This is a genomic window from Maritalea sp., from assembly GCF_051251695.1.
Lineage (GTDB): Bacteria > Pseudomonadota > Alphaproteobacteria > Rhizobiales > Devosiaceae > Maritalea.
In genome coordinates, this window is the sequence record NZ_JBPOEU010000014.1 from 1 (window position 1) to 110,870 (window position 110,870).

The 110,870-nt window shown below is 49.2% G+C and carries 120 protein-coding genes and 2 tRNA genes (1 of these 122 running past the window's edge); 63 read left to right on the forward strand and 59 right to left on the reverse strand.

Translation table 11 applies throughout. The features are described 5' to 3' along the window. Nucleotides 1-290 precede the first annotated feature (290 nt). From ACSHWX_RS09970 to ACSHWX_RS09990, 5 genes are all read left to right on the forward strand, one after another. The gene (locus ACSHWX_RS09970; RefSeq protein ID WP_435668065.1) at nt 291-656 is read left to right on the forward strand and encodes a methylglyoxal synthase; all 366 of its coding nucleotides are present in this window, start codon (nt 291-293) and stop codon (nt 654-656) included. Between the two features lie 101 nt (nt 657-757). After that, entirely contained in the window at nt 758-1,528 is a 771-nt protein-coding gene (locus tag ACSHWX_RS09975; RefSeq protein ID WP_435668066.1) for an ABC transporter ATP-binding protein, read from the forward strand. Continuing rightward, nucleotides 1,525-2,229 carry an ABC transporter ATP-binding protein gene (locus ACSHWX_RS09980; RefSeq protein WP_435668067.1) on the forward strand — a complete coding sequence of 235 codons (705 nt, stop codon included), beginning with the start codon at nt 1,525-1,527 and terminating at the stop codon, nt 2,227-2,229. Before ACSHWX_RS09975 ends, ACSHWX_RS09980 begins: the two co-directional genes overlap by 4 nt. Nucleotides 2,230-2,244: 15 nt before the next feature. After that, complete coding sequence (locus ACSHWX_RS09985; RefSeq protein ID WP_435668068.1) at nt 2,245-3,240, forward strand: branched-chain amino acid ABC transporter permease; 996 nt, start codon at nt 2,245-2,247, stop codon at nt 3,238-3,240. Continuing rightward, the gene (locus ACSHWX_RS09990) at nt 3,237-4,520 is read left to right on the forward strand and encodes a branched-chain amino acid ABC transporter permease (protein ID WP_435668069.1); all 1,284 of its coding nucleotides are present in this window, start codon (nt 3,237-3,239) and stop codon (nt 4,518-4,520) included. The genes ACSHWX_RS09985 and ACSHWX_RS09990 overlap by 4 nt, the downstream gene beginning before the upstream one ends. An 84-nt stretch (nt 4,521-4,604) precedes the next feature. On the opposite strand, the gene ACSHWX_RS09995 is transcribed toward ACSHWX_RS09990, so the two are convergent. Both ACSHWX_RS09995 and ACSHWX_RS10000 read right to left on the reverse strand, forming a co-directional pair. Beyond that, nucleotides 4,605-5,198, reverse strand: coding sequence for a class I SAM-dependent methyltransferase (locus tag ACSHWX_RS09995; RefSeq protein ID WP_435668070.1), 594 nt, complete (start codon nt 5,196-5,198; stop codon nt 4,605-4,607). Nucleotides 5,199-5,289: 91 nt separating this feature from the next. Further along, the gene (locus ACSHWX_RS10000; protein WP_435668071.1) at nt 5,290-6,498 is read right to left on the reverse strand and encodes an ABC transporter substrate-binding protein; all 1,209 of its coding nucleotides are present in this window, start codon (nt 6,496-6,498) and stop codon (nt 5,290-5,292) included. Between the two features lie 337 nt (nt 6,499-6,835). Between ACSHWX_RS10000 and ACSHWX_RS10005 the strand changes: the two genes are divergently transcribed. The 5 genes from ACSHWX_RS10005 (at nt 6,836) to pyrE (ending at nt 11,579) form a co-directional block, all read left to right on the forward strand. Continuing rightward, nucleotides 6,836-7,792, forward strand: a complete 957-nt coding sequence (locus ACSHWX_RS10005) for a glycine betaine ABC transporter substrate-binding protein (RefSeq protein WP_435668072.1) — start codon at nt 6,836-6,838, stop codon at nt 7,790-7,792. Between the two features lie 265 nt (nt 7,793-8,057). Next, nucleotides 8,058-9,071 carry an ABC transporter substrate-binding protein gene (locus ACSHWX_RS10010; protein WP_435668073.1) on the forward strand — a complete coding sequence of 338 codons (1,014 nt, stop codon included), beginning with the start codon at nt 8,058-8,060 and terminating at the stop codon, nt 9,069-9,071. A gap of 67 nt (nt 9,072-9,138) precedes the next feature. Then, on the forward strand, nt 9,139-10,011 hold the full coding sequence (locus tag ACSHWX_RS10015) for an ABC transporter permease (RefSeq protein ID WP_435668074.1): 873 nt from the start codon (nt 9,139-9,141) through the stop codon (nt 10,009-10,011). Then, complete coding sequence (locus ACSHWX_RS10020) at nt 10,011-11,036, forward strand: quaternary amine ABC transporter ATP-binding protein (RefSeq protein WP_435668075.1); 1,026 nt, start codon at nt 10,011-10,013, stop codon at nt 11,034-11,036. Before ACSHWX_RS10015 ends, ACSHWX_RS10020 begins: the two co-directional genes overlap by 1 nt. A gap of 27 nt (nt 11,037-11,063) precedes the next feature. Further along, nucleotides 11,064-11,579: an orotate phosphoribosyltransferase gene (gene pyrE / locus ACSHWX_RS10025; protein ID WP_435668076.1), complete on the forward strand. Its 516-nt coding sequence runs from the start codon at nt 11,064-11,066 to the stop codon at nt 11,577-11,579. Here pyrE and glpK read toward each other — a convergent pair. Continuing rightward, nucleotides 11,576-13,063, reverse strand: a complete 1,488-nt coding sequence (gene glpK / locus ACSHWX_RS10030; protein WP_435668077.1) for a glycerol kinase GlpK — start codon at nt 13,061-13,063, stop codon at nt 11,576-11,578. The two genes, pyrE and glpK, sit on opposite strands and share 4 nt — an antisense overlap. Before the next feature lie 241 nt (nt 13,064-13,304). Here glpK and ACSHWX_RS10035 point away from each other — a divergent pair, with 241 nt between their 5' ends. Both ACSHWX_RS10035 and pyc read left to right on the forward strand, forming a co-directional pair. Beyond that, nucleotides 13,305-13,715, forward strand: coding sequence for a TIGR01244 family sulfur transferase (locus ACSHWX_RS10035; protein WP_435668078.1), 411 nt, complete (start codon nt 13,305-13,307; stop codon nt 13,713-13,715). 83 nt (nt 13,716-13,798) lie between these two features. Continuing rightward, on the forward strand, nt 13,799-17,242 hold the full coding sequence (gene pyc / locus ACSHWX_RS10040; RefSeq protein WP_435668079.1) for a pyruvate carboxylase: 3,444 nt from the start codon (nt 13,799-13,801) through the stop codon (nt 17,240-17,242). A 62-nt stretch (nt 17,243-17,304) separates the two neighbouring features. Here the strand turns inward: pyc and ACSHWX_RS10045 are convergent, their stop codons facing one another. Together ACSHWX_RS10045 and ACSHWX_RS10050 are read right to left on the reverse strand one after the other, a co-directional pair. After that, entirely contained in the window at nt 17,305-17,679 is a 375-nt protein-coding gene (locus tag ACSHWX_RS10045) for a DUF4440 domain-containing protein (protein WP_435668080.1), read from the reverse strand. Nucleotides 17,680-17,711: 32 nt separating this feature from the next. Continuing rightward, nucleotides 17,712-18,023 (reverse strand): YkvA family protein, encoded by a 312-nt coding sequence (locus tag ACSHWX_RS10050; protein WP_435668081.1) that lies wholly within the window; start codon nt 18,021-18,023, stop codon nt 17,712-17,714. 151 nt (nt 18,024-18,174) lie between these two features. Between ACSHWX_RS10050 and ispG the strand changes: the two genes are divergently transcribed. The 3 genes from ispG to ACSHWX_RS10065 are packed head-to-tail and all read left to right on the forward strand — an operon-like array spanning nt 18,175 to nt 19,919. After that, a complete protein-coding gene (gene ispG / locus ACSHWX_RS10055) occupies nt 18,175-19,395 on the forward strand; it encodes a flavodoxin-dependent (E)-4-hydroxy-3-methylbut-2-enyl-diphosphate synthase (RefSeq protein WP_435668082.1) in 1,221 nt (406 codons plus the stop codon). 39 nt (nt 19,396-19,434) lie between these two features. Further along, complete coding sequence (locus tag ACSHWX_RS10060; RefSeq protein WP_435668083.1) at nt 19,435-19,584, forward strand: hypothetical protein; 150 nt, start codon at nt 19,435-19,437, stop codon at nt 19,582-19,584. Between the two features lie 5 nt (nt 19,585-19,589). Further along, entirely contained in the window at nt 19,590-19,919 is a 330-nt protein-coding gene (locus tag ACSHWX_RS10065; protein ID WP_435668188.1) for a GNAT family N-acetyltransferase, read from the forward strand. A gap of 49 nt (nt 19,920-19,968) precedes the next feature. Here ACSHWX_RS10065 and ACSHWX_RS10070 read toward each other — a convergent pair whose 3' ends face one another. After that, nucleotides 19,969-20,868 (reverse strand): polyprenyl synthetase family protein, encoded by a 900-nt coding sequence (locus tag ACSHWX_RS10070; RefSeq protein ID WP_435668084.1) that lies wholly within the window; start codon nt 20,866-20,868, stop codon nt 19,969-19,971. 216 nt (nt 20,869-21,084) lie between these two features. On the opposite strand from ACSHWX_RS10070, the gene rpmF reads away from it, so the two are divergent. The 3 genes from rpmF (at nt 21,085) to fumC (ending at nt 23,210) form a co-directional block, all read left to right on the forward strand. Continuing rightward, nucleotides 21,085-21,267 carry a 50S ribosomal protein L32 gene (gene rpmF / locus ACSHWX_RS10075; RefSeq protein WP_435668085.1) on the forward strand — a complete coding sequence of 61 codons (183 nt, stop codon included), beginning with the start codon at nt 21,085-21,087 and terminating at the stop codon, nt 21,265-21,267. A gap of 128 nt (nt 21,268-21,395) precedes the next feature. Then, nucleotides 21,396-21,806 (forward strand): hypothetical protein, encoded by a 411-nt coding sequence (locus ACSHWX_RS10080; RefSeq protein ID WP_435668086.1) that lies wholly within the window; start codon nt 21,396-21,398, stop codon nt 21,804-21,806. A gap of 12 nt (nt 21,807-21,818) precedes the next feature. Beyond that, complete coding sequence (fumC, locus tag ACSHWX_RS10085; RefSeq protein ID WP_435668087.1) at nt 21,819-23,210, forward strand: class II fumarate hydratase; 1,392 nt, start codon at nt 21,819-21,821, stop codon at nt 23,208-23,210. A 12-nt stretch (nt 23,211-23,222) separates the two neighbouring features. On the opposite strand, the gene ACSHWX_RS10090 is transcribed toward fumC, so the two are convergent. Further along, a complete protein-coding gene (locus ACSHWX_RS10090; protein WP_435668088.1) occupies nt 23,223-23,498 on the reverse strand; it encodes a hypothetical protein in 276 nt (91 codons plus the stop codon). A 134-nt stretch (nt 23,499-23,632) separates the two neighbouring features. Next, entirely contained in the window at nt 23,633-24,397 is a 765-nt protein-coding gene (gene gloB / locus ACSHWX_RS10095; RefSeq protein ID WP_435668089.1) for a hydroxyacylglutathione hydrolase, read from the reverse strand. A gap of 97 nt (nt 24,398-24,494) precedes the next feature. Between gloB and ACSHWX_RS10100 the strand changes: the two genes are divergently transcribed. The 3 genes from ACSHWX_RS10100 to ACSHWX_RS10110 all read left to right on the forward strand — a co-directional run bounded on the left by ACSHWX_RS10100 (nt 24,495) and on the right by ACSHWX_RS10110 (nt 27,376). Next, on the forward strand, nt 24,495-25,235 hold the full coding sequence (locus ACSHWX_RS10100; RefSeq protein ID WP_435668090.1) for a class I SAM-dependent methyltransferase: 741 nt from the start codon (nt 24,495-24,497) through the stop codon (nt 25,233-25,235). A 109-nt stretch (nt 25,236-25,344) separates the two neighbouring features. Further along, nucleotides 25,345-26,436, forward strand: a complete 1,092-nt coding sequence (locus ACSHWX_RS10105) for a pyridoxal phosphate-dependent aminotransferase (RefSeq protein WP_435668091.1) — start codon at nt 25,345-25,347, stop codon at nt 26,434-26,436. A 7-nt stretch (nt 26,437-26,443) separates the two neighbouring features. Continuing rightward, nucleotides 26,444-27,376 carry a prephenate/arogenate dehydrogenase family protein gene (locus tag ACSHWX_RS10110; RefSeq protein WP_435668092.1) on the forward strand — a complete coding sequence of 311 codons (933 nt, stop codon included), beginning with the start codon at nt 26,444-26,446 and terminating at the stop codon, nt 27,374-27,376. A gap of 7 nt (nt 27,377-27,383) precedes the next feature. On the opposite strand, the gene ACSHWX_RS10115 is transcribed toward ACSHWX_RS10110, so the two are convergent. Further along, complete coding sequence (locus ACSHWX_RS10115; RefSeq protein WP_435668093.1) at nt 27,384-28,331, reverse strand: DUF2125 domain-containing protein; 948 nt, start codon at nt 28,329-28,331, stop codon at nt 27,384-27,386. 139 nt (nt 28,332-28,470) lie between these two features. Between ACSHWX_RS10115 and ACSHWX_RS10120 the strand changes: the two genes are divergently transcribed. After that, the gene (locus ACSHWX_RS10120) at nt 28,471-28,992 is read left to right on the forward strand and encodes a gamma-glutamylcyclotransferase (protein WP_435668094.1); all 522 of its coding nucleotides are present in this window, start codon (nt 28,471-28,473) and stop codon (nt 28,990-28,992) included. A 10-nt stretch (nt 28,993-29,002) separates the two neighbouring features. On the opposite strand, the gene ACSHWX_RS10125 is transcribed toward ACSHWX_RS10120, so the two are convergent. From ACSHWX_RS10125 to ftsE, 4 genes are all read right to left on the reverse strand, one after another. Beyond that, nucleotides 29,003-29,356, reverse strand: coding sequence for a hypothetical protein (locus ACSHWX_RS10125; protein WP_435668095.1), 354 nt, complete (start codon nt 29,354-29,356; stop codon nt 29,003-29,005). A 131-nt stretch (nt 29,357-29,487) separates the two neighbouring features. Next, on the reverse strand, nt 29,488-30,276 hold the full coding sequence (locus ACSHWX_RS10130; protein ID WP_435668096.1) for a lysophospholipid acyltransferase family protein: 789 nt from the start codon (nt 30,274-30,276) through the stop codon (nt 29,488-29,490). Between the two features lie 62 nt (nt 30,277-30,338). Further along, nucleotides 30,339-31,283, reverse strand: coding sequence for a cell division protein FtsX (locus tag ACSHWX_RS10135; RefSeq protein ID WP_435668097.1), 945 nt, complete (start codon nt 31,281-31,283; stop codon nt 30,339-30,341). Next, on the reverse strand, nt 31,270-31,929 hold the full coding sequence (gene ftsE / locus ACSHWX_RS10140) for a cell division ATP-binding protein FtsE (protein ID WP_435668098.1): 660 nt from the start codon (nt 31,927-31,929) through the stop codon (nt 31,270-31,272). The genes ACSHWX_RS10135 and ftsE overlap by 14 nt, the downstream gene beginning before the upstream one ends. A gap of 136 nt (nt 31,930-32,065) precedes the next feature. On the opposite strand from ftsE, the gene ACSHWX_RS10145 reads away from it, so the two are divergent. The 3 genes from ACSHWX_RS10145 to ACSHWX_RS10155 all read left to right on the forward strand — a co-directional run bounded on the left by ACSHWX_RS10145 (nt 32,066) and on the right by ACSHWX_RS10155 (nt 34,510). Next, nucleotides 32,066-33,169: a zinc-ribbon domain-containing protein gene (locus tag ACSHWX_RS10145; RefSeq protein ID WP_435668099.1), complete on the forward strand. Its 1,104-nt coding sequence runs from the start codon at nt 32,066-32,068 to the stop codon at nt 33,167-33,169. A 16-nt stretch (nt 33,170-33,185) separates the two neighbouring features. Then, entirely contained in the window at nt 33,186-33,593 is a 408-nt protein-coding gene (locus tag ACSHWX_RS10150) for a response regulator (RefSeq protein WP_435668100.1), read from the forward strand. A gap of 209 nt (nt 33,594-33,802) precedes the next feature. Continuing rightward, nucleotides 33,803-34,510, forward strand: a complete 708-nt coding sequence (locus ACSHWX_RS10155; protein ID WP_435668101.1) for a DNA helicase — start codon at nt 33,803-33,805, stop codon at nt 34,508-34,510. A gap of 37 nt (nt 34,511-34,547) precedes the next feature. Here ACSHWX_RS10155 and lysA read toward each other — a convergent pair whose 3' ends face one another. Continuing rightward, nucleotides 34,548-35,813 carry a diaminopimelate decarboxylase gene (gene lysA, locus ACSHWX_RS10160; RefSeq protein WP_435668189.1) on the reverse strand — a complete coding sequence of 422 codons (1,266 nt, stop codon included), beginning with the start codon at nt 35,811-35,813 and terminating at the stop codon, nt 34,548-34,550. 5 nt (nt 35,814-35,818) lie between these two features. Further along, the gene (argH, locus tag ACSHWX_RS10165) at nt 35,819-37,213 is read right to left on the reverse strand and encodes an argininosuccinate lyase (protein WP_435668102.1); all 1,395 of its coding nucleotides are present in this window, start codon (nt 37,211-37,213) and stop codon (nt 35,819-35,821) included. 24 nt (nt 37,214-37,237) lie between these two features. Between argH and ACSHWX_RS10170 the strand changes: the two genes are divergently transcribed. Continuing rightward, nucleotides 37,238-37,924 carry a TlpA family protein disulfide reductase gene (locus tag ACSHWX_RS10170; protein ID WP_435668103.1) on the forward strand — a complete coding sequence of 229 codons (687 nt, stop codon included), beginning with the start codon at nt 37,238-37,240 and terminating at the stop codon, nt 37,922-37,924. Here ACSHWX_RS10170 and ACSHWX_RS10175 read toward each other — a convergent pair. The 6 genes from ACSHWX_RS10175 to ACSHWX_RS10200 all read right to left on the reverse strand — a co-directional run bounded on the left by ACSHWX_RS10175 (nt 37,921) and on the right by ACSHWX_RS10200 (nt 41,562). Then, the gene (locus tag ACSHWX_RS10175; RefSeq protein ID WP_435668104.1) at nt 37,921-38,508 is read right to left on the reverse strand and encodes a sugar O-acetyltransferase; all 588 of its coding nucleotides are present in this window, start codon (nt 38,506-38,508) and stop codon (nt 37,921-37,923) included. The genes ACSHWX_RS10170 and ACSHWX_RS10175 overlap by 4 nt on opposite strands. 69 nt (nt 38,509-38,577) lie before the next feature. Beyond that, nucleotides 38,578-38,769 carry a hypothetical protein gene (locus ACSHWX_RS10180; protein ID WP_435668105.1) on the reverse strand — a complete coding sequence of 64 codons (192 nt, stop codon included), beginning with the start codon at nt 38,767-38,769 and terminating at the stop codon, nt 38,578-38,580. A 90-nt stretch (nt 38,770-38,859) separates the two neighbouring features. Beyond that, nucleotides 38,860-39,540 (reverse strand): rhomboid family intramembrane serine protease, encoded by a 681-nt coding sequence (locus ACSHWX_RS10185; RefSeq protein WP_435668106.1) that lies wholly within the window; start codon nt 39,538-39,540, stop codon nt 38,860-38,862. A gap of 296 nt (nt 39,541-39,836) precedes the next feature. After that, complete coding sequence (locus ACSHWX_RS10190; RefSeq protein WP_435668107.1) at nt 39,837-40,412, reverse strand: cob(I)yrinic acid a,c-diamide adenosyltransferase; 576 nt, start codon at nt 40,410-40,412, stop codon at nt 39,837-39,839. Between the two features lie 10 nt (nt 40,413-40,422). After that, nucleotides 40,423-40,617 carry a twin transmembrane helix small protein gene (locus tag ACSHWX_RS10195; protein WP_435668108.1) on the reverse strand — a complete coding sequence of 65 codons (195 nt, stop codon included), beginning with the start codon at nt 40,615-40,617 and terminating at the stop codon, nt 40,423-40,425. 33 nt (nt 40,618-40,650) lie between these two features. Beyond that, a complete protein-coding gene (locus ACSHWX_RS10200) occupies nt 40,651-41,562 on the reverse strand; it encodes a LysR family transcriptional regulator (RefSeq protein WP_435668109.1) in 912 nt (303 codons plus the stop codon). Between the two features lie 101 nt (nt 41,563-41,663). Between ACSHWX_RS10200 and ACSHWX_RS10205 the strand changes: the two genes are divergently transcribed. Further along, on the forward strand, nt 41,664-42,641 hold the full coding sequence (locus ACSHWX_RS10205) for an NAD-dependent epimerase/dehydratase family protein (RefSeq protein WP_435668110.1): 978 nt from the start codon (nt 41,664-41,666) through the stop codon (nt 42,639-42,641). Here ACSHWX_RS10205 and gluQRS read toward each other — a convergent pair. After that, the gene (gluQRS, locus tag ACSHWX_RS10210; RefSeq protein ID WP_435668190.1) at nt 42,638-43,516 is read right to left on the reverse strand and encodes a tRNA glutamyl-Q(34) synthetase GluQRS; all 879 of its coding nucleotides are present in this window, start codon (nt 43,514-43,516) and stop codon (nt 42,638-42,640) included. The genes ACSHWX_RS10205 and gluQRS overlap by 4 nt on opposite strands. A gap of 48 nt (nt 43,517-43,564) precedes the next feature. Here gluQRS and ACSHWX_RS10215 point away from each other — a divergent pair, with 48 nt between their 5' ends. The 3 genes from ACSHWX_RS10215 (at nt 43,565) to ACSHWX_RS10225 (ending at nt 45,554) form a co-directional block, all read left to right on the forward strand. Next, nucleotides 43,565-44,224: a DNA-3-methyladenine glycosylase family protein gene (locus tag ACSHWX_RS10215; protein ID WP_435668111.1), complete on the forward strand. Its 660-nt coding sequence runs from the start codon at nt 43,565-43,567 to the stop codon at nt 44,222-44,224. After that, the gene (locus tag ACSHWX_RS10220) at nt 44,221-44,898 is read left to right on the forward strand and encodes an alpha/beta hydrolase (protein ID WP_435668112.1); all 678 of its coding nucleotides are present in this window, start codon (nt 44,221-44,223) and stop codon (nt 44,896-44,898) included. The genes ACSHWX_RS10215 and ACSHWX_RS10220 overlap by 4 nt, the downstream gene beginning before the upstream one ends. 98 nt (nt 44,899-44,996) lie before the next feature. Next, nucleotides 44,997-45,554 carry an HNH endonuclease gene (locus ACSHWX_RS10225; RefSeq protein ID WP_435668113.1) on the forward strand — a complete coding sequence of 186 codons (558 nt, stop codon included), beginning with the start codon at nt 44,997-44,999 and terminating at the stop codon, nt 45,552-45,554. A gap of 145 nt (nt 45,555-45,699) precedes the next feature. Here ACSHWX_RS10225 and ACSHWX_RS10230 read toward each other — a convergent pair whose 3' ends face one another. Next, nucleotides 45,700-46,206: a disulfide bond formation protein B gene (locus tag ACSHWX_RS10230; protein WP_435668114.1), complete on the reverse strand. Its 507-nt coding sequence runs from the start codon at nt 46,204-46,206 to the stop codon at nt 45,700-45,702. A gap of 25 nt (nt 46,207-46,231) precedes the next feature. After that, nucleotides 46,232-46,813, reverse strand: a complete 582-nt coding sequence (locus tag ACSHWX_RS10235) for a YqaA family protein (RefSeq protein WP_435668115.1) — start codon at nt 46,811-46,813, stop codon at nt 46,232-46,234. A gap of 132 nt (nt 46,814-46,945) precedes the next feature. Between ACSHWX_RS10235 and ACSHWX_RS10240 the strand changes: the two genes are divergently transcribed. Next, nucleotides 46,946-47,030, forward strand: a tRNA-Leu gene (locus ACSHWX_RS10240). Between the two features lie 240 nt (nt 47,031-47,270). After that, entirely contained in the window at nt 47,271-49,577 is a 2,307-nt protein-coding gene (locus ACSHWX_RS10245; RefSeq protein WP_435668116.1) for a methyl-accepting chemotaxis protein, read from the forward strand. An 81-nt stretch (nt 49,578-49,658) separates the two neighbouring features. Here the strand turns inward: ACSHWX_RS10245 and ACSHWX_RS10250 are convergent, their stop codons facing one another. Continuing rightward, the gene (locus ACSHWX_RS10250) at nt 49,659-50,774 is read right to left on the reverse strand and encodes a serine hydrolase domain-containing protein (RefSeq protein ID WP_435668117.1); all 1,116 of its coding nucleotides are present in this window, start codon (nt 50,772-50,774) and stop codon (nt 49,659-49,661) included. A gap of 117 nt (nt 50,775-50,891) precedes the next feature. On the opposite strand from ACSHWX_RS10250, the gene ACSHWX_RS10255 reads away from it, so the two are divergent. Next, entirely contained in the window at nt 50,892-51,116 is a 225-nt protein-coding gene (locus ACSHWX_RS10255) for a hypothetical protein (protein ID WP_435668118.1), read from the forward strand. Nucleotides 51,117-51,202: 86 nt separating this feature from the next. Beyond that, nucleotides 51,203-52,288, forward strand: coding sequence for a D-alanyl-D-alanine carboxypeptidase family protein (locus ACSHWX_RS10260; RefSeq protein ID WP_435668119.1), 1,086 nt, complete (start codon nt 51,203-51,205; stop codon nt 52,286-52,288). A gap of 16 nt (nt 52,289-52,304) precedes the next feature. Here the strand turns inward: ACSHWX_RS10260 and ACSHWX_RS10265 are convergent, their stop codons facing one another. From ACSHWX_RS10265 to phnG, 14 genes are all read right to left on the reverse strand, one after another. Beyond that, nucleotides 52,305-53,366 carry a bifunctional transcriptional activator/DNA repair enzyme AdaA gene (locus tag ACSHWX_RS10265; protein WP_435668120.1) on the reverse strand — a complete coding sequence of 354 codons (1,062 nt, stop codon included), beginning with the start codon at nt 53,364-53,366 and terminating at the stop codon, nt 52,305-52,307. 63 nt (nt 53,367-53,429) lie between these two features. Beyond that, on the reverse strand, nt 53,430-53,657 hold the full coding sequence (locus tag ACSHWX_RS10270; RefSeq protein WP_435668121.1) for a sulfurtransferase TusA family protein: 228 nt from the start codon (nt 53,655-53,657) through the stop codon (nt 53,430-53,432). Between the two features lie 6 nt (nt 53,658-53,663). After that, the gene (locus ACSHWX_RS10275; RefSeq protein WP_435668122.1) at nt 53,664-54,128 is read right to left on the reverse strand and encodes a CAP domain-containing protein; all 465 of its coding nucleotides are present in this window, start codon (nt 54,126-54,128) and stop codon (nt 53,664-53,666) included. A 111-nt stretch (nt 54,129-54,239) separates the two neighbouring features. Continuing rightward, entirely contained in the window at nt 54,240-54,719 is a 480-nt protein-coding gene (locus tag ACSHWX_RS10280; protein ID WP_435668123.1) for a DUF1203 domain-containing protein, read from the reverse strand. A gap of 69 nt (nt 54,720-54,788) precedes the next feature. After that, on the reverse strand, nt 54,789-55,400 hold the full coding sequence (locus ACSHWX_RS10285) for a chloramphenicol acetyltransferase (protein ID WP_435668124.1): 612 nt from the start codon (nt 55,398-55,400) through the stop codon (nt 54,789-54,791). A 7-nt stretch (nt 55,401-55,407) separates the two neighbouring features. After that, on the reverse strand, nt 55,408-55,986 hold the full coding sequence (phnN, locus tag ACSHWX_RS10290) for a phosphonate metabolism protein/1,5-bisphosphokinase (PRPP-forming) PhnN (RefSeq protein WP_435668125.1): 579 nt from the start codon (nt 55,984-55,986) through the stop codon (nt 55,408-55,410). Between the two features lie 11 nt (nt 55,987-55,997). Then, entirely contained in the window at nt 55,998-57,140 is a 1,143-nt protein-coding gene (locus ACSHWX_RS10295) for an alpha-D-ribose 1-methylphosphonate 5-triphosphate diphosphatase (RefSeq protein ID WP_435668126.1), read from the reverse strand. Then, nucleotides 57,128-57,856, reverse strand: a complete 729-nt coding sequence (locus tag ACSHWX_RS10300) for a DUF1045 domain-containing protein (protein ID WP_435668127.1) — start codon at nt 57,854-57,856, stop codon at nt 57,128-57,130. The genes ACSHWX_RS10295 and ACSHWX_RS10300 overlap by 13 nt, the downstream gene beginning before the upstream one ends. Nucleotides 57,857-57,976: 120 nt before the next feature. Beyond that, nucleotides 57,977-58,678 carry a phosphonate C-P lyase system protein PhnL gene (gene phnL, locus ACSHWX_RS10305; protein WP_435668128.1) on the reverse strand — a complete coding sequence of 234 codons (702 nt, stop codon included), beginning with the start codon at nt 58,676-58,678 and terminating at the stop codon, nt 57,977-57,979. A gap of 1 nt (nt 58,679) precedes the next feature. After that, nucleotides 58,680-59,471 (reverse strand): phosphonate C-P lyase system protein PhnK, encoded by a 792-nt coding sequence (gene phnK / locus ACSHWX_RS10310; protein ID WP_435668129.1) that lies wholly within the window; start codon nt 59,469-59,471, stop codon nt 58,680-58,682. Beyond that, nucleotides 59,468-60,370, reverse strand: a complete 903-nt coding sequence (locus tag ACSHWX_RS10315; RefSeq protein WP_435668130.1) for an alpha-D-ribose 1-methylphosphonate 5-phosphate C-P-lyase PhnJ — start codon at nt 60,368-60,370, stop codon at nt 59,468-59,470. Before ACSHWX_RS10315 ends, phnK begins: the two co-directional genes overlap by 4 nt. After that, a complete protein-coding gene (locus tag ACSHWX_RS10320) occupies nt 60,367-61,479 on the reverse strand; it encodes a carbon-phosphorus lyase complex subunit PhnI (protein ID WP_435668131.1) in 1,113 nt (370 codons plus the stop codon). The genes ACSHWX_RS10315 and ACSHWX_RS10320 overlap by 4 nt, the downstream gene beginning before the upstream one ends. Further along, nucleotides 61,480-62,091: a phosphonate C-P lyase system protein PhnH gene (gene phnH, locus ACSHWX_RS10325; RefSeq protein ID WP_435668132.1), complete on the reverse strand. Its 612-nt coding sequence runs from the start codon at nt 62,089-62,091 to the stop codon at nt 61,480-61,482. After that, a complete protein-coding gene (gene phnG / locus ACSHWX_RS10330) occupies nt 62,091-62,549 on the reverse strand; it encodes a phosphonate C-P lyase system protein PhnG (RefSeq protein WP_435668133.1) in 459 nt (152 codons plus the stop codon). Before phnG ends, phnH begins: the two co-directional genes overlap by 1 nt. 175 nt (nt 62,550-62,724) lie before the next feature. Between phnG and phnF the strand changes: the two genes are divergently transcribed. The 5 genes from phnF to phnE (ACSHWX_RS10355) all read left to right on the forward strand — a co-directional run bounded on the left by phnF (nt 62,725) and on the right by phnE (ACSHWX_RS10355) (nt 67,788). Further along, the gene (gene phnF, locus ACSHWX_RS10335) at nt 62,725-63,459 is read left to right on the forward strand and encodes a phosphonate metabolism transcriptional regulator PhnF (protein WP_435668134.1); all 735 of its coding nucleotides are present in this window, start codon (nt 62,725-62,727) and stop codon (nt 63,457-63,459) included. 117 nt (nt 63,460-63,576) lie between these two features. Further along, on the forward strand, nt 63,577-64,431 hold the full coding sequence (gene phnC / locus ACSHWX_RS10340) for a phosphonate ABC transporter ATP-binding protein (RefSeq protein WP_435668135.1): 855 nt from the start codon (nt 63,577-63,579) through the stop codon (nt 64,429-64,431). Nucleotides 64,432-64,485: 54 nt separating this feature from the next. Beyond that, nucleotides 64,486-65,391: a phosphonate ABC transporter substrate-binding protein gene (phnD, locus tag ACSHWX_RS10345; RefSeq protein WP_435668136.1), complete on the forward strand. Its 906-nt coding sequence runs from the start codon at nt 64,486-64,488 to the stop codon at nt 65,389-65,391. A 79-nt stretch (nt 65,392-65,470) separates the two neighbouring features. Then, complete coding sequence (gene phnE, locus ACSHWX_RS10350; RefSeq protein ID WP_435668137.1) at nt 65,471-66,427, forward strand: phosphonate ABC transporter, permease protein PhnE; 957 nt, start codon at nt 65,471-65,473, stop codon at nt 66,425-66,427. A gap of 14 nt (nt 66,428-66,441) precedes the next feature. Next, entirely contained in the window at nt 66,442-67,788 is a 1,347-nt protein-coding gene (gene phnE / locus ACSHWX_RS10355; protein WP_435668138.1) for a phosphonate ABC transporter, permease protein PhnE, read from the forward strand. Between the two features lie 30 nt (nt 67,789-67,818). Here phnE (ACSHWX_RS10355) and ACSHWX_RS10360 read toward each other — a convergent pair whose 3' ends face one another. Beyond that, nucleotides 67,819-68,370: a DUF924 family protein gene (locus tag ACSHWX_RS10360; RefSeq protein ID WP_435668139.1), complete on the reverse strand. Its 552-nt coding sequence runs from the start codon at nt 68,368-68,370 to the stop codon at nt 67,819-67,821. 153 nt (nt 68,371-68,523) lie between these two features. On the opposite strand from ACSHWX_RS10360, the gene ACSHWX_RS10365 reads away from it, so the two are divergent. Then, entirely contained in the window at nt 68,524-69,867 is a 1,344-nt protein-coding gene (locus ACSHWX_RS10365) for an NAD(P)H-dependent oxidoreductase (RefSeq protein ID WP_435668140.1), read from the forward strand. A gap of 12 nt (nt 69,868-69,879) precedes the next feature. Here ACSHWX_RS10365 and znuA read toward each other — a convergent pair whose 3' ends face one another. After that, the gene (gene znuA, locus ACSHWX_RS10370; RefSeq protein ID WP_435668141.1) at nt 69,880-70,854 is read right to left on the reverse strand and encodes a zinc ABC transporter substrate-binding protein ZnuA; all 975 of its coding nucleotides are present in this window, start codon (nt 70,852-70,854) and stop codon (nt 69,880-69,882) included. Between the two features lie 165 nt (nt 70,855-71,019). Here znuA and ACSHWX_RS10375 point away from each other — a divergent pair, with 165 nt between their 5' ends. From ACSHWX_RS10375 to ACSHWX_RS10390, 4 genes are all read left to right on the forward strand, one after another. Continuing rightward, the gene (locus ACSHWX_RS10375) at nt 71,020-71,859 is read left to right on the forward strand and encodes an ATP-binding cassette domain-containing protein (protein WP_435668142.1); all 840 of its coding nucleotides are present in this window, start codon (nt 71,020-71,022) and stop codon (nt 71,857-71,859) included. After that, nucleotides 71,816-72,664 (forward strand): metal ABC transporter permease, encoded by an 849-nt coding sequence (locus ACSHWX_RS10380; protein WP_435668143.1) that lies wholly within the window; start codon nt 71,816-71,818, stop codon nt 72,662-72,664. The genes ACSHWX_RS10375 and ACSHWX_RS10380 overlap by 44 nt, the downstream gene beginning before the upstream one ends. Then, on the forward strand, nt 72,664-73,062 hold the full coding sequence (locus ACSHWX_RS10385; protein WP_435668144.1) for a Fur family transcriptional regulator: 399 nt from the start codon (nt 72,664-72,666) through the stop codon (nt 73,060-73,062). Before ACSHWX_RS10380 ends, ACSHWX_RS10385 begins: the two co-directional genes overlap by 1 nt. Before the next feature lie 279 nt (nt 73,063-73,341). Beyond that, nucleotides 73,342-74,298 (forward strand): diguanylate cyclase, encoded by a 957-nt coding sequence (locus ACSHWX_RS10390; RefSeq protein WP_435668145.1) that lies wholly within the window; start codon nt 73,342-73,344, stop codon nt 74,296-74,298. A 66-nt stretch (nt 74,299-74,364) separates the two neighbouring features. Here ACSHWX_RS10390 and ACSHWX_RS10395 read toward each other — a convergent pair. Beyond that, nucleotides 74,365-74,441, reverse strand: a tRNA-Arg gene (locus ACSHWX_RS10395). 60 nt (nt 74,442-74,501) lie between these two features. Between ACSHWX_RS10395 and ACSHWX_RS10400 the strand changes: the two genes are divergently transcribed. From ACSHWX_RS10400 to ACSHWX_RS10410, 3 genes are all read left to right on the forward strand, one after another. Further along, on the forward strand, nt 74,502-75,386 hold the full coding sequence (locus ACSHWX_RS10400) for a thermonuclease family protein (protein WP_435668146.1): 885 nt from the start codon (nt 74,502-74,504) through the stop codon (nt 75,384-75,386). After that, nucleotides 75,383-76,837, forward strand: coding sequence for a M48 family metalloprotease (locus tag ACSHWX_RS10405; RefSeq protein ID WP_435668147.1), 1,455 nt, complete (start codon nt 75,383-75,385; stop codon nt 76,835-76,837). The genes ACSHWX_RS10400 and ACSHWX_RS10405 overlap by 4 nt, the downstream gene beginning before the upstream one ends. Nucleotides 76,838-76,957: 120 nt before the next feature. After that, a complete protein-coding gene (locus ACSHWX_RS10410; RefSeq protein ID WP_435668148.1) occupies nt 76,958-77,206 on the forward strand; it encodes a SemiSWEET family sugar transporter in 249 nt (82 codons plus the stop codon). A gap of 55 nt (nt 77,207-77,261) precedes the next feature. Here ACSHWX_RS10410 and ACSHWX_RS10415 read toward each other — a convergent pair whose 3' ends face one another. From ACSHWX_RS10415 to ACSHWX_RS10435, 5 genes are all read right to left on the reverse strand, one after another. Continuing rightward, complete coding sequence (locus ACSHWX_RS10415; protein ID WP_435668149.1) at nt 77,262-77,834, reverse strand: CarD family transcriptional regulator; 573 nt, start codon at nt 77,832-77,834, stop codon at nt 77,262-77,264. Between the two features lie 289 nt (nt 77,835-78,123). Further along, the gene (gene fdxA, locus ACSHWX_RS10420; RefSeq protein WP_435668150.1) at nt 78,124-78,462 is read right to left on the reverse strand and encodes a ferredoxin FdxA; all 339 of its coding nucleotides are present in this window, start codon (nt 78,460-78,462) and stop codon (nt 78,124-78,126) included. Between the two features lie 175 nt (nt 78,463-78,637). Beyond that, nucleotides 78,638-79,027 (reverse strand): RNA-binding S4 domain-containing protein, encoded by a 390-nt coding sequence (locus ACSHWX_RS10425; RefSeq protein WP_435668151.1) that lies wholly within the window; start codon nt 79,025-79,027, stop codon nt 78,638-78,640. Between the two features lie 12 nt (nt 79,028-79,039). After that, nucleotides 79,040-81,919 (reverse strand): helicase-related protein, encoded by a 2,880-nt coding sequence (locus ACSHWX_RS10430; RefSeq protein WP_435668152.1) that lies wholly within the window; start codon nt 81,917-81,919, stop codon nt 79,040-79,042. A gap of 454 nt (nt 81,920-82,373) precedes the next feature. Continuing rightward, the gene (locus tag ACSHWX_RS10435) at nt 82,374-83,174 is read right to left on the reverse strand and encodes a DUF3108 domain-containing protein (protein ID WP_435668153.1); all 801 of its coding nucleotides are present in this window, start codon (nt 83,172-83,174) and stop codon (nt 82,374-82,376) included. Between the two features lie 237 nt (nt 83,175-83,411). On the opposite strand from ACSHWX_RS10435, the gene rpmB reads away from it, so the two are divergent. The 4 genes from rpmB to ACSHWX_RS10455 all read left to right on the forward strand — a co-directional run bounded on the left by rpmB (nt 83,412) and on the right by ACSHWX_RS10455 (nt 86,578). Continuing rightward, nucleotides 83,412-83,696, forward strand: a complete 285-nt coding sequence (gene rpmB, locus ACSHWX_RS10440) for a 50S ribosomal protein L28 (protein WP_435668154.1) — start codon at nt 83,412-83,414, stop codon at nt 83,694-83,696. 123 nt (nt 83,697-83,819) lie between these two features. After that, the gene (locus ACSHWX_RS10445; protein WP_435668155.1) at nt 83,820-84,464 is read left to right on the forward strand and encodes a VUT family protein; all 645 of its coding nucleotides are present in this window, start codon (nt 83,820-83,822) and stop codon (nt 84,462-84,464) included. A 252-nt stretch (nt 84,465-84,716) separates the two neighbouring features. Next, the gene (locus ACSHWX_RS10450) at nt 84,717-85,187 is read left to right on the forward strand and encodes a pyridoxamine 5'-phosphate oxidase family protein (RefSeq protein ID WP_435668156.1); all 471 of its coding nucleotides are present in this window, start codon (nt 84,717-84,719) and stop codon (nt 85,185-85,187) included. Between the two features lie 191 nt (nt 85,188-85,378). Continuing rightward, nucleotides 85,379-86,578, forward strand: coding sequence for a PQQ-dependent sugar dehydrogenase (locus ACSHWX_RS10455; protein ID WP_435668157.1), 1,200 nt, complete (start codon nt 85,379-85,381; stop codon nt 86,576-86,578). 60 nt (nt 86,579-86,638) lie between these two features. Here ACSHWX_RS10455 and ACSHWX_RS10460 read toward each other — a convergent pair whose 3' ends face one another. After that, a complete protein-coding gene (locus tag ACSHWX_RS10460) occupies nt 86,639-87,304 on the reverse strand; it encodes a TetR/AcrR family transcriptional regulator C-terminal domain-containing protein (RefSeq protein ID WP_435668158.1) in 666 nt (221 codons plus the stop codon). Between the two features lie 117 nt (nt 87,305-87,421). Between ACSHWX_RS10460 and ACSHWX_RS10465 the strand changes: the two genes are divergently transcribed. Continuing rightward, a complete protein-coding gene (locus ACSHWX_RS10465) occupies nt 87,422-87,811 on the forward strand; it encodes a DUF6326 family protein (protein WP_435668159.1) in 390 nt (129 codons plus the stop codon). Between the two features lie 66 nt (nt 87,812-87,877). Here ACSHWX_RS10465 and ACSHWX_RS10470 read toward each other — a convergent pair whose 3' ends face one another. From ACSHWX_RS10470 to ACSHWX_RS10490, 5 genes are all read right to left on the reverse strand, one after another. Further along, entirely contained in the window at nt 87,878-88,924 is a 1,047-nt protein-coding gene (locus ACSHWX_RS10470) for a M42 family metallopeptidase (protein WP_435668160.1), read from the reverse strand. Nucleotides 88,925-89,013: 89 nt separating this feature from the next. Continuing rightward, nucleotides 89,014-89,985 (reverse strand): esterase-like activity of phytase family protein, encoded by a 972-nt coding sequence (locus ACSHWX_RS10475; protein WP_435668161.1) that lies wholly within the window; start codon nt 89,983-89,985, stop codon nt 89,014-89,016. A 26-nt stretch (nt 89,986-90,011) separates the two neighbouring features. After that, nucleotides 90,012-91,901, reverse strand: coding sequence for a cobaltochelatase subunit CobT (gene cobT, locus ACSHWX_RS10480; RefSeq protein ID WP_435668162.1), 1,890 nt, complete (start codon nt 91,899-91,901; stop codon nt 90,012-90,014). A 36-nt stretch (nt 91,902-91,937) separates the two neighbouring features. Continuing rightward, complete coding sequence (gene cobS, locus ACSHWX_RS10485; protein ID WP_435668163.1) at nt 91,938-92,915, reverse strand: cobaltochelatase subunit CobS; 978 nt, start codon at nt 92,913-92,915, stop codon at nt 91,938-91,940. A gap of 161 nt (nt 92,916-93,076) precedes the next feature. After that, on the reverse strand, nt 93,077-93,697 hold the full coding sequence (locus tag ACSHWX_RS10490; RefSeq protein ID WP_435668164.1) for a J domain-containing protein: 621 nt from the start codon (nt 93,695-93,697) through the stop codon (nt 93,077-93,079). A 72-nt stretch (nt 93,698-93,769) separates the two neighbouring features. Here ACSHWX_RS10490 and ACSHWX_RS10495 point away from each other — a divergent pair, with 72 nt between their 5' ends. Together ACSHWX_RS10495 and ACSHWX_RS10500 are read left to right on the forward strand one after the other, a co-directional pair. Continuing rightward, nucleotides 93,770-94,033 carry a BolA family protein gene (locus ACSHWX_RS10495; protein WP_435668165.1) on the forward strand — a complete coding sequence of 88 codons (264 nt, stop codon included), beginning with the start codon at nt 93,770-93,772 and terminating at the stop codon, nt 94,031-94,033. 267 nt (nt 94,034-94,300) lie between these two features. Beyond that, nucleotides 94,301-95,182, forward strand: coding sequence for a DMT family transporter (locus ACSHWX_RS10500; protein ID WP_435668166.1), 882 nt, complete (start codon nt 94,301-94,303; stop codon nt 95,180-95,182). 63 nt (nt 95,183-95,245) lie between these two features. Here ACSHWX_RS10500 and ACSHWX_RS10505 read toward each other — a convergent pair whose 3' ends face one another. From ACSHWX_RS10505 to ACSHWX_RS10515, 3 genes are read right to left on the reverse strand one after another with little or no spacing between them, the layout of a single operon-like run. After that, a complete protein-coding gene (locus tag ACSHWX_RS10505; RefSeq protein WP_435668167.1) occupies nt 95,246-96,526 on the reverse strand; it encodes an HlyC/CorC family transporter in 1,281 nt (426 codons plus the stop codon). After that, nucleotides 96,526-97,647, reverse strand: coding sequence for a 3-dehydroquinate synthase (gene aroB / locus ACSHWX_RS10510; RefSeq protein WP_435668168.1), 1,122 nt, complete (start codon nt 97,645-97,647; stop codon nt 96,526-96,528). The genes ACSHWX_RS10505 and aroB overlap by 1 nt, the downstream gene beginning before the upstream one ends. 1 nt (nt 97,648) lies before the next feature. Further along, nucleotides 97,649-98,245 carry a shikimate kinase gene (locus ACSHWX_RS10515; protein WP_435668169.1) on the reverse strand — a complete coding sequence of 199 codons (597 nt, stop codon included), beginning with the start codon at nt 98,243-98,245 and terminating at the stop codon, nt 97,649-97,651. Nucleotides 98,246-98,379: 134 nt separating this feature from the next. Here ACSHWX_RS10515 and ACSHWX_RS10520 point away from each other — a divergent pair, with 134 nt between their 5' ends. The 5 genes from ACSHWX_RS10520 (at nt 98,380) to ACSHWX_RS10540 (ending at nt 102,672) form a co-directional block, all read left to right on the forward strand. Beyond that, nucleotides 98,380-98,529 (forward strand): histidine kinase, encoded by a 150-nt coding sequence (locus ACSHWX_RS10520; protein WP_435668170.1) that lies wholly within the window; start codon nt 98,380-98,382, stop codon nt 98,527-98,529. A 9-nt stretch (nt 98,530-98,538) separates the two neighbouring features. Continuing rightward, on the forward strand, nt 98,539-99,450 hold the full coding sequence (locus ACSHWX_RS10525) for a site-specific tyrosine recombinase XerD (protein WP_435668171.1): 912 nt from the start codon (nt 98,539-98,541) through the stop codon (nt 99,448-99,450). 159 nt (nt 99,451-99,609) lie between these two features. Continuing rightward, a complete protein-coding gene (locus tag ACSHWX_RS10530; RefSeq protein WP_435668172.1) occupies nt 99,610-100,566 on the forward strand; it encodes an acetyl-CoA carboxylase carboxyltransferase subunit alpha in 957 nt (318 codons plus the stop codon). 130 nt (nt 100,567-100,696) lie between these two features. Then, nucleotides 100,697-101,716, forward strand: coding sequence for a L,D-transpeptidase family protein (locus ACSHWX_RS10535; RefSeq protein WP_435668173.1), 1,020 nt, complete (start codon nt 100,697-100,699; stop codon nt 101,714-101,716). A 38-nt stretch (nt 101,717-101,754) separates the two neighbouring features. Next, a complete protein-coding gene (locus ACSHWX_RS10540; RefSeq protein ID WP_435668174.1) occupies nt 101,755-102,672 on the forward strand; it encodes a hypothetical protein in 918 nt (305 codons plus the stop codon). Here the strand turns inward: ACSHWX_RS10540 and ACSHWX_RS10545 are convergent. Continuing rightward, the gene (locus ACSHWX_RS10545) at nt 102,669-103,133 is read right to left on the reverse strand and encodes a GNAT family N-acetyltransferase (RefSeq protein ID WP_435668175.1); all 465 of its coding nucleotides are present in this window, start codon (nt 103,131-103,133) and stop codon (nt 102,669-102,671) included. The genes ACSHWX_RS10540 and ACSHWX_RS10545 overlap by 4 nt on opposite strands. Before the next feature lie 6 nt (nt 103,134-103,139). Continuing rightward, the gene (locus ACSHWX_RS10550) at nt 103,140-104,915 is read right to left on the reverse strand and encodes an SLC13 family permease (RefSeq protein ID WP_435668176.1); all 1,776 of its coding nucleotides are present in this window, start codon (nt 104,913-104,915) and stop codon (nt 103,140-103,142) included. Nucleotides 104,916-105,051: 136 nt separating this feature from the next. Here ACSHWX_RS10550 and ACSHWX_RS10555 point away from each other — a divergent pair, with 136 nt between their 5' ends. Both ACSHWX_RS10555 and ACSHWX_RS10560 read left to right on the forward strand, forming a co-directional pair. After that, nucleotides 105,052-105,645, forward strand: a complete 594-nt coding sequence (locus tag ACSHWX_RS10555) for a uracil-DNA glycosylase family protein (RefSeq protein WP_435668177.1) — start codon at nt 105,052-105,054, stop codon at nt 105,643-105,645. Continuing rightward, nucleotides 105,642-106,334: a hypothetical protein gene (locus tag ACSHWX_RS10560; protein ID WP_435668178.1), complete on the forward strand. Its 693-nt coding sequence runs from the start codon at nt 105,642-105,644 to the stop codon at nt 106,332-106,334. The genes ACSHWX_RS10555 and ACSHWX_RS10560 overlap by 4 nt, the downstream gene beginning before the upstream one ends. Nucleotides 106,335-106,342: 8 nt before the next feature. On the opposite strand, the gene secA is transcribed toward ACSHWX_RS10560, so the two are convergent. Then, on the reverse strand, nt 106,343-109,015 hold the full coding sequence (secA, locus tag ACSHWX_RS10565; RefSeq protein WP_435668179.1) for a preprotein translocase subunit SecA: 2,673 nt from the start codon (nt 109,013-109,015) through the stop codon (nt 106,343-106,345). Between the two features lie 246 nt (nt 109,016-109,261). On the opposite strand from secA, the gene ACSHWX_RS10570 reads away from it, so the two are divergent. Together ACSHWX_RS10570 and argJ are read left to right on the forward strand one after the other, a co-directional pair. Next, nucleotides 109,262-110,110, forward strand: a complete 849-nt coding sequence (locus ACSHWX_RS10570) for a peptidylprolyl isomerase (protein ID WP_435668180.1) — start codon at nt 109,262-109,264, stop codon at nt 110,108-110,110. A 1-nt stretch (nt 110,111) separates the two neighbouring features. Continuing rightward, nucleotides 110,112-110,870: the 5' portion of a bifunctional glutamate N-acetyltransferase/amino-acid acetyltransferase ArgJ gene (gene argJ, locus ACSHWX_RS10575; RefSeq protein ID WP_435668181.1), read on the forward strand. It continues 483 nt past the right edge of the window; the window shows 759 of its 1,242 coding nt (coding positions 1-759); its start codon is at nt 110,112-110,114; the stop codon falls past the right edge of the window.

The following is a 110,870-nucleotide window of genomic DNA, read 5'->3' on the forward strand; positions in this document are numbered from 1 at the left end:
GCGGCACCGTCTCCAGAAGCACCGCGTCAAGACGCTCGGGCATTACAAAAGCAAGCGGCAGGGGCTTATTCAAGCCAGGGCAATGCAGCGATTGATACTGAGGCTGATTGGAAAGAGTTCTAAACAGACTCTCTCAATAGCGAACCGCATATATGAAGACCGGCCGGGTGAAAATCTGGGCGGTCTTTTTTGATGGGTCCTCCGGTGGCATATTGATTGGCTTTGCTATATCAACAATAATGAGTTGTAGTTGGAGGGGCAGGTCAGTGACAATCTGATCTGACGCGCGCGTGAAAAAGTCTATTGGTCTTGTTGCACATGACGACAAGAAGGAACTCTTGGCACAATGGTGCGCAAATCACAGAGAAAAGCTCGCTGAATTTGACTTATATGCGACCGGGACCACCGGCGCGCATATTGTTGAAGAAACAGAGCTTAGCATTACACTTTTAAAAAGCGGCCCATTGGGTGGAGATGCCCAGTTGGGGGCGATGATTGTGGAAAACAAACTTGATGGTTTGATCTTTTTCATCGATGCTTTGACGGCAATGCCGCATGACGTCGACGTAAAAGCACTCATTAGATTGGCAACACTTTATGATGTGCCATTTGCTTGCAACAGATCGACGGCCAATGCGGTGCTTGGATTGTTCTAAAGACTAGGGAGGTATTGATTGACCAGCGAGTTGGTTTTAGGGCAGTTTGAATAAAAATAAACTCCGAAAAGAGGGGATTATACGGGGTGGAAAAAGAAAACATGATTGAGGTCAGGGGGGTCTCCAAAAGTTTTGGAGGGCTGAAGGCTGTATCTGATTGTTCTTTGCAGGTTGAGAAGGGATCAATAACGGGATTGATTGGTCCAAATGGCGCAGGTAAAACCACGCTTTTCAACATAGTTGCAGGTACATTGATGCCCGATGAAGGGCAGATTATATTTAACGGTGAGGATATCACCGCGCTTAAACCACACGAGCTTCATGCGAAAGGCATGTTACGCACATTTCAGATCGCGCATGAGTTTTCGCACATGACCACGTTGGAAAACTTGATGGTCGCGGCTTCAGATCAACCTGGCGAGAGCCTGTTCCAGTCGTGGTTCAACATTCGCCAAGTCACGGAATTTGATCACGAAGTGCGTAAAATGGCACTTGATGTGGTCGACTTTTTGCATCTTGGCCATGTGAAGAACGAGCTGGCTGGCAATTTATCTGGTGGCCAGAAAAAACTATTGGAACTTGGTCGCACAATGATGACTGATGCCAAAGCCGTACTGCTTGATGAAGTGGCGGCTGGGGTAAACAAGACGTTGTTGAAGGATTTGGCGCGCAACATTCAGCGGATGAACAAAGAACTTGGATATACATTCTTTGTGATCGAGCATGATATGGACCTCATCGGCGAGATGTGTGACCCGGTCATTGTGATGGCGCAGGGGACCAAAATAGCAGAAGGTCCGATGGAAGAAATCCGCAACAATGCTGAAATCGTGGAAGCATATTTCGGTACGGCTGTGGAGGTTGCGTCGTGAGTTTATTAGAAGTCAAAGATGTACATGGCGGCTATGGCGGCGCACCGATCCTCAATGGCGTAAATATGGCGATTGAGCGCGAAGATATTGGTGTGATTGTTGGGCCAAATGGCGCCGGCAAATCGACTACTTTGAAAGCGATTTTTGGCCTTTTGGAAGTGACCGACGGTGAGATTAATCTGGACGGGCAAGAAGTTTCGAACAACCTGCCAGATAAATTGGTGCCGCTGGGCCTAAGCTTTGTGCCCCAAGAATTCAATGTGTTTACCGATATGACGGTGCATGAGAATTTGGAAATGGGCGCTTATATTCGCGATGATGATTTCAGCGACACACTTGATTATGTCTATGAAATGTTTCCACCGCTCAAAGACAAGCGACGCCAAAAAGCGGGGGAATTATCAGGGGGTCAACGCCAAATGGTGGCGATGGGGCGTGCCCTTATGAGCCAACCCAAATTGCTGTTGTTAGATGAACCATCTGCGGGGTTAAGTCCTCGTTATATGATGGAAATTTTTGAAACAGTTGTGAACGTCAATAAGTCCGGTGTGGGCATATTGATGGTCGAACAAAATGCCCGTCAAGCACTAGAATTTGCCACAAAAGGCTTTGTCTTGGCTGGGGGAAAAAACCGGTACACCGGAACCGGGCGGGAGTTATTGGACGATCCAGAAGTCGCCCAAAGCTTCCTTGGCGGTTAGTGGGGATCTAACGCTATGAATGAATTTATTTTCTTTTTGAACAAAGTAATTATCTCAGGCGCAACGCTTGGGTCAGTTTATGCACTGGGCGCGGTGGGCATCACGCTCATTTTCGGCATCCTGCGTTTCGCGCATTTTGCGCATGGCGACATGATGACGTTGGGGGCATTTGTTTCGTTTCTTTTGGTTGGGGTTTTCCAATCATTGGGTATTCAAACATTTTTGCCAACGGGCTTTATCGTTTTGCCTTTTGCAATGGCCATAACAGCAGGGTTGGCGCTTGGAATTGATAAGGGATTTTATCAACCCTTGCGGGCCAAGGGCGTTAAGACCGTTACCTTGCTGATCGCTTCGATCGGGGTGACATTGATGCTGCAGGGTCTCATCCGCTTGTTTGCGGGTACGGGAACTCGCAGCTTCTTTGAGAACGAAACCAAAGACTTGTTTCGTTTCAAATTGCCGATTGAAGGCGTGAAGCGGTCCATCAACTTTTCTGAGCCGCAAGTTTTGGTCATCATCACCACTATTGTGACGGTGATTGTGTTGCATTTCTTCTTGACGCGTTCGCGGACGGGCAAGGGCATGCGTGCCATGGCTGACAATCCAAGTCTTGCCCAGGTTTCGGGGATCAACACAGCGAAAGTTGTGCGTGCGACATGGATTATTGCAGGTAGTCTTGCCGCGATGGCGGGTACAATGCTGGCCCTTGATGTTATTTTGAAACCCGATTTGGCGTTTAACATCGTGTTGCCGATATTTGCGGCGGCTGTTGTGGGTGGTCTTGGCCATTCCTATGGTGCAATTGCTGGCGGGTTTTTGATCGGGTTTGCGGAAACGATGGCCGTGTTTAACTGGTCAATCATGTTTCGCGGGTTTGATAATTTGCCTGACTGGTTCCCAAAGGACCTTTCACTGGTGCCGACCGAATATAAGTTGACGGTTGCCTTTGTGATTTTGGTTGTCGTGCTGTTGGTTCGCCCACAAGGTATCTTTAAAGGATCATCATCATGATTAAGCGCGATGCAGTTTTATTTGCCGGACTTGGTGTTCTCATTTTGGCGCTTGCCGTTTGGCTGAAAATTCCAACAACTATTCAGTTGCTGGTGATCGCCTCTGCCTATGCACTCATCGCTTTAGGGCTCAATGTGCAATGGGGCTATGCAGGCCTGTTTAACTTTGGTGTCATGGGTTTCTTGATGGTTGGGGGTGCCTCGGTTACCTTCGTGTCCTATCCGCTCAATGATGCATTTTGGTCGTCTGATGGACCAATGATGTTGTTTAAAGCGTTGCTTGCAGCGGTTGCTGGTGGGGCCTTGATTTGGGGTGTTACGCGCATCCCAAAATCGGGTAGCTTGAAAAAACTTCGTGGGTTCTTGCTGGTTGTGGCGTGGGCTGTTGCCTATGTTGTTTACCGTTCGCAAATTGATCCGGCGGCACGTTTGATTGAAGCTGAGGCAGGATTTATCGGCGGTCTTGGCCTACCGGCGATCCTTGGCTGGATTGTTGGCGGTATTCTTGCGGGTGTTGTTGCCTATGTTGTGGGTAAAATCTGCCTTGGACTACGCACCGACTATTTGGCGATTGCGACCATTGGTATTTCGGAAATTATCCGGGCGCTGATCAAAAACATGGATTGGCTGACGCGGGGTACGCTAACCGTGTCGCCTGTACCTTGGCCCTCGCCTTTACCAGCGGACATTACCGCGTCAGGTTTGGCAGAGCCAGATATGGCGATCATTCTTGCCCGTTCTGGATTTTTGGCCATCACGGTCTTGTTTATCGCTGTGATCTTTTTCTTCCTTCAACGCGCATATGAAGGGCCTTGGGGCCGGATGATGCGTGCGGTCAGAGATAATCATGTTGCGGCTGGCGCTATCGGTAAAAATGTCACCAAACGCGAACTTGAAGTGTTTGTGCTGGGCGCGGTGTTGATGGGTATTGGTGGGGCAATTCTGACCTCCTATGTTCAAATTCTTGATCCCAGTGGCTACCAGCCGATCAACCACACCTTTATTGTTTGGGTGATGATTATTGTTGGTGGGGCAGGCAACAATTATGGCGCGCTGTTTGGCGGTGTGTTCATCTATATTGTTTGGACAATTTCTGAACCTGCATCGCTGGTTCTCTTTAGTCTGATCAGTGATTTGTCGGACGGCGCGGGCATTGGGGCCATACCCGATATGGAATCCCGCGCCCTGCAAATGCGGGTGTTCGTTCTTGGGATGGTGATTACGTTTGCGCTTCGATATGCGCCTCAAGGTATGATCCCTGAGCGGATACGCACTGAATAGAGCTTAAGCCTCATCAGTTTTAAAAAAACAAAGACGCCGCTCCATGAATTTGGGGCGGCGTTTTCGATTGATTGGAATGGGCGTTTAAACTTTTGCGCTAACCCACATGACGTTGTAATGCGTGCCATCATGGCCAATGCCACTTTCACCGGGCGTGATTTTTAGCTCATTCCAATCGGCTGCCATTTGGAATTTTTCGGCCAGCATTTCTTTTGTGGGCAGGTTGTAATATCGATCAAGCCGATCGCGTGCCGCACCATCACCGCTTTTAAAACTCGCCATCAATAAACCGCTCGGCTTAAGGGCTCTATGTGTGGCCTTGATGATGTCGCCGAGTTGATCCCATGGCGCGTGCAACAGGCACATATTTGCCCATATCCCATCAAATATGAGCTGTTCATCCAATTCGTCGAACCGCATCACCTTGGCGTGTTTACCAAGTCGTTTGATGGCAAATTTGGCGAGTTCAGGGTTGCCTTCTGTCGCTGTGATGTCAAAGCCTTGCTCGTGCATATAATGAGCTTCAAGCCCCGCGCCACATCCAAGTTCAAGAACGCGACCACGTTCGGGAAGTTGGTTGATAAAGGTCATCAGGGTTTTGGAAGGCTTCGTTCTTCTCGCAGCGTATTCGTTTGCGTTTTCAGCGTAAAACTTAAATGTATCTGGATCATATGACATGGAATGAGATTAGCCGATTTTCCTCTCACAAACAAGGCCCGATGCATTGCATCGGGCCTTCCGTATCAATTTATCTGTTAAGCTAAAAAGCTTACATGGCTTGACCAAGTTCAACCCAAGTGCCGCCTTTAACAACCATTTCAACGATCGCGCCGGAAACGTCACCAGCTGCGTCGAATTCATGGCTGCCGCCGCCACCTTCGTAGTTGATGTCTTTGCCTTCAGCGATCAATGCTTTGGCTTTTGCCCATTCACCAGGAAGAATAACTTCACCCGGTGCAGTTGCAACTTCACGAAGAGCTTTATTCAAGCCTTCGCGGTCAGTTGAACCGTGCTTTTCAAATGCCAATGCAGTCAAGAACGCAGCGTCATATGACTGTGCGCCAAACGATGCAACTGGGTCTTGACCAGCAGCTGTTGCCAAATCTGCATAAACACCAGTACCGGCTGAGTCTGCACGACCTTGACGTGTGCCGATCATGCCTTCAACAGACGCTGCATCGATGCCTGTAAGCAAATCATCAGCGATCATGCCGTCACCACCGAAGTAGATTTCGAAGTCGCCTGCTTCAATTGCTTGACGGACGATCGTTTGGCCTGAACCTGAGGCATAAGCCAAAACAACTAGGTTTGTAGAACCGCTAGCGGCCAAAGAACCCAATTCAGCGCGATAGTCTGATTTGCCTTCTTCGTGCGCTTCGTTGATCGAAACGTCGCCGCCACTTGCTGAGTAAGCTGCTGCCAATGAATCGGCGAAGCCTTTACCATAGTCGTTGTTCACATAAGTGATCGCGATGTCGTTGATGCCTTTTGCAAGCAACAAACGAGCAACAACTTCACCTTGGTAGCTGTCTGATGGACCAACGCGGAACAATAGATCATTGTCTTCCACAGTTGTTACAGCTGGTGACGATGCTGATGGAGATACCATCAAAACGCCGGCTGGGATGGCTGCAGTGTTAGCTGCAGAGATTGTTGCACCTGAACACATTGCACCAACGATGGCGTGAACGCCGTCAGCGTTGATCAAACGATCTGCCGCGTTGGCAGCTGCTGTCGCGTCTGCACAAGTCGAATCGCCGATTGTGAATGATGCTTCACCACCAAGAACGCCGCCTTGTTCGTTAATGTGTTGTAATGCAAGCTTTGCCGCATCACCCATTGGTGGTGACAAAGTTTCAAGTGGACCCGTAAAACCGAGCAAAATGCCGATATTTACGCCGTCAGCCATGGCAGGTGTAGCAACGCTTAGTGATGTTGCAGCAACTGCGGCTGTGAGTGCTAATTTAAGATGACGCATAATTTCCCTCTGACTAGTTCATCTTCTAGTTTTGACCCAAATTGTTTGTCAGGCTATCCTGACAACATTGGGCTCACGCGAGGTCGTTTTCCTCCCTCGCCTAAGCTCAACAATACGCATTTTAGGAAAAGAGTCACCCGTTTTGATGTAAATTTACCAAAGATCGTACTCCATTATGTGAAAGTTGGTTAAGTTCGGTCATGGTGATGAGAAAACTCACAAAATTATGTCATATCATTCGCTTACCACTGATTGCCCGACAATTATGAAGCGATCAATTGAAGAGAAGAGAAGTCGTTTGCCTAAGTTTGGTTGGTCCGTCTTATTCGGAGTACGTTTGGCCCTAATAGTTGCTTTTTGCGGTGCGGTCGGCGTTAGCGCGAGCAGAGCGCAAGACCAACAGGCCGGTTTAGGGTGCAGCGGAAAAGAGATTGTCATCGCAGATTTGCAATGGCCATCTGCCTCGATTTTGGCCCATATCCATGCGCGATTTATTGAAGAGCAGTTCAACTGTAAATCCAAGATTGCATTGATGGACATTGAGAGCGCAGTGACCACATTGAAGACTGCGCAAACACCAACGCTCATCCCAGAGCTATGGATCACCCGCGCGACTGAACGCTGGAACCAGGTGTTGGAGGCCCGTGCCGGATTTGGGGCAGGCAATAGTTTTGATCGCACAGTTTTGGAAGGCTGGTTTGTTTCTGCAAAAGTGGTTGCTGATTTCCCCTCGCTAAAGAAAGTTGAAAATTTGAAGGAACTTCAACAACTTTATCAACTGCAGGAAAAGCCGGACTTCATCTCTTGTCCCAAAAGTTGGGGCTGCGCGGTTCTTAACACGAACATGCTCAAGGCCTTTGGCCTATATGATTTGTTCAATGTCATTGAACCTTCAGACAGGTTGATGATGGATCAACTGGTTGGGCAGGCGCTGTCAAAGAATTCGCCGAGTGTATTTTACTATTGGCAACCCAACGCGATGCTGAACGAGCTTGATTTGGCTCAAATTGACTTGGGCAATTATGACAATAGTGCATATCCATGCCTGGGGCAGTCGGGATGTTCAAAATTGCTTGCGAGTAACTTTATTGAAGAACAAGTGCAAATTGTATTGGCAAGCTGGGTGCGTTCAGATGCCCCTGAATTGTTACCTTATGCCCGAAAAGCAGTGATGCCGGTTACTACAATGAATGCTTTGTTGGCTTGGCAGGTGGATAATAATGCACCTGCAAAAGAAGTGTCCGACCATTTTTATACAAACTACGAGACGATTTGGGCCGAATGGCTACAATAGCAAAATAAGTATAATTTTTGAAATACTCAAGCAACTTTATCTAGACGTATGAACATCCATTGAATATTGGTGGTGCTTTTTGAATACACAACTACAATGTTTAGATGAACTTTAAATACATGTTCTATATTAGTGAATATTAATGTATATTATTTATAGATACTTCTTGTTTTGTTCACAAAATTTTGTTTGCGAAAATGGTTTGACGCATGTGTTTAGTCTCCCTATGCTCCGGCCAAACGCCGAACTATTTGGGAGAATGCGTATGACTATTAAATTTTCAAAACTTGTTGCTGGTGCAGCGTTGGTTTTTGGGGCGCTTGGATTTGCGCCTGCTGCAATTGCTGCGACTTGCGATACAGATAAAAAAATTGATATTGCTGAGATGTCGTGGCCATCTGCTGCTGCATTAGCGCACATCCATGCCAAAATTCTTGGTGATGGATTTGGCTGTGAAGTTGAAGTGGTGGCCGGTGATACTGTGCCTACCTCGGCATCTATGTTGGCAAAAGGACGCCCGGCATTTGCACCAGAATTGTGGACAGGTTCCATTCTTGATATCTGGGCAAAAGGCGAAGCAGACGGGACAGTGTCGAGCTTGGGTGCAGCGATTTCTGATGGTGCGGTTGAAGGCTGGTGGATCCCTAAATATGTGGCGGACGCAAATCCTGACCTTAAAAATGTTGAGGATTTGGTTGCCTATAAAGACCTATTCATGGACCCAGAAGACAATTCAAAAGGTCGGATTTATTCGTGCCCTCCAGGCTGGTCTTGTGAAATCACGAACGCAAACCTTTTCAAGGCTTATGAATTAGAAGATAGCTTTAATCTGTTTTCACCCGGTTCTGGTGGCAACTTGGACGCCTCGATTGCGCGTGCATTTGTTAAGCAAGAGCCAATTGCATTTTACTATTGGGGCCCGACAAGCTTGATGGGCAAGTATGACATGGTCAAATTGGGCATGCCGACACATGATGCGGAAATTTTCGCGTGTAACGGGAAATCAGATTGTGCCACTCCGGGTAAAACTGATTGGCCTACGCCACCTGTCGTTAAGGGTGTTGCAGCATGGTTGCCAACAGAAGCTCCAATTGTCGCTGATTACATTTCAAAGGTTGCGTTGAGCAACGTTGAAGTTAGTGCGATTTTGTCTTGGGGTTCTGAGAACAAAGCTTCCGCGGAAGAGACAGCTGAAAACTTCTTGAAAACTCAAGAAGCTGTTTGGATGACTTGGGTGGATGCAGATGTTGCAGCGGCTGTTAAAGCAAGCTTGAACTAAAATTTGAATATCAAAAAGCTGAAAGGACCGGGTGAACTCGGTCCTTTTTCGTCTTTATCGGAGTAATATGTTTCCAGAGATCTTTGAAACACGGCCAATTCGAATTTGGCTCGACAACGGATTAGAGTGGATTGTCATCAATTGGGGCGATCAATTTGAAGCGGTAGCGATGCCGCTTTTGTGGCTTTTAAATGGAATTGAAGCTGGGTTATTGGCCACACCATGGTGGGTAATTATCGGTTTTTTCACCGTGCTTGCCTATTTGGCGACGCGAAGATGGCCGTTGCCGACCGTTGTGCTCGTGTCGATGTTGTTTCTGGGTGTTATGGGGTTGTGGGAAGACGCGATTAAAACGATGGCGCTGATGATCGCGGCGACTGTCACGGCGATTGTTTTTTCCATTCCGCTTGGAATTGCCCTGGCACGTTCTTTATTGATGCGTAAAATTGTGACCCCGGTTTTGGACTTGATGCAGACAATGCCAAGTTTTGTCTATCTCATTCCAACAGTGATGATTTTCGGACCGGGTAAAATTCCGGCGTTGCTGGCGACAATCGTATATGCGGCTCCTCCATTGGTGCGGCTGACCGATTTGGGTATTCGTCTTGTCGACCCTCAAATTATGGAAGCGAGCCAAGCGTTTGGTGCGAACCCGCGACAGCGCTTGTTTGGCATTCAAATCCCTTTGGCATTGCCCACCATTTTGGCAGGGATCAACCAAACAACGATGATGGCATTGGCCATGGTGGTCATCGCGTCAATGATCGGGGCAGGCGGACTTGGCTATCAAGTGCTGCAGGGTATTGGACGATTGGAAGTTTCTCGCGGCATCCTCGCAGGTCTAGGGATTGTGGTGTTGGCGATTGTCTTTGATCGGATAACCCAGGCTTTTGGCAAGCAATTACAAGCTCATATTGGCGTTGATGTGGAGCGTTCATAATGACTGATTTGAAAATTAAAATGCGCGGTGTCACCAAGATTTTTGGCCCGCGCCCAGACGAAGTTTTGACCGCCCTTCGCTCTGGCGCCTCTAAAGATGATTTGCAGGCCGAAACAGGACATGTGATTGGTCTCAACAATGTCGATTTGGATGTCGCTCAAGGCCAGCTGCACGTTGTGATGGGCCTGTCAGGGTCGGGGAAATCTACACTTATTCGACACGTAAACCGTCTAATTGACCCAACTGCGGGCAGCATTGAAGTAAACGGAAAAGACGTGTTGGGCATGGATATGGACCAATTGCGTTTATTCCGGCGAACTGAAATCGCGATGGTGTTCCAAAAATTTGGATTGCTGCCACACAGGTCGGTTATCGATAATGTGGGGTATGGGCTTGAAATTCGCGGTGTGTCGAAGAAACAGCGACTAGAGACGGCTGAAGAGTGGATCGCCAAGGTTGGGCTAGAGGGATATGAAAATTCTCGGCCTCATCAACTGTCTGGCGGACAACAGCAACGGGTTGGTTTGGCGCGTGCGCTTGCGATGGACGTGGATATTTTGCTGATGGATGAGGCTTTTTCTGCGCTTGATCCGCTTATCCGTTCTGGCATGCAGGATGAGTTGTTGGTGTTGCAAAAGGATTTGAACAAAACCATTTTGTTCATCACCCATGATTTTGACGAGGCGCTGAAAATTGGCGACCAAGTAACTGTATTGCAAGACGGCGCGGTTATTCAATCGGGGCGACCCGAAGAAATTGTGCTCAATCCCGCCAATGAGCATGTGGTGGAGTTTGTTGCCGATGTGAACCGTGCGCGGGCCATTCATGTGCATACGATTATGGAAACGGGTGACTTTGGTCCATGTGATTATCGTGTGAACGCCAGCGCATGTTGCGAAGATGTTTTGCCACTGTTTGCTGAACATGACTGGGTCGGCGTGTCGGATGAAAATGATAAGATCATCGGAAAAATCACCGCCAAGCAGGTGATCAAAGCGCTGGCAAGGCATAGTGCCCCGGTTTAACTGAATGGGATAAATTGGAGCTAGGCTATGCCTGAGTTTAAAAACCGCATCATTGATGTTTGTAAGCTGACCGGAGAGTTCACAACGCGATCGGGTTTAGTGGTCAATACCTACTTCGACAAATATCAGTTTGAAGGACAACCTGATATTCTTGGGGAGATAGCGCGTCGATTGGCGAGGCAATTGAATGTCGAATTTGACGTGCTGGCAGGGCTAGAGATGGGTGGTATTCCCATCGCTACTGCACTCTCGTTGGAAATGGGCAAGCCGGTTTGTTTCGTTCGTAAACAAGCAAAGTCCTATGGGACCGAGCGCATTTCTGAGGGGCCAGACGTCAAGAATAAACGTGTGCTTGTTGTAGAGGACGTGACAACCACCGGCGGGCAGATATTAAAATCCGCCAAGGAACTGGAAATAGCTGGTGCCCAAATAGTTGGCGTCGCATTGGTTATCGCACGTGACGCAAAAGCGGTTGAGGCAATAAAAGACGCTGGTATGCCGCTTTTTGCGCTAATAATGCCAAAAGAGCTAAATTTGACCTAAGTTTTAACCAATGTCCGCTCAATGGCATCCTGCCAACCGGCGTATTTTTGTTCAGCCCAATCATTGTCTTTTTCAGGCAAAAATTGGTGGTCCAAGTCCCAGCGTTCCATCATTTGATCTGGTGCGGGGCATATGCCTAAATATAGACCCGCCAGATAGGCCGCGCCTTTTGCTGTGGTTTCTAGATTTTTGGGGCGATCAACGGGGGTTTGGCAGATATCGGCCAAAAACTGCATGGTCCAATTGGATGCGGTCATGCCGCCATCGACGCGTAGTTTTTCAATTTTACCGCCAAAATCGGCATTCATGGCGTTTAAGAGATCGCGTGTTTGATAGCCAACAGCTTCAAGAGTTGCTTTGACGAACTCGTTTGGCCCAGTGCCACGGGTTAGGCCATAAATCGCGCCGCGTGCATCTGAATCCCAGTATGGCGCGCCAAGCCCAACGAAGCCTGGAACTAAATATACATGCTGATTGGGGTCTGCGGATTTGGCCATTTGATCGCACTGACGTGCATCTTTGATGATTTGAATGCCATCCCGCAACCATTGCACGGCTGCCCCTGCAATATAAATTGAGCCCTCAAGTGCATAGGTTGGTTTTCCATCCAATTGGTAGCAAATGGTCGATAATAGTCGGTTGGATGACTTTAGCGGTTTGTCCCCGACATTCATCATCGCAAAGCAACCTGTGCCATAGGTGGATTTCACCATGCCTTTTTCAAAGCACGCCTGGCCGATGGAAGCAGCGTGTTGATCCCCTGCAACGCCGGTAATTGGGATAGATGCACCAAAGATTTCGGTGTCGGTTGTGCCAAAATCGGCGGCGCAGTCTTTTACTTCGGGCAGTAGCGAGGCGGGAATATCAAACAAGTTGAGCAGTTCGGCATCCCAACAGCCGTCATGAATATTATACAGTAATGTTCGTGAGGCATTGGTTGCGTCGGTGACGTGGGTGCGCCCGCCAGTGAGTTTATAAATCAACCAGCTGTCGATGGTGCCAGCGAATAGTTCGCCCTGTTGTGCGCGTTTGCGTGCGTTGGGCACATTGTCGAGTAGCCAGTTAATCTTGGTGCCGGAAAAATAGGGATCAAGCAGCAGTCCCGTTTTGTCGGTCACTTTGATTTCGTGGCCCTGTTCTTTCAGTTTGGCGCAATAAGCTGCCGTACGTCGGTCTTGCCAGACGATGGCATTATGAATGGGTTCGCCTGTTTTTTTGTCCCAAATGACAATAGTTTCACGCTGGTTGGTGATGCCAATACCCGCGATTTGACTTGGCGAAAGTTTAGCTTTGGCCAGTGCCTCACTTATTGTTTGAGAAACCGTTTGCCAAATTTGGTTTGGATCATGCTCGACCCGTCCGTCATTTGGAAAATGTTGATCAAATTCCAACTGGCTCGCGCCAATTGGGGTGAGATCGGCATTGTAAATAACGCTGCGGGTGGAGGTCGTGCCCTGATCGATGGCAAGTAAGTGCTTGTTCATTTGACTATTTTAGCGGCTGGAATTGCCCGATGCAATCCAGAGTTAAGCAAATTGGCTCGAATTATTGCTCAAATTTTGTGCACTTTTACGCCATAGGCATAGGTTTTTTATGAGGTTAGACTAATTTGTAGCTTTATTTCCGCTCATGGGTGGTTTTTGGTGTTTCAGATGCTTGCTAAACGCCATTTTTGACGCCTATAAACCGTTAATCTTAAGCACACCCGATATGAGGACCCTCTTGATGGAACTGAAAAAAATCAATGATCAGGTGAGTGTGAGCCCACAAATCGCGATTGAAGACCTTGCTGCGATTAAAGAAGCGGGTTTTAAAACCATCATCAATAATCGCCCAGATGGCGAAGCGCCAGACCAACCAATGTCGGCAGAGGTGAAGGCCGCAGCTTTGGCTCAAGGGCTAAAGTTTGTCGAAATCCCGATGGGCCGTGAAGGCGTTTCCCCTGAAATGATAGCACAGACCCGAGAGGTTTTTGCTGATGGCGAACCTGTGTTGGCCTATTGTCGTTCTGGCACGCGCTCCACGACGCTATGGGCTTTAAGCCAGGCCGGAAATCTACCGGCACAAGACATTATTTCCGCTGCAGCAAATGCTGGATATGATGTTAGCCATCTTGCTGGCCATTTAAGCGAATAGGCTGAATAAAATAAACTAAAGACGCGTTTTCCTTGGTGCATTAATGTTGCCAATTGCGAAGAATTAAAAGGATCAATCTGTCCATGAAGATCAAGAAAATCCTCGTTGCCAATCGAAGTGAAATTGCCATCCGCGTGTTCCGCGCGGCCAATGAAATGGGTATTAAAACGGTCGCCGTTTTTGCTGATGAAGACAAATTAGCATTGCATCGATTTAAGGCGGACGAGGCATATTTGATCGGCAAGGGTCTTGGCCCGGTGGAAGCTTATTTGCAGATTGATGAATATATTCGCATCGCCAAATTGTCGGGTGCTGACGCCATTCACCCGGGTTATGGTTTGCTGTCCGAAAGTCCAGAGTTTGTCGACGCGTGTGAAGCGGCTGGTATCATCTTCATTGGTCCAAAAGCCGAGACCATGCGGGCGTTGGGCAACAAGGTTGCTGCTCGCAATATCGCGGTTGAAAGCGGTGTGCCGGTGGTGCCTGCAACGACACCGCTGCCGGACGATATGGACGAAGTTGTGCGGATGGCAAAAGAGGTCGGTTTCCCGCTGATGCTCAAGGCCAGCTGGGGCGGCGGTGGCCGCGGCATGCGCACCATTCGTGATGAAGCTGCAGTTCGCGCAGAAGTGCCCGAAGCCAAACGCGAATCAAAAGCGGCATTTGGCAAAGACGAAATGTATTTCGAAAAGCTGGTGGAACGCGCTCGGCATGTTGAAGTTCAACTGATTGGCGACAGCCATGGCAACCTCGTGCATTTGTTCGAGCGGGATTGTTCGGTGCAACGGCGCAATCAAAAAGTCGTGGAGCGAGCTCCAGCTCCGTATCTGACCGAAGAAATACGCGAGGCTTTGACCGGAGCGGCCATTCAATTGGGGTCTTCAACTGGTTATCGCGGTGCGGGCACTGTTGAGTTTTTGATGGATGCCGACAGTGATGAATTCTACTTCATCGAAGTAAACCCGCGCATTCAGGTTGAGCATACGGTTACTGAAGAAGTGACGGGCATTGATATTGTCAAAGCTCAAATTCGGATCGCTGAAGGCAAGAAAATCGGCGACGCGGATAGCGGTGTGCCGGTCCAAAAAGACATAAAGCTCCATGGGCATGCCCTTCAATGTCGAGTGACAACGGAAGACCCCGAAGAAAACTTCATTCCAGATTATGGCCGCATTACTGCCTATCGCGGGGCGACAGGTTTTGGCGTGCGTCTTGATGGGGGCACAGCCTATTCGGGGGCAGTCATCACGCGCTATTATGATCCGCTTTTGGAAAAAGTGACCTGTTGGGCACAAACACCAGAAGAAGCGATCGCGCGGATGGACCGGGCGTTGCGCGAGTTCCGTATTCGCGGGGTGACGACAAATCTGAATTTCCTTGAGAACATCATCACCCATCCAAAGTTTTTGGATAACACTTACACGACGCGGTTTATCGACAATACGCCGGAGCTGTTCCATTTCCCCAAACGTCGTGACCGGGCGACGAAACTTTTGACTTATGTGGCGGATGTTTCTGTTAACGCGCATCCCGAAGTTAAAAATCGGCCGGTGCCGCCGGCAGAAGCCGCGGCGCCAAAAGTGCCGACATTTGAACCGCCCACCGTTTTGGAAGGGTCGCGACAAATTCTTGAGCGCGAAGGGCCAAAAGGTCTGGCGGATTGGATGAAGGCGCAAAAGCGGGTTTTGTTCACCGATACGACCATGCGCGATGGGCACCAAAGCCTTTTGGCGACACGGATGCGGACCCACGATATCGTGCAAATTGCTAAGGCATATTCGCATGGTATGCCGAATTTATTCTCACTTGAGTGCTGGGGTGGCGCGACATTTGATGTGTCCATGCGGTTCCTTACCGAAGACCCTTGGGAACGCTTGGCAACCATTCGCGAAGAAGCGCCAAACATTTTGACGCAAATGTTGCTGCGTGGCTCCAACGGGGTTGGGTACACCAATTACGCAGACAACGTGGTCAAATATTTTGTAGAGCAGGCCGCAAAAGGCGGTATCGACATTTTCCGCGTATTTGATTGCCTGAACTGGGTGGAGAACATGCGCGTCTCGATGGATGCGGTGCTGGAAGCCAACAAAGTCTGTGAAGGCGTGATTTGTTACACCGGTGATATGCTTGATCCGGATCGGGCCAAATATGATCTGAAATATTATGTTGGTTTGGCCAAAGAACTTGAAGCGGCAGGCGCGCATGTTCTTGGTCTTAAGGATATGGCTGGGTTGCTTAAACCAGCAGCGGCGAAAAAGCTGATTTCGACCTTGAAGGAAGAGATTGGTTTGCCGATCCATTTCCATACGCATGATACTTCAGGTGTTGCGGCGGCCACGGTATTGGCGGCGGTTGATGCGGGCGTTGATGCGGTTGATGCGGCAATGGATGCGTTTTCTGGCACCACATCGCAGCCTTGCTTGGGTTCGTTGGTGGCAGCGTTGCGCGGTACGGAGCGCGATCCAGAACTGAACGCCAAAACGATCCGCGAGATTTCGTTTTATTGGGAAGCGGTTCGCACCCAATATCGGGCGTTTGAAAGCGATTTGCGTTCTGGCGCGTCTGAAGTTTATTTGCACGAGATGCCCGGGGGTCAATTCACCAACCTTAAAGAACAGGCCCGTTCATTAGGGCTTGAATCGCGCTGGCACGAAGTAGCGCAAACCTATGCGGACGTGAACCAAATGTTCGGCGACATTGTTAAAGTGACACCGTCCTCCAAAGTGGTTGGCGATATGGCGCTTTCGATGGTTTCGTCAGGGCTTAACCGCGCTGATGTTGAAGACCCCGAACGTGAAGTCGCGTTCCCCGAATCTGTAATTGGGTTCTTTACCGGCGATCTGGGTCAGCCTCCGGGTGGGTTCCCGAAAGAGTTGCAGGCAAAAGTGCTCAAAGGCAAAAAGCCATTGGCCAAACGCCCCGGCGCCTATCTTGAACCCGTTGATTTGGAAGCCAAGCGCAAAGAAGCCGAAGAATTAGTTGGACATCCGATCGATGATTTCCAATTGGCTTCTTACTTGATGTACCCTAAAGTGTTTGTGGATTACATGTCAGCCCAAGATACTTATGGCCCCACATCTGTGTTGCCGACACCAGTGTATTTTTATGGTTTGGAGGCAGGCGACGAGGTCTTGGTTGATCTGGCCAAAGGCAAAACCATGGTTGTGCAATTGGTTGGCCAATCCAAGCCAAACGAAAAGGGCATGGTGCGGGTATTCTTTGAACTTAATGGTCAGCCGCGTTCTGTGTCGGTGCCAGACCGGTCGATGGCCAGCGAAATTGTAACACGGCCAAAAGCTGAACTGGGCAATGCGCTACATGTCGGCGCACCGATGCCGGGCGTTGTTTCCACTTTGGCGGTTAAACCGGGTCAAGAAGTGACCGCCGGTGATGTGCTGCTTTCGATCGAAGCGATGAAAATGGAAACCGCCATTCACGCCGAAATCGACGGTGTCGTTGCTGAAGTGCATGTACAACCAGGCAACCAGATCGATGCGAAAGATTTGCTGGTTCGGTTTGAGGGGTAAGCAATACGCTGCCTGAACAATAATAAAGCCGCCTTGAAAAGGGCGGCTTTTCTTATGCGCGATTAATCTGCAGCCGGTGTGTCTTGGCTGAAAATGTTGATCCAGCCGTTCTGTGTACGTTGCCAGATGGAGCTGACATACATTGTTTCTTGCTCGTCGCGATGCGCTCGGGTGAAGTCAGCCCGATAAGACAAGAGGGCGTGGTCATCGCCTAAGTGACGAGCCTGCAAGTCACTAAGCGCGAACGATTTGATGGTTGGCCCGTTTTCCAGCTGGTTCACATGATGAGATTTGGGGGAGAACCCGCTGGCATATACACCGAGAAAACTTTGATGCAGGGCGGCGCTGTCGGCTTCCATATCCCCTGCCACAAGCGCGTCCCAAACATTTGTTTCACACTGTTTGAGTTCAAGCAGCAGCATGTTGTCGCTGTTCATACCCAATTTCGCAATTCAAAATGTCCAAACATCTACCTAAGCCGTTTTTTACCCTCGATGATTTTTTCCTGCCCAGATTGGCGGGCGCGCTCGGGTTTTTGGGTATGATGCACGATGCGCGGCAAGCGCGAGACAATCCAGGATACTGCAAACGAGACGATGATCACATCATCAACCCAGCCAATAACGGGAATGAGGTCGGTGATAAGGTCAAGTGGGCTGACCACATAAAGTACGGTCAGAACCGTGAGCACTTTTAAATAAGTGGGTGTGAGCGGGTTCCAAAATGCATGCCATAGGGTGACGATTTCTCGTCTGAACCGAATTAGTCTTGTCACGATCATATGGAGCTCCCTTCTCAAACGGCAGAGCTTAGCAACTAAGCGCGGCCTTACTTATAGATAGGTCAAATGGCCGCATTTTCAAGTCTGCAGCCCTTTGGTTGCGTGGATGCCATATTGCGCTTATATGCTTTGAGCAATTGAGGAGAGATTTATGTCCGGTCTGATTGAGCGCAGAAATGCCGTTGGGGTGATGGTTGGCAACGTCAAAGTAGGCGGTGACGCGCCAGTGGTTGTGCAATCCATGACCAATACCGACACAGCGGATATTGAAAAAACGGTTGAACAAGTTGCCGACTTGGCCCGTGCCGGATCAGAAATTGTGCGCATTACGGTGGATCGCGACGAGGCCGCTGCGGCCGTCCCTCACATTCGCGACCGGTTGATGCTTTTGGATATCGACGTGCCGTTGGTCGGTGATTTCCATTATATTGGTCATAAGCTTTTGTCCGACCATCCAGCATGTGCTGAGGCGTTGGCTAAATATCGGATCAATCCAGGTAATGTGGGCTTTAAAGCCAAACGCGACACGCAGTTTTCTCAAATGATTGAAATTGCCAACAAATATGACAAGCCGGTGCGCATTGGCGTCAATTGGGGCTCGCTCGACCAAGAGCTTTTGACCAAATTGATGGATGATAATGCCAATAATGGCTCCCCCTGGAGTGCAGCGCGGGTGCAACGTGAGGCGATTATTCAATCGGCTCTGCTCAGCGCGGAACGAGCCGAAGAATTGGGCATGGGGCGCGATAAAATTATCCTGTCGACTAAGGTTTCCAACGTGCAGCATTTGATTGATGTTTATGCAGATTTGGCTTCTCGTTGTGATTATGCCCTGCATTTGGGGCTTACCGAAGCGGGGATGGGCGCGAAAGGCATCGTGGCTTCATCCGCGGCGCTTGGGATTTTATTGCAACAAGGGATTGGTGATACGATCCGCATTTCCCTGACCCCGGAACCGGGCGGCGACCGGTGTCTGGAAGTTGAGGTTGCTCAACAACTCTTGCAGACCATGGGTTTTCGGCAATTTTTGCCAGTCGTTACCGCGTGTCCAGGCTGTGGACGCACGACGTCGACGGTGTTTCAACAATTGGCGAAAGATATTCAGGATCACCTCAATGTGTCCATGCCGATCTGGCGGGAGAAATATCCGGGCGTTGAGGCGATGAGCGTCGCTGTGATGGGTTGTATTGTGAACGGGCCAGGCGAATCAAAACACGCGGATATCGGCATATCCTTGCCCGGTACAGGCGAAACCCCAGCTGCTCCGGTTTTCATTGATGGGGAAAAAGCCAAGACCTTGCGCGGTCCGAACATTGCCGATGATTTTAAGGTGATGGTGGCTGACTATATTGAAGGTCGGTTTGGTGGTTGATCTAAGCCGTCAAAACACAAATCAAACGATTGTTGAAAAATGGATAGTTTAGCTCAATCTGATCTTATAAATGCAATTGTCGATCTGGATATGGTGCTGCTTAAGGACCATACGGAAGCGGCGGGTGTTAAATTTGAAAGAGAGGCGCACTATCAAGCTGTTAAATCACGTTTTGGCAGGCAAAAATAACACCCATATGGCGGCAAGATGAGCTGATCGCATATGGATATATCTGGGCAAAAGATGATTGTTGGTTTGTCGGGGGCTTTTCGATTTTACCAACCCACCGCACGGCTAAAACCATGGGCCGATTGATAATTGGTCTGTTGGGCCATATCGATACTGGAAATCTTCAACGCGTCGAAAGCCACGTTTATAAAACCAATGCGCTTTCTGTAAATTTTCACCAAAAACTTGGATTTGAAATTGTCCAAGAAAATGAAAAGGGTTTTGCTTTCTCGATTGCGTTGGAAAAGCTGCTGGATCATCCAGTTGTGCGCAGATTTGGGAATGCAGCTCGTTAAAGTATAGAGCTCGCGCTTTGTCCTTATTTCAGTTTTCGTCAGTAGGTTTCTAGGCCTCTCTTCTGGCGAAGTAGGTTACCAACTCCCGCATCAAATTTGCGCGGTCATCAAAGTTTGCCAATAGTGTGAGCGCATTTTGCAATTCATTATCTAAAACGGTTTGCGCATGGTCTAGCCCATGAGTTGCAATAAGCGTAGATTTGCCTTGCGCTGCATCCTTGCCTGCAGTTTTACCCAATTCTTGAGACGTTTTGGTGGCGTCCAGAATATCGTCAGACATTTGATAAATGCGTCCGGCCGCTTCCGCAAATTTTGTTAAGGCCGCGAGTTGGTCACTGGTTGCTTGGGCCATGATGGCACCCATGCGCACGGAGGCGCGGATCAGTGCGCCGGTTTTCATGGCGTGAATCAGCGAAATGGTTTCAGGATCATAGCCTTGGCGTTCGCCTTCAATGTCGCGCATTTGGCCGCCTGCCATACCGCCAACGCCTGCGCCGTGTACAAGTTCAGTGATTAACTGGGTGCGGATGTTGGAGTCTGGGTGCGTAAGCGGGTCTGCCAATAAGCCGAAGGCATGGGTGAGCAGACTGTCCCCCGCGAGAATCGCTGTTGCTGGATCATAAGCTACGTGAACGGTTGGCTGGCCGCGGCGCAATTCATCGTCATCCATATCGGGTAAATCGTCATGCACGAGCGAATAGCAATGCACATATTCTAGCGCTGCGCCTGCGCGTATGAGATCGCCATTGGTCTTTCCGATGAGGTCCGCGCTCAGTTTAACCAGTAATGGACGTAGCCGTTTGCCACCGTTCAATGCGCCATGTCGAACAGCCCCCACCAATCGGTCGGGTGCGGCGTAAGGCGTTGATAATCCGGTAGTGCTCAGTTCAGAATCAAGGAAATGTTCTATTGCGTGAGCACAAGATTTAACGGCGTCATCAAGGGACATGGTTGGGCTTTCAATGCGGCATTCGGGTCTAAGAACTGGCCTAATGGTTCTAGCTGTGATTGAATGGATTTTCAACAAATGGGAATTGCGCATTTTTTACTGGCCAATGGGGCATTAAAGTCGTATATACCCGCCCAACAAACGAAGTATTTGATGCTTGAGCGGCCCCGACGTTGTAAAATGGTGAGGGGCGTTTTTGTTGAATGGAGAGATTAAATGGCTGTACCAAAAAGTAAAATATCTGGCATGAAGCGCGGTCACCGTCGCTCTGCTGATGCGTTGAAACCAAACACATATGTAGAAGACAAGGATAGCGGCGAACTGCGTCGTCCGCACCATGTTGACTTGAAATCTGGCATGTACCGTGGTCGTCAGATCTTGAAAGCGAAAGAAGCTTAAGGCTTACTTTTTGCTAAACAATAGTTTTGAAGCCGTCTCATTTTTGAGGCGGCTTTTTTTGTTTGCCTTGCCTCTTTCGGCAAATCGGGAAATGATAGGTGCAAATTGATCTATCAAAGGACCGTCCAATGATTTGGAAAATCCCACTGCTAGCCCTGCCGCTTATCATTTATAATTTGGTGGCTTTCGACATTGTGGGCGATAAAGCCAATGGTTGGGCCTCACCGGTTATGTCATTGGACATGGCTTCGGGTGCGGTGTGGACAATGAGTGTTGGTGATCTTCTGGTTGTTTTTGCGCTAGCCCTGTTGTTTGTTGAAGTTCTTAAATCGACAAAGGTGGGCAACGCCTCCATTTTGGATCATATGTTTTCGACCTTTGTATTCATCATTTATCTCGTCGAGTTTTTGTTGGTGCCAGCTGCGGCAACGTCGCTATTTTTTACCTGCATGGCTATGTCGCTTGTGGATTTGGTTGCTGGGTTTTCCGTTTCAATTCGCTCCGCCTCGCGTGACGTCAATTTTGGCGGATATCAATAGGAAGTCAGTTACATGAATTTTCGCATTGAAAGCGATTCGATGGGGGAGATTGAAGTACCTGTCGACGCCTATTACGGCGCGCAAACTGCTCGTTCAAAGATGAACTTTAAAATTGGCGTCGAGCAAATGCCAATTGAAATCATTCATGCGTTTGGGGTGTTGAAAAAAGCCGCCGCGCTGACCAATCATGAATTGGGAAATTTGGATGGGGACATTAAAGATCTCATATGTGCCGCCGCTGATGAAGTTGTCGCGGGCAAATTGGACAGTCATTTTCCGTTGGTTGTTTGGCAGACAGGGTCGGGTACGCAATCCAACATGAATGTTAACGAGGTGATCTCAAATCGTGCCATTCAAATGGCAGGTGGTGAGATGGGGTCTAAATCCCCGGTACACCCGAATGACCATGTCAATAAATCACAAAGTTCAAACGACACTTACCCAACTGCGATGCATATTGCCGGGGTTCAGATGATTGAAACTCATTTGATGCCAGCGATTATCAAGCTGCGCGATGTGCTTGATGGGAAAGCCAAAGCATTTGACGACATTGTGAAAATTGGCCGTACGCACTTGCAAGACGCCACGCCGCTTACTCTAGGGCAGGAAATGAGCGGCTGGGTGGCTCAATTGGATTTAGCGCTGGCGGCAGTTCAAGCGACAATGCCACAAATGAAACAGTTGGCGCTGGGCGGAACGGCAGTGGGCACAGGTCTAAACACGCATCCCGATTACGCGCAAAAAGTTGCGGCGAAAATTGGTGAGTTGACGAATATTGATTTTCGGACAGCAGACAATAAATTCGCCTACCTGGCAGCGCACGACGCGCTAGTGGGTACCCATGGCGCACTCAAGCAACTTGCTGTTGCATGTATGAAGATCGCCAATGATGTGCGCTGGCTAGCGTCTGGTCCGCGTTGTGGATTGGGCGAGTTGAGTTTACCGGAAAATGAGCCGGGTTCGTCGATCATGCCGGGCAAGGTAAATCCGACCCAGTGCGAGGCTTTAACCATGGTCTGTGTGCAGGTTATGGGCAATGATGCTGCGATGGGGATTGCTGGCAGCCAAGGCAATTTTGAACTGAATGTTTATAAGCCGGTGATGGCTTATAATCTCATCCAGTCAGTGCGTTTATTGTTTGATGGGATCAATAGTTTTAATCAGAATTGCGCTCAAGGCATAGAGCCAAACCGCGAGCAGATCGATGCGCATTTAAGCAATTCGTTGATGCTGGTGACCGCGCTTAACCCACATATTGGATATGATAATGCTGCAAAAATCGCCAAACATGCGCATAAGGCAGGCTTAACTCTTCGTCAGTCAGCGATTGAATTGGGTTTGATGAGCGGTGATGATTTTGACGCGGCGATTAAACCACAAGAAATGACTGGGCCGAAAACTTAGATTAGCGTTTTCTTATGCGTCCAGCGTGCGCAAATAGCCAACGGGCATACGCACTATTTTGCGCTGGTAGTTTTGAGCATAGGCGCTTTGTGCTTCATTTGTGCTGCCGCGACGCTTCTGGCGATAAGCTGGCACATTTGATTTTGCCGCGATCACTTGGGTTACAAATGACGCATCTGGGCGGTAATTGGCATTAAAATAGCGCGTGCGACGTGCGGCTGGTTCTAAAACCATTGGCAAGTTTTGTTCCGAATTGACCCGGTTTGTTTCGTTTTGGTTCGAACTCATGACACACTCCGCTTAAAAGCAAGCCATTGTTTCAAAATGATACAGAATGGATGGCTCACACCCATTATATTGCAATGAGCGTGCCAAGAATAAAGGTTTTGTTAACTTTTAACCCCTGAAAAGCGGGGAAATGGTTAAAACTGGTCTTTTGCTTTCCGAAGGGCAGCAAAGGTTTCCACCGGATCGTTTCCATCCAAGTTGAGTGATTTTGCTAGTGTTGCCTCATCGGCGCGCAAGAACGGGTTGGCCTGTTTTTCAATGGACATTTTTGTTGGTAAGGTGGGTTGCCCAGCGTTCAGTTGCCTGTCGATTTCCTGCATGCGCTCAATCAAAACTTGATTGTTAGGGTCAATTGTTTTGGCGAAGGCGGCATTTGAAGCGGTATATTCGTGACCGCAGTAAAGATCTGTTTCATCAGGAAGTACGCGCAGTCGTTTAAGCCCTGCCCACATTTGATCGGCTGGGCCGTCAAACATCCTGCCGCATCCAAGAGAAAACAATGCATCACCTGCAAAAAGGGTGGGTTGTTCGTCAAGAAAATAGGCGATGTGCCCAAAGGTGTGCCCAGGGGTTGAAATGACCCTGAGATGCCCAGCGCCAAATTCAAGTATGTCGTTTGGTTTCACCAGTTCGTCCAACTCGTCTATTTGTTTCGCTTCGGCAGCGGGTCCATAAACGGTTAAATCGAAATGTTTGCGTAAAGGCGCAATGCCATCAGTATGATCCCAATGATGGTGGGTTATAAATATCTTTGTGGGCACCAACCCCAATTTTTTGCAGGCATCGACGATTGGCGCGGCATCAGGCGCATCAATTAGGGCAACTTCGCTTGTTGTTGTGCATTCAAGAATGAGCGCATAATTTGTTTCCAAGGCGGGAATTTGATGAATTTTGAACATGGTTGCCTCTAAGGTTTGCCGAATTGAATTCGAACTTTAAATTGTTGGCACATAAATGCATAGTGTGGGTTCACTCAGTTCTAAAAAGTAGAAGCAGATGTTTGCTGTTATCGACGAGTTGCTGCAATTTTACCGCTCTCCATTGGGACGAATATCTCGACGTCTAATTCAAGATGTTATGGGTGAGTTGATTGAAGACGCAAACGGGCAGCGGGTGGTTGGCCTTGGGTTTAGTACGCCTTATTTAAAGTCGCTGACGCAAAATGCAGAACGGGTTATGGCTCTTATGCCAGCCAGACAAGGTGCGCAGGTTTGGCCCAAAGAGGGGCCATGTTGCACGGCGCTTGTGGATCCGCTTGAATTGCCGTTTACCGATAGCGCAGTTGATCTAGTGGTGGCAAACCACCTCTTTGAATATGCGCGTGAACCAGAAGAGCTAATGCAGGAGCTTTGGCGTATAACGACGCCTGGTGCTCGGCTGGTGATCGTTGTGCCCCGTCGTCGTGGCCTATGGGCCCAGCGGGACAATACCCCATTTGGGCATGGGCATCCGTTTTCGCGCAACCAATTGAGTAAACTATTGCGCGCGCATTCGTTCACGCCTGAGATTTGGCGAGAAGCCCTTTATCTGCCCCCGAGTAATTTTGGCCCGGTGTTAAAGTTTGCGCGATTGTTCGAAGGCATCGGTCGACTAGCGGGGCCAGCCTTTTCAGGGGTTATGGTGGTGCGTGCCCGTAAAGAAATGTTTCCAGCGGTCACGAGAAAACGCCAGACCCGGCGTTTGGTGAATTTTCCAGAATTTGCGCCCCAGCCTGCATATCCAAACAACGCCAGTTAAGCAATTCGCATAAATCGAACCAAAATCGGTGGGTTTGCTTTGCGCTTTGGTGGTGTCCTCATTAAGGTGCAGCGCTGCAAATACAACTCAAACAAAACGAGCAGGAATAGTGTCAGACCGTCCTCAGGTTAATCCATCCATATTGGAAATCGCTGCTTATGTGCCGGGCAAATCCAAAGCCGCGCCGGGCATTGAGCCAATTAAATTGTCTGCAAACGAATCGCCATTGGGCGCAAGCCCAAAAGCCATCGAGGCTTATCGATATCATAGCGGCGATTTAGCGATTTATCCGGACGGATCGACGAGCGAATTGCGTAAAGCAATTGGTGAGGTACATGGTCTTGATCCCAATCGGATTGGTGTTGGGTCCGGCTCAGACGAATTGCTTCATTTGATTGCCCAGCTATATCTTCAGCCGGGTGACGAAGCAGTGATGTCCCAATTCGGTTTTTTGGTTTACCCGATTGTTACGCGTGGGGCAGGCGGGCGCCCCGTCTTCGCCCTCGAAACAGATTTGAAAACAGACGTTGATGCGATGTTGGCTGCGGTAAATGAGAAAACAAAGATTGTTTATGTTGCCAATCCGAACAACCCAACAGGCAGCTATTTATCGGCGGATGAACTTGATCGCTTGCATGCCGGGTTGCCCAAACATGTTCTGTTGGTGATCGACGCGGCATATGCCGAATATGTCGACGCGCCGGACTATAAGTTGGGTATTGACCTTGTTGATGCGCACGAGAACGTTGTGATGACGCGGACATTCTCCAAAATTGGCCTTGCGAATTTGCGGGTTGGTTGGCTTTATGGGCCCGCTCATTTTATGGATGTGTTTAACCGGTTACGCGGGCCGTTTAATGTAAATGGCGCTGCGATGAAGGCTGCAACTGCCGCCGTTCGGGACGTGGAATTTACCGCGAAATTGAAGGCCCACAACAAACGAATGCGCGACAAGTTGGTGGCTGAATTGCAGTCTAACTGGTTCCGTACGAGAGCGAGCCAAGGCAATTTTGTGCTGACTGAGTTCTCCGACGAAGTTGGTTACACCGCAAAAGATGCATTTGAAGCGCTGCTGGCAAGGGGCTTAGTTGTGCGAGAAATGGGCAGCTATAGTTTGCCTCATGCGTTGCGCATTTCAATTGGCCACGAAAAAGATATGACATTGCTGATGCAGGTGCTGCACGGCATGCGAAAGAATTGAAGACAAGATGTTCAACAAAGTTGCAATAATCGGGATCGGCCTTATTGGTTCATCCCTTGCGCAGGCAATTGCTAGAGGGCAGTTGGCCAAAGAAGTCTCCATATCGGATAAAAATGAAGCTTACCTGCAAGAAGCAGAAAAGCTTGGGCTGGGGACGCATTATAGTTCTGACCCAGTGATCGCGGTGAAGGATGCAGATCTCGTCATCTTATGCACCCCTGTTGGTGCGTATAAAGCCATCGTCGAGCAAATTGCTGCTTCACTCGCACCCAAGTCCATTTTAACCGATGTGGGTTCCGTAAAAGGACATGTGGTAAAAACGCTGGCCGACTTACTTCCAGATCATGTTGAATTTGTGCCGGGTCACCCTATTTCAGGTTCTGAGAATTCGGGCCCAAGCGCTGGTTACGCCGAACTGTTTGACAATCGTTGGTGCATTCTAACTCCAGCGGAACGCTCAAGCGATGCCGGCGTTGAAAAACTGCAGCGGTTTTGGGAAGCCGTGGGCAGTGACGTTGAGGTTATGGATGCAGAACATCATGATATGGTGTTGGCCATTACCAGCCATTTGCCTCACCTAATCGCTTACAATATTGTGGGCACCGCCGACCATTTGGAGAGCGTCACGAAATCGGAAGTGATTAAGTTTTCCGCAGGTGGTTTTCGGGATTTTACGCGGATTGCTGCGTCCGACCCGGAAATGTGGCGCGATGTGTTTTTGACCAATCGCGAGGCTGTTATGGAAATGCTCGGACGCTTCTCGGAAGACTTATCCATGCTGCAGCGTGCGGTACGTTTTGGCGACGGGGAAATGCTCGAAGAATTGTTCACCCGCACCCGCAATATTCGACGTTCAATCATTGACGCGGGTCAAGAAATTGATGCACCAGATTTTGGTCGCCAAGTGGTCGTTCCGGAAGATGAAACGGGCGACGAATAAGCTAAAATCAGAATAACGCTGGCACGAAAAACAATGGTGCAACACCAATGCTTACGGTGCCAGCATTAGCTGTCCATAGTGATTTATATTCGCCATCTGCGTTTGCGACACCAAAGATTGTCGGCGCAAGTATTCCATACGCTTCTGGATCAAACAGTTCGACCAAGCCTTTGGATTGGGTGGTTGCCTTCCCGCTCAGCTGGCCCTGTGCGTCCAAGTACATCTCACCATTTGCGGTGAACTGGATTTCTTTTGCAGCGAAATCAATATTGTGAATGATAAGTTTGCCGTCTGCATTTTGCCATTGCCGAAGAATGGTTGGATATTGCCACTTATTTACATTGCGATTGAGTTCACTAACTTCAAATTCAATATTGAGGGCGGCGTTTTCCACCCCAAGTTCAATAAGATTTGCGTCTTCCGTTTTAAAGAAAGCTTGCAGTCCCGCGTCAGCATTTTGCGTTGCAATTAGGTGGCCTTCAAATGCTTTTGCATTCGCCAGCTCGATCTTACCTAACAGATCGTCGACCAACTTTAAATTCTGTGCGATCGCTGAAATGCGCATCAGTTCCATGCTCCAGTTTAATCGTCCGCTAAGTTGGAGCTGGGTGAAGTCCAATTGACGTTGGCTGCCGGTAAATTCATTGCGCCAATTGATGGGCGCATCTGCAAACCCGATTATGTGGGTTGGGCTATAGATCCGAACGGTTGCTTTGATGTTGGCAACATCAATTTGCTCGTCGCCGGTTATCACTGTCGCATTTTTGCAGTTAACGTCGTAGCGGAACGGAAATCCGACAATGGATCTCTCGTCGCAGCGGATTTGCGGATCGCTATTTGTTGATGCGAGCTGATCTAACTGCTCACTGATGAGCGTGGTGCCGTAAAACCAGCCGCCTGTCCAAGCGAGAACCAATACGAGTATGATTGCAATGAGTATTTTGAATTTGGTCATAGATGATGATCTAGCGCGGGTTTAACTGCTTGTCACCCCATATGGGACGACATGTTTTACATAGTGGTTGTTGTTGAACTGGCGTGGAAAGATTATAAGTCATGTTCGACTTTATATTCCTCATCAATATGGTCAATTTATGGGTCACTGGGTTTTTGGTTATGGTTCGCTTATTTGGCGGCCCGGGTTTGAGCATAAAGATGCGCGGCAAGGTCTTTTGCGCGGATTACACAGGCAGTTGTGTATTTATTCATTTACCCATCGGGGAACCGAAGACCGACCGGGTTTGGTGTTCGGCCTTGACCGGGGCGGCGCTTGTCGGGGGATGGCTTTTGAAGTCGAAGATGCGATCTGGGATGAAACACATGTTTATTTGCGTGAGCGTGAGCAGGGCAATGATGTTTATAAGGAAAGCTGGCGTTCAGTGACGCTTGACGACGGGCGGGTTGTGAACGCGCTGACTTTTGTCGCAGACCGCAGCCATCGCCAATATGCAGGCCGCCTATCGCGGGAAGATCAATTGCGGCTTGTGCGGCAAGGCATTGGCAATTCTGGCAAAAACCCAGAATATGTCATCAATACTTATGCACATTTGGCGCAAATGAAGATCAAGGATGAAACGCTAAAATGGCTTCATGACGCCTTAATTGAAAGCGATTGACGCCGCTTCACTAAGCGGCGCGGCGCTCCGGGTAAAGACGCGCAGCCTCCAAGTCCCAGATCATGGTCAAGGGGGGCATTTCATTATCAGCCAATTCAAATACATAAGCACTGTCGGCCACATGCACTGATTTTAAAAAGGCCCGGCGGCTCTGTTCGTCATGGATCAAGTTTTCACCTGTTCCTACCCACAAAGCATCTTCTCCACCTTCAGTGTATTTTGACAAAAGACAGAGTTGGTTGCCAGCCATATTGAGATCGGCGAGGCCAATTTTTACAAGGGTATAGGTACGTCCAGTTCGGCCCACCCATTTGGCGGCTTGATCGGAATTGTTCAAACTAATTCGTCGAATGGCTTCTGACATTACATTCCCCGATTCTTTTCCAATACCCTAGAAGAACAAAAATAGAACAAATCTATTCTTTTGTCAAACGGGTATTTGGATAAGTACCACATATATGGTGAACGGGAGATGAATTGTCAATATATAGGGGTTTAGGCGCGATGGGCGTCAATTCTTGCTTGTAGCGCAGGGGTGATAGGGCGTGCGATTCCTTGCTCGATATCCTGCATCAACATTTTGGTTGTTTCAGGCTCAATTCGCTCTTGGATGGTTTGGTGAAACTCTTCCATACTTAGGCCTGCCGGAATGGGTTTCATATATTTTGCGCGTGCGGTGCCCGGCCAAAGAATGAGTGAATTGCGGGGCCAGTAAAGCCCCGAGGTAACAGCAACCGGGACAACCGGGACATTTTGAGCCACATACATTTTGGCCAATCCCCATTTGTAACGCGGCTCGTCCAAGGGCGCGCGACGGGTGCCTTCTGGGTAAATAACGATCCGGCAACCGCGTTCGACCGCTGCTTTGCCTTGCTTGACCATTTGCGGTAGTGCGGATTGACCATTTTTACGGTCGATTGAAATTGTATGGAAATTTTGCATGCACCAGCCAAAAAACGGGATGTCGAGCAATTCTTTTTTGGCAATGAATGTTGGTCGACCATTGGTTGCCGCAAGCAAAGCAAAAATGTCCCAGTCGGACATGTGTTTCGAAGCGATGATGAAGGGGCCATCGGGCAGATTTTCCTGACCGGTGATTTCGGTTTTGATGCCGACAATCCATCGCAACAGAAATAGGTTTGCGACATACCAGAATTTGACGACCCACCAGCCAGACATTTTTGGGCCAAACAGGGAATAAATGCCAAAAGGAATAGCGAGCACAGCGGTCAAAGAAAAAAAGAACGCGTAGAAAATGAGCGACCGAATAGCTTGGATAATCATCTGGGTTACTTTCAACTTTGTTGTGTGCCTGATTGCGTGCAGGTCGTTTTATCGTGCGCCCTTTATGGCGCAACTTGTGTCAAAAAGCGATGGACGGTGATCCGCGATGTAATTGCGGTCAATATCGCAATGACTGCAACCACAAGAATAAGCCCTAAAAGTCCAAACCATCCAAGGGTGAACTGACCAAAAAGAAGCTCAACCTGCGTCGCACTTTGCACGGGCAAAACCGCGTTTGTAATCGTGCTGGCGATAAAGAAAAACAGGATCGACATCGCTCCACCAATCAGACCGCCTTGCAATCCGATAGCCAAAAACCGTTCCTGAAATGCGCCAGCAATATAGTTATCCGAAGCGCCGATGAAATGCAGAACATCAACAATTTCACGATTTGTGGCCATAGCGCCGCTGGTGGCGAAAACAATTGTGAGCACTGTGGCGGCCAAAATAAGCGCCAATGCGAGGGTGCCAGATAGAACGACTGTACCAGCCATGGCGTTCAATTGTTGTTGCCAGAGGGCGTGGGTGTCCACGCTTGCTTCTGGAACGGCGGTGACCAATTTGGTTTTTAGCGCTTCAAGATCAAAAACTGCTGGGTTATTGAGCTGGACGATCACCAACCGAGGCACGTTGAACGTGCTGATGTCGAACTTTTCTCCCAACCATGGGGTCAACAAGTCTTGGCTATCTTCTAATGTTAGTTCAAAGGCACGGCCGACACCGGGCGACTGCTGGGCCAGCGAAATCGCGGTTCGGATATTGGACAGCATCACTTCTTCTTCAACCGGCTGCAATTGGATCGTTACCTCTCGTCCGACTTCTGACGACCATGCCAGCGCAGAATTTTGGACCAAGTAAACCGAGCCAAAAGTGGCGCAGCTCAAAAAAGTCATAATCCCGACAAGCAATGCAAGCGTGCGGCCAGCGATTGATTGGCGTGGCACAATCGGGAACGGTGTTTTTGATTTGAGCGAGAGCGTTGTAAGTAACTGATTAAACTTTGACATTGACGCCTCCATCTTCCAATTGCAAACGCGGAAACTTGAACTTATCGAGCAAATGGTGTTCGTGACTGGCCAGAATTATGGTTGTGCCCATCCGGTTTAGTTCGACAAACAAATGCAGTAAGCGTTCAGAAAGCTCTGGATCCACATTTCCTGTAGGTTCGTCGGCGAGCAGTAACTCTGGCTTTGCGATCACCGCGCGCGCAATCGCTGCGCGTTGTTTCTCGCCGCCGGATAAAAGCTCTGGGCGCACATTCATCTGGTGGCCAAGGCCCACCCAATCTAAAAGTTCTTCAACATTTGATTTATATGCTTCTTCGGGCTCACCACGAACCGCGAGTGGCAATGCAACATTTTCAAATGTTGTAAGATGTTCCAGCAACCTGAACTCTTGAAAAACAATCCCAATGCGTTGCCGCATTTGCATTAATGCGGATTTGTCCAAGATGGCCGTGTTCTGCTCAAACATTTCCATGCGACCATTTGTTGGCCGCAAAGAGAGCAATAACAGGCGCAACAATGACGTTTTGCCGGAGCCTGATGGCCCGGTGAGAAAGTGAAATGAGCCAGGGTCGATATTGAAACTCAGGTCTTTTAGTATTTCTGGTCCGGTTCCATACCGAAGCCCGACATTTTCGAATTTGATCAAGATCCACTCCCGAATCACCATTTAGAAACCATTTTAACAGTGATGTATAATTTAGCGCTGATTAGTAGCAGGTTTTTTCGGAGTGTTAACACAATCAGCGTTAGATTTGTGCCCAGTTTAGTCATCGGTTTTTACAATGATCATTGTATGTCCAAATTGTAGCACACGTTATGAAGTTGCCGCGCAAGCGATTGGCGACCGTGGTCGTTCTGTGCAATGCGCGACTTGCCAACAGTCTTGGCATGCAAAAGAGCATATTGAGAAAGACCTTGTCGCCCAAGTGGATGATGCACTTGAGGATGCTGCCGAAACCGATTCGAACGCAGATTACGAGCCTGCGGATGAAGATGCCTTGGACGTTGCGTTCAATGCTGAAGAAGACAATGCGCAGAGCGAGCAGTTCGCGGCGCCTGATCCCACAGATCAAATGAGCAGTGAAATTGATCTGGTTGCGGAACCGCCAGGTGCAAACGAAGTGCCGCCGCAAAAAGGCGATGCGGGTTCAGACGCTGTTGAGAGCGCTAGGGATGCGGCCCAGATTGTCATCAACTCCATCAATGATGATGACGAAGTTGAGTTGCAGTCCTATGCCGGCCGACGACGTCAACAAATCGAGCGGATGAAGCGTTCGCGGCGCATTGCAAAACGTAAGCGGGAAATCGCGCGTGCCCTGCCGATGGCAAAGCTTAGGCGCAACGTTAGTTACGGCGCACTTGGCGCTACGGTTGTTGTTTTAGGGGTAGTGCTTGGCTTTAGAGACAAGTTGGTGCAGAATTATCCTGATTTGGCGGGTTTTTACCGGCTTTTCGGTCAAAGTGTGAATGTTGTTGGTCTTGAGTTTGCAAATGTTAAAACTGATCGGCTTTGGCGCGATGGACATGAAGTATTGTCGGTGCGTGCTGACATTGCAAATATTACGGGCCGGATGATTTATTTGCCGCCCATTCGCGTGGTGCTGCTTGGTGAGGAGGGTGAGATTATATATGAATGGAACACTACACCTAGTCTTGCTGTACTTGAATCTACGGGTGTTTTTGAGTTCAAAACAGAACTGTCTTCACCACCAAATGATGTAAAGCGCGTTAAAATGAAGTTTTTGGAGTGGCACGTCAAACCAAGGCTTATGGAAAAATCAAATGCTGACAATTTACAAATGAGCTCAGCTAAACCAAGACAGAGACAATCTGTTTACGCCGGAACCAATGTCGCTGCGGAGCGATTGAAGGCGTTTAATAAATAATCAGGAGAAGATCGGGATGGCGAAAATTTTATTGGCAGAGGACGACCCCAGTGTTCGCGGTTTTGTTAGTCGAGCGCTGGAAATGGATGGTCACGATGTGGTGGTTACCGAAGATGGTGGTCTTGCTGCTGAGGCGGTGCTTGAGCATGAGGGCGCATTTGATCTTTTGCTATCTGACATTAAGATGCCCGTGATGGACGGCATTGCGCTTGCGCTAAGTGTTGCTGCACAATATCCCGACATTACAATTTTGCTGATGACCGGATTTGCGGATCAGCGAGAACGCGCCCATGGGTTGGATGCATTGGTACATGATATTGTGCCAAAACCCTTCACCCTTGCCGATATCCGCGCAAAAGTTGCACAGGCGCTAGAAGGTGGCGCCGTGGAAAAAATGACTTTGGCAAAAACGCTTGGGGCGTAGGCGGATTTTTTAATGCTCAAAAGTTTCATATTAAACTGTTGCATTTTTTATCCCCATCAGTAGATTTTAGGCACGGCACAGCCCGTGCCTCCCGCCTCCGTTTAGGGGAAGTATTTGCATATTGGGTAGTTTTTCGAATTTGAACCCGTCGTACGGGCAATGCGCATAAGGGGGAATTGCGCTATTGGTCCGTTGGAAGGTTCTGTAAAATGAAACTATCTGCACCAATCTATCAGCTGAAACGACAAGCAAAACTCCTTGCAAGACAAAACAAAATGCCATTGCATCAGGCGCTGGACCAAATTGCGCGCACGCAAGGGTTTGCCAGCTGGAGTTTACTGAGCGCTAAGGCGCAGTCCGTTGATCAGGTCGAAAAGTTTGCGAAAATGTTGTGTCCCGCTGACATGGTTTTACTGGGTGGGCGTCCCGGACATGGCAAAACAATGGTGGCACTTGAAGTTGCATTCTTAAAACTGAAGTCAGGCTTTGACGCCTATTTCTTTACACTAGAATATCACGACAAAGAATTGAGTAATCGTCTTGCTGGTATGGCGAACGGCGACATTCATACTCAACTCATTGTCGATACATCGGACAAGATTTGCGCAGACTACGTGATTGAAAAAATGGAAAATGCGCCACAAGGTGCTGTTGGTGTGATCGACTATCTCCAACTCTTGGATCAAAGACGCACCACACCTGAACTTGGCATTCAACTCAAGCAATTGAATGACTTTGCGCGATCATCAGACGTCACCCTTGTATTGATTTCGCAAATTGATCGGGCGTTTGAGCGTTCGGGTAAAGACTTTCCCGACCTTGGGGATGTCCGCCAGCCCAATCCGATTGATCTGCAATTATTCAACAAGACTTGCTTTGTGCATGATCAGCAGTTGCGCTGGAATAAAGCGGCTTAAAATTGGATAAAGTGCGGGGCAGATTGCCCCGCATGCTTTATTCCAACCATTCCGGCACACTATCCAAATCGATAAGTGCCTCAAGATCCTGGCGTTCGCGAATAACGTGGAAACGGTCACCGTCGACCAGCACTTCTGCACAGAGCGCACGTGTATTGTAGGTACTAGACATCACCGCACCATATGCACCCGCACTCATGATGGCGATATATTCGCCCTCGTTGACTTTGGGAAGTTGCCGGTTGCGTGCTAGATAATCGCCTGTCTCACACACAGGGCCAACAATGTCGCCGCGCTTTTGAAGTAATTGGTGATCTTCGACCAGAGGTTGGGTTTCGTGGTGAGCTTCATAAAGCGTTGGGCGGATCATGTCGTTCATACCAGCATCAACGATGATGAATGTGCGATCTGCACCTTCTTTTATGTATTCAACTTTGGTGACGAATATCCCGGCATTGCCTGCGATTAATCGGCCTGGCTCAAGGATCAATTCGCAGTCCAAATCTTTGACGTTCTTAAAAACCACCTGCGCATAGGCCAGTGGGTCAGGTGGTACATCGTTTGAATTTCCATAAGGAATACCTAAGCCACCGCCCACATCCACATGGCGAATATTGTGGCCCTCTTCACGTAAACCACTGACCAATTCTGCCAATAGTTTAAACGCATGATCAAATGGTTCAAGCTCAGTGATCTGAGAGCCGATATGCATATCAATGCCGGTAGCATCCAAGTGCTTTAATGCGGCAATGCGCTTATAGACGTTGCTTGCCCGTTCAAATGGAATGCCGAATTTGTTTTCCGCTTTGCCGGTGGAGATTTTGGCGTGGGTTTTCGCGTCAACATTTGGGTTGATGCGCACAGAAATAGGGGCCACTTTGCCCATCGCTTTTGCGACCTCATTGAGGCGCTCTAGTTCGGGTTCGCTTTCTGCGTTGAAGCACTTGATGCCAGCTTCTAGGCCGAGTTGCATCTCTTCGCGGGTTTTCGCGACGCCAGAGAAAACGATCTTGTTCGCTGGAATACCTGCCCTAAGGGCACGTTTTAACTCGCCTAAAGAAACAACATCTGCACCTGCGCCCATCTTTGCAACTAGGCGCAACATCGCTTGGTTCGAGTTTGCCTTCATGGCATAGGCCACGAGTGTATCAACACCCTTAAATGCGTCCTGCATCACTTGAATATGCCGGGTAAAGGTCGCGGTGGAGTAAACATAAAAGGGAGTGCCAACGTCGCCTGCAAGTTCTGTTAGATCGACGTCTTCGGCATGCAAATGGCCATTGCGATATTGAAAGTGATGCACCATAACTATGCCTCGTTATCAGTTGCTAATTGTGCTTTCCAACGCGCGGCTTGTTCGCGTACGTTTTTGGGCGATGTTCCACCATAGGAAGTGCGGCTTTTAACGGAGTTTTCAACGCTTAGGACCTTAAAGACCCGGCTGTCGATACGTTCGTCAACTTGCTTGAAGTCTTCAATTGTCAGTGCGTCCAATTCGCAGCCTTTTCGCTCTGCGAGTGCGACAGCGGACCCAGTGATATGGTGTGCATCGCGGAACGGAACATTCGCTTCACGGACAAGCCAATCGGCCAAATCTGTTGCGGTCGAAAAACCCGAACCTGCGGCATCGCGCATTTCATTGCGATTGATCTTGAGGTCGTTGATCATGCCGGTCATCGCCGCGAGGGCTAGGCCAAGACTGTCAAAGGCGTCAAACGCAACTTCTTTATCTTCTTGCATGTCTTTAGAATAGGCCAGCGGGAGACCTTTCATCACGATCATCAGCGATGTTAGCGCGCCCATGATGCGGCCAATTTTGGCGCGAATGAGTTCTGCGGCATCGGGGTTTCGCTTTTGCGGCATGATGGAAGAGCCGGTCGAGAACTTGTCTGATAGGCTGACAAAACGGAACTGTGCTGTTGACCAGATCACCAATTCTTCGGACAGGCGCGACAAGTGCATGGCGCAAATTGACGCGCTGCTGAGGGCCTCCAACACAAAATCGCGATCAGCCACGGCGTCCAGTGAGTTTGCAGCAGGACGGTCAAAGCCTAATGCTTTTGCTGTCATGTCACGGTCAATTGGAAATGAGGTGCCAGCAAGTGCAGCGGCGCCAAGCGGGTTTTCATTTAACCGTTTACGGGTGTCAGCAAAACGAGAAGCATCGCGGCCAAGCATTTCGACGTAAGCGAGCATGTGATGACCAAAAGTCACGGGCTGCGCGCTTTGTAAATGGGTGAAGCCAGGCATCACGCTGTCGGCTTCTTCTTCAGCGCGATTGATCATTTCCAACTGCAGCGTTTTGATTTGGCTTATGAACATATCGATGCTGTCGCGCACATAAAGCTTAAAGTCGGTCGCAACCTGATCATTGCGCGATCGACCTGTGTGCAAACGACCAGCGGGTTCGCCGATAATTTCTTTCAGCCGTGCTTCAACATTCATGTGAATGTCTTCAAGTGCGCGCGAAAAAGTGAACGATCCGGCATCGATTTCTGATCTAACCTGATCTAGACCTTTTAGAATGGCATCCTTATCTTCACTAGTAAGAATGCCGGTGGCGGCAAGCATGGTGGCATGGGCTTTAGAGCCTTCTATATCTTGTTTATAGAAGCGCTTATCGTAATCGATGGAGGCATTAATTTCCTCCATGATGGCGTCTGGCCCAGAAGCGAAACGACCGCCCCACATTTGATTGCTCATACTTACCTCTCTTAAGGAGAAATGATGTCTTACGATCCGTACAATGAACCCACCAAACCCGCCACAAATAAGTGGACAATGGGGGCATTGATTGTTGTGGCGGTAGGTATAGCGACCGCAGTTTGGGTTAGCAATGGCGTGGGCGGGCAAAACGGTTCTGTTGCGCAAGGCTCTTTTGAAGCTGATCCGGTAGTTGCTGCAGCAATTGACAGTGCCGCGCAGGGAGATTTGGCCGCATTTCGCGCCACGGCAAATGGGAGCTCTTATCCAGAGATCAGCTTTATTTCGGCAGCGGGTGAAAAAGTCGGTTTTGACCATTTTGCGGGCAAGGTAACCCTTGTGAATTTCTGGGCGACTTGGTGCGCGCCCTGTCGGGCTGAAATGCCAGCACTTGATAGTTTAGCCGCAAAATATGCAGATCAGGGTTTTCAAGTGGCAACGATTAATTTGGACGTTGGCGATGATGGCATTCAAAAAGCAAAAGCGTTTATGGATGAAGTTGGTCTGAAAAACTTACCCCTCCATGCCGACCCAAGCTTTGAAGCCTTTGAAACACTAAAGAAACGCGGCGTCGCACTCGGCCTTCCTGCAACATTGTTGCTTGGCCCGGATGGGCACGAGTGGGGCGTGCTCGCAGGACCTGCAGAATGGAACAGCGAAGACGCGTTTAAGCTAATTGATGCAGCTTTGGCGCAGGCTTCTAAGAGTTAAAGCTTTTTAATAACCCTGGCTGGGTTGCCCGCCGCAACGCAGTCTGCGGGGATGTCTTTGGTGACTACGGCGCCTGCGCCAATGGTGGTACGATCGCCGATGGTGACGCCGGGTAAAATAATGGCGCCAGCGCCAATCCAGCAATTGTCACCTATCGTTATGGGCGCTGCTACATTGACGAAATTCATGGTTTCAGGTTCGTCCGCGTAGGGGTAAACGCACCGCTCATCTGACTTGACGGGGTGGCTCGCTGTGAGAATTTGCACGTTTGGGGCGATGAGGACTTCTTTGCCGATTTTGACAAAATGGTTGTCCATAATTGTGCAATTTCGATTTATGAAGCAGCGCTCACCCACCTCAACCATTTCACCATATTCGACGTAAAACGGCGATTCGACCCAAAACTGTTCGGAGGTTTTTCCCAAAAGGCCACGCAAAATTTCCATGCGAGATGGATCATCATATTCTAGGCGATTGAACTCGTGCATCATTTTGCGGGTGCGCACGGCGTGTGCAACGAGATCAGGGTCGCCCGCGAGAAAGGGTTCCCCGGCGAGCATTTGTTCTTTTGCAGATTTTGACATGATATGCCTATTGGACTGGAATTGGTATGTTCCAGCATTAAGCAAATTTTGTTGATTTGGAAAGGGTGGTTAAGCGGACTTGTCGACGATGGAGCCTGTTCCGGCTGCTGGCGTGGCTTTTGCAGTGGCTAAGCTCTGATCTAGCATATTGATCATTTGCTTTTGCATGTCGTTGGATGCTTTGACCATCGCCAATTCGGCGCTCTGCTGGCGTTGAGCAGATTGCATCGCCAATGATTGGGTCACGAGTGACATATCCATCTGAAGCGCCTTCCTAGCTTTTCAGTTGACCAATTATTGCTTGGTTTGCGTTAATTTTAGGTAAAATTCAAGATTAGGCTCGTTGCTTTGCTAGCGCCCGAAAAGCGACACGGTGCTTCTTTTAAGAAAGAACACCAATGTCGCGCCTGCCATCAGGCCGCCAAGGTGCGCCCACCATGCCGTTAAGCTGCCGTCGGGGAAGAGCACAAAGAAAAATTGCATAGCGATCCAAAGACCAAGCACCCAGAGGGCGGGGATGGGCAGAGGCAGGGGGATGATAATTCGTGCCAGAACGTAGACCCGCACTTTTGGGAAAAGAATAATATAGGCGCCGATAACTCCAGCGACAGCGCCAGACGCGCCAACTAGTGGCGCGGTGCTTGTCGGGTCCGCAAGCATATGTGCGAGGCCACCAGCTGCGGCGCAAGCAAGATAGAAAACCAAATAACGAACATGGCCCATGGCGTCTTCAATATTGTCGCCAAATACCATTAAAAACAGCATGTTGGTCAGCACATGCATCCAATCGGCATGTAAAAAAGCGTAGGTGATCAGCGTTGTTTGGTCTGGAAGGTAGGGGACTTGGTCTATTAGCGGATCGCTGAGCCAACCGGGCACAACGGCCATCGTGACCAGAACAAACCCTTCACCCGAAGCCGGCAAAACATATTGAATGGCGAAGATAATCAAATTGATGATGATCAGGCTTTGATTGACCCATGGGCGTTCGACATAGATTTTGGGGTTCTGATCATAAAGTGGAATAAACAATGATATTGTCCCTTATTTAAGCCGTCGTTTGTCGCGTTACTCAGCAATTTCGCGCTCACGCCGCGCAGGCTGGCCCAGCACCCCCGAGCATTTTCACGCCGCCGTCACGAACTATGTTCGCTTCCCCGGCACCCCCGCCAATTGGTACCAGACATAAACGTCTTTCCCAAACCTCATCCTGAGCCTGTCGAAGGATGGAAGACAGTGCACGACATCTGTGGTTCGACAAGCCCACCATGAGGGAAGTGCTTTTCACCCCGACACCACCGCCTATTTTATACCGCCATTTGCGGTTGCTAGCGAAATTGTCCCGGTTTCCAAAGAACATCACCGCTTCCATTGTCATTTGTGACACGCGACAGAACAAACAGCAAATCCGACAATCGGTTGAGGTATTTCACGGCAATCGGATTGGTCTCTGGTTCCACATCTTTTAGCGCAACGCCAACCCGTTCGGCGCGACGGACAATTGTGCGGGCAAGATGAAGATGAGCCGACGCAGCGCTGCCGCCTGGCAAGGTGAAGCTTTTCAAGGGTTCTAGCTGTTCATTGTAGAGATCAATTTGCTCTTCAAGCCAATCAACTTGGCTTTGCACAGCGCGAAGAGGTTCGTAGGTTAGTCCCTCATCAGCGCCCGGTGTTGCAAAATCAGACCCAACATCAAAAAGGTCGTTTTGAATGCGCGCCAGAACCGCATCGATTTGCGGGTCTGCACCGGTATGCAGACGAACCAATCCAATTGTTGAATTCGCTTCGTCAATACTGCCATAGGCTTCAACGCGAATGTCAGCTTTTGAACGACGCGGGCCGGAAACCAATCCTGTGGTGCCATCGTCGCCGGTGCGGGTATAAATCTTGTTGAGCTTTACCATTTTATGTCTCTTAGCGTGGTGCGAAGAAGAAGGCGGCAACCATGAGTAAAATGATCGCGACGAACTGCGCGATAACACGGGCACGCATGAGTTTTTGGCTTAGGTTTGGCGAACCGCCCTTAAACATATTGAAAAGTCCGGCGCCCAAAATGAGCACCACAATGCCGATTGCAGCAAAAATCAGATAGTTGAGAATTTGATCCATTGGTCGTTTCTTAAGTTATGAGGTCGTCTCGAGTTAAGAGTTGGTGCGAGTATAGGCGGTTAAATGCTTCGCCAAAAGGTCATAAATGACGCGGATGCGATTTGCTTTATGGACTTCTCTATGGGCGACCAGCCACATTTCCATCGGCGGGATTTTTAAGTCTGGGACGATGTGGACGATACCCGGCGTTGTTTCGATGAGGTTGAACTGGGCAAAACTGATGCCCGCGCCTTGCTTTACCAATTCCCAAATGAGCGTCTGGCTATCTGTGCGCAATTTAAAGTCTTTGCGTTCTAAGGGAAATCCGATGGATTTTGACACGCGAATAACGTCGTCTTGCCGATCAAGGCCAATAATTTCATGTCCGTATAAATCAGCCGGGGTCTGCGGTGTACCGTATTTATCAAGATAGGATTGATGGGCACAGGCATGTAGCGGCACATCGCCGATTTTTTTGCCAACGACATCCAACTGGCCGGGGCGAAACATACGAACGGCGATATCGGCTTCGCGCAGCAACAAGTTTTCGACAGCGTCTGAGGGGACAATTTCCAACTCGATCATCGGGTAAGTCTGTCGCGCGATAACGAGTAATTTAGGCAATATATTATGGGATATGATTTGCGATGCCGTAATGCGCACCGTTCCATCCAGCATTTGTGTGGCGCCAGTTACAGCAAGCTGTGCTTCTGCGAGGGCTGCTTTGGCGTGGCGTACAGGTTCGACGAGTTGATGCGCGACAGATGTGGGTTTTAGACCTCGCCCCGTTCGGTCAAACAAAACCGCGTCCAGACAGTTTTCCAATTCTTCAACATGGCGGCCAATGGTGGGTTGAGATGCGCCTAAAGCCCGGGCGGCACCGGACAACGATCCCTCATCCATGACGGACAAGAACGAACGCCACAAAAACCAATCAGGTTCACTTGGGAGGTGCGGTCTATTCATATTTGTATATCTCAACTGCGATATTGGCCAATTTCAATTTGATTATGAATATATATGTTGGGGGCAGTCAATCAATATAGTTGAAGAGCAGGAGCAAACAAATGGCTGATACAGTAACAATCTTGGGCATCAATGGTCGCATAGGCCAATTCGCGGCAAAAGCATTTATCGAAGCAGGTTGGAAAGTCATCGGCTTTGGGCGGTCGAACAAAACCGCTTTTGACGGATTTGAGTTTCATCAAGGCGATGCGTTCAAACTATCTGACGTTAAGTCAGCAATCGCTGACGCCGATGTGGTCGTGCACGCCCTCAACTTACCCTATGACAAATGGGAAAATGAAGCGGAACGCATGAATGATGTTGTCATTGAAGCAATGAAAGATACCGGCAAAACATTGGTATTCTCTGCCAACGTTTATAATTTTGGGGCCAATGTTGCTCAGATGAAACCTGATGGCGTTCAAGTGCCTGAAACAGCAAAGGGCGATATCCGCAAGCGACTTGAAGATGCCCTCAAAGTAGGAGCGCAAAATCATAATTTCAAAGCGTTTATGATGCGGGCAGGAGATTTTTACGGGCCGGGTGCAGAAGGCAGTTGGTTTGATCTCGGTTTTGCGATGAATTTCAAGAAACGTCAGATCACATTGCCATGTGATGGGGTGACCAAACATTCATGGGCTTACTTGCCAGATCTAGGCAGGGCATTTGAAAAAGTAGCGGCGAAGCGCGACGAGCTTGCAACGTTTGAGAACTTTCACTTCCACGGCAATTTTGTCACTGGCAATGAGGTGGCAGACGCGATCCAGCGTGTGGTGCCGCAGCCATACAAAATTGTCAGTTTGCCTTGGTGGTTGCTTTCAGCTTTGGGGCTTTTTCAACCGGTCATGCGTGAATTGGTAAAAATGCGCTACTTGTGGACGTCCCCACAGGAGTTGGTTGACCCAAAATTGGACGCCATTTTGGGGAAAGGTTTCGGCACGCCGTTCGAACGGGCCGTTGCAGAAACAACATTGTCGCTGCTGCAAAATTTGGAACTTACTAAGCTGAACAGTCGAAATCACAACCCAGCGATTGGCTAGTCGCCATTTTCGTCTAGGTCTTCTTCTTCCTCAAGTTCGAGCTGGACGCGGATTTGTTCTGGCGTCCAGCCCCTTTTTCTAAGTGCAGCTAGACTTAGCGATTTTTTCGACTTGGAAAGTTTCTTGCCTTCATCATCAAGGATTAAACCATGATGCAAATATTTCGGTTCTGGCAACTCAAGCAAGGCTTGCAAAACGCGGTGAACAGCCGTGGCAAAATAGAGATCTTTGCCCCGGGTGACATGGGTGATGTTTTGGTCCGCATCATCAACTACGACGCTTAAATGATACGAAGTTGGGGTGAATTTACGTGCAAGGATTACGTCGCCCCATGCTGCAGGATTTGCCTTAACGGTTTCCACTTCAGTGAAATCTTCACTTAACTCCTGCCACGTTAGGTCGCCGACCTTTTCGATGGCTTTATCCATATCAAGCCGCCACGCAAAAGCATCGGCATCTTGCATGCGTTTTTCCCGGTCATATTGGCTCATATGTTTGCAGGTGCCGGGGTAAAGGGGCGCGCCGTCAGGGTCTTTTTCCCCGTTTGCATTGGACTTGATTTGGTTGCGTGAGCAAAAACAGGGATAAACGAGCCCGTCGCTTCTAAGTTTTTCCAGCGCTTTCGCATAATCGTCAAAATGGTCTGATTGATTACGTGGCTCTTCGTCCCATGAAAAGCCAACCCAATCCAAATCGTCGAGCATTTGGATGGTGCCTTCTGGGGTGCAGCGAATGGTATCTATGTCCTCAACCCGCAACAATATTTTCCCATCATTCGCCTGCGCGATCTGTTGGGTCATCAGAGCAGAAAAAGCGTGTCCGAGGTGCAATTCGCCGTTTGGGCTGGGGGCGAAACGAAATATGGGTTGATCAATGTTGTTCATAATTGCTCTAGTTGGCACGTTCAGTCGTGAAAGACAAATATGAAATCCACTCCCGTAAGAGATCGTTTGCGCGATGAGCAAACATTGGCCACCCATCTAGCCGAACTTGGCGCGCTTGATCCTTGTTTGATTGAGGTTATTGAACAATGCCTTCCCGTGCCATTACGGGCCGAGGAAGGTGGATTTAGAGGTTTATCACGAATTGTCATCGGACAACTCTTGTCAGTGCAATCGGCAAAGGCGATTTGGGAGCGATTTTGCAATGTGTTGGGAGAAGTAAACGCTGAACGCTATCTTTGTTTGGGCGAAGAAGGTGTCGCTGGCATTGGCCTATCCAATGCGAAGTTTCACACCATTCGCGCCATAGCGAACGCTGAAATCGGGCAAACATTGCGTTATGATTTGATTGAAAGATCGCCCTTAAATGAAGCCATGCGCACGCTGACCAGCATTAAGGGTATCGGGCCTTGGACCGCAGAAGTGTATTTGTCCTTCTGTGTCGGTCATGAAGATATATTCCCAGCTGGGGATTTGGCACTGCGCAAAATTGTTGCGCATCACCTAGAACTTGATGATACACCCAGCATTAGTGAAACAATAAAATTGACCCAGAAGTGGTCGCCCTATAGGGGCGCTGCGGCGCGTCTAATGTGGCGTTATTATGCGCTGGTCAAACAACGAGAAGGCATTTTGCTATGAGCGAACTATTTGGGCCAAAACTTGAACCCGCAAACGGCAACCCAGCAAATAAACTAGTGATCTTGTTGCATGGCTATGGCTCCGACGGAAAAGACCTTATTGGCTTGGGTGATTTCTGGGCTCAGGGTTTTCCCGATGTTGAGTTCCTAGCACCAAATGCGCCTGAACCTTGTTCGGTAAACCCGTTTGGTTTTGAGTGGTTTCATTTGGACTTGGAACGCGGCGACACCAATTACGAAGCTGGGGCAGAGCAGGCCTATCCCCTTATTCGCGACTATGTGTTGCAACGCACAGCGGATGCTGGGTTAAAACTGAGCGACGTGGTGCTTGGTGGATTTTCGCAGGGCGCAATGATGGCGCTTTATGCTGGCTTGCGATTTGAAGAACCGTTGGCCGGCATTTTGGCGTTCTCCGGTAAACTGGTCGATGCTGACGGCATAGGTGACGAACTAGAATCAACGCCGCCGGTGTGCTTAATCCATGGTGAAGATGATGATGTCGTGCCGGTTCAAGGCAGTTTGGAAGCACAAGAAGCGCTGGAGCAATTCTACGTCAATGTATCTTTGAAAGTGTCGCAGAAAACCGGCCATTCCATTGCAATGGACGGGTTAGAATTTGCGACCGGGTTTTTAACCCATGTTTTAAAGCCGGGCCAATCAGTGGAAGATGCATAAGTAAAGAGATTGTTAACCGGCCTTCACATGGCTGACATCTTACGCCACAATGATGGACGTGAATATTAGTGGAGTGATTCTCATCAAAGGAGGAAGGTGTGACAATCCATGTGTCACCCGAGGCTCTTCCGGCACTTGTGTTAAATGCCGATTTTAGGCCGTTGAGCTATTATCCTTTATCATTGTGGTCCTGGCAGGACGCGATTAAGGCCGTGTGTCTTGATCGGGTCAATATTGTTTCTGAATATGACCGCGTGATCAGGAGCCCGAGCTTTGAGATGAGGCTGCCAAGTGTTGTTTCTCTCAAATCTTATATTAAGCCTGCAAGCAATCCTGCATTTACCCGTTTTAACGTGTTTTTGCGCGACCGGTTTTCCTGTCAATATTGTGGGTCAAAAAATGATCTAACGTTTGATCATCTAATCCCCCGCTCGCGTGGTGGCCGTACAACTTGGCAAAATGTTGTGACCGCCTGTTCGCCATGTAATTTGCGCAAAGCGAATAAAATGCCGCGTGATATTGGCATGTGGCCAAGCCAAACCCCGTATCAGCCAACTGCATTTGATTTGCAAGCAAACGGGCGCAAGTTTCCACCCAACCATTTGCATGAAAGTTGGATGGATTATCTATATTGGGATATCGAACTAGAACCCTAGAGCGCGTCCTGATGCCCTCGTTTGGACTGCAAATGGCAGTTTTTTGCGCTTCCGGTGCTCACGTACATAAGAGTACGCTGCGCTCGAGTTCTCAAAGCCTGCCATTTTCGCCTCAAATGAGAACATCATGATCACGCTCTATTTATTATGCGTCTTTTTTTGCGTGGAAATTCAAGTGTCCGGCATAGAGCGTGGCAGCGGTTACGATTGTCGAGACAATTGCGTTGTACCCGGCAAAGCTAAGGCCAAAGAACCGCACCTGTGCTTGGTCGCAGGGGATGACGACGGTATCATTGATGTTTTGTAAGTCTGCAAAATCCGCAATGCCTGCGCCGACGCCAGTGCATGTGTCCGGGCCGGGCCACCATCCCCATTCTACCCCAGAATGATAGGCGGCCATCCATGTGCCGTAGGCGAAAATCAGCGCGACAATGCCCAGCAAAATTGTTAGTGCATTGCTGCTAAGGCGATCCCACAAAAAGATGCTAATCAGTAAAAGCGGAATGGCGATGTAGTACGGGTTTCGCTGCTCATAGCAAAGATCACAAGGTATATACCCGCCAATATATTGAAAGCCATAAGCACCGGCGATTGTTGCCGTTGCCAGTGCCGCGGCGCCGATGGTTAGATTTTTAGCGTTTGAGCTTGTCACAAGCAGTCCCCAAATTTTCAAGTGGTTAGATGAGGTATTTAACCGCAACAAATCCACCCACTAGAAGTGCGCACCCAATAAAGAACATCAATCCAAGTCGTTTTTCGATGAAGTCTTTTATTGGTGGACCAAAGAAATACAAAAGCGCGGCGACGATGAAGAACCTTATGCCACGTGAAACGATAGAGGAGAGGATAAATATGGGCAGATTAAGACCCGTTGCGCCAGAAGCGATTGTGATTACTTTATAGGGGAATGGGGTAAGCCCAAACACAAATACAATCAACAATCCCCAATCATTGAATGCGGCCTGGAAATCTTCGAATTTGTGCCAATAGCCATAAAATTCTAATATCGGACGGGCAAGCGTTTCCAATAAGGCTGCGCCGATATAGTAGCCTAGAATGCCGCCAAGCACAGAAGTGATGGTGCAAATTAGGGCATACCGCCACGCACCTTCGCGTTTGGCCAAGACCATTGGAATAAGCATGATGTCCGGTGGAATAGGAAAGAACGAACTTTCCGCAAACGAAATCGCACCTAGTGCTTTTGGCGCATGTTTGGATGCACCCAGTGCTAAAACCCAGTCATATAGGCGTCTGATCAACCGCTTAATCCTCAAATCTTTTTAAGGACAAGCCGTCCTTTTGCGCCCCAGATGTAATCAGTTTGAAATTCGTGTCAATCAGTGATTGACGCGGGAGTGTTTTTGGCTATATTCCGGCCCCATCACCTTAGTGCGGGTGTGGCGGAACTGGTAGACGCGCGGGATTCAAAATCCCGTTCCTTCGGGAGTGGGGGTTCGATTCCCTCCACCCGCACCATCTTTACATTGCTGCCCGAAATATTTTTTACCATCTAGAATGGTAGGGATGGTTTTGGGTTTTCGAAATTTTCATTTCATATGCATTGCCAACTTTCAAAACGATAGAAGCTGTTCCGTCCAAAAAAATGCTCAATATTGGCATTTTGGGACCAGGATCCGTCGTGTTTTTGAAGAACTATTAACCTTAATTGTTTTAGAAAATAGTTGTCTCTATATTTAAGTGAAATGGATTTTCCTCATGGACGCGGCCAAACAGAAATCACCGTTCAATCTCAAGTTAAGTTTGGCAACCAAGGTCTTGCTGGTAACAGTGGGTGTCGTCATCATCATGTTTGCAGCATTTTCTGTCTACAACGACAGAGAACGTAGCGGGGCGATGGACAAAACGATTGCTGACAATGCTAAAAATATCGGCGGCAGCATGGCACGCAGTGTCGGAAACTGGTTCGCCGGGCGTCAGCTGTTGATTGAAAATGCAGCGCAAAGCGTTGCTAGCTTGGCCGAGGGTGGTGAAATCACCAGCCAATTCGAGCACGATGTATTCACAAAAAACTTTGATGCTACTTATTTTGGTTCAGAGGCGGATGGTAGCTTCCACGCGGTGCCTGATCTTGAACTACCTGAGGGATATGATCCACGCCAACGGCCTTGGTATCAAGAAGTTGTAACCAAAAACGCAACGACTATTACCGAGCCCTATCCGGACGCATCAACTGGCACGCTCACCGTAACGGTTGCTACGCCGGTTCTAAAGGGCAATAAAACCATCGGTGTGGCTGGTGGTGATTTCACTATTGACGCCCTTGTTCAAATGCTTGCCGATATCAAGCTGGAGGGGGGCTATATGTTCCTTGTCAGCGACAACGGCACAATTTTAGTACATCAAAACCCCGAGTTGGTCGGCAAATCCTTAAGCGAGGCGTTTGATGGTGAAGCCCCTGCGCTTTCCCTTGATATTCATCCGGTTCACGAAGCTGGTGTTGACCGTCTAGTTAGTTTTGCGCCCATTCCGGATATGCCAGCAGTCAAATGGTTTGTCGGTACGTCGCTTGATCAATCAATCGCATATGCCGAATTGTCTAACTCGCGCTGGACCAGCTTGATCGCGACGATTATCGCCACGGCTTTGACAGTTTTGGTGATCTTTGCGGTTTTCCAAAAATTGGTGGCCCGTCCCATGCAGCGCATGACCGGCAATATGAGCCAATTGGCCAAGGGCGATTACGATGTTGAAATTGACTATGAAGACCGTCAGGACGACATTGGTGAAATGGCCCGCGCCATTGAGGTTTTCCGCCAAAACGGCATGAAGATTTCTGCGATGACCGAACAAGAGCGCGAAGCTTCTCATCAACGTGGCGTTGATCGTGCGGCGATGATGCAAGATTTGCAAAAATCATTTGGCGCTGTTGTTGATGCCGCAGTTGCTGGTGACTTTAACCCACGCGTTGAAGCCAATTTTCCTGACGATGAGCTCAATGCGTTGGCCATTAGTGTCAATACATTGGTGGAAACCGTTGATCGAGGCTTTAACGAAACTGGTGATGTGTTGGCTGCATTGGCGCAAACCGATCTTACCCAACGGGTTTCTGGCGAGTATCAAGGCGCGTTCCTAAAGCTGAAAGACGACACCAACGCTGTTGCCGATCGGTTAACGGAAATCGTTGGTCGCTTGCGGGAAACATCCGGTGGCCTTAAAGCGGCGACAGGTGAAATCCTTGAAGGGGCGAACGATCTATCTGAACGTACCACCCGTCAGGCAGCAACGATTGAAGAAACCTCTGCTGCGATGGAGCAATTGAGCGAAACTGTGGCAGAAAACGCCAAAAAGGCACAGGCAGCGACCGAAAAGACAACTTTGGCTTCTAAATTGGCAGCAGAGGGTGGCGAAGCGATGATGCAAGCCACAGATGCCATGGAGCGGATTACAAGTTCGTCGTCTAAAATCTCCAATATTATTGGTATGATCGACGACATAGCTTTTCAAACAAACTTGCTGGCCCTTAACGCTTCTGTTGAGGCGGCCCGTGCTGGTGAAGCTGGTAAGGGATTTGCGGTTGTGGCGGTTGAAGTTCGACGGCTAGCGCAATCGGCGGCTCAGGCTTCGTCTGAAGTCAAAGTGTTGATCGAGCAAAGTGCCGGCGAAGTTTCTCAAGGTACAAAACTGGTTGCCGGAGCGTCTGAAAAACTTGGTGAGATGCGGTCAACGGTGCAGGAAAATGCTATATTGATGAATGACATTTCTGCAGCTTCACGAGATCAAGCATCTGCCATCGAAGAAGTTGGCACCGCTGTTCGCCAGATGGATGAGATGACCCAGCATAACGCAGCCTTGGTTGAAGAAACAAACGCAGCGATTGAGCAAACCGAAATTCAAGCCAGCGATCTTGATAAGATTGTTGATGTCTTCCGGCTTGCGGGTAGCACAAGCGTTAAAGCCCATATGCCTGACGTACGAGCGCAACAGCGCAGTGTCGTGAAGGCGGTCAACTCTTTTCCAACCCATGGGAATGCTGCGGTGAGCGCAGAATGGTCTGAGTTCTAGATTATCTAGAAATAACGGATTTGTGATGTCTTAAAGAGCGGGAAGCGAAAGCCTCCCGCTCTTTTTTGTGCCAGCTGAGTTTTATTCAAGCTTGCTCATAATGTCGTTTGTCAGATCGCCAAAGCCTCCTTCAGAACGCCTGATCGTGCCCGTATTTGTTGCAAAGGCGACCACTGCGTCATGATGAGGTGAAAACATGAGGAAGGCATACCACATAGTGTTTGAGCCATTGTGGAAATAGGCGTTTCCGGTCAGTGGAAGCTCTAGCGGTATATTTACCCAACCGGCTGCGTAGCTTTCAGTGTCTTTTGTGAGTTCAGATACTGTGTGCAATCGTTGGGTGGTGCTTGTACTCAAGAAATCAGTATCCCCCTTTTGGGCCCGCATGTGGGTATTGGCAAAGGACGCTAAGTCCTTAAGCGACATATGGACAGTGCCTGCTGGACCGATAATCGGCGTATTGTCCGACCCGGCGGTATTGGGATCTACGGCTTTGGTGAGCACAAATAGTTTTGTCGCATGACCCCAAGGATTTGCGCCTTTGGGTGCGCCAAATCCTGCGCTCGTTAGGTTAAGAGGCTGTAAAACGTGCCTGCGCACCAGCTCTTCCCAACTTTCACCCATAATCTGCGCTGCGATTGTTCCTGCAATTGTGTAACCGATATTGGAATAGATAAACTTGGTGCGAGGGGTGTTTTTTGGCGGGTTTTTCAAAATGGCAAGAACTGCCTCCAACCGCTCGTGGCTTAATTGCTCTTCGCTTGAAAATTCACGGTTCAACATAGTCTTGATGCCAAAGTTCGCTTCAACGCCTGACGTGTGGTTCAAAAGATCAATCAGGCGCACATCGTGCCATGCAGTATCCATCTGAATTGCGAATTGGGGTAATAACTCGCCTAATGTATCATCGAAACTGAGTTTATTTTGATCAACTAGGCGGCCAATCATGGTGGCCGTGATTGATTTGGTGATTGAGCCAATGTGCCATTTGTCATCATTCGTGACGGGCTCATCGCTGCCTTTTTTGCGTAGGCCAGCAGTTGCCTGCGCTATAATCTCTCCGTTGTGCATCACCACGCCGCCATTGCCAAACTGGGCTGCATCTTCAAGAATCTTTGGCAAACGCTGATCGAGCAACGTTTGAATTTCAGTTTTTGTTTGACTCGTCGTTTGTTGGGGGATGGCGGGTCCGGTCATTGAAAATCCAAAAAAGAGTGCGACAATTAGGGTTGAATGGGTGAGGTGTTTTTGAAGGAACCGAGGAACCATGGCCGCAAGTTTTCTCCCGAATTAGAATAATGGTATATATTTAATATGCTAGGTGACCCTATTCAAGAGCCTCGAACAGTTGTTCTGCACACCGGCCAGTCGCGCAATATTACAGCGCTCCATTTCACTGTGCCTCTGGATAATGATCAACGAGCGGTTTTATTTGAACGCATTAACGCGCTGGTTGATGAATTTACAATTGGTTTGGAACAAGTGGAGAAGGCGCCATTTCATTTGATCACGATAGCCGTCAGCCCAACTGACGAATAAATGATGTGGGATTTGCATCTCCCAATTGAAACAAATGCCCACCAAGGCTACAAGGGCAACGTCTTTATTTATCAGCTGGGTTTTTCATGCGGTTTTTGCTTCGCATTCTTTGTGTCCTAATTTTGGGTTTTACGTGGTCTTCGCCCGTTTTGGCGACGCCTCAACTGCTTGTCGATATGCGAAGCGGGGAAGTACTATACGAAGAAGATGCAGGCGTTACTTGGCATCCAGCTTCTTTGACCAAACTAATGACAGCCTATGTGGCATTTGAGGCGATTTCATCCGGCAATGCTTCGCTTAATACGCCGGTTATTATGTCCGAAAATGCATTGAAAGCACCGCCCAGCAAAATGGGTTTTCCAGTTGGTACGGCGGTAACGCTTGAAGATGCTCTTTATCTGCTGGTGGTTAAATCGGCAAATGATGTCGCCATTGCCGTTGCTGAAACCATCGGGGGCAGCGAGCAAAAATTTATCAATCTGATGAATGCCCATGCCAGAAACTTGGGCATGAGCAACAGCTTTTTTGTCAATCCAAACGGATTGCATGAACCTGATCAAGTCACCAGTGCGCGCGATCTTGCTATTCTTTCGATTGTCATCCGCAATCGATATCCACAATATGATGGTATTTTCAACACGCGTACGGTGGAGTTTGGTAAATCAAAACTCGCATCATTTAATATTTTGCTGACGAAATTTCGCGGCACCACAGGCATGAAAACCGGCTATGTCTGCTCGTCTGGCCTTAACATAGTGGCGACGGCTGAACGAAATGGCCGAAAACTGATGGCTGTTGTTTTGGGCGGATCATCATCCCGCGAACGTGGCGAATTGACCGCCTTGTTGCTTGAACGAGGCTTTTCTAACCGTTATCCGGGCACCGGAAAATCTGTGACCCGCATCGCCAACTTGGCGGTACCTCCGGTGGATATGCGCCCCAAAATTTGCGGCAAGCAGGCGAATGAATATGTCGCTGCGCGCAAGGCAGCTTTTCCTTTCGGACTAGAAGGGGAAATCACTTACCTTGGCGACAGCGTTGCGGCCAAACGTGTGCGTGTTCGCACGCTGGGCAAGCTCGTAAATGTCGATTTACCGCGCCCACGTCCATCTTACATTTTTGTGCCCAGCGTTGCACAGATTGCTCTGCCTAAACCTCGGCCAAGCAATTAAGGTCGCTGCGAGGCGTTTAAGCTTTTTGCTGCGCATAGTGGCGTTCGAGCTCAATTAGCTTTTGTTTGCGCCACAGGCCTCCGCCATATCCGGTTAGTGACCCATCCGCCCCAATGACCCGATGACAGGGGATGAGGATGGCGATTTGGTTCGCTCCATTTGCACGCGCCACCGCACGGGTGGCCGTTGGCCGTTCGATTTCAGCGGCGAGTTGGGAATAGCTTTTCGTTTGCCCAGCCGGAATGAGCCGCAAGGCGTCCCAGACATTTTTGGTAAAATCCGAGCCGTGCATCGTTATGGCAACATCGAATTGATCTGATTGTCCTTTAAAGAAACGCGTTAGTTCTTGTTCCACCTGTTCTGTGGGTGGATAACGACCGACGCCGATATTGCCTTTGACGAGCTTAAACAGTTTTCCGAGTTCTGTTTTGATCGCCTTACGGTCGGCAAACTCCAGCAAATGCAAACTGTCCTTGTCGCTGACCGCAATCATGGGCCCGAGTTCGGTTTCAATCCAGTCAGCCTTGAGCATTGCATCTTTGACCAACTTTCCCGGTGGTAAACCCAACAAGTTGGCAAAGGCTGTTCTAAACGCGCTGGGCGAAGAATATCCCGCATCCAATTGGGCGTCGATAACTTTGCCGCCATCAGCCAAAGTGGTGAACCCATCACGGATGCGACTTAGCCGCGCCATTTCCAAAAAGGTAATGCCAAACTGGCGTTTGAAGGCACGTCTGACGGTTGAAGGGTCAAATCCCATACGCACGATGTCTGGTTCTCCCCAGCGCCGCGCGGGCTCATCCAGCAGGGCCTTTGTCAGCGTTTGGATTATCGGGTCGCCATTTGCTTCTGGTGCCAGTGGTTTGCATCGTTTGCAGGGACGAAACCCAGCTTCAATTGCACCGCCAACGTCAGGATAAAACGTACAATTCTCGCGTTTTGGTTTTCGCGCCGGACAGGTCAGGCGACAAAAAATCCCAGTGGATGACACGCCAACATAGGCGTGCCCGTCATAGGCGGGATCGCGATCTAAAAGCGCTTGATATAGTTTGTCGTCATTTGGCAATTGAAATAGCATGGAAACAAATTAGCATGAAATTTGCGACCCTGTCCGTCGCAATTCGGGCGTTTATTGTCCTATTTATGCTTTTTGAATTTCAAACCGCAAATGGTTGTCGACTTTTGTGCTGTTAATCAGGCGATGACCATTTTGATTGCACATATTGGGAATATCAATCGCTGCCAATGGATCGCTTGCCAGCACAGCCAGCCGTTCGCCGGACTTCAGGCTTGCCAGCGCTTTTTCTGCCTTGATAACGGGTAGGGGGCAATTCAACCCAATCGTATCTATTTCCATTTTCGTTTGCATAGCTGCTCAGTCTTGAACCACCAGCACCCAATGCGTGCCAAAGTTTGAATTTTGACTGTAATTTACCGCTAGGCCTGCTTGTTTTGCTTTGGGCGTTAGCAATGTTTTGGCGTCACGGCTAGAACTGCGCCAGCCGGAAAACGTTTCTGCGAAGTTGGAATATCCGGCGCTGAACAGGGCAGATGCATTTGATTTTTGAGCGATCAAAGCCGCAGCGCCATTATTGTTTCCGTCTTTTGCATAAAGGGCAGAGGACATTGTCGCCACATTGTTCAGGTCTGGCGTTAATGTTAGTGACGGCAGATTATTGGCAGCGCGATATTGATTGATTAGGCCAATAGCCTCTTGGCGATCCAATTGTGCGCCTGGTTTTGCCATCGACGCTGTTAAACCAACAGGCAGCGGACTGGTCGCGGCGACACATCCGGCAAGCGGTAACAATAGAGCAAAAATGGCGAATAACTTACGCATAACAATCCCCAATCAACAACAATATCGGCTTTTAGCAGAGCAAATAAAAAACGGCCAGCAAATGAATGCTGACCGACTGCAATTGATCTTAAAAGTGGGGCGAAATTGAGATTAATCTGCGCGGTCGATGCGGGTTGTAAAACAAGTATACCCAGCGGAACGTAAATGAATGAATGCTACATCTTCTTTGTTGAAAATGGTTTTGGCGACATCTTCAAGTTCTGCAACTTGAACAATTTGGCCTGTGGTGTAGTCAATTTTTTCGTCCGGTGAATAACCGCGTATCATGAGCTGTTCACGTTGTGCGATCACGGGAGGTAACGTGCCCTTTTCATTTTGATAGCGCTGACAAGGTTCACCACAGATAAATATGGGGCCGGTTTCTGTAAACGCGCCAGAGCCTTGGAACGGTTTATATGCACCAAGCAATACGGGTTTTCCTTCGGCGATATTTTCAAGGCAATGCCGACATGGGGCGCTGCCATCAGAGACACGATGTTCTAGTGGATTAGAATAGTCGTCTTGTCCCCCATCCCACCATTTTTGCGCATGTTGGGTTGGGATCGCAGTAAATTTGATTGAGGACGTCATGATGATCTCCTTGTTTTAAGACAAGAAGATGCAAAACGAACTGCGTTTAAGCGACCCGATTTTGACCGATTAGCTGTATTTTTTCAAAAATTCTTCGGCTGACAATTTGCGCATGTCTGGCAATGTCTCTTTAAGGGTGTCGCGTGACCAATCCCACCACGCCAATTTTTGCATTTGAGCTGCAACGTCTTCGGGTAAACGTCTTTTTATCTGCTTGGCGGGGACGCCGCCCACAATCGTATAGGGCTCGACATCTTTGCTGACCACAGCACCGGCACCGATCACCGCGCCGGTTCCAATGTTAACGCCAGCCAAAACCACAACACCGTGCCCGATCCAGACATCATGACCGACTGTTACTTGGTGGTCTTTGCGCCAATCAAAAAACGCTTTGTCATCTTCACCTAAACCGTAAGCCGCAGCCCGATAGGTAAAATGATGTTGGCTGGCACGCCAAGTCGGGTGGTTGCCCGGATTGATGCGCACATCGCTGGCGATGGAGCAGAACTTGCCGATCTTCGTCCAAACAATAGAGCAACGTTGCATGGCGTAGGAATAGTCGCCAAGTGTGCTTTCGATAAAAGCAACGTCATGGGATAGTTCAGTCCACACGCCAAGGTTTGACCCAATCGTGTTGGTATTTTCGCCGATGCTGGGCGTTTCACTGAGTTGTTTGGCCATAGTGTCCTCAAACGTTTGATTTTTGCACAAACAGGTCTTCCAGTGTTTTCACAAAGGATGTGATCCCTTGATCCAGCGTTGTATCATTGTGAATCTGTGAAACCGGAATGCCTTTTGGCAATTTAATTGGCGCTCTTTCGAGACGTGATTTGATATCGGCTTGGGTTTCTCGCCCACGACCTGCAAGCCGTTGGGCCCGCAAATCAAGATCGGCCACAATGTTGGCAATGTGGACTGGATATTTTTTTGCTGCGTCACCAATTATTGCGCGGGAAACGTTACAAACGGTAATTTTACCGTCACGCAAATGTTCCTCGATAGATTTTGGGATGATGTAGCCAAGTCCATGCGCTTGCCAGTTAAGAGCTGTCTCGCCTTCAATGACCATGCGGGTGTAATCATCAAATGTAATTGTATCGTGATCTTCAAGCGCAGCAACAGCATCCCGCGTAATTAGACGACGAGGAAACGCAAAGTTGGGGTTATTTTCTAACGCTTGCTGAGCGCCCATAAGAAGGCTATCTTTGCCCACCCCTGATCCGCCAACAACGAAAACCAATAAGCCGGAAAATGCTGAAACAGTCATGATCTGGTTTCCTATATGACCCGCACACCATCGCGCCAAACCGCACGAACGATTGGCACACCATCGTCTGGCAAAGTTACGCGCACAAAGTCCGCCTTTTTGCCTTGAGCGATTTCTCCCCGATCATCCAATCCTGCGGCTTTGGCCGGGTTTTTGGTGATCATGGCGACCGACTGAGGCAGAGTGATATGGTCAACTTGTTTGGGCAAAGAAAAGGCTGCTTGCATTAAAGAGAACGGCACGTAATCTGAACTCAAAACATCCAAGAAACCTTCGTCAGCCAGTTGTGTCGCTGAAATGTTGCCCGAATGGGACATGCCCCGCACAACGTTTGGCGCGCCCATCAGAATAGATAGTCCTGCATCCCGTGCGGCGCTTGCCGCGTCAATTGTTGTTGGGAATTCAGAAATGGCAACGCCGTTTTCTTGGGCTTCTTCCACATGGGCTTTGGTGGCATCATCGTGGCTTGCAAGGGCCAGACCGACTTCGTGGCCTTTTTCAACAATGGCACGGCGATTGTTTTCTGAGTATTTTTCCTGGTCGGCGATGCGATTGGAAATGAAAATTTCCATTTGATCATCGCTCATGCCCGTTTTGCCCTGATAGTAGGCGTAGTACTGTTCCAGTTTAACGAATTGTCGTTGCCCGGGCGTATGGTCCATCAAGCTGGCAAGGCGCACCATATCAAGTTCACAATATTGCTCGAACTGCTCAAGCGCGTCGTGAGAAGACAACTCGCAGCGCAAATGTACCAAATGATCTGCACGAAGGCGTTTGTCTTCTTTGGCCTTGCCAATCGCGCCAACCAACACTTCCACATGCTCGCCCATGTTTTTCATGTCGCTGTCAGAGCCGACGCGAACCGCGTCATAAACCGTGGTGATGCCGGACGAGGAAACTTGCGCATCATGTGCGTGTAGAGCGGCCATAGGGTCCCAAAAAACGCGCGGGCGTGGCCGGTAGTGGTTTTCAAGATGATCGGTGTGTAATTCCACTAGGCCAGGGAGCAGAAAGTCGCCTTCAAAATCCATGCCTGTTGCGGCGCCATTATGATCGACCGACGTTATTTTACCGTTGCCGACGCCGACCCCACCTTCAACAACTTCGTCAGCGAGAATCATTTTGGCGTTTTTAATTGCGTTCAGTTCGGACATTTGTTGTGTGCTTTCATCTGGTTCTGACCTTCAAGTTTGAAGTCAGCGATGCGTTTAAAGGGGGCGTCTTTATCGGGCTCTTCGTAAAGGCAAATGCGGTCGAGCGTGTAGGGTTCGTCAAGAATGGGTTCGAACCAGTTTTGAGCTGCCCGAAGGATCGATGGTCCGGTGCTTTGGGTTAGTGAGTCAGAGAGGGTCATGTGCATTTTAAACTGATCTAGGACGTAAGGATAACCCCATAAATCCAGCAGTTCTATTTGACGTTCATTTAGACCTGCAGCCAAGCGTTTGTCGCGTTTCTCTTGGCTCATTGGTGCGCGGAAATGGTCGAACTGCGTGACGCAAAGGGATGCGAAATGCCCCACTTCTTCACTTTGGTGAACCGGAACAAGAGCCAGAAAATGCCCAATTGCTTTGATTTTGAGTTCGCCAATTTCAACGGGTGCAGTTGAACGTGCAAACTGTTCAAGGTCTTCTCTCAGCGTTGAAATGTCCTGACCATCAACTAGTCGAAATGGCGGTTTAAGGGTTGCATGAAAACCATAACGGCATGGTGATCTCGTTGCGCTAATTAGCTGATCATCGGTGATGCCTTGCACTCTTGGCTGATCCAGTTTTGATCCTTTTGCGCAATCGCGTCCAAGCCATTGGCAGCCAAGCCGCCAAAGCTTTGAGTTGGTTGAAGGCGCAAAATAGATGCCGTATCGTTTGGTCATATTTTCCATCAGATTTTACGGTCGCATTTGCGACCGATCATTTAGGTTGGCGAATATCGGCGTGGCATGCCCTATTTGCGTGTCATTTTTTTGACGCTTTAGAACAAACCACTCCAATTCTTATGCCGCGACGGCAAAAGCGGTGACATCTATAACACGATCCGCGACCTTTTCGCGGGTTTCTATATCGTGGAAAATGCCAAGCATTGCTGTGCCGGTTTGTTTTTTGTCTTGGATCATCGACAATACGACAGCGCGGTTTGCCGTATCAAGTGACGCCGTTGGCTCATCAAGCAACAACACTTCATGTTCCCCCATAAAGCCGCGAGCGATATTGACCCGTTGTTGTTCACCACCAGAGAAAGTGGCAGGTGGTAAATCCCATAAATGTTTTGGAATGTTCAATCCGTCCAGCATGTGGGCGGCTTTTTCTTTTGCACGCTCTTCGCTGTGGCCCCAATGCATGGCGACTTCTGCCACAAGATTAAGGGCAGAAACACGCGGGATGGCAGAAAGGAACTGGCTGACATAACCAATTTTGGTTTGACGCAAGCGCAATATTTGGCGTGGATCAGCGGTGACGAGGTTGATATATTCACCCTCGACCAACAAAGCGATTTCGCCCATGTCAGCGGCATAGTTGCCATAGATGAGTTTTAACAGTGTTGACTTACCAGCCCCTGACGGGCCGCCCAAAACAACGCACTCTGAATTATACAGTTCAAATTCAACATCATTCATCACGGGCATATGCAGTCCGTTTTGCAAATGCATGGTGAAGCTTTTTGAAACGTTTGAGACTTTTAAAACTGGTTGGCGCATCTTAAGCCCCCACTTGCAAAATCGAAGATACCAACAATTGTGTGTATGCTTGGTGTGGATCATCAAGAACCTGATCGGTTAGGCCTTGTTCGATGACTTCCCCACCCTTCATTACCATGATGCGGTGAGAAAGGAGCCGCGCAACGGCAAGGTCATGGGTTACGATAACAATCGAAAGACCAAGGTCAGTTACAAGTTTACGGATCAAATCCAATAGACGCGCCTGTACTGAAACATCTAGGCCGCCGGTTGGCTCATCCATGAAAACAAGACGTGGATTTGTCACCAAATTACGGGCAATTTGCAAGCGCTGTTGCATGCCACCAGAAAATGTTCGTGGCGCATCATCTACCCGGTCGGCGCTTATTTCTACACGTTCAAGCCAATCAATTGCTGTTGCGCGTAAATTGCCATAGTTGCGATGGCCAAGGGCCATCAAGCGCTCGCCCACATTTGCCCCAGCTGAAACCGCCATGCGCAGTCCGTCGCGGGGATGCTGATGGACAAAGCCCCAATCTGTGCGCAAAAGTGTGCGTTGATTGGCTTCGCTCATCTCATAAAGATTTTCGCTGTGTCCATCCCGGAAGCGATAGTGCGCTTGGCCCAGTTTTGGCTTGATCTGTGTGGAAAGACAGTTGAGCAATGTTGTTTTACCTGATCCGCTTTCACCAACGATGGCGAGCACTTCACCGGGGTAGAGTTCGAAATTGACGTCACGACAGCCCAATTGCTGACCATAATAATGGGTCAGGCCTTCAACTTTTAGAAGCGGATTATTGTCATCTAAATTCATTGCATGCGCTCCTTAAAGTCAGCGTGCATTTCGCCAAGATGGCCTTCAGCTTGACGTGTTTCGCAGTAATCACTGTCTGAACAAACGAACATGTGACCGCCGTTATCGTCTAAAATAACTTCGTCAAAATAGACGTCTTTTGCGCCGCACATGGCACAAGACGTGTTTGGCCATTCTTGGATTTTGAACGGATGATCCTCAAAATCCAAACTGACAACATCAGTAAACGGCGGCAGCGCATAGATACGCTTTTCACGACCTGCGCCGAACAGTTGCAACGCCCGGTTGTTGTGCATTTTTGGGTTGTCGAATTTTGGTGTTGGTGAAGGGTCCATCACATATCTGCCTTCAACCATCACGGGGTAGGCATAAGTTGTTGCGATGTGGCCGTGGGTGGCAATGTCTTCGTAAAGTTTCACATGCATCAAGCCATATTCAGATAAGGCATGCATTTTACGGGTTTCAGTTTCCCGTGGCTCTAGGAACCGAAGTGGTTCGGGGATTGGTACCTGAAACACGAGGACCTGATCATCACGCAGTGCTTCCTCGGGAATACGGTGACGGGTTTGAATGACGGAAGCATCTGATGTCTTCATGGTCATTTCTACGTCGGCAGTTACCGCAAAGAAATTCCTGATCGCAACAGCGTTGGTGGTGTCGTCTGAACCCTGATCGATCACTTTTAAAATGTCATCCGGACCAAGAATTGAAGCCGTCACCTGCACGCCGCCAGTTCCCCATCCATAAGGCATGGGCATTTCGCGGGCTGCGAACGGGACTTGATATCCCGGGATCGCGATGCCTTTAAGAATGGCGCGACGGATCATGCGTTTTGTTTGCTCGTCAAGATAGGCGAAATTATACGCATCTTGGGTGTTGTCTAGTTCAGCGAGGCTCATTCTGCTGCCTCCATGTTTGTGCTGTTTTCGTCAGATTGTTGGTTCGCCCAAAACTCGTCAGACATGGTGCGGATGAGGTCCAATTCAGCTTGGAAATCCACATAGTGAGGAAGTTTGAGATGTTCAACAAAGCCTGTTGCTTGAATATTGTCCGAGTGGGACAGAACGAATTCTTGGTCTTGTGCGGGGGCCGCCAATTCTTCGCCTAGCTCTTCCCAACGCAGGGCGCGGTCAACCAAAGCCATCGACATGGCTTTACGTTCTGCATGGCCAAACACAAGTCCGTATCCACGGGTAAATTGTGGTGGGGCTTTTTCACTGCCTTGGAATTGATTGATCATTTGGCATTCAGTGACGTTGATTTTGCCGATCGGCACTTCAAAGCCTAACTCTTCAGCAAAAAACTCTACTTCAACTTCGCCCATGCGAATTTCGCCAGCGAATGGGTGGGTTCTGGCGAACCCGCGTTGCGTTGAATAACCAAGGGCGAGCAAAAAGCCTTCGTCGCCACGTGCTAAGTTTTGAAGCCGTAAATCGCGATTTGCGGGGAAATCAAGCGGCGCGCGGGTTAGATCGCCAACCTCTTCGCCCTTTGCGAGTTGGAGATCAGGTTCCATCATTCCAGCAGCGCCTAACAAGTCAGAAACCCTTGGGGTGTCTTCTGCAATAACGTCTGAGACTTCAGGCGCATCAGACGGTTTTTCTGCGTCATAAGCAAAATCGATCAAGCGATGGGAATAGTCAAATGTTGGCCCTAGAACTTGGCCACCAGGCAGGTCTTTGAACGTCGCGGAAATACGACGAGAAATCAGCATTTCATCGGTTTGAATTGGCTTTGAATATCCAAATCTTGGCAAGGTGGTGCGATAGGCGCGAATGAGAAAGATCGCCTCGATCAAATCACCCTGTGCTTGACGAATGGCGATGGCTGCAAGTTCGCGATCATAGAGCGAGCCTTCGCCCATCACGCGGTCAACCGCAAAGCCAAGCTGCTCGACAATTTGTGCGGTGGCGAGGCCGGGCACATTTGGATTGCCACGTCGTTTAGCGGCAAAAAGCTTGTGTGCATTTTTGATGGCTTTTTCGCCACCTTTTACAGCAACATACATTTAAGCGGTCTCCGCGTTGAGATTTATTTTGGTTGAGCGTGGCAGGCAGGCGAGCTGGCTATCGGTTGCAAAAATGAAATCCAAACCCCGTGGGAAGAGTTGATTGTTTGCTTGCGCCTGTGTCCAAAAATCATTTGGTAGGCCTGCAACATTTAGATCTGTTGTGAACTCAATACCGGGGCCGCTCAGGCGAACATCATTTTGATTGGCTAGCGCATCCACCTGAATGATCAATGTGGTTGAACGGTCTGGATATTCATCTGTGCCAAGGGCGAAGTCTGACAGGTTGCCAATTAGGGTCGGCTCTGAAATCAACGCGAACTGTGCGTCTTTTTTGCTTTCAACAATGGGTGCGCTGGTGTGAAAGGCGATGAACTTTCGAGCGTCGTCATTTTGAGCCAGATTTTCATCAAGCCAAACCGTGCTGTCAAAGTCACAAAGCGTGAGGGTCAGCATTGCCATTGTGGGATTAAGAGGTGCAGGCGCCGTTATCGGTTTTGGACTATCAACGATTTTGCCCGGTCTCGCCATCGCATCCATTGTGGCGCGAAAGCTGGCTTGCGAGTCTATTGCGAGGTCGGAAAAACCTGAGTGAAGAGTTTGAGTTTGCATCAGTCGTCTCCGCGCACAAGAGTGAAGAAGTCGACTTTGGTGGCTGCCGCTTCTTGTTTGGATTTTGTGGTTTTGTCATCCAGCAATTGGGCGCATGGGGCGATGATGTCGTTTTCCACCTGAGGTTTAAGCGCCGGATTTTGCCAAGCTGCATCGAAAAATGCGCTAATGGCTGCTTTGCGTTGATTGCGACCATGGCAATAGGCGTGGCCTATCTCACCTGTATCAAGGGTGACGGCGGCACGGGTTACACTAATTTCGCCCAAATTAAATGGAGCCCCGCCGCCGCCAATGCGCCCGCGCGCCATCACCAGTCCGGTTTCTGGCTTGCGGGCAAACTGCCAATCTGGCTTGTTTGCGAAGGAATTATATTTTTCTTCAAGCAGATCTGCGTCCGTATGGGCGAGTACTTTCATAACCCGCTGGCGTTCGATCTGTTGTTGCGCTGTGTCAGTCATATTGCTGTTGCACTTTTCGCTGTTAAAGGTGCTGGTTCTAAATTTCGAGGCAGTGGATATCAGGTGATGTGATATTTGTCTATATTAAAAGTATACATTTGTATACAAATATTAGTATAGGCTATTAAGGTGCAAAATTATTGCGTTTGAATGACAGTTGGAAAATGAGTTCTGTATGAGCGGTGTAAAAGAGATTGAACGAGGCAGGGGCGTTTCCCTTTGGCGGCAAATTGCGGAGCGTTTGCAATCTGATGTTGCAGCGGCAGTTTATCCGGCAGGTAGCCAATTGCCGACGGAGTTGGAACTTGCGCAAAAATATGGCGTGAACCGGCACACGGTTCGCCGCGCCATTGGTTCATTGTCAGAGACCGGCATTTTAAGTGCAACACGGGGGCGGGGCACCTTTGTTGCAGAACGTACGATTAGTTATCCCATTTCGTCCCGCACGCGTTTTTCAGAAATTGTTTCCTCGAACAAACGCCAGCCCGGTGGGCGTTTGATCTCTTCTGGGGAGGAGGCCGCGAGTGCTGAAGTTGCGCAGCGGCTTTCGATAGAAGAAGGTGTTTTGGTCACGAGGGGGGAAACCCTTCGAGTGGCCGACGGGAGACCTATTACTGTTGGAACCTATTGGATCAATAAGAAACTGATCCCAAATTTTATCGCTGACTATGCCGAATTGGGTTCGGTTAGTGAGGTGTTTGAACGGGCGGGGTTTAGTGAATATCGCCGGCAAAAATCTTGGGTTGCCGCCATTCCGGCAAGCGCGCATGACGCCGCGTTAATGCAGGTACCGGTCGGGGATCCTTTGTTGGAAGTCTATAGCGTCAATGTTTCCGAATCGGGACAGCCCTTGCAATATACAAGGGCACGTTTTCGTGGGGACGTTGTGCAGCTTGAAGTGGAGAACTAGACTTTTCAGTTTAAAAGTCTAGTTTGTTAGTCATTCACAGAACTGACACATAAACGACATTTTTATGTAAAGCAGCATCGTTAGGTAGGGCGCAAACAAATTGTAAGGCGTCCATAAATGCTCAAGCTATCTGGTGTAACACGTCGCTTCGGCGAAAAAACTGCGGTTGGCGATGTCACCCTTAATATCGCTGAAGGCGAAATGGTTGGGGTGATTGGTTCTTCGGGGGCAGGCAAGTCGACCTTGTTGCGCATGATCAATCGATTGATCGATGTAAGTGACGGCGAAATCGCATTTGATGGCCAACAAGTGTCATCTTTAAAGGGGCAACCCCTCCGTGATTGGCAACGCGATTGCGCGATGATTTTCCAGCAGTTCAACTTGGTGCCGCGTTTAGACGTTCTTACCAATGTGATGTTGGGCCGTCTTAATAGACGCAATACATTTTCTTCTCTTATCAAACATTTTGGCGAAGACGAGCAGCTGATGGCGCTTGAAGCGTTGGAGCGTTTGGGTATTGCGCAAACAGCCGTGCAACGCGCCGGAACGCTTTCAGGTGGTCAACAGCAACGCGTTGCGATCGCGCGCGCCCTTGTTCAATCGCCAAAAGTTATCTTGGCTGACGAGCCCATTGCTTCTCTTGATCCCAAGAATGCTCAGGTGGTGATGGATTCCCTAAGAGCCATCAATGAAGATGATGGCATCACGGTCATTACCAACCTGCATACATTGGATACAGCGCGCAACTATTGCGAGCGTATTATTGGCATGAGCCAAGGCAAAGTGGTTTTTGATGGTGGGCCAGATGATCTCACCACAGAAGCCGCGCAACAGATTTACGGTGCTGACGGTCTGAAGGATGCTTTTTCAGAAAGCATGACCTCGACGTCCATCGATTTGCCAAGTGGCAAAAAGAAAAAACCAAATTCACCAGTTTACGACGGCTCTGAAGGTCACGTCACCCTCAACTGAGCTAAATGGCCGTCGCAAAGAACGACCGATACGCATCCTCAAAGGAGAACCCACATGAATGCGATCCGTACCCTTACTGTTGCAGCTGTTGTTGCTGCTTCATTCTCAACTTCTGCTATGGCGCTCGACACTTTCCGTGTTGGCATTCTTGGCGGCGAAAACGAAGCTGACCGTCTTCGCAACAACCAGTGCCTGATCGACCTTTTGCCATCAGCAATTGGCGTTAAAGAAGTTAAATTGTTTCCAGCTGCTGATTATGATGGCGTTATCCAAGGCCTTCTTGGTGGCACATTGGATTATGCTGAGCTTGGCGCTTCTGGTTATGCTGCTGTTCACTTGAAAGACGAAAACGCTGTTGATCCAATTTTGACAACGCAGCAAACTGACGGCGCAACTGGCTATCACTCTTTGATGCTTGCTCTTGTTGATAGCGGCATTGAAAATATCGCGGACATGAAGGGCAAGCACCTTGGTTTTGCTGACCCCAACTCAACTTCTGGTTTCCTCGTTCCATCTGTTGCATTGCCTAAAGAATTGGGCATGGAATTGGACGAGTATTTCTCTGAAACATCATTTAATGGTGGTCACGAGAATAACGTTCTTGCGGTTCTTGACGGCAAAATCGACGCTGGTGTGACGTGGTCATCAGGTGTTGGCGAATATTCTGAAGGTTACACTTCAGGCAACGTGCGTAAGATGGTTGATAAAGGCCTTCTTGACATGGAAGACGTTAAAGAAATCTGGCGTTCGCCTTTGATCCCGAACGGCCCAATTGTTGTTCGTAGCGATCTTGATGCAGACGTTCGCGCAAAATTCAAAGCGTTCATGATGGCGTTGCCAAAATCAAACCCTGATTGCTTCTCAGCAATTCAAGGTGGCTCTTACAACGGTTTTGTTGAAGTAGATCACTCTTTCTACGAAACAATCGTTGCTGCGCGTAAAGCAAAAATCGGCGGCTAATTGCTCGTCTTATCTTTTAAAGCCGGTCTTGCCCTTTTGGTGAGGCCGGTTTTTTCTAAGCAAATTATTGGATAAAAATATGTCAGCGCACGCGTCAAAGCTAAACCCGGCGAGCCAGAAAGTGTTCGAGCATTATCGTGAGCTCACACAGACAAGACGGCTTTATACGTTTTTGACCATTGGCATTTTGGGCGGTCTTTTGTTCGCTGCACTATGGTTTGCCCATGTGTCGAACTCGGGCAAGTTTCTTGACCGCATTCCCTATTTCTTCGACTTTGTGTTGAACTTTTTGCCGGACGAACCGATTGAGATTTTTCGGGCGCTGTTTGATTTGCCCTCGCCGTTGGCCGATGGTTCGCTAAAATATGATTACGAAGAAGGGCGTCACTATGTGTTTGGCGACTTTTACATTCCTGAATATTTTTATGAGATGCTGGTAACGCTCAATATCGCGTTTATTTCGACCCTTTTGGGCGGCACGCTTGGGTTTTTCCTGTGCTTCTTTGCTTCGACAAACTTGGTGGGCGCTGGTGCGACACGGTTTGTCGTGCGCCGCATTATGGAAGTGTTGCGGGCCTTTCCTGAGATTGTGATTGCTGGGTTATTGGCCGCCATTTTGTCATTGGGTCCTATTGCGGCTGTTGCTGCTGTCTCCATCCATACAATTGGTGCGTTGGGTAAACTGTTTTTTGAAGCGGTTGAAAATGCAGATATGAAGGCCGAAGAGGGCCTGCGGGCTGCGGGGGCGAATTGGGTTGAGCGGGTGCGGTTCGGTATCGTTCCGCAAGTGCTGCCCAACTTTACATCATATTTTTTGCTGCGGGCTGAAATAAACGTGCGCGCCTCAACAATCATTGGTGCCGTTGGTGGTGGTGGTATTGGCGAGGTGTTCCGCCTCAGTCTTTCACGCGACCACGCGGCTAAAACTTACGCCATCGTATTGTTGCTATTCGTCACCGTGATGCTTGTTGATCAATTGTCAGGTTGGCTGCGTCGCAAACTGGTGGGCAGTCAAGCTTTCGAGTTTGGCGCGTAAAGGAGATTAGAAAAATGGAAAAAGCAATCTCTCAACTTCGTCGCGATCAGCTTAAAGCGAAATATGCCGACGTTTTTCACAAAAGCCTTACGCAACGTATTACGCCCTACCTGGTTGGGTTTGGCTTGCTGGCCTACGTAATTTTTGCCTTTATGTTTTTCAACATTGGCGGCGTTTTCGCCAACGCGAAATGGGACCGTGCGGGTCTTTACATGGCGGACTGGGTGAGCTGGCAAGCACAGCCAAAAATGCGCTTTAAAGATGGTGCCGTAGAGCTGCAATATCCTCGCTTTTCCCCACTGGGCGAGAACCCAAATCCTGATTGGGTCGCCCCACTTGAAAGTGGCGATGGATATGCGGTGACATTTGGTTCAGCGCAAAATGCGGTTGAAGTCAGACCTGGTCTTGTGACCGTCATTTTGGATGGACAATCCCATTTCATAGAAGTGACCAAAGACGCAGCCTTGTTGGCCGCGGATGCCCCAGCCCTATTCAATGAAAAAAATGGCCGGGTGAAGGTTAGCTTTGGCTTTGAAGGCAATGTTGAAATTCGCAACACCCAAGTGCGTATTTGGCGCCGCTTCTGGGGTTGGGAAAATTTCTTCTTTGATCCTGCATCGCCCTTCTGGGGCAAGTCCGCGTCCGATGTAATTGGAACGATTTTTACTGGTGAACAGATCGATCCTGATCGCTCTAACCTCGCGTTGGCGTTTGATAATTTCCTTTATAATGCTGAATGGCAGCATATGGATGTGTTTATTAAACTGCTGCAAACCATCGTTATGGCGTTTGTGGGCACATTGTTTGCAGCTGTTTTGGCCTTTCCGTTGGCCTTTATTGCGGCGCGAAACATCACCATGTCGGGCACCTCGAATTGGATGATGAAGCGGTTCTTCGACTTCCTGCGCTCGGTCGACATGCTGATTTGGGCGCTGTTTTTCACGCGGAGCTTTGGTCCCGGGCCACTCGCGGGGATTTCGGCGATCTTTTTCACCGATACTGGAACGCTAGGAAAACTCTATTCTGAGGCGCTGGAAAATGTGGATGATAAGCAGCGCGAGGGCGTGAAGTCTGTGGGTGCTGCACCCGCCGAAGTTCAACGGTTCGGCGTTGTGCCGCAGGTGTTGCCGCTGTTCGCCTCTCAGGCTTTGTATTTCTGGGAATCCAACACGCGATCAGCAACGATTATTGGCGCCGTTGGGGCTGGTGGTATCGGTCTTAAATTGCTTGAAGCCATGCGCACTGGAACCGACTGGGAAAATGTTGGCTATATGGTGATTTTGATCCTTATTGTTGTCTTTGCTTTTGACAATATTTCAAACCAGTTGCGTTCAAGATTGATCGGTAAAGAGGGGCATTAGCCCCTCTCGCCACAAGTTGGGTTCGTTGCCCTATTGGCCAAAACTGTCGTGATCTTGGGCAAGAAACGCGTCTTCTTCAGGCGTGTTTTGTCGCCCTAGCACTTCATTGCGATAGGGGTAGCGGCCGAACTTTTCAATCATGGCGCGGTGCTTGATTTCATAGTCTAAACTGTCGTCACCCGGCAACGCGTCAAAGAGCTTCATTGCCTCATCATGCACCGCCAAACTTTCGCAATGCATATAAGGCATATAGGCAAAGCTGCGTCGCTCTTCTGCAATTCTTAGGTCATCACCGCGTACCACCATTTCTTGGGCCAAAGTCAGCGCGATGGGATCGCAAGCAAATGCGCGTGGACTTTTTCGATAAATTTGCCGGGTGAATTGATCCAAAACGATAATTTCAGCAAGACGATTTTCGGGTGACGTGCGCCAAGAGAATAATTCGCCTTTATGGGCGGCTGCATGGGTTTGGCTAAACTTGGAAACGATCTTTTGGTCGAATTCATCTCCGCCGCTGAACCAGTCTTTGGGTCCGTGATCTACAAACCAAAATTGGGTGATATCTTCAGGATTTACGATCATCATTTGCCTCAATATTGATTTGAATTTGCATCAGGGTGCATTTGTTGAAGGGTAGAATCAAGTTTTTACGCCTGACAATAAATTGAAGCGCCCTATCGCCAATCAAGGTTGGCTGGGCTAAAAGGCGCGAAACGGTTCACTTAGGTGCAATTTATGTCGCAACGCGCATCCAATCATTTTCAAATGCCACCAGAAAGCCTGACCGGTCTTAGCCGAGATCTCCTCAAGCTTGAAGAAGCAGGAAAAGAAGTGATCATCGGGCTGATAGGTGCCGGGGAAATGGGTACTGATTTGATCATGCAAGTCGCTCGTATGCGGGGCTTGCGTATTGGGGCTGTGGCGGTGCGCAATGCTCAAAATGCGCTTAAGGCAGTTGAAATTGCCTATGGGGATCGTTCAAACAGCGTCGTTTGTGAAAGCGACGCCGCGATAACCAAAGCGATTGAAATGGGCAAAATTGCGATTTGCACGGACGCTTCGCTGATCGCCAACAATCCGCTTATTCAACAGGTTGTGGAAGCGACGGGCAAACCCAGCGTTGGCGCTGATATTGGGCTGCAAGCGCTTGAGGCCGGTAAACACCTGATCATGATGAATGTTGAAGCGGACGTTACTGTTGGCGCATATTTAAAGCGCCGGGCGCGCGAACTTGGTTTGATCTATACGGTTGGGGCTGGTGATGAGCCTTCGTCCATTATGGAATTGGTGGACTTTGCCAATGCTCTTGGATTGCCGATTGTTTCTGCGGGTAAAGGTAAAAACAATCCGCTCAACCTGGATGCAGTGCCCGATGATTATGCGGCAGAAGCCAAGGCCCGAAACATGAACCCGCGCATGTTGGTTGAGTTTGTTGACGGGTCGAAAACCATGGTGGAAATGGCCGCTTTAGCCAATGCAACTGGTTTGGTGCCGGACAAGCCTGGGATGCACGGGCCAGAAGCAACACTTGATAATTTGGAAGATATTTTGATCCCGGAATGGGATGGCGGCATTTTATCCGATGTGGGTCGTGTGGATTACACCATCGGCAAAGGTGTTGCGCCGGGTGTTTTTGTTATCGTTAAAGCGCCCCATGAACGTATTCATGAGCGGATGGCAGACCTTAAAGTTGGTCGCGGTCCTTATTTTACGCTTTACCGCCCGTTCCATTTAACCAGTTTGGAAGTGCCGTTGTCTTGCGCGCGCGTTGCGCTTTATGGGCAGGTGGATATGCAGCCGCTTGATGTGCCCGTGGCCGAAGTTTGCGCTTTGGCTAAAAAGGATATGCGGCAAGGCGAAAAGTTCGATGCGATTGGGCAATATTGTTATCGGTCTTGGACGATGACGGTTGCTGATGCTCGAAAAGAGGATGGCGTACCGTGCGGCCTAATTGAAGGTGGCGTCGCCACAGCGCCAATTCGCAAGGGTGAGTTGATAACCTATAAAAACTGTTCGCCCGACAACGGGTTGGCCATTGTCGGGCTTCGTACCAAACAGGATTTGCTATTGCGAAATTGACTGGGGTGTCAATTAGTCAGCAAGGCAGTCCGTCATGTTGGTACGAATTTGGTTGATCAGCTCAAAGTATAGTTTTGGGCCGGTCTCAAGATTTGCGCCAAGTGGGTCCAGTTCTGCCGAGCGCACATCGGTTCCTTCAATGGCCAGTTGAACCAGCCTTGCATCGAATTGAGGTTCGGAGAAAACGCATTTGATATCGTAGGCCGCGAGTGCATTTTTAAGTGTGAGCAGGCGTTTGGCACCCGGTTTGATTTCTGGGTTAATGGTGACAACCCCAGCGTTTTTTAAGCCGAAGCGGTTTTCAAAATACTGGTAGGCATCATGGAAAGTCACAAACTTATGATCGCCAAAATCAGCTAATTTTGCTTCAGTCTGTTCAATAAGCTCGTCAAGTTCGTCGACCAATTTTGCCGCATTGTGTAGATATTGTTTGGAATGCTCTACATCATGTACCGATAACGCGTGTGCGATAACTCTTGCCATGGCTTTGGCGTTTTCAGGGTCCAACCAAATATGCAAATCATGATCGCCATGATCATGTCCGTGCGCGTCGTGATCATCATGACCATCATGTTCCCCATGCTCTTCATGATGCTCACCTTCTTCGTGGTCTTTTTCCTCAGGCAGTAATCCAACATCGCGAGCATCCAACACATTTATGCCAGGCTGTTCGGCCAGAGCCAGTGTTAGTGCGCTTTTGGGGATCGTCTCTAGCGCCTTTTCGAGGAACGTTTCGAAATGCTCGTCGACCCAAAAAATAAGATCTGCATTTTGTAGTTTTTGCGCATCTGAGGGCTTAAGCGCGTAATTGTGTGGCGACGCGTTGGCTGGCACCAAAACATGTGTATCCGCATGTCCGCCACTAATATATTCTACCAGTGAATGGATGGGCCGGATTGAGGTGACAATTTGCAACCGCTCAGCTGCCGCCAATTGAGGGGCAAAACTTAAAGCTGCTGCACATAAGGCAAGTGGGACAAAGCGCATTTATGAAAATCCGTTTTTGATGATTGATATGTAATAACATTACAAGTTTGTGTTATGATATAACGTATGGCATAGAGAGTGGCAACAACAAATTTGGGCAATTGGGGATCGTATTCTTTGATATGCGAAAACTGTTCAAGCTCATGAACGAATAGGGGTGCCAAAATGGCGGCCGACAAGGATGTGCTCGTTTCACTGACGAATGTTGGGGTTGAGCTGGATGGAAAATGGCTGGTCCGCGGCGTCGACTTTGAGGTGAAGCGCGGTGAAATCGTTACGCTTATTGGACCTAACGGGTCGGGTAAGTCGACGAGTGTAAAATGTGCGCTTGGCTTGCTTAAGCCTACCGAAGGAACGGTGGCGCGTGATCCCAAATTGGTGGTCAGCTATGTGCCGCAAAAGTTCGATTTAGATTGGACGCTTCCCTTAAGTGTGCGGCGTTTGATGAATTTGACGACAAAACACACTGATCAAGAAATTGAGGTCGCGTTAGATCGTGTGGGCATTCGGCATTTAATTCATGATGAAGTGAGCGGTCTGTCCGGCGGGGAATTTCAACGTGCGCAATTGGCTCGCGCAATGCTGCGCAAGCCCGATTTGCTGGTGCTTGATGAGCCCGTACAAGGGGTGGACTTTCAAGGGGAAGTTGCTCTTTACGAGTTGATTAAAGACATGCGGGACATCCATGGCTGTGGCATTTTGTTGATATCACACGACCTGCATGTTGTGATGGCAGCGACCGACGTGGTGATCTGTCTTAATGGGCATGTATGCTGTCGTGGCGCGCCCAAATTAGTCGCCCAAAGCCCTGAATATCAAAAACTATTTGGCGCAAGAAGCTCGCAGGCATTGGCCTTTTACGATCATCATCATGACCACAAGCATCTGCCTGATGGCCGTGTGCAGCATGCGGACGGCACCATTTGTGATGATTGCGATCATTCGCCAAAAGCCCCCGAAGATGACGGCCAAGGCAATGATCGTGGGGACCATCACCATGCTTGATGATTTCTTCATACGTGCAATTGTCGCCGGCATCGGTTTTGCCTTGATCACTGGACCATTAGGGTCGTTCGTCGTTTGGCGCCGCATGGCCTATTTAGGCGATACAATGGCCCATTCTGCCTTGCTGGGCGTGGCCATTAGTTTGCTTTTAAACATCAATTTGATGGTTGGTGTGGTTGCGGCTGCTCTTTTGGTTTCAGCCGCGCTTATGGTGCTTGAGCGGCGCGGTGTATTTTCATCTGATGCCCTGCTGGGCATTTTATCGCACTCCACTTTGGCTCTAGGGCTTGTGCTTGTTGGTTTTATGAGTTGGGTGCGGGTGGATTTGATGGCCTTATTGTTCGGGGACATTCTTGCCGTGTCTAAAAGTGATATCGCACTGATTTATGGATTTGGCGCGTTCATTTTGCTTGGTCTTATGTGGGGTTGGCGTGCTTTAATCGCTGCAACTGTGAATGTTGAATTGGCGCAAGCTGAGGGGATGCATCCGCAGCGCTCGCGCATCCTACTAATGGTGTGCTTGGCGGTCCTCATTGCCATCGCGATGAAAATTGTCGGCATATTGCTTATCACTGCGCTATTGATTATTCCTGCCGCCGCTGCACGGCGTCTATCTGGTAGTCCAGAGCAAATGGTGTTCATCGCGTCAATTGTTGGCGTTGTTTCCGTTGTTGGTGGGTTGAATATGAGCCTTTCATTTGACACCCCATCTGGGCCGTCAATTGTTGTCGCGGCACTTGTGATATTCCTCATTAGTCTGTTGCCGATAACCAACCTGTTGCGCAAAATAAGGAAAACTAGCTGATGGCTTCAAAGCATAATTTGACTAAAAATCAATCGCTTGTGTTTGACCGGCTCGTGGCCTCAGCGGTCCCGATGAGTGCATATGACTTGCTGGATGAGCTGCGGGGGAACGGCTTGAAAGCGCCCTTGCAAATATATCGCGCCTTGGAAAAACTTCAGGAATTTGACCTGGTTCATCGGCTCGAGAGCATGAACTCATTTGTTGCCTGCACGGGTTCACATTATCACGGGGCAGATGCTGGTTTTGTGGCTTTTGCCATTTGCGAAGCATGTGGAAATGTAAGCGAGTTTTCGGATGAAATAGTGCAAAATCAACTGATGGCATGGTCTAAGGAACGCCAGTTTAGCCCGCATAAAACCAGCTTAGAAATTCGCGGATTATGTGCGGCCTGCGCTTGATTCGCAGCATTGACGATTGAGCGTAGTTTACAATACACCGCATTTGGATCGTTAATTGCTGTATTCGTTAACAGGCAGGTTTGCAACACTTGAGATTATGGAGAATTTGTGCCCTCAGATAGTTCAGTTAACATACTGAAATATCTAGCTTAACAGTTCTAGTTTCTGAAGTTATTCACATACAGACAAGTGTTTAATAAATTAATAAATCGAAGAAAGTTTCTTAACCAAACTACAATAGGCTCAATTTCAACAATATGTTCGAAAATGTAGGACAATATGGAAGAGTTCGACCTCTTTGCGGATGATGTTGATGACATCAACACCATCGTCAAAACGCAAGAATCGCTGTTTGATACCGAGCAGCGATTGGGCGCGATGCTTGACGCAATGCCTATGGGCCTTTTGTTTCATACCCAGCAAGGCATTCTTTACGCCAATGGCGAAGCTTGCAAACTGCTAAAAGCCAAAAAAGCGCAACTAATTGGCCGCCACTTTTTGGACTATGTGCGCGAGGACGAGTTCATAAATGCAAACACGTTGTTTCAGGAAGCGTTTAGCGCCAGTGAAACAGCAATTGAGGCTGAAAGCGTTATTGTCAGCAGCGGCGCGAACGATCGTCTGATCAAAATCACCGCTAGCCGATTGCCATGGGAAGGCACGCCCGTTGTTCAAGTTTTGTTTCAAGACATAACGGAGCAAAAGCAGGCAGAACAATCTTTACGGATGCTCTCCATCACAGATGAGCTAACAGGTGCCTTTAATCGGCGACATGTGTTTTACGAGGCAGAAACTTACCTTAAGCAAGACGAAATTCCTCCGCTCAGCATTGCCCTGCTTGATATCGACCATTTCAAGTCGCTTAACGACACCTATGGCCACGCCTTGGGTGATTTAGTTCTAAAAGAAATCACCAGAATTGCGCATGAGTTTATCGGCGCCTTGCCCAATTGCGACTCCGCTATGTTCGCTCGAATTGGTGGCGAGGAATTCCTGTTTCTATTTCCCGGACTTACCGCAGATGCAGCCTTTGCGGCAGCCGATGCATTTCGTCTAGCGCTCATGCGGCTTAGAGTGGTCGCAGATGATGGGCGCATGGTGGGCACATCAGGCAGCTTTGGCGTCGCAGAATTCCGCGATGGCGACAGAACAATCGATAAATTATTAAGTCGAGCCGATGATGCGCTATACGGCGCAAAAAGCGATGGCCGAAATAAGGTGGAATACGCTAAATAAAGATCGATAATTTCGTTTTGTTTGGAAAAATGGAACAGGTGATTTTATCAAATTTTCATAGATAAATGGTGATCCCGACGCGATTCGAACGCGTGACCCCCAGATTAGGAATCTGGTGCTCTATCCTGCTGAGCTACGGGACCACTGATTTGCCAACATAACCTGCTCTCTCCAATGAGAAAAGTCGGAATAAGGGATGATTTTTGCCTTATTTTCATGCAACATCACCTCTATTAGGTGATGTTGTTTTGGTTGGGGCTTCGTATTTCTTGGCATTTTCAGTTTTCAAATCAATTGTGGCGGTTAGCATGAGCATGTCGATGTTCTTTGGCGGGGCTGCATATGCGTGCGAAACGCTTAAGCCAGGCCCTAAGGGTCGGGTTGTTGAGGTGACCGATGGGGATACAGTTGTGCTTGATAATGGCGACAAAATTCGTCTGATCGGCATGCAAGCGCCCAAATTGCCGCTTGGTCGTATCGGGTATGAAAAGTGGCCCTTTGCAGATGAAGCGCAGGCATTTCTTGATGACTTTGCCATGGGCGAAAACGTTCGCATTTATTATGGCGGAGCGCGCAAAGACCGTCATGGCCGGGTGTTGGGGCACCTTTTTGTTGATGACGACAAGGAAAAGTGGGCGCAAAAAGCGGTGATTGAGGCTGGATTGGCGCGGGTATATTCGTTCAGCGACAATCGGCATTGCCTTGACGAACTGTTGCAGGCTGAACGCAAGGCACGCGCTGAGCGCCGCAATATCTGGAGCCACGACTATTATCGGCTTCGTGATGCGCTAAAACTGCAGCATTTGGAAAAACGCGAAGGACACTACGAACTGGTCGAGGGGCGCATTTTTGGTGTCGGGGATACCGCGCACCGCGTATATCTCAATTTCGGTCGGGAGTGGAAAACAGATTTCACTGCGGTGATCGATAGACGGGTTGTAAAACATTTCACGGCGATGGGAATTGATTTAAACAAACTTGACGATGCTTTGGTTCGTGTGCGGGGTTGGGTCGATATTGATGACGGGCCACGAATTGATGTAACTCATCCTGAGCAAATTGAAGTTTTGGCGTTGAAATCGAAATGAACATTCTACGAATTTTAACAGCTGCTGCGATCAGTGCATCTCTTTTGGGGTGCACGACGATTTTTAATGGCGGGCCGAATGTCGGGGTTAGTCGGCTCGGCGACGGGAGTACCTCTATTCCTGCGGGCACGGACCCAAGTGACCAGGTGGTTGGCCAACGCGAACATCCAAAAATTGTTGCGACATATGGCGGCTCCTATGCGGATAGGTCGTCTGAGATTATGATTGCGCGGCTGGCGGGGAAATTGTTGGTTGCCGCAGGCGAGGGAAATAGCAAACTCACCGTAACTATTTTGGATAGCGAAGAGGTCAACGCGTTTGCGCTGCCGGGCGGCTATATTTATGTAACGCGCGGTATTTTAGCGCTTGCCAATGACGAAGCAGAGCTTGCGGCGGTGCTGGCTCACGAAATTGCTCATCTGACACTTCGCCATGCGCGAGAACGGTCGAATAGGGAACGCACAAGCAAAATCGTTGACCGTGTGGTTGGCGGATTTTTGGGGTCAAATCCAGAAACGGATCAATCAGCAGCACGGTCAAAACTTTCGCTTGCCGCGTTTTCACAGGCACAAGAATTGGCGGCGGACAAAGAGGGCGTGAAAATTGCAGGGCAGGCAGGATATGACCCTCACGCTGCGGCTCGGTTTTTAGGGCTAATGGGGCAGTTCGCTGCATTCAAATCCAAAGAAACAACAGGCGATGATTTTTTGTCGAGCCATCCTTCAACACCTGATCGTATCGAATTGGCGGTGAAAGCTGCACGCGGTTTTGGTGCGCCCGGGATCGGCGCTAATGAACGCGCCCGTTATCTTAGAGCGATTGATGGCATTGCATTTGGGCCCAATCCCAACAATGGGACGATTGCAGGTCAGCACTTTTTACACCCAAATCTAGGTTTTATATTTTCAACGCCTAAGCGATATGCGCTGAGCAACGGGAATTCTTCTGTGGTCGCCGTCGCTAAAGATGGCACGGCAGCGCGGTTTGATAGCGTGTTTGTGCCGGTTGAAGTTTCTCTGGTTGATTATATTTCTTCGGGCTGGGTTGCAGGGCTTGACGAAACCTCGATCAAAAAGACGCGCGTAAACAATATAGATATGGCGACGGCCGCTGCGCGGACCAAGGATTGGGCGTTTGAAGTGGCCGTGCTGCGGTTTGACGATCAGGTCTACCGTTTCATCTTTGCAGCGAAAAGCGCGGGTGCGCGCCTTAGTTCTGATTTTAAGTCAACGCTTAAAAGCTTTAGAAAAATTCGAACAGCGGACTTAAAGCAAATTAGAAAATATGAAATTTCGGTTTTGGCCGCACGACCCGGGCAAACGAGCAAGGACTTTGTTGCGCAGATGAAAGGCGTATCGCAAAGTGCTGCGCTGTTTAATGTGTTGAATGGTTTGTTGCCGGGGGATCAACTGGTTGCTGGGCAGGGCTATAAAATTGTTGTGCCTAAATAATAGGGCGCATATGATTGCTACCGTATGATCTTCATGCAAAGCGGTTCTTGTTTTGCGCTTTTCTCAATTACATCTGTGAGATTGTTTGCATTTTAAATGTGCGAACGGGTGAGGTGGATAATGGTCGATCTAATTGGATATGTGGCTGCAATTTTGGGAACCATTTGCTGGTTGCCACAGACCATAAAAACTTGGCGTACAAAAAGGACCGCTGATCTGTCTTTGTCGGCCAATTTGTTGGTTCTATCGACGATTTTACTTTGGTTATTGTACGGCATTGCGCTGATGGCTTGGCCGCTGATTATTGCGAATGTTATTTCCGCAATTTTGCTGGGATCAATTGTTTTGGCTAAACTTATATACAAATAAACCGCACCAAGTTTTGTTGATGCGGTTTATAAATTTTGCTGAAATCGGCTAACGATTACGCGGCAGCTTCTGAAGAAGATGAGCTGTCGCCCTCTTCAGTTTTTGGTCCACGACGTGGGCTTTTTGCCAAGTTCTTTTGGATCAATTTAAGCGCTTCGGTAAGCGTGATTTTGTTCACAACGCCGATTTCGCGTGACATGCGATCAATGGCAGCTTCAAACAATTGGCGTTCTGAATATGATTGTTCAGGTTGTTCTTCTGAACGGAACAGATCACGCACAACTTCTGAAATCATGATCAAATCACCTGAGTTGATCTTCGCTTCATATTCCTGTGCCCGGCGGCTCCACATAGTGCGTTTTACACGCGCACGTCCGGTAACGGTTTTTAGTGCTTTTTCAACTGTGGTTTCTTCGGCAAGTTTACGCATGCCGACGCTTTTCACTTTTGCAAGTGGAACGCGTAGCGTTAGTTTGTCTTGCTCAAAATTGATCACAAAAAGCTCAAGGGATGTGCCCGCGACTTCTTGCTCATCGATACCGGTAATTTGGCCTACGCCATGTGCTGGATATACAACAAACTCGCCTGTTTTAAACCCTTGACGCTGAACTGACTTCTTAGTTGCCATTCGGTAGTACTCCTGATTGACGCCTTAACACCTTAATTGGGTGTCCTAACTGATCTATACTGACCATTGCTGTGAAAAGTGCCGCTCACCAACCCGACTGAGGTTTTGTGATTGGTTACCAAAATCTTAATTTGATTGCATTTGAGCAAAAAAAACGTGCCCTCCGGCACGGCTGGGTAAACGACAAAATTACAACTGTTACGCCAATGTAACACAAAAACGCGACAGAATCAATTTTGTCGCGTTTTCCCGTATATAATGCTTAATTTTGCCGTTATTGGCGAGACGCTCAGTCGCCCTCGCCGGGTGCTTCGGAGAAGTGGTTTGCCAATTTATTCTTTTCACCGTCGAACTTTGCAGCGTCTGCAGGTGGCTCGCGTTTTTCGGTGATGTTTGGCCAAACGTCAGCAAATTTGGTGTTGAGTTCCAACCAAGCTTCTTGGCCTGGCTCTGTGTCGGGCAGAATTGCTTCTGCTGGGCATTCAGGCTCACACACGCCACAATCGATACATTCATCCGGATGGATGACCAGCATGTTCTCGCCCTCATAGAAGCAATCAACAGGGCACACTTCCACGCAGTCCATATATTTGCATTTTATACAATTGTCGGTGACGATGTAGGTCATAAGGTGAGTTCCGTTAGGTGTACATTTGCGCTGCGGCAGTTGGGGAAGGTGCAACTGGACTTACCCGGTCCCTTAAGAAAACTGACGGTCTATTGGCTAATGAATTTTTTCAAGAAGCGCAAGGGCGGTTTTGAGCAACGCTTTTCAATCCTTGGGCAAATGTTGAAATGCTGTTTCAATCCGGGGTTTTTAGCTGGTCAGTTTCCCGTCTTTCCCGCTTTGTTGGTCGACCTGCGCCTTTTTCACGCACCGCTTGAGCTAACGGACGAGGTGCATCCGATTTTGGCAGGGGTGGCGGACTAAGGTCTTCAAAAAGAAGAGCCGCTAAAGTTGCAGATTGGCGCTTTTCGCCGGGATCGAGCATTTTAAGAATACGAATACCGCGCGGTAGGGTGATGGTGAGCACGTCACCCACCTTAACCTTGGCTGCTGCATTGACGCACCGTTCTGAATTTACCCGAACGTGTCCGCCATTCACTAGCTTTTGTGCAAGTGTGCGGGTTTTTGCGCATCTGGTGAACCAAAGCCACTTATCTAGTCTTTGCCTTCGTTCTGGTTCATCCATGTGGGCGTTTGACTATTTCTTTAATGCGGCAAGAGCGGCAAATGGCGAATCTGGATCAATCGGCTTAGATTTTGGCGCAGGTTTACTGTTCCGCTTTTGGTGTTGAGCGGCCTTATTATTAGGCTTGCCAGCTTTTTGGCCTTTGCCCTGAGCGTTTTGGTTGCGGTTCTGGTCGCGCTTTTTACCCTGAAACTGCTTGTTGTTCCGACGCGGTGCGGGGTGCCAAACTTCGTCGAACTGTGGCTCTGCTGGTGGTTCGGTGTCAGCCGTTGCTTTTTCGTCTGTCTCAGCTGCAACAGTTGGTGCTGGACCGTCGTTATTGTTGGCCGCTTCAACCGCTGGTTCTGCGTTTTCAACGCCAGCGGTTTCTTGGTCGGCATCTGCTGCTGCGTCCGCTGGCTTTTCATTGTCGTTGCTGGTTGGCTCAACAGCTGTAGGTTCAACAGGCGTGCGCGTGACTTTATATCCAAGGGATTCCAAGACGGTTGAAAACTCTTCACCCGCACAGCCCAGCAATGATGTCATTTCAACGGTTACGCGGAAGCCATTGCCATCAGCAGCGCCTTCGGGCGGCATGTCCTGATTTCGCTTTGGATCAAACGCGATGAGTGGACGGATCAAATCGGCAAGCCGCTCGAGAATGTCCACACGCACGGCCCGGTTGCCGGTCACTTTGAAACCGGCAATTTCATAAAGTTCTTTAGCGACGTCGGGGTCAACGTCAATTGACGTGCGGCCTGATAGAATTATTTGGGGTAGTTCGCGTACACCGGGCTGACGTACACCGCCATTTTGTAAGGCCCAAAGAATGAGCGCGATTTCTCGTGGCGCTGGTTTTAGCGAAAGCGGCAAGTAAATGTGGTAGGCACCAAATTTAATGCCCATCTTGCGCATGGCCCCACGTACGTCTTGATCGAGTGATTTAACATCATCTGCGATTTCAGTTCGTGGGATAACGCCCAAACTCTCCGACAAGCGAAACGCCACGCCGCGTGCGGTGCCGTCTAAATCGGTTGGGTTTTTAAGCGCAATCAATTGTTCAAGTTGGGTGTTGATCGCATGGCGGAGCCATAGATCTAATCTGTCTTGTACAGATCCCAAGTCTGGGCCCGTTAGGCTTTCGTCGGCCAAAACAACCAAGCGTGGGGTCAAAATATCATCACCCGGAGAAAGTTCCGCGATCACCTCGCCGCGCCAACGGATAAGACCATCTGCGGTTAAAACGAACTCGTCATTGGGCGAATCGGTAACTTTTTCCGCTCGCTTTTTAATCTCGGGCGCGATTGCAACGCTTGCGGCAGAGCGCAAGTTTTTGGTTTCGCCGCCATCCTGAGAGGAGAGGGTAAATCGAAATCCTTCAATAGAGCCAATAGCTTGGCCCTCCAAGGAAACTTCGCCGCTTTGTGATACTTCTGGAGCCGTCATCTGTTTATCTCTTAAATGGCGCATTAAAACACTGGTGCGTCGATCAATAAATCGCTGCATAAGACGCTTATGTAATGCGTCTGATAGGGAGTTTTCAATCTCTTTTGTTTTTTCACGCCAATAGGTAGGATCTTTGAGCCAATTTTTCCGGTTTGCGACGAATGTCCAAGTGCGGATTTGTTTGATCCGATTGGACAAGGTGTCAATTTCGCCATTTGCATTGTCGCAAAACCTGACCTGTTCGGCAATCCAGTCCTCGTTAATTGTGTCACTTTGCGCAAGATTTGCAAAGATTGTGGCAATTATCTCACCATGTTGGGCCGGAGAAATGTTGCGATAGTCCGGAATTGACGCGCATTCCCATGCCAGTTGGGTAAGCACTTTGCCCGATTTGGGGCCAATATCTGGGTGCCGCATCAAAAATTCTAGCCCAAGCTGGTCTTTTGCCACCGGCACATTCGTCAATTTATTGTGGGTTGATCGTTTGTCCAGAGAACGTTGCAGCGCTCTAAACGAAGAGAAATCCAACGCAGTGTTTCGCCATTGCAGCATTTTGACGGCGTCGAATTGGTGGGATTCGAGTTGTTCGACCAATTCGGGCGAAAAACCTTCTGCCCCACCGGTGACGCCGAATGTGCCATCGCGTTTGTGGCGACCTGCCCGTCCCGCAATTTGTGAGAACTCTGCCGGGGTGAGGGGCCGCATTTGTTTGCCGTCAAATTTCATGTCCGCAGCAAAGGCGACATGTTTGATGTCCAGGTTCAACCCCATACCAATGGCGTCGGTGGCCACCAAGAAATCAACTTCGCCATTTTCATAGAGCTCAACTTGGGCGTTGCGGGTGCGTGGGCTAAGGGCGCCCATCACCACAGCAGCGCCACCACGTTGACGCCGGATCAGTTCCGCGATGGCGTAAACCTCGTTTGATGAGAACGCGACAATGGCCGAGCGGCTGGGCTGCCGGGTGATTTTCTTTGAACCCGCATAGGTGAGTTCTGAAAACCGTGGCCGCATGATGATTTCGGCATTTGGCAACAGCGCCGCGATGATTGGGGCCATAGTGGCCGCGCCCAGCAATAGCGTTTCTTGGGTGCCCCGGGCGTTTAAAATGCGGTCGGTGAAAATGTGCCCGCGATCAAAGTGGGTCGCGGTTTGTATTTCGTCCACCGCCACACACTCAACAACCAGATCGGTGGGCATGGCCTCCACCGTTGCCACCCAATATCGAGCGCCTTTGGGGGTAATCCGTTCTTCGCCGGTGATTAGGGCCACAGCGCCAGTACCAACCCGATCAACTAGCCGTTGATAGACTTCGCGCGCCAGCAAGCGCAGTGGCAAACCGATCATACCAGAGCGGTGCGCCAATATGCGTTCAACAGCGTAATGGGTTTTTCCGGTATTGGTTGGCCCCAAAATGGCCTTAACGTTACCCGTTGAAAAGGTTCCCGCTGAGAATTGGTTCGGCATAATCTGCTCCGGCGTCCTTAAAGTAGCTGCCCTAACTGTCTTTTTTTGGGACAGGACATCGGGTTAAAACAGCGATGGATTTACCATTAGTACGAAACAAGAACGAACACGGACCGAATCGCGGTTATGTGTAGATTCTGATTTCGTTCTCCACATTATATGGTGGGTCATGGTGCAATGAGCCACTATTTTTCCAAAATTGGGCCATTTGTGCTCTTGAAAATACAAATGGGCGTTCATTTAGATTTCGAAACGGTTAATTTGCGGTGTTTGCTAACGAGTGTTGCTTTAGTTTGAATTTGTGTGGTGCCCGTTTTTTTGTTGCGTTAACTTCTTGTGCTGGAAACGTAAGGCCTTTTACTCAAAATTTTACCAAAAAGAAATTGACGTGTCGAAACGAGAACGCACTTCAAGGCCTTATGGTTAATGCGCGGCGTTCAAATTTTGTGGTTTTTTAATAATTTAGCCGGGTAAGCACCATGGATAGGTCGCCAAATGCAGTGCCGACCAAAACTCGGTAGGGGATCATATACCCGGACTGTCCCAATGGGGCGTACCAGATCAAAAAGCGCTGGTTGCTTTTCATGTAGTTCGTGGTGTCTGAATTGGTGAAATGGCCAGAGATCGGCTTGTAGCGCATGGTACACAGCATCACAGGGCCTTGATAGCCAGTGCGTTTAGACGTGGCCGTTTGTTTTTCGGCAAATTTGAGGTCGAGATCATATCGCTCAACGCCCGTATAGACCTTAAAGCTGCGATTACACACGTCAGGGTTCAATGTGTCGGCTTTCACGAGGAACGCGGCGATGGGGTCGTTGATCTTGCGACGATGCTTGGACACAACCGGTACGCGGTTTTGGTTTTGGCTGAGTGGCGGCACCACTTGGGTACTGGTGACATTGGCGTTGTTGGCTTGAAACCGCACAGTAAATGTGTCGGTGCTGGTTTTCGTTTCCAACAGAAATTGATTGGATTGCAACTGTTTACCGTTCGACGTTCCGCTGGATGTCAGCTTAGCGGTGCCAGCTGAAACAAGAGACGCTAGCCCTGAAACATCGCCATCAATGTTGGCAGTATAATTTTGGCCATCGTCTTTAAAATTCACCCCCACCTCAGCGATATTGACGCCACGTAAGGTCACCACATATCGGGCTTGGGTGTTTAATGACGCTGCAAACCCGTTTGTGGGTAACATTGCAAAGACAAATAGGGTAAGAAGAGTGCGAAAAAGACGTTGCGAGGGTAATGCGGCCACGATGTCGGTCGCTCCTTGGCTAATAGGCGAACTGGTTTTACGAATCACTGATTTTTTACAGTGCCGACATGGAATGACGCTTTCAAGGCATTTCGAGATGTAAAATCAACAGAAGTGCTTGACTAATGTGCGCCCATTATCTATTTAAACGCGACTTTTTCATATAATTGAGACCTGTCGGGCTCTGCGTAATGCAGGAGACAATTCAGGTTTTATGGATCGAACGGGAATTAAAACATGGCACGTCGTTGTGAACTATCTGGCAAAGGTGTGATGTCTGGAAATAATGTGAGCCACGCGCTCAACCGGACTCGTCGCAAGTTTTTGCCTAACTTGTGCAATGTGACTTTGATGTCTGAGGCATTGGGCCGCAATGTGAAACTTAAGGTTTCTGCTGCAGCTTTGCGTACTGTTGAGCACCGTGGTGGCTTGGACGCATATTTGCTTAAAGCGAAAGACACTGAATTGTCAGTTCGCGCACTAGGTGTAAAAAAAGAACTTCGTTTGGCGCTTGCGTCTTAAAAACGAATTTTTTTACAACAATTCAAATTTGATACCGCGCAACTTAAATGTTTCGCGGTATTTCTTTTTTAAGTGGCGTCGGTCTCTTGCCGGAATTGCTGCGTAACATAGAGGTGCATTATCATGCTCACTCGCTTTTTTCTGGCCATCGCGGCCATGGCGATCGTTGTCGTTTCGTCAAACTATCTTGTGTCCATTCCTGTTGATGTTCAACTTGGAATGTTTGATCTCAAAGAGATCCTGACCTGGGGTGCGTTTACCTACCCATTTGCATTTTTGGTAACAGACCTGACCAACCGTCATTTTGGCCCAAAATCGACGCGCATTGTCGTGTTGGTTGGCTTTTCGCTTGCGGTTTATTTGTCGCTCAAACTCGCCAACCCACGGATTGCGGTTGCATCGGGTTCTGCATTTCTGATTGCCCAATTATTAGATGTTTCAATCTTTGACCGGCTTCGCAATGGGGTGTGGTGGCAAGCGCCGCTGATCTCCTCAGGCATCGCCTCGGTTATTGATACAGCGATCTTTTTCACCCTGGCCTTCGCACCGGCATTTGTGGGCATCGATCAGTTCTTCAACCAAGCAGACACATCATTGGGGTTTGGCGTTCCGTTTTTAAGCGTAGGCGCTGAAGTGCCGCTTTATATTTCGCTGGCCGCTGGGGATATGCTGGTAAAAATGCTCATGGTTTTTGCCCTATTGGCGCCGTTCAACTTGCTCCGTCGGGTTATTGCAGACCGGCAAGTGGTGAGTAACGCAGCCGCTTAGACCTTATCAAGGTTTTATCCATCAGATTTAGCCAGATTGTTTGTGAGCGCGATTTGGCAGTTAAAGCGCCCCGGTTTTTGTCGGGGCGTTTTTTTGTGCAGAAGTTTTTGTAAGGTCTAAGCCTTTGGTGCGCTTGCCCGAACAGCCTATTCAATGTTGGTCGTTGCAATATCTTCAAGCGCGGCGGACAAATCGCTTGGAACAATTTCGCATCCTTAAGCGTTGCTCTTTTGAACAAATGAAAGAGTGATCATGACCGATTTTAAAAAAGAATTTTGGGACCGTTTGGAAGATGTAAGAGCTGGGTTGATGGAAGTGGATGGCCGCTTGTTCCCCATGTCGCCCAACGTTTCCGATGACCATGATGGGGTAATCTGGTTTTTAACTGCCAATGGCACTGATGCAGCGGATGCGGCCAAGGCCGGCAAAGCGGTCCGATTCGGCATTTGTGATACAGGGTCGGGTCTGCATGGCTATGTGAACGGTACAGCAGCGGTTTCTGATAACAAAGAAAAACTGGACGAAATTTGGAATTTCGTCGCGGCATCTTGGTACGAAGAAGGTAAAGACGATCCAGATTTGGTGCTGATTAAATTTACCCCTAAAGATGGTGAAATTTGGTTGAGCCCTGAAAATGGTGCGATGTTCTTGTTTGAGACGATCAAAGCGAACATTACCGACAGCAAACCCGATTTAGGCGGTCGCGCTAATCTTACCTTCTAGGGCGACCGAGACGCCCTGCCTCCGTCCTGACGGACTTTGTTGCCCCTCAGGACGGTTAAGACACTTGCGGTTGGCTGCCAAATGATTGCTTTTTTGTCGACAACACAAATTGATCAAATTTTATGTTTAGACTTGGGCAAATCGACACAGCGTTCGCCACCACCTTTGGCCTCACTATACGGAGCATCACCATGAAACAGCATTTCGCCTTCGCCCTTTTCGCCAGTTTGGCGTTCACCCCAGCTGTGGCGCAAGATGAGGCATATGGTGGTGCTAAAAACGTGCCCGAATTCTCACCGGCCTTTGAAAACCAAACCCGAGCGCCAGTGCTCAGCTCTGACGTTGCTCTAAATACGGAAATCGTCGCCTCCGGTCTTGCCAATCCATGGGGTATCGCCGCGTTGCCAAATGGTGGGTATCTGGTTACTGAGCGGGAGGGTCGTTTGCGGCTTCTCACGGCAACAGGTGAGCTGGTTGAAGACCCGATAGAGGGTGTTCCGACGGTGTTTAATGAGGGGCAAGGTGGTCTGCTTGATGTGGCATTGGCGCCTGATTTTGAAGAAAGTCAGGTTATTTTCTTCACCTATTCAAAACCCACGGACAATAACCTTTCAGCTACCGCAGCGGCCCGTGCGGTCCTTTCTAAGGATATGCGTAGCCTTACTGAGGTGAGAGATATCTTTGTGCAAACCCCGCCTTCGCCCACGCCGATGCATTATGGCAGCCGCATTGTGCTGCATGATGGCTATGCCTACATCACCACGGGCGATCATTCGTCGGTGCAAGAAAGGGTTTTTGCGCAAGATTTTGACAAAACCTATGGCAAAGTCATTCGCGTGACGATGGATGGCGAAATCCCAGCTGACAATCCATTCGTCGGGCAAGATGGGGCGATTGAAACCATCTATGCGCTGGGTATGCGCAACGTACAGGGTGCTGCGCAACGTCCGGGTACCGAGCAAATTTGGTTGTTGAGCCATGGCCCAAAAGGGGGCGATGAGTTGAACAAATTGCAAGCCGGTGCAAATTATGGTTGGCCAGCGGTGAGTTATGGTGAGAACTATAATGGCTCCCCAGTTGGCAGCGGTGGTCCGCGTGCGCGAGGCTTTGTCGAGCCGCAATATTATTGGGATCCTGTCATCGCGCCTAGTGGTTTTGCGTTTAAGACCGGAGACGAATTGTCTGCTTGGAACGGCAATATAATTGCCTCCTCGCTTAATCCCGGCGGCATTGTGCGCCTAACTCTTGATGGCGACATCGTGACAGGGGAAGAGCGCTTGCTGCCTGAACTCGGCCGTGTTCGCGACATCGAGATTGATCAGGACGGGTCCATCCTTGTGCTGACTGATTCTGACGATGGTCAGGTGGTCCGGATTACGGCTGCGGAATAAAAGGCTGAAGTTTTTAACTTAACTTCCTTGAACTGTAACTTAGTTTGGTGGCCGCTAGGTTCATTTTGTTTGCTTTTGCCAGCGGTGCAATCCATCGAGAATTAAGTCCAAGCCAAACTCGAACTGGGTCATGCCATCATATTTGCCTTCAATTATTTGCAATGCCGCCTCATGCATAAATGGGAATTGGCGTTGTGGGATCATCGGCAAAAATTGTTCAGCAGCATGCTTATAATCTTGCGGCGCAACGGGATAGTTCAATTCCTGCGTCGTATAGCCGAAAATGTGGCTATCAATCGCGTTGCGGGCCCAGTCTGCTTGCGCATAGCTGAAACCGCTATTCACCAAACAGCCAACCGTGGCGTCTATATCGTTCAGGATGGCGTCGCCCACTACAATTCGCGAAATCAACATGGGTGCTGCCCACCTGTTTTCTAAAAGCGTTTGCCGATAAGAGATGGCGCGCTGTCGCATCGTTTGTTGCCAATCTCCATCAATGGCGGCTGGGGGGCCAATTTGCGATACGACTTCGTTGAGCATCACATCGATCAAATCATCTTTCGAACCGACATGATTATATAAAGACATTGCTGTGACACCTAAGGCGTCAGCAAGCTTTCGCATTGACAGTTTGTCTATGCTGTCTGTGTTCGCAAGTGCGAGCGCCTGCGAAATGATCTTTGCCTTGCTTAGAGTTCTCTTTTTCGGAGATGCGGATTCGCCCATCGATTTTTGTCCCCTCTCATTGCACGCTTGACTTTATATACAGTGTACATATATTGCGCTCACTAAAAGCATACACTGTATGTTTGTCGCTGTGCATATTTTTTGAGGAGTTCGCACATGTCTTTACGTCAACAAATCTCGACACTTTGGATCGTTGTGATGATCAATATGGCCTTTGCGGACATCTTGTCATTTATGTACCCCACATTTTTGACCCAAGTGGCCACGGGTACAGTCGATGGGGTGACAATTACCCCAATGTTTATGCTCATCGCGGCAGTGCTGATCGAAGTCGGGATATTGATGATTTATCTCAGCCACGTGCTAAAGCCCAAAGCGGCACGCATAACCAATTTGGTGGCGGTTGTGATTACGATTTTGTTTGTTGTGGGCGGCGGATCACTCAAGCCACACTATATCTTTTTCGCCTCAGTGGAGGTTCTTGCCCTGCTTTACATCGCGCGGTTAGCGTGGGGGTGGAAGGACGAGGCAAAAGGCAACGCCTAGATCCCGAAACGAAAAAAGCCCGCTGCAGATACAGCGGGCTTTCCAATTTCTATTCCGGCAAACAATTTAGTTCGCAACTAGATACGCAGTCAAAATATCGCGTGCTGCTTTCAAATCAGTTTTGTCGATCATTTCCGTTACCGTGTGGACATAACGACAACCCACAACAATGCCGACAGCTTTTGCGCCGGCAGCAGCTTGTTGGGCTGCGGCGCCATCTTGGCCGCCACGGGCCAGAACGGTGCGTTGGTAAGGAATGTCGTTTTTCTTCGCAACAGCTTCAACATCACGCACCAGATCAATATCGGCGATGAACGAGCTATCTTTCACATGAAGGCCAAAACCTTTGCCTTGAATGGTCACAGCTTGGTGCTCAGGTACGCCTGGGGTGTCGCAGGCAAGCGTTACGTCAATGCCGAGGCCGATGTCGGGCTGGATGGCGTGGGCTGCTGTACGGGCACCGCGTAGGCCAACTTCTTCCTGCGTGGTGAATGCCACATGTATTTCGCAATCATGGGTAGATTTGTCTGCCACAAGCTTGCGGATCGATTCAATGCCCAACCAACAGGCAACGCGGTTGTCCAATGCCTTGGAAACGACTTTGTCTTCTAGATCGAGCAATGGCTCATCCATCACCACATAGTCGCCAACTTGCACAACGTCTTTGGTTTTTTCGCCCAATCCCAGGTCGATGACGAACTCAGAAACCGTCGGGATTTTTTTGCCTTCTTCAGCGCTTTGAATGTGAATGGGTTTGCCGCCCGGGTTCATCACCGCTTTATAGTCGCCATTTTCGGTGACAACTAAAACGCGGCGGCTGAACAAGTTGCGGGTGTCAAAGCCGCCAACATTGTCGACATAGACATGGCCTTTTTCGCTGACGTGGGAAACCAAAAAGCCGATTTCATCCATGTGGCACAACAGCATGATCTTTTTAGCCGGATTTGCTGGGTTGCCGGTTGGGTTGCGTTTGCAAAGCAATGATCCCATAGGATCAGTGGTCACTTCGTCAAACAGCCCTTCAACTTCTTTTTCAATCAGCGCGCGAATGCGGTCTTCGCGACCCGGCACACCTGGTGTTTCGCACAATCGTTTTAAAAGATCGATGTTCATGGAATATCCCTTTTGGAAGTCGCCCGTTATAGTCGAGCTTTGAATTGAAGTTGGCGTATCTTAGACAAAATTATTACCTGAAATCAAAATTATTTTGATATTTCAAATTGCAATAAAAGCGTGCGTTCCCAATTGTTAAAATTGTCGTCCGAAAGGACGCTAATAATTGTTTCGCCGTTATTGCCAATATGGGTCGTAAGACCTTCCATATTGTCGACATCCCCACCACTTGCTTCCAGCATCAGTTCACCGGTTAGCACTGTTCGTGCTTTTACCTGGTCGGCTGCCACCTTGGTGAGCTGCATCGAAAACCCAAAAATGCCGACGCTGCGAAACAGAATTAGCAAATCGCCATTCGGGGTAAAGGTGCATGCGGTTGGGCTATATTTTCCAGTGGTGGCGACAAACAGGTCACCGCCATCACGTTTTCCAGATAGCCAAGCGCGGTTGTGCCCCTCTTTGTTGCGCACGTCCTGTGCGATCATCAAGGTGGACCCCGCAACAGGCGAAGCGGGTGGGGCAATACAGAGCGATTCGATAGATCCGTTATTGCGCTGCTTTTTCAGCCATTGCGGGATCGTATAGTCAATTGCCGGGCCACCGGGGCGTGTGCCGTTCAGTTTGAAATCTGCAACCCTTGTCAGATGTTCAAAGCCAACACGTACAGCGATCGGTTTGCCGTTTCGATAGACCGTGTCGATTGCCTCGGAATCGCGGGAAAAGGTGGATGGCAATTGTGCGCCCTTGGAGTTGCGCAACCGCTTGATGTCCGCATCATCAATGCCGATTGGTGCGCCCGAAGGGCCATATTTCATTCGCCCAGAGATGAAGTTGCCCTTGTCGGTGACAATCGCAAGATTGCCTTCAACAGAGGTGAAGGTAATGTCGGACAGGCCGCCGAAATCTTTTGATTCTGAGGTTAAGTGCAGGCCGCCACGCCACACCAAGCCATTGCCGACGGGTTTGCCAATTTCTTGTCCCTGAAAGCGGGTGATCTGATTGGCGTTGATGGAGAAGCGTTCAGCGAACGCAAAATTGGGCGCGAGGAATGCGCCCAACATGCAAGTCAAAATGAAAAAATGGCGTGCTATTTTCGGCCTCGTCGACGGGTTTCATGCGGCAATTCTTCGTCAAACAGGTCTGCTAGATTGTCGGTTAAAGCCCCGGCCAATTCCTCGGCGTCCAACAGGGTCACCGCGCGTCGATAATAACGGGTCACGTCGTGGCCAATTCCGATGGCCACCAATTGAACGGGTGAGCGGGTTTCGATGTCTTCAATGACGTAGCGCAGATGTTTTTCCAAATAATTGCCGGGATTAACAGATTGTGTGCTGTCATCGACAGGCGCACCATCAGAAATCACCATCAATATGCGGCGATTTTCGGGCCGACCCAAAATTCGTTTGTGCGCCCATTGCAGCGCTTCGCCATCAATATTTTCTTTAAGTAGGCCTTCGCGCATCATCAATCCAAGATTGGACTTGGCGTGACGCCAAGGCTCATCTGCGGACTTGTAAATGATGTGGCGAACATCATTGATGCGACCCGGACCAGCAGGGCGACCCGCTTGCATCCATGCTTCGCGGGACTTGCCGCCTTTCCAGGCGCGGGTAGTAAAGCCCAAAATTTCAACTTTAACGCCACAGCGTTCCAGCGTGCGGGCAAGAATATCGCCGCAAATCGCCGCGATGGTGATCGGACGGCCTCGCATGGAGCCGGAATTATCGATCAACAAGGTCACAACCGTATCGCGGAAATCTGTGTCTTTTTCCATTTTGAACGATAGGGGCTGCAAGGGATCTGTCACCACACGGGTAATCCGAGCGGTGTCCAAAAGTCCTTCTTCCAGATCAAATTCCCAAGACCGGCTTTGTTGCGCCATCAAGCGGCGTTGCAGTTTGTTGGCCAAGCGCGCCACCGCGCCAGAAAGGCCATCAAGTTGCTTGTCTAAAAGCGCGCGCAATTGTTCCAGTTCTTCGGGCGGACACAGTTCAGATGCGCTAACGGTTTCATCAAACTTTGTCGTGAAGATTTTATATTCCGGCATATTGCGGAAATGGTCTGGAATATCATTTTCAGGTTGAGCGTTGGGGCTGTCTTCCCCATGTTCAAGCGGCGCGTCTTGTTCTTCCATATCTTGGAAGTCAGCGTCTTCGCCTTCAACTTCACCTTCTTGCTCGGTGTCGCCGGGTGCCTGTTCTGCATCCATTTGCTCTTCTTCTTTATCAGAAGAGCCATCTTGCTTATCGGTGTTTTCGTCGGGTGCGTTTTGCGGATCGGTGTCTTCACCTGCGTCGTCTTCATCGCCATCCAAATCGGTTGGATCAGCGTCAACAACCAGTTCCATATTGCGCAATGCGGTGCGGCACAATTTGGAAAACTCTACCTGATCATCGATCAGTGAACCCAGATCATCAAGTTGATCGCCCGCTTTTTGCTCAATTGTTTCGCGCCAGAAATCAACAAGTCGTTCGCCGGACGATGGTATGTCGATGCCCAACAGCTTTTCGCGCAGCACAAGGCCCATGGCTTCGGCCAATGGCGCGTCAGCAATATCGGTCACTGAGGCGTAGTTGGCGCGGAAAAGTTTGTCTTCCAGCATGGCGGCAAGGTTGCCCTTCATGCCGGGTAAACGGTCCGTGCCAATTGCTTCCACACGCACTTGCTCTAACGCGTCAAATACCGCACGGGCTTCGGCGTCTTGGGGGGAGTATTTCTTGTGAAGTTTTTGATCGTGGGCCGCCAAACGCATGGCCATCGCGTCGCCCTGTCCACGGGCGATGGCGATATCTTCGGCTTTTGGTAGGCGCGGGAGGTTGGCCAGTCGTGCTTTGTCTTTGGTCAGTAAGGGACGGTCAGAGGTAAATGCAACCTCCAACTCAGCATCCTGGGCGATAGCGCGCATGGTGACGCCGACAGCGCTTTTTAGCGTTGCTGCCGGGTCAGGTCTGTTGGCGCGTTTGGATATGCCAGACATATTTTCCCTTTCGGGTTAAAACATTGTGTCGGCGCTTTATGCGCTCAAAGCGATGTTTGCGGCTGATTCAGGCAAATCCGTGCCGAACACACGTTGATAGAATTCTGCCACAACGGAACGTTCCAATTCATCACATTTATTCAGGAATGTGAGACGGAATGCCATGCCGATATCATCAAAAATAGTAGCGTTTTCAGCCCAAGTGATCACCGTACGCGGGCTCATCACGGTTGAAAGGTCTCCATTGATGAACGCTGAACGGGTCATATCTGCAAGGCGCACCATGTTGGAAATGGTTTTTTCGCCCTCTTCATTGCGGAACGCTTTGGCTTTGGCCAACACAATGCCGACTTCTTTTTCGTGTGGCAGGTAGTTCAGCGTCGTCACAATTGACCAACGGTCCATTTGGCCTTGGTTGATCTGTTGTGTGCCGTGATAAAGACCCGACGTATCGCCCAGACCGATGGTGTTGGTTGTCGAAAACAGGCGGAATGCAGGGTGCGGCTCGATTACTTTGTTTTGGTCAAGCAAGGTCAGGCGACCCGAAACTTCAAGTACGCGCTGGATCACGAACATAACGTCCGGACGACCCGCATCATATTCATCAAACACAATCGCGATGTTGTTTTTCAACGCCCATGGCAAAATTCCATCACGGAATTCGGTGATTTGTTTGCCGTCTTTAATCACGATGGAATCTTTACCCACCAAATCGATCCGAGAGACATGGCTATCCAAGTTCACTCGAACCAATGGCCAATTCAGCCGCGCCGCAACTTGTTCGATATGGGTCGATTTACCGGTACCGTGATACCCCTGCACCATGACGCGACGATTGTGCTCGAAACCAGCTAAAATGGCGAGCGTTGTCGCTTTATCGAAAAGATAGTCAGGGTCTAAAGGCGGTACATGCTCGGTACGTTCTTTATAGCCTTTGACCATCAAGTCTGAATCAATACCGAAAAGTTCGCGGACTGAATATTGGGTATCAGGCAAGGGGGCGGTCTTGGTCATATCGTGAACCTTTTAAATAGATAGCTGTTCTTCAAATGGGGTTTTGGCACAAATTGCGCGCAAAAGGTAGGGCGGGTGTTTTATTGGTCGGCGATTTTATAGCAACAAATTTTGTGCTCGACCAGTGCCGAGCACAATCAACTATTGTCGCAGACTTGAACTTACACAAATCCCTTGGATTTAAGATGATTGTACGCTGTTACAATGTTGCGCAATCGTTCCTCAGAACTTTTGTCGCCGCCATTAATGTCAGGGTGATGTTTTTTCACCAAGTCCTTATAGGCTTTCTTGATTTGCTCCGGGCCAGAAGTGACTTTTACGTCAAGCATCTCAAGGGCTTTTTTGTCTGCATCAAGAATTTTGCGATCCGCGGAGCGGTTGGGGCCACTGGCCGCACCCTGCATGCGCGCATAGCGCCGCAGCACATTTGATGGATCGTGGTTCTTTTTCTTCCGCCCTGCCGTGCTTGGTGCCTCAGCCTGGGTCGGCGCAATTTTGTTCACGCCCATATCCCAAGTTGGACGCCCGCCTGTGCGATCCGTTACAATTTTTTGAATTTCTTCATCGTTCATTTCCGAGAAGAAATTGAAACTTTTGTTATATTCGCGCACATGGGTCATGCAGAATTGATAATAACCCGGCATATCAGAGCCCTTAGGTGCCTTATGCGAACCGGGTTGATCACAACCTTTCCACGCACAGCGTGGCAGATCGTCCTCCGGCTTGGCTGCAGATGACGCGCGACGTTTTACTTTGATTTTATCGAAGAGCTTGGAATTCAATGTAAGTGCTCTTAAAGCTAGAGAAAATGGACACCCCTTTTACATCAAAAAATGGCCGGAGCGAAACCCCAAATGTCGATGAAACAGACAATCATTTCAAAATTGACCAAAGAATTTCAGCCAACGCACCTAAAAGTGCATGATGAAAGTGAGCTTCATCGGGGGCATGCGGGGTATCGCGAAGGGGGGAATAGCCATTTTCGGGTGCAAATCGCCGCACCTTCTTTGGAGGGAAAATTGCGCGTCGCCCAACACCGCGCCATCATGAATTGCTTGAGTGAGGAACTCAAACAAGAAATTCACGCTTTGGCGATTGAAGTGGAGCCAAATACTTAGCCCCGTTCGTCATTTTTGATTGACGCCTTGGGATGACCTGAATATCTTCATTTCACTGCCCAAGCTTTGTCCAAGCGCAGCTTAAGACCAATTGTGGTCTTTGAGCTTTTGGACGAAGAAATGCAGCAAATTAATCTCATATATAATCAACAGGCTGTTCCTCCGCGGTGCTTTTGCATGCGCGGTTTTTTGCGTTGTCAAACTGGATTTCCGTTCCGTTTTGCGCAGCAAATGGTGATGCCGTTTAAACCCTCAAGGATATTTGAAATGAGTAATGCAGGTGTTGCAAACCACCAAGACGTGCCCAAAGCGATTGTTTTGACGCTGATTTCCATCTTTATTTTCGGCATTCAGGACATATTTGTGAAAATGCTGGTTGTGGATTACTCCACAACGCAATTGGTGATGATTAGATTTTGGGGCGTCGCCCTTTTTACCCTTATTTGGGTGTTGCGCACGACAAAGTTTAGCGATGCTATTCGTTCCCACTTTCCCCTGTTTCAAATTGTGCGCAGCGTGCTGCTGCTGGTGGATATTTGGCTCTTCACGGCGGCATTGGGATATATCCAGACCTCAGACGTACAAGCGTTATTTATGATTTATCCGGTTTTGGTGAGTGTTCTTGCCGTACCAATGTTGGGCGAGCGCATGGGCATGTGGAGATGGGGTGCGGTTTTCATCGGGTTTGTTGGCGCGATGATTGTAATTCGTCCAGGGTTCCAGCAGGTGGAGCTTTCGCATTGGCTGGTCATCGGTGCAGTTGTCAGTTTTTCGATTTACACAGTACTCACGAGATTGGTCGCGACGCGTGACAGCACAAAAACCTCAATGCTATATTTGGCGCTGGTGGCTCTCGTGCTTTCAACTGCGACGGGTATTTTCAATTTCGAGTGGATGGATGCCACATCCTGGATGTTGATGGGGGGCGTAATCATATGCGCTATTTCAACCCATATATTATTCACCGCAGCTTTGAAGTTTGCGCCGGCGGGCACCTTGCAACCGTTTAACTTTTTAAGTTTGCCCGTGGCGGTCTTACTGACCTTCCTGTTTTTTGGTCATGTAACAGATGCGATTACGCTTTTTGGTGGGGCGCTGACCATTTTTGCGGGCATAATTGTATGGGCGCGCGAACGACGAATAAAATGAGGCCTTGGATGCACCGAACTCGGGGCACCCTAAAACGACTTTTTCCAGCGTATCGTGTTGGCGCTAGGGAATAATTTTCAACTCAGTAATGCGGTTTCGCTCTTTCTTTAAAATGCGGAACCGCATGCCGTGGAAGGTGAAGGTCTGGTTGACGTTGGGTATCATTTTGGCTTCATCAAGAATGAGGCCAGCAATTGTTGTTGCATTTTCGTCTGGCAAATTCCAATCAAGGGCGCGGTTGAGGTCGCGGATGGGGAGTGACCCTTCTACTATGTAAGAACCGTCGGGTTGCTTTTTAGCACCCTCCATCAAAAGATCATGCTCGTCAGCGATTTCGCCTACGATTTCTTCCAATATGTCTTCAAGGGTCAAAAGCCCTTCAACTTCACCATATTCATCGACCACGAGGGCGAAATGTGCCTTTTCGTGCAAAAAGGCATTAAGCTGTGCTTGCACGGGGGTGGTGTCCGGAACGAACCAGGGCTTTGAAACGATCTGTTGGAAATCAAGTTTTTCAACGTCGCCATTCGCTTTAAACAGTGAGCGAAGTAAATCTTTTGCATGAACCACGCCCACGATATTATCTTGGTTTTCGCGCCAAAGCGGAATGCGGGTGTAAGGACTTTCCAATATTTCTTGCACCAGTTGTTCGGTTGGCATGTCCGCATCAAGGGCCAGCATTTTGGTGCGGTGGATCATGACGTCAGAAACTTCAAGGGCGCTCAGATCGAGAATGCCCCCCAGCATATCCCTATCGTTTTTGATCACTTCGCCATCTCGGTGCAATAAATCCACCGCGCCGCGCAATTCTTCATGGCCGGTCATGCCGGACGTGTCGTCTTCGCGTCTGGCCCCAACAAGTCGCAAAATCGCATTGACGAGTTTTTGAATGGCGAAGGTAACAGGGGCGAAAATGGCAACGATGGGGCGAACAACGGGCGCAACGCTTAGCGCAAATTCGTCAGGTTTGGAAATGGCCCAGGTTTTGGGCAGCACTTCGGAAAAAATAACCACCAATGCGGTCATCACAATGGTGGCGTAAATCACGCCAGTGTCGCCGAATAAGGTGATCAACACACTTGTCGCCAGTGACGAGGCGAGGATATTGACCATATTGTTGCCCAGCAGCAACGCGCCAATAAGGCGCTCTTTGTCCTCGGCGATTTTTTCAACAAGCAATGCGCGTTTGTTGCCTGCTTTCACCCAATGGTGAATACGAGCGCGGGAAACGGCGGTCAGCGCGGTTTCAGATCCTGAGAAAAACCCCGAGAGCGCCAAGAGCACAAAAATCGCCGCAATCGAAAACCAAATTGCTGGCGGTAAAGTTGCAAAAAATTCGAACATTAGCTGCGTTGCTCCTCAAGAAATTCTAAGATTGAGTTGGGTTCTATACCGGTCTCAATGAAGGCTTCACCAATGCCCCTGGTCAAAATAAAGGTGAGGGCACCGCGTGAGACCTTTTTGTCTTGCGCGATATGATGCATCAAATCAGCACTGGATGCCAATGTGCCTGGAATGTCGCTCAACTCAGTTGGCAACCCTACGGTTTTGAAATGGTTGGTGACCCGCACTGCGTCTTGACCGTTGGCCAAGCCCAATTTGGTCGAATAGCGATGGGCCAACACCATGCCAACGGCGATGGCTTCGCCGTGCAATAAGCGATCAGAATAGCCGGTTGCCGCTTCAAAAGCGTGGCCGAATGTGTGCCCCAGATTTAGGAGGGCGCGCACACCATGTTCTTTTTCGTCTGATTTGACAAACCGGGCTTTTGCGCGACACGCGTGGGCGATGGCTTTTGCGCGTGCAGGGCCGCCCTCAAATATTTCACGCCAATTTTCTTCCAACCAAAAGAAAAACTCAGCATCATCGATCAGTCCGTATTTCGCCATTTCGGCGTACCCGGCGCGGAACTGACGTTCTGAAAGGGTTTCTAAGGCCGTTAAATCAGCCGCAACATATCGGGGCTGATGAAATGCGCCGATTAGGTTTTTGCCGTGGGGCGAATTGATGCCTGTTTTGCCACCAACCGAGCTGTCAACTTGCGCGAGCAGGGATGTCGGCACTTGCACAAAATCCATGCCACGGCGCATAACGGATGATGCAAAGCCTGCCAAGTCGCCGACCACCCCGCCGCCAAATGCAATTATGATGTCGTTGCGTTCAAGGCGTTGTGCCAACAAAGCTTCAATCACTTCATTAAGGGTCTTGTTGGATTTTGAACTTTCGCCGGCCGCAATGCTCACAACTGAATATTGTAGGTCTTCAGCGTCCAAACTTTTCTTGAGACGAGGCAGTTGCTCACGCTCGACATTTTCATCGGTCACGATGCCAAATCGGGCGCCGGGGAACATCGACTTTAAGGTCGCCCCCAGCGTATCAATAGCGTTGTGGTCAACATTGATGTCGTAACTGCGGTGGCCAAGGTCGATGGTGACAATATTTGGCTTCGTGATTTGCTCGGTCATTTTATGACTTTGTGGTTGGCGCTAAATGGTCAGCGAGTGCGGCAATAATTTCTGAGGCAATTTGTTCGTGGCTGGCTTCGTGCGACATCACGGTCACCTCAGCTTTGGCATAAGTTGGATACCGCTTGTCGACCAGTGCCTTGAGCGTGCCGTATGGATCCGGGGTGTGCAACAATGGCCGTGTATTTTTGCGGGACACCCGTTCAAACAGCAGATCAATGTCGGCCTTCAGCCAAACAGAAGTGGCGTGCTTGGCAATATTTTCCCGGGTTGTCGGGTCCATATAGGCCCCACCACCAGTAGAAATGATGGCGTTTTGTCTTGTGCGCAATAGCCGTGCGATAACCCTTGTCTCCCCTGCGCGAAACTCTTCTTCGCCATGGGTCTCAAAAATATCGGCAATCGGCATGCCCGCAGCGATTTCAATTTCATCGTCGCTATCAATGAATTCAAGGCCCAGAAAATGAGCCACCCGGCGGCCAACGGTTGATTTGCCTGCGCCCATCATGCCCACGATCACGATCGGCTTTCCATTGCGCCCATCATGCACGCGATCTGCGTTGCGCCTGACTATGGTGCTGTCTAGTTCGACCGGCACTAAATTCTCCACTAAATCCTGAATGACAGGTTGAAGCGATGTGCGGGCAAATTGTCAAGCCAATTGGTTTCATCAAATGCTTGATCGGGGACGCAAAATAGATCAAAAAGGACAATCAAGGGAGTTAAAGTTTCATGCCGACACTTATTCGATTTTTAGTTTTTATAGGCGTGTTGGCTGGAATTGTCTTTGGCACCATGTATGCCCTTACCATTTTTGTGGACCCAACGCCGCGTGAAATGAGTGAACGTATCCCTGCGCGCGAGTTGTTTGACAACAAATAGGTCGCCCCTATGACCAACGATCAATTGATCGAAAATTTTCTGGAAATGATGAGTGCCGAAAGAGGCGCAGCGCAAAACACGCTTGAAGCCTATCGACGCGATCTTGGTGATTTTGAGCAATTTGCAAAAACCAAAACCACCCCAATTGGTCAGGCTGATCGTCATCTCATTCAGCACTATCTCATTGATTTGGACGAACGCGGATTTGCAGCCACCAGTGCGGCGCGGCGTTTAAGCTCTATTCGGCAATTTTACCAATTTCTCGTGGCTGACGACATCCGCAAAGATGACCCAACCCGGGTGATCCCCGCGCCCAAAGCGGGTGTGCGCTTGCCCAAAACCATGTCGATTGAAGAAGTTGATCAACTTTTCGCCCAAGCCGAACTGGAAGCAAGTGATGATCAACTTAAACCCAAAGCGCAATTACGGGCGCAAAAACTATATGTTTTGCTCGAACTTTTATATGGCACGGGTATGCGTGTTTCAGAGCTTGTGGGGCTTTTGCGATCAAGCGTTACAAGAGAAGCCAGCATGCTCAACATCATTGGCAAGGGCGATAAAGAACGTGTGGTGCCGCTTAACGACCGGGCGAAGGATGCGTTGCTTGCTTATTTATCTAACTTGGCGCCGGGCCGGTTTGTTTTTCCAGCCAACACCGATACGGGTTTTATGGCGCGACAAGTTTTTGCCCGTGATTTGAAGGGTTTGGCCGGACGCGCTGGGTTGAACACCCAAAAGATTTCACCGCACATTATGCGCCATGCTTTCGCCTCACATTTGTTGGAAAGGGGAGCCGACCTTCGTGTGGTGCAATTATTGCTGGGGCATTCTGATATTTCGACAACGCAGATTTATACGCATATTCTTGATGAGCGATTGACTTCGCTTGTGCATGATCACCATCCTTTGGCCAAAGAATAGAAATCGGGCGGCGCGTTTGAGGTTGGTTTCGGAACAAATTTTGTAGTCTATTTGGTTCGCAAAGCTTGACATTAACGGGGGGAATGGCCACTTTCCGCCGCAATTAAAAGGGTTCCAAAGAGCAACATGCTTGGCGGGACAATTAGAAGACGGAACAATATGCAGTCCTATCTCGAGTTTGAAAAGCCGGTCGCAGATTTACTGGGTAAAGTGCAAGAGCTTAAGTCGCTTGCGCAAAGTGGTGAAGCGGTTGAAATAGAAGATGAAGTGAAACGTTTGCAAAATAAGGCAGACGAGGCATTGCTAGATATTTATGGCCGCCTGTCGCCTTGGCAAAAAACCCAGGTCGCGCGCCATCCTTTGCGTCCGCACTTTATTGATTATGTAAAAGAGCTGATTACCGACTTTGTCCCGCTCGCTGGCGACCGAAAATATGCCGAAGATGCTGCTGTTCAATGCGGCTTTGGTCGATTTGATGGTCAAGCGGTTGCCATTATTGGACAGGAAAAAGGCTCCAATACAGAAACACGTCTTAAGCACAATTTCGGTTCTGCTCGACCAGAAGGCTACCGTAAAGCGGTGCGCGTTATGGATATGGCGGACCGGTTTGATATACCGGTTTTGTTTTTCATCGATACAGCGGGTGCTTATCCTGGGGTTGGTGCTGAAGAGCGCGGTCAGGCCGAAGCCATCGCGCGCTCTACGGAAATGTGCCTTGAAATCGGTGTGCCATCGATTGCGATTGTTATTGGTGAGGGTGGTTCTGGCGGCGCGATTGCGATTGCGACGGCCAATAAAGTGGTAATGCTTCAGCATTCTATTTACACGGTTGCTTCGCCCGAAGCGGCGGCGTCAATTTTGTGGCGTGATGCAGCTAAGGCGCAAGAAGCGGCGAACAATATGAAAATCACCGCACAAGATTTGCTTGGATTTGGCATTATTGACCAAATCATTCCCGAACCTGCCGGTGGCGCGCATCGTCATCCTCAAGAGATATTGCAATCCACCCATAAAGTGATTGAAGATTTCTTGGCGGAATATGAAGGCAAAGGCCGACTTGAAGTGCGTGAGCATCGCCGTGAAAAGTTCTTAGCCATGGGTTCTGACCTTGCATAATACGTTCGGACTTCACCTAAAAGTGAATTGATTGCTCAGTAAAACCTCTTTGGTCTTCAAATGATTAACTGTAATTTATTTGAGGCCATCTAGTGTTGAGCATCGGGCGGTTTCGTTTTGGAGTTATCTTTTGGTTTTTGGTTTGCGCGAATTTGCGAAAATTCTGACGGTGCTTTTGGGTGTTTTTTTGCTGGCGGCTTGTACCACTGGCTTTGAAAGCAATCGCCACAATATCCCTTTGACATCTTTGACCAAAGTTCGCCTCAATCAGATGGGGTCGAGCGAAGGTTCGCCCATGTTGGTGCGGATATTTAAGCGCGAAAGCGAGCTTGAGGTTTGGAAAAAAGTTAAGAAAACCGGCAAGTTTGCCCACTTCCGTACCTATAAAATCTGCGCTTGGTCAGGCGATTTGGGCCCGAAATTCCGAGAAGGCGACCGTCAATCTCCCGAAGGGTTTTATGACGTGACGCCGGGTTTGATGAACCCGCGCTCCAACTATTTCCTGGCGTTTAATCTTGGGTTCCCGAACCGCTTTGACCGCTCCCATGGCCGCACCGGTTCCAACATTATGGTGCATGGCGATTGTTCATCTCGCGGTTGCTACGCGATGACAGACGAAAAAATCGGTGAGATTTACGCGCTGGCGCGTGAAACTTTTAAGGGTGGCGCGAAGAGTTTTCAGGTTCAAGTTTTCCCATTCAGGATGACAGCGACAAACTTGGCTGAGTTTAGCGACAGCAAACATATGAAGTTCTGGCGCGACATCAAAGTTGGTTATGACCATTTTGAAATCACAAAAGAACGCCCAAGTTGGTCGGTCTGTTCTGGTCGCTACGGTATCAACAAAGCGGGTGGTTGTGGCAACACAACGCTAAACGCTAGTGATCAAAAGCGTTACAGCGAGAAGCAAACCCAGGACGCAGCTGCGCTTAAAGTTGCGATGGCCAACAAGGGCCAAGCCAAATTGGATGCTGAAGCAGCTGCAGTGCGGAAAATTAAAGCCGCTCAAGCCGCGGAAGAGCGCAAGCAAGCCCTCAACCAGACAACCAAGAATGTTACTGGCTGGTTCGGTGGTCTATTTGGCGGCGGCAATGCTCAAGCACAGACTGTTGAAGACTCGAACGCGCCAAATCCGCCAAAGCGTCCATAAAACTTGCAAGCATCTGAGCTTACTCCTAGTTTTGAGGCATGAGTTTAAAAACACTGCCCAATTGGCCTTCGCTTGCGCCCCAATTTGATTTGGAACGCTTGCTTTTCGGCGATAAATCCACGCGACTACGCAAATGGTGTGCTGACCAAATAGATCTGATGACGGACCCAGATTTCGCACGGCTCTTTTCGGACAATATCGATAAATTCGATGTAGCATCCTCGGCTTATAATCATCGACATATCACCACAAAACATGGCGAATTGCTTGGTGGTATCCGGTTCTATGGGTTGGACGTCGAGCGCCCCTTCGTTGAAATAATCGCCCATAGTTTTGATGATTTTGAGCGGCTGCGCTCCACGGTTCAGGCGGAATGGGCGATCTTTGCGCCTCAATTTCTCAGGCTGGTTGTTGCCAAAGACCAGTTGCCGACACCCGATGCGGTTCTGGACCTTTCGATCCATGGCGCAAGATATCAAGATATGAAGGTCGGCGAAAATCCGGTTGAATTGGTTCATGAGGAAGATGCCAAGGCCATTTATGAAGTAGTGAGAACGCGCTATGCCGCGCTGGAGCTAGAAAACCGTGAAATGGCCCGCAATATTTCTGTCGCTGAGCGATCAGAATTGCAGTCATGTGCAGCGCAAGATGGTCTGTTTTCTGCTCGTCTGATTGGTGAAGACGTAACGATTGGTGTGATCGCTGTTCGACAGGCTGGGATTGACTGGATTGAGGGTGACGAGGTGGTTGAAGAAGTGACCGCGATCGGATCCGGGGGCAATGGTTACGCTGTTCACATGCAACAAGCATTGGCAGAACTGCGAAGTGTCAATCAGCCAAATCGCTTGCTGATCGGCACGATTGAGCGGCACAATCATTCATCCCGAAAATCTGCCACCCGCGCGGGACGTCCCGAAATATTGCGAAAAGTCTTTGTGCCGTTAGAGGCTCGCTAAAGCTGTTTGACCCAATAGCCGACGGTTTTTACTTCGCTTAGATCGGCGGTGTCGATCAGTTCAAAGCCCAACCTTTCATGAAACGCAACAGATCCGGGATTGGGCGGGGTGTGATTGATTTCGCAGCAGACCATTTTGAGGTCATCGGCTTTGGCTTTTTTGATTAAATCCAAATAGAGATTTTTGGCGTGTCCCTGTTTGCGCGCATGTTTTGCGGTGACCACTCGGTCAATATAGGCAAAATTATCAAACCGCTTTTTGAACCAAGAAAAATTTATCCCGTCATGGGGCGAGTTGTGGCTCATGCTGATGAGGAACGCATCGAGCTCGCCAATGGTTTTCGTGAAATAAGCACGACCCAACAATCGCTCTAGATCACTTATTTCTAAGAAGTTTGTTTCAACTTTATGCTCATTGTTGAGCGCTAGAACCAAGTCGAATTGTTGTGCTGAAAGGGTCATAATTGATCAAAGAGGCCAAAATATTAGAATGGATGGAACAGAAACCGCGACGATGATGATTTCCAATGGAAGGCCCATGCGCCAATAATCTGAGAAAGAATACCCGCCGGGCCCAAGAATGAGCATATTGTTTTTATGCCCAATTGGGGTCAAAAACGCGCAACTTGCAGCCACGGCAACGGCCATCAAAAATGGGTCTGGGTTGACCCCCATTTGAGCCGCCAGCCCAATGGCAACGGGTGCCGCCACAATGGCAGTTGCGGTGTTGTTGAGCACGTCGGATAAGGTCATGGTGACGATCATCAATAAGGTCAATGCCACCCAAGGCGGCGCGCCCGCGGTTACTGTCGCCAATCCGTTGACAATGAGTTCCGTGCCGCCCGAACTTTCAAGCGCTGCCCCGAGCGGGATCATCGACCCCAAGAGCACTACAACAGGCCATTCAATCGTGTCGTAAAGTTCACGAATGGGCACAATATCGGTGAAGACAAAAAGGACGGCGACGAGTGCAAGGGCAACCGGCAGATAAATCCAGCCAATGCTTGCGGCGGTGAGCGCTGCGGCGAATATGCCAATGGCCATCCAAGCGCGGTCATATTGGGTGACCTGCAAGTTTCGGTCAGCCAAGGGCAAAAACCCCATGCGTGCAATGACATCTTCGACATTGTTTGGCGCACCAAGAAGCAACAAAATGTCACCGGGCTCGAGTTGGGTTTTGCGCACTTGGGTGCGGATTGCTTTGCCTTGCCGGGAAATGCCCAGCAAAGATACACCATAGCGTGCTAACAGTTTTGACTGCATGGCCGTGCGCCCGGCCAAACGGCTTTCAGCGGTAACAACTGCTTCGGACAAAATAAGATCACCGGACAGGGCTTTGTTGGAAGCGGTTTCGCCCTGAAATTGCAACCCGAGTGCGCCCACGATTGCGTTGATTGCATCGGGGGAAGCCTCGATGATTAAGAGATCGCCGGCCTTAATTTCTGTACCCCGGGCACGTCCAGCCAATCTTTTGCCACGTCGCGCGAGGCCCAGAATGTAGCAATCGTTTTCTTCAGCAATGGCATCAAGTTCGCGCACTTTTTGCCCAATAGCTTTGCTGGTGTCCCCCACCACCAAATCAGCGACATATCCTTCAAGGGATGCGAGTTCTGACGGGGAGTTTTTTGACTTGGGTTGAGCGGGAATGAGCCGCCAGCCGATGGTTGCGACATAGGCCATGCCGACGATAGCCGCGACCAACCCAACCGGGGCAAAGTCGAACATACCAAACGGCTCGCCCAGTGTGGTTTCACGGATTGAGGCAATGATGATGTTTGGCGGCGTACCGATCAAGGTGACCAAACCACCCAGAATGGTGGCGAATGATAATGGCATTAAAGTTTGGCCGGGTGAGCGCCCTGATTTTTGCGCCGCTTGGATGTCGACAGGCATCAACATGGCAAGGGCCGCTACATTGTTCATGAAAGCCGACAAAACGCCGCCTAGCCCCCCTAAAATCGTGATGTGCATGCCAATGGAGCGGGATTGATCGATTACTGAGCGGGTAATCAAGTCAACGGCACCAGAATTGGTAAGCCCACGAGAAACCACAAGCACGAGTGCAACAATAATGGTTGCGGGGTGGCCAAAGCCGGAAAAAGCGTCTGCGGTGGGCACTGCGTTGAGCAGCAAAGCAATGATTAGGGCTGTGAAGGCCACAAGGTCATAGCGCCAGCGCCCCCATAATAGCCCAATAAACACCAAGAAGAACAATGAAAATAGAATAATCTGGGTTAACGTCATGAGTACTCAAACAATAAGGGATTTGTTGGGTTAAGTTAGCGCCATGCAGAGCGCGGAGCAATGTCGAAATTTGATAAGTTCTGTCTTTTGGCGATTTATTATTTAAGGTAGTGGATGAGGGAACAAAGGGACTGATATGGGGGCGCTGGCCGACTTAAGTCGCAAAATATCTGACTGTACCATTTGCGCAGAACACTTGCCCTTGGGGCCACGTCCAGTTTTGCAAGTTAGCGAAAGTGCGAAAATCCTCATTGCGGGTCAAGCACCGGGCAGATTGGTGCATCAATCTGGCAAACCTTTCGATGATAAAAGTGGTGAGCGATTGCGCGACTGGCTTGGGGTAAGCGCAGAACAGTTTTATGATCCCAACTTGTTTGCAATTGTGCCGATGGGATTTTGTTTTCCGGGGACGGGCAAATCTGGCGATCTACCGCCGCGCCCAGAATGCGGTGCGACATGGCATGATCAATTGTTTGAATTGACGGACAAAATCGAGCTAAAAATTCTCATTGGCGCTTACGCCCTTGATTATCATTTGGGGGAAAGGCAATCCAAAACGCTTACTCAAACCGTTAAGCGGTGGCCTGAATTTATGCCCAATAGCTTGCCTTTGCCACACCCCAGTCCGCGTAATAATATTTGGCTTAAAAAGAATGAGTGGTTTGAAAAAGACGTGATACCAGCTTTAAGAAAACGCGTACGCGAAGTGTTGGCAGAAGTGTTGATATGAGTAAAAACTGGCCGCGCTGGCAAAGTGCGTTGATCTATGCGCTCAAAGATATATCGATATTGAGAAATCCAGTTGCTCAAAAACTAATTTTTGAAACCGCCAGAGTGCCTCATTTTGAGAGCGACGACATTCAGAACTGGTTTAGCGAGCAATTGAAAAACTGCCAATCCTATTTGGAATTTGGCAGCGGCGGCACGACATTTCTTGCCGCTGAATTTGGAATTCCATTTGTCAGCAAAGAGAGCGATTTGCTGTTTTCCTTAAGCGTGCAGCGCACCATTGAATTGGCGGGATTTCATCGCGCAGGTCAAACTTACATTCATGCTGATATTGGTTTGACGGAAAACTGGGGTTACCCTTTCTCTTTTAGTCAACCAACAGCAAAACGCCTGAAGAAATTCACGGCCTATTCGGACGTTCCAGATACCAAAGCATTGCCCGATTTGGTTTTGATTGATGGCCGGTTTCGCGTCGCCTGTATGCTCAAATGCGTGAAAGCATTGGCCGCAACAGATAACTGGACCATCGCCTTCGACGATTATCAAGATCGCCCCCATTATCATGTGGTGGCACAGTTCGCAGAACTTACCCAAATGGTCGGGCGCATGGCAGTGTTTGTGCCAAAACAGGATATAAAAATGGCCGCTTTAGAGAAGGTTCTAAGCGGCCATTTATATGATTATCGGTAGACGAGCTGTTAAACGATTGCGCCGTGGCAATGTTTGTATTTTTTGCCAGAACCGCAAGGACACGCTTCGTTGCGGCGGACCTTGCCCCAGGTTGATGGGTCTTCTGGGTCGATATTGCTTCCCGCTGGAACCGCATCATTTTCGCCGGTAATAGGGTCGATATGTTGCGCGCTCATTGGGGGAAGTTCGGGCTCAGGTGGCGTCATTTGCACTTGAACGTGGCTGAGTTGAGCGATCACTAATTCACGCAAACTATCCAGCAACGTTTGGAACAGCTCGTAGGCTTCTTGCTTATATTCATTAAGCGGATCGCGTTGGGCCAGGCCACGCCAGCCAACCACTTTTGACAGATGGTCAAGGGTGATCAAATGCTCGCGCCACAGGCCGTCAATTGATTGCAACAAGAGCTGTTTTTCAATCTGGCGCATAATTTGAGGCGTATAATTAGCGGTTTTCTTCGCCGCCTCTTCGTTCGCCAATTTGATCAAGCGCTCGGTGACTTGTTCGCTATCTATGCCTTCTTCTTCAGACCATTCTTTGATCGGGGCATCGATGTTGAGATAAGTTTTTGCTGCTTCGGCAAGCTGCTCATGTTTCCATTGTTCTGGATAAGAACGTTCAGGGATGGCTTTTTCGATGATGTCTTGCGCAACGTCTTCACGCATCTCTTTGATGGCTTCTGCAACATTTGCATCTTCCATCAATTCAAGGCGTTGTTCGAAAATCACCTTACGTTGATCATTCATCACATCATCATATTTGAGGATGTTTTTACGAATATCAAAGTTACGGGCTTCCACTTTTTGTTGGCTGCGCTCAAGCGCTTTGGTCACCCAAGGGTGGGCGATGGCTTCGCCTTCTTCAAGGCCAAGTTTAACCAACATGCCTTCCATACGTTCTGGCGCGAAAATCCGCATCAGATCGTCTTGCAATGAAAGGTAGAATTTTGAATGTCCTGGATCGCCCTGACGGCCAGAACGACCACGCAACTGATTATCAATCCGACGCGATTCATGACGTTCGGTGCCGATGACATAAAGTCCACCGGCGGCAAGCGCTTCTTTCTTGCGTTCTTTTATTTCCGCTTCGATCTGTTTGATCTTGGCTTCGCGCACTTCGCCCTCAAGGCCCTCGCACTCGTTGGAAACGCGCATTTCAAGATTGCCGCCCAACTGAATGTCGGTACCGCGGCCCGCCATGTTGGTGGCGATGGTCACAGCGCCGGGCATACCCGCATCAGCGATGATTTGCGCTTCTTGTTCGTGATGGCGTGCGTTGAGGACTTTGATGTCCTTCGCGCCCATTTTTTTCAAAAGGTCGGCGAGGAACTCAGATTTTTCAATCGATGTTGTGCCCACAAGAACAGGTTGCTTGCGTTTTTGACATTCTTGAACTTCGTCAGCAATCGCTTTGAATTTTTCTTCAACCGAGCGATAAACTTCGTCTTCTTCGTCAACCCGCGCCACATCGACATTGGTTGGGATTGAGATCACGTCCAGATTGTAAATATCTGCAAATTCGGCCGCTTCTGTTTCCGCAGTACCGGTCATGCCAGCCAATTTACTGTATAGGCGGAAATAGTTTTGGAATGTGATCGACGCCAACGTTTGGTTTTCAGGCTGGATTTTAGCGTTTTCTTTGGCTTCAAGGGCTTGGTGAAGACCTTCAGAAAAACGGCGACCCGGCATCATACGGCCAGTAAATTCGTCAATGATCACCACTTCATCGTCCCGCACGATATAATCTTTATCGCGAGAGAAAAGTTTGTGGGCGCGTAGGGCAGAGTTGAGGTGATGAACGATTGAAACGTTTTCTACGTCAAACAGGCTTTCGCCTTTAATCAAATCGGCTTCTTTGAGAATTGTTTCGAATTTTTCGATGCCTTCATCGGTGAAGGTGGCAGAACGTTGTTTTTCGTCTAGCTCGAAATCTTCGTCGGTAACGTTGGGCATCAACGCATCGATTTGAGTATAAAGTTCTGAACGATCTTCAGATGGCCCGGAGATAATCAACGGGGTACGGGCTTCATCGATCAAGATAGAATCGACTTCATCGACGATTGAGAAATAATGGCCACGTTGAACCATTTGCTCGCGCGAAAACTTCATATTGTCGCGCAAGTAATCAAAACCAAATTCGTTGTTCGTGCCATAGGTCACGTCTGCTGCGTAGGCCGCGCGACGTTGATCATCAGATAGGCCATGAACGATGACGCCGGTTGTAAGCCCCAAAAAGCTATAAACTTCGCTCATCCATTGCGCATCACGGCTGGCGAGATAATCGTTTACCGTAACAACGTGAACGCCTTTGTCGGTTAGGGCATTCAAATAAACGGCCAATGTTGCAACAAGGGTTTTACCCTCACCGGTGCGCATTTCTGCGATGGCATTGTCGTTCAACACCATGCCGCCGATCAGCTGAACGTCAAAGTGGCGCATGCCCATGCTTCGTTTTGCCGCTTCGCGGACGGTCGCAAATGCGGGGACCAGCAGGTCTTCTAATTTGGTGCCGTTTTTGTATTGAGCTTTAAACTCATCGGTCCGGGCGCGCAGTTGCTCGTCACTTAACGCCTGCATATCTGGTTCAAGCGCATTAATTTGGTCGACCAGAGGGCGATATTTTTTGACTTGGCGCTCATTTGAAGAGCCAAAAATTTTACGTGCTAACGCTGCGAGTGCCATATAAGCGGTCCCATTTTGTTGCTGTTGTGCCTTAATTTTGGCCCATCAGCGGAGAATTCTGTGCGTTGGTCGGGCGAATTAAGGTTAGAAGCGCCAAAATTTCACCTAATCAAGCGTTGGGAGATGTAAGTGCGGTGAAGTGTCTTGTCAACGCCTCCCAAATCACGCAAACGTCAAAGAAATTTGTTGGGCTCGTGCAATTATGTATGAAGTCTGATTTTGAGGAAACAAAAAGAAAGAACAATAATGCTGAAATTGAAATCAAAACATCTTAGTTCACTGCGCGCAGCCATGCTTGGTAGCGCCGTTGTTTTCAGCATGTTGGGCACCGTTGGCGCCAGCGCACAAGAGGTTCCGTCGCCCACGACAGTTATCGCAACTGTTGGTGGAGAAAACATCACTCAAGCGGATTTGGGTTATGCGCTGGAAGATATGGGCGAAGAACTGAACGCCATCCCTGCTGCAGAACGACGCGGGTTTTTGGTGCAGATGCTTGTTGACATGAAAGTGATGGCCCAAGCCGCGAAAAAAGCAGGCATGTCAGATACAGCGACATTTGCCAGCCGCAAAGCCTATTTAGAAGACCGCGCGCTCCGTCGTGCTTATTTGCAAGACGTAATGGCAACTGAAATTGATCAGGCCGAATTGCAAGCAGCTTACGAAGAAACCTTCAAGGATTTCGAGCCAAAAGAAATGCTGCGCGCGCGCCATGTGTTGGTTGCGAGCGAAGATGATGCGAAATCGGTGATCGCAGAACTGGACAATGGTCGTGATTTTGTTGAAGTGGCAAAAGAAAAATCCACTGGCCCAAGCGGACCAAATGGTGGTGATCTTGGCTATTTCAGCGAAGGCGATATGGTGCCTGAGTTTTACGATGCGTCACGGGCGCTCGAAGTTGGTGCCTATTCTGCCCCGGTTCAATCTCAGTTTGGCTGGCACGTTATCAAACTTGAAGACCGCCGTCCTTCAACACCGCCAGCATTTGAACAAGTTTTGCCTCAAATTCGTCAGCGGGTGATGGTCAAGAAGTTTGAAAAGCTTGTTGAAGAATTGAAAGCAAACGCGGATATTCAGATCGTGGGTGCGAGCAATTAAGATGGCTGAGGTGAGTTCAGTTTCGCCATTGGCACCCAAAGAGTTCCCAAGTCTTAGCCAAATCGATGGGGTTGAATTGTTTTCAGCCCCAATTGGTGAGGGGTATCATGGGCGCAATAATCTGTTTTTCGCGCGATTTATCGAAGGCACATGTGTTGCTGGCGTGTTGACCAAAAGCAAATGTCCTTCTGCGCCGATTGATTGGTGTCGCGAAAATCTGGGATATGGTTTGGCGCGTGGTTTGGTGGTCAATGCGGGCAATGCAAATGCATTTGTGGGCAACGTTGGTGCGCTAACGGTGCAACATACCGCTGTTGCTGCAGCAAAAATGCTTGGCTGCTCGACCTCTGAGATTTTCATCTCTTCGACCGGAGTGATCGGGGAACCGCTTGACCATGAACCATTGGTCGATGCGTTAAAAAAAGCGCCTCAATTGCCGGCTGACTTTGAAGCTGCGGCTAATGCCATTCGCACTACCGACACCTTTGCAAAAGGGGCAGGCGCTCAGTTTGATTTGGACGGTGTTTCAGTGTCGATTTCAGGCATTGCAAAAGGGTCCGGTATGATCGCCCCAGATATGGCGACCATGCTGTCCTATGTCTTTACCGATGTGCCGATCTCTGTCGAGATTTTGCGCACTTTGCTTAAGGACGCAAACGCGTTCAGCTTTAATGCCATCACAGTAGACAGTGATACTTCAACGTCAGACACCTGTTTGGTTTTTGCAACCGGCGCGGCTAAGGCGCGTGGGGTGGAGCCG

What these genes read in the sequence shown, in the direction of transcription:
- ACSHWX_RS09975 (WP_435668066.1), top strand. Translation starts at nt 758, where the DNA reads ATGATTGAGGTCAGGGGGGTCTCCAAAAGTTTTGGAGGGCTGAAGGCT.
- ACSHWX_RS09985 (WP_435668068.1), top strand. Translation starts at nt 2,245, where the DNA reads ATGAATGAATTTATTTTCTTTTTGAACAAAGTAATTATCTCAGGCGCA.
- ACSHWX_RS09990 (WP_435668069.1), top strand. Translation starts at nt 3,237, where the DNA reads ATGATTAAGCGCGATGCAGTTTTATTTGCCGGACTTGGTGTTCTCATT.
- ACSHWX_RS09995 (WP_435668070.1), bottom strand. Translation starts at nt 5,198, where the DNA reads ATGTCATATGATCCAGATACATTTAAGTTTTACGCTGAAAACGCAAAC.
- ACSHWX_RS10000 (WP_435668071.1), bottom strand. Translation starts at nt 6,498, where the DNA reads ATGCGTCATCTTAAATTAGCACTCACAGCCGCAGTTGCTGCAACATCA.
- ACSHWX_RS10010 (WP_435668073.1), top strand. Translation starts at nt 8,058, where the DNA reads ATGACTATTAAATTTTCAAAACTTGTTGCTGGTGCAGCGTTGGTTTTT.
- ACSHWX_RS10015 (WP_435668074.1), top strand. Translation starts at nt 9,139, where the DNA reads ATGTTTCCAGAGATCTTTGAAACACGGCCAATTCGAATTTGGCTCGAC.
- ACSHWX_RS10020 (WP_435668075.1), top strand. Translation starts at nt 10,011, where the DNA reads ATGACTGATTTGAAAATTAAAATGCGCGGTGTCACCAAGATTTTTGGC.
- pyrE (WP_435668076.1), top strand. Translation starts at nt 11,064, where the DNA reads ATGCCTGAGTTTAAAAACCGCATCATTGATGTTTGTAAGCTGACCGGA.
- glpK (WP_435668077.1), bottom strand. Translation starts at nt 13,063, where the DNA reads ATGAACAAGCACTTACTTGCCATCGATCAGGGCACGACCTCCACCCGC.
- ACSHWX_RS10035 (WP_435668078.1), top strand. Translation starts at nt 13,305, where the DNA reads ATGGAACTGAAAAAAATCAATGATCAGGTGAGTGTGAGCCCACAAATC.
- pyc (WP_435668079.1), top strand. Translation starts at nt 13,799, where the DNA reads ATGAAGATCAAGAAAATCCTCGTTGCCAATCGAAGTGAAATTGCCATC.
- ACSHWX_RS10045 (WP_435668080.1), bottom strand. Translation starts at nt 17,679, where the DNA reads ATGAACAGCGACAACATGCTGCTGCTTGAACTCAAACAGTGTGAAACA.
- ACSHWX_RS10050 (WP_435668081.1), bottom strand. Translation starts at nt 18,023, where the DNA reads ATGATCGTGACAAGACTAATTCGGTTCAGACGAGAAATCGTCACCCTA.
- ispG (WP_435668082.1), top strand. Translation starts at nt 18,175, where the DNA reads ATGTCCGGTCTGATTGAGCGCAGAAATGCCGTTGGGGTGATGGTTGGC.
- ACSHWX_RS10060 (WP_435668083.1), top strand. Translation starts at nt 19,435, where the DNA reads ATGGATAGTTTAGCTCAATCTGATCTTATAAATGCAATTGTCGATCTG.
- ACSHWX_RS10070 (WP_435668084.1), bottom strand. Translation starts at nt 20,868, where the DNA reads ATGTCCCTTGATGACGCCGTTAAATCTTGTGCTCACGCAATAGAACAT.
- rpmF (WP_435668085.1), top strand. Translation starts at nt 21,085, where the DNA reads ATGGCTGTACCAAAAAGTAAAATATCTGGCATGAAGCGCGGTCACCGT.
- ACSHWX_RS10080 (WP_435668086.1), top strand. Translation starts at nt 21,396, where the DNA reads ATGATTTGGAAAATCCCACTGCTAGCCCTGCCGCTTATCATTTATAAT.
- fumC (WP_435668087.1), top strand. Translation starts at nt 21,819, where the DNA reads ATGAATTTTCGCATTGAAAGCGATTCGATGGGGGAGATTGAAGTACCT.
- ACSHWX_RS10090 (WP_435668088.1), bottom strand. Translation starts at nt 23,498, where the DNA reads ATGAGTTCGAACCAAAACGAAACAAACCGGGTCAATTCGGAACAAAAC.
- gloB (WP_435668089.1), bottom strand. Translation starts at nt 24,397, where the DNA reads ATGTTCAAAATTCATCAAATTCCCGCCTTGGAAACAAATTATGCGCTC.
- ACSHWX_RS10100 (WP_435668090.1), top strand. Translation starts at nt 24,495, where the DNA reads ATGTTTGCTGTTATCGACGAGTTGCTGCAATTTTACCGCTCTCCATTG.
- ACSHWX_RS10110 (WP_435668092.1), top strand. Translation starts at nt 26,444, where the DNA reads ATGTTCAACAAAGTTGCAATAATCGGGATCGGCCTTATTGGTTCATCC.
- ACSHWX_RS10115 (WP_435668093.1), bottom strand. Translation starts at nt 28,331, where the DNA reads ATGACCAAATTCAAAATACTCATTGCAATCATACTCGTATTGGTTCTC.
- ACSHWX_RS10120 (WP_435668094.1), top strand. Translation starts at nt 28,471, where the DNA reads ATGGGTCACTGGGTTTTTGGTTATGGTTCGCTTATTTGGCGGCCCGGG.
- ACSHWX_RS10125 (WP_435668095.1), bottom strand. Translation starts at nt 29,356, where the DNA reads ATGTCAGAAGCCATTCGACGAATTAGTTTGAACAATTCCGATCAAGCC.
- ACSHWX_RS10130 (WP_435668096.1), bottom strand. Translation starts at nt 30,276, where the DNA reads ATGATTATCCAAGCTATTCGGTCGCTCATTTTCTACGCGTTCTTTTTT.
- ACSHWX_RS10135 (WP_435668097.1), bottom strand. Translation starts at nt 31,283, where the DNA reads ATGTCAAAGTTTAATCAGTTACTTACAACGCTCTCGCTCAAATCAAAA.
- ACSHWX_RS10145 (WP_435668099.1), top strand. Translation starts at nt 32,066, where the DNA reads ATGATCATTGTATGTCCAAATTGTAGCACACGTTATGAAGTTGCCGCG.
- ACSHWX_RS10150 (WP_435668100.1), top strand. Translation starts at nt 33,186, where the DNA reads ATGGCGAAAATTTTATTGGCAGAGGACGACCCCAGTGTTCGCGGTTTT.
- ACSHWX_RS10155 (WP_435668101.1), top strand. Translation starts at nt 33,803, where the DNA reads ATGAAACTATCTGCACCAATCTATCAGCTGAAACGACAAGCAAAACTC.
- argH (WP_435668102.1), bottom strand. Translation starts at nt 37,213, where the DNA reads ATGAGCAATCAAATGTGGGGCGGTCGTTTCGCTTCTGGGCCAGACGCC.
- ACSHWX_RS10170 (WP_435668103.1), top strand. Translation starts at nt 37,238, where the DNA reads ATGTCTTACGATCCGTACAATGAACCCACCAAACCCGCCACAAATAAG.
- ACSHWX_RS10175 (WP_435668104.1), bottom strand. Translation starts at nt 38,508, where the DNA reads ATGTCAAAATCTGCAAAAGAACAAATGCTCGCCGGGGAACCCTTTCTC.
- ACSHWX_RS10180 (WP_435668105.1), bottom strand. Translation starts at nt 38,769, where the DNA reads ATGGATATGTCACTCGTGACCCAATCATTGGCGATGCAATCTGCTCAA.
- ACSHWX_RS10190 (WP_435668107.1), bottom strand. Translation starts at nt 40,412, where the DNA reads ATGGTAAAGCTCAACAAGATTTATACCCGCACCGGCGACGATGGCACC.
- ACSHWX_RS10195 (WP_435668108.1), bottom strand. Translation starts at nt 40,617, where the DNA reads ATGGATCAAATTCTCAACTATCTGATTTTTGCTGCAATCGGCATTGTG.
- ACSHWX_RS10200 (WP_435668109.1), bottom strand. Translation starts at nt 41,562, where the DNA reads ATGAATAGACCGCACCTCCCAAGTGAACCTGATTGGTTTTTGTGGCGT.
- ACSHWX_RS10205 (WP_435668110.1), top strand. Translation starts at nt 41,664, where the DNA reads ATGGCTGATACAGTAACAATCTTGGGCATCAATGGTCGCATAGGCCAA.
- ACSHWX_RS10215 (WP_435668111.1), top strand. Translation starts at nt 43,565, where the DNA reads ATGAAATCCACTCCCGTAAGAGATCGTTTGCGCGATGAGCAAACATTG.
- ACSHWX_RS10220 (WP_435668112.1), top strand. Translation starts at nt 44,221, where the DNA reads ATGAGCGAACTATTTGGGCCAAAACTTGAACCCGCAAACGGCAACCCA.
- ACSHWX_RS10245 (WP_435668116.1), top strand. Translation starts at nt 47,271, where the DNA reads ATGGACGCGGCCAAACAGAAATCACCGTTCAATCTCAAGTTAAGTTTG.
- ACSHWX_RS10250 (WP_435668117.1), bottom strand. Translation starts at nt 50,774, where the DNA reads ATGACCGGACCCGCCATCCCCCAACAAACGACGAGTCAAACAAAAACT.
- ACSHWX_RS10255 (WP_435668118.1), top strand. Translation starts at nt 50,892, where the DNA reads ATGCTAGGTGACCCTATTCAAGAGCCTCGAACAGTTGTTCTGCACACC.
- ACSHWX_RS10260 (WP_435668119.1), top strand. Translation starts at nt 51,203, where the DNA reads ATGCGGTTTTTGCTTCGCATTCTTTGTGTCCTAATTTTGGGTTTTACG.
- ACSHWX_RS10265 (WP_435668120.1), bottom strand. Translation starts at nt 53,366, where the DNA reads ATGCTATTTCAATTGCCAAATGACGACAAACTATATCAAGCGCTTTTA.
- ACSHWX_RS10270 (WP_435668121.1), bottom strand. Translation starts at nt 53,657, where the DNA reads ATGCAAACGAAAATGGAAATAGATACGATTGGGTTGAATTGCCCCCTA.
- ACSHWX_RS10275 (WP_435668122.1), bottom strand. Translation starts at nt 54,128, where the DNA reads ATGCGTAAGTTATTCGCCATTTTTGCTCTATTGTTACCGCTTGCCGGA.
- ACSHWX_RS10280 (WP_435668123.1), bottom strand. Translation starts at nt 54,719, where the DNA reads ATGACGTCCTCAATCAAATTTACTGCGATCCCAACCCAACATGCGCAA.
- ACSHWX_RS10285 (WP_435668124.1), bottom strand. Translation starts at nt 55,400, where the DNA reads ATGGCCAAACAACTCAGTGAAACGCCCAGCATCGGCGAAAATACCAAC.
- phnN (WP_435668125.1), bottom strand. Translation starts at nt 55,986, where the DNA reads ATGACTGTTTCAGCATTTTCCGGCTTATTGGTTTTCGTTGTTGGCGGA.
- ACSHWX_RS10295 (WP_435668126.1), bottom strand. Translation starts at nt 57,140, where the DNA reads ATGTCCGAACTGAACGCAATTAAAAACGCCAAAATGATTCTCGCTGAC.
- ACSHWX_RS10300 (WP_435668127.1), bottom strand. Translation starts at nt 57,856, where the DNA reads ATGACCAAACGATACGGCATCTATTTTGCGCCTTCAACCAACTCAAAG.
- phnL (WP_435668128.1), bottom strand. Translation starts at nt 58,678, where the DNA reads ATGCGCCAACCAGTTTTAAAAGTCTCAAACGTTTCAAAAAGCTTCACC.
- phnK (WP_435668129.1), bottom strand. Translation starts at nt 59,471, where the DNA reads ATGAATTTAGATGACAATAATCCGCTTCTAAAAGTTGAAGGCCTGACC.
- ACSHWX_RS10315 (WP_435668130.1), bottom strand. Translation starts at nt 60,370, where the DNA reads ATGAGCCTCGCTGAACTAGACAACACCCAAGATGCGTATAATTTCGCC.
- ACSHWX_RS10320 (WP_435668131.1), bottom strand. Translation starts at nt 61,479, where the DNA reads ATGTATGTTGCTGTAAAAGGTGGCGAAAAAGCCATCAAAAATGCACAC.
- phnH (WP_435668132.1), bottom strand. Translation starts at nt 62,091, where the DNA reads ATGCAAACTCAAACTCTTCACTCAGGTTTTTCCGACCTCGCAATAGAC.
- phnG (WP_435668133.1), bottom strand. Translation starts at nt 62,549, where the DNA reads ATGACTGACACAGCGCAACAACAGATCGAACGCCAGCGGGTTATGAAA.
- phnF (WP_435668134.1), top strand. Translation starts at nt 62,725, where the DNA reads ATGAGCGGTGTAAAAGAGATTGAACGAGGCAGGGGCGTTTCCCTTTGG.
- phnC (WP_435668135.1), top strand. Translation starts at nt 63,577, where the DNA reads ATGCTCAAGCTATCTGGTGTAACACGTCGCTTCGGCGAAAAAACTGCG.
- phnD (WP_435668136.1), top strand. Translation starts at nt 64,486, where the DNA reads ATGAATGCGATCCGTACCCTTACTGTTGCAGCTGTTGTTGCTGCTTCA.
- phnE (WP_435668137.1), top strand. Translation starts at nt 65,471, where the DNA reads ATGTCAGCGCACGCGTCAAAGCTAAACCCGGCGAGCCAGAAAGTGTTC.
- phnE (WP_435668138.1), top strand. Translation starts at nt 66,442, where the DNA reads ATGGAAAAAGCAATCTCTCAACTTCGTCGCGATCAGCTTAAAGCGAAA.
- ACSHWX_RS10360 (WP_435668139.1), bottom strand. Translation starts at nt 68,370, where the DNA reads ATGATCGTAAATCCTGAAGATATCACCCAATTTTGGTTTGTAGATCAC.
- ACSHWX_RS10365 (WP_435668140.1), top strand. Translation starts at nt 68,524, where the DNA reads ATGTCGCAACGCGCATCCAATCATTTTCAAATGCCACCAGAAAGCCTG.
- znuA (WP_435668141.1), bottom strand. Translation starts at nt 70,854, where the DNA reads ATGCGCTTTGTCCCACTTGCCTTATGTGCAGCAGCTTTAAGTTTTGCC.
- ACSHWX_RS10375 (WP_435668142.1), top strand. Translation starts at nt 71,020, where the DNA reads ATGGCGGCCGACAAGGATGTGCTCGTTTCACTGACGAATGTTGGGGTT.
- ACSHWX_RS10380 (WP_435668143.1), top strand. Translation starts at nt 71,816, where the DNA reads ATGACGGCCAAGGCAATGATCGTGGGGACCATCACCATGCTTGATGAT.
- ACSHWX_RS10385 (WP_435668144.1), top strand. Translation starts at nt 72,664, where the DNA reads ATGGCTTCAAAGCATAATTTGACTAAAAATCAATCGCTTGTGTTTGAC.
- ACSHWX_RS10390 (WP_435668145.1), top strand. Translation starts at nt 73,342, where the DNA reads ATGGAAGAGTTCGACCTCTTTGCGGATGATGTTGATGACATCAACACC.
- ACSHWX_RS10405 (WP_435668147.1), top strand. Translation starts at nt 75,383, where the DNA reads ATGAACATTCTACGAATTTTAACAGCTGCTGCGATCAGTGCATCTCTT.
- ACSHWX_RS10410 (WP_435668148.1), top strand. Translation starts at nt 76,958, where the DNA reads ATGGTCGATCTAATTGGATATGTGGCTGCAATTTTGGGAACCATTTGC.
- ACSHWX_RS10415 (WP_435668149.1), bottom strand. Translation starts at nt 77,834, where the DNA reads ATGGCAACTAAGAAGTCAGTTCAGCGTCAAGGGTTTAAAACAGGCGAG.
- fdxA (WP_435668150.1), bottom strand. Translation starts at nt 78,462, where the DNA reads ATGACCTACATCGTCACCGACAATTGTATAAAATGCAAATATATGGAC.
- ACSHWX_RS10425 (WP_435668151.1), bottom strand. Translation starts at nt 79,027, where the DNA reads ATGGATGAACCAGAACGAAGGCAAAGACTAGATAAGTGGCTTTGGTTC.
- ACSHWX_RS10430 (WP_435668152.1), bottom strand. Translation starts at nt 81,919, where the DNA reads ATGCCGAACCAATTCTCAGCGGGAACCTTTTCAACGGGTAACGTTAAG.
- rpmB (WP_435668154.1), top strand. Translation starts at nt 83,412, where the DNA reads ATGGCACGTCGTTGTGAACTATCTGGCAAAGGTGTGATGTCTGGAAAT.
- ACSHWX_RS10445 (WP_435668155.1), top strand. Translation starts at nt 83,820, where the DNA reads ATGCTCACTCGCTTTTTTCTGGCCATCGCGGCCATGGCGATCGTTGTC.
- ACSHWX_RS10450 (WP_435668156.1), top strand. Translation starts at nt 84,717, where the DNA reads ATGACCGATTTTAAAAAAGAATTTTGGGACCGTTTGGAAGATGTAAGA.
- ACSHWX_RS10455 (WP_435668157.1), top strand. Translation starts at nt 85,379, where the DNA reads ATGAAACAGCATTTCGCCTTCGCCCTTTTCGCCAGTTTGGCGTTCACC.
- ACSHWX_RS10460 (WP_435668158.1), bottom strand. Translation starts at nt 87,304, where the DNA reads ATGGGCGAATCCGCATCTCCGAAAAAGAGAACTCTAAGCAAGGCAAAG.
- ACSHWX_RS10465 (WP_435668159.1), top strand. Translation starts at nt 87,422, where the DNA reads ATGTCTTTACGTCAACAAATCTCGACACTTTGGATCGTTGTGATGATC.
- ACSHWX_RS10470 (WP_435668160.1), bottom strand. Translation starts at nt 88,924, where the DNA reads ATGAACATCGATCTTTTAAAACGATTGTGCGAAACACCAGGTGTGCCG.
- ACSHWX_RS10475 (WP_435668161.1), bottom strand. Translation starts at nt 89,985, where the DNA reads ATGTTGGGCGCATTCCTCGCGCCCAATTTTGCGTTCGCTGAACGCTTC.
- cobT (WP_435668162.1), bottom strand. Translation starts at nt 91,901, where the DNA reads ATGTCTGGCATATCCAAACGCGCCAACAGACCTGACCCGGCAGCAACG.
- cobS (WP_435668163.1), bottom strand. Translation starts at nt 92,915, where the DNA reads ATGACCAAGACCGCCCCCTTGCCTGATACCCAATATTCAGTCCGCGAA.
- ACSHWX_RS10495 (WP_435668165.1), top strand. Translation starts at nt 93,770, where the DNA reads ATGTCGATGAAACAGACAATCATTTCAAAATTGACCAAAGAATTTCAG.
- ACSHWX_RS10500 (WP_435668166.1), top strand. Translation starts at nt 94,301, where the DNA reads ATGAGTAATGCAGGTGTTGCAAACCACCAAGACGTGCCCAAAGCGATT.
- ACSHWX_RS10505 (WP_435668167.1), bottom strand. Translation starts at nt 96,526, where the DNA reads ATGTTCGAATTTTTTGCAACTTTACCGCCAGCAATTTGGTTTTCGATT.
- aroB (WP_435668168.1), bottom strand. Translation starts at nt 97,647, where the DNA reads ATGACCGAGCAAATCACGAAGCCAAATATTGTCACCATCGACCTTGGC.
- ACSHWX_RS10520 (WP_435668170.1), top strand. Translation starts at nt 98,380, where the DNA reads ATGCCGACACTTATTCGATTTTTAGTTTTTATAGGCGTGTTGGCTGGA.
- ACSHWX_RS10525 (WP_435668171.1), top strand. Translation starts at nt 98,539, where the DNA reads ATGACCAACGATCAATTGATCGAAAATTTTCTGGAAATGATGAGTGCC.
- ACSHWX_RS10530 (WP_435668172.1), top strand. Translation starts at nt 99,610, where the DNA reads ATGCAGTCCTATCTCGAGTTTGAAAAGCCGGTCGCAGATTTACTGGGT.
- ACSHWX_RS10540 (WP_435668174.1), top strand. Translation starts at nt 101,755, where the DNA reads ATGAGTTTAAAAACACTGCCCAATTGGCCTTCGCTTGCGCCCCAATTT.
- ACSHWX_RS10545 (WP_435668175.1), bottom strand. Translation starts at nt 103,133, where the DNA reads ATGACCCTTTCAGCACAACAATTCGACTTGGTTCTAGCGCTCAACAAT.
- ACSHWX_RS10550 (WP_435668176.1), bottom strand. Translation starts at nt 104,915, where the DNA reads ATGACGTTAACCCAGATTATTCTATTTTCATTGTTCTTCTTGGTGTTT.
- ACSHWX_RS10555 (WP_435668177.1), top strand. Translation starts at nt 105,052, where the DNA reads ATGGGGGCGCTGGCCGACTTAAGTCGCAAAATATCTGACTGTACCATT.
- ACSHWX_RS10560 (WP_435668178.1), top strand. Translation starts at nt 105,642, where the DNA reads ATGAGTAAAAACTGGCCGCGCTGGCAAAGTGCGTTGATCTATGCGCTC.
- secA (WP_435668179.1), bottom strand. Translation starts at nt 109,015, where the DNA reads ATGGCACTCGCAGCGTTAGCACGTAAAATTTTTGGCTCTTCAAATGAG.
- ACSHWX_RS10570 (WP_435668180.1), top strand. Translation starts at nt 109,262, where the DNA reads ATGCTGAAATTGAAATCAAAACATCTTAGTTCACTGCGCGCAGCCATG.